We start from the raw sequence: 88,270 nt of genomic DNA, 5'->3' as shown, positions 1-88,270 counted from the left end.
TAACGAAAGAATTCAGGCAAAAACAAAATGGATGCCACCTGCAAAGTACAGGTTAGCATCCTTGTGTTCCGCCTAGTTCATATATGTGTCCAGGATTCTGGGTACATATCACTGTTGTGGGGGATTTTTTATTATTTGTGAAAAAATTTGGAATGATATATAGTTGAGATGAATAAATGCTTTTTCAAAGTAGCTGAAAGGCAAGGAATGAAAGAAGTTCAAAATTTTTTAGCTCAACTTTCCACAATCATTCCCAAGACGGATAATTAACTTGTGATAAGATGGCAGAATAAATTTGAAGAAAAGAAGCGGAGGATGACAAAAATGAAAGCGGTTAAAACTATTCTGCATTGGTTTTCTTTGATTTTAATTGGTTTAGTTGGTGGCATGGGCGGCGATCTTAAAGATTTTCAATAAGATAAAGGAAGGTGAGTAGCATGGCTAGTATCCTATGGTTAAAATTTTTGTTTATGATTCCCAGCTTTTTAATGTATTTAGTCGCGTTTGTCAGCTATAAAGTACGCGAACAATTAAGAATCCCCTTAATCGTCAAAATTTTGTTAGGCTTACTAGTCATTCTAGCCACACTTTGGATTATATATGTCGCACACTTCGGAGTAAACAGCTAAAAGGTCGTGAGAAGGGTCGATTAGCTCCAAGCAGCTAAGGTTGTCCGGAATGTCAGGAAAATCAATCGTATGTTGAGATTTTCCTAGACAGTCCGGCTTAGATGCACAGGAGCTACCCTTCGAACGCCGAGTATAAATGTCGTGAAGCAGCTTGGAAAGCCTCGAAAGAAATTCGTGTGTATATCTACCACTGAGAAAATTGCTGATTCATAAGTAGTAAAAATGAACGACTTCTTACTTCACAAGTGAGGAGTCTTTTTCTTTGACAAAATTTCACTTTACATGTAAAGTGATGGTCAAGAGGTGAGGAACATGAAGAAATTACCTTTAGCTGTCTTGGTTTGGTTGCGGATGGCTCGACTGACCGCACGCATGAATCAACAATCTAATGAATTTTTACAACAAGACGGGTTAACTGCAGCTCAATTTGAAGTCTTAGTGTTAATCGAACGCTATCAGCCCATCAGCCAACAACAACTAGCCAATCAATTAACTGTCACGCAAGGTGGGATTTCGCGGTTATTACAGCGGATGCAACAAGCAGGACTCATTGAAAAGAAGGCTTGCGGAAAGGAAAAACATATTTTCTTATCTGCTTTAGGACAAGAAAAATTAAGTCAAGTTTATGATAAACAAATAACCAATCAAGCCCAGATGTTTGATTCATTATCTAAAGACGAATTACAAACACTCTTTCAATTATTAACAAAATTAAGTCAAGAAAAGATAGAGGAGCGATGAATGATGAAAAATACCGGCATTCACCATGTATCAGTTTTAGTAAGAAGTGCAAAAAAAGCTTATGATTTCTATACGAATATTTTAGGCCTAAAGATGTTTTTAAAGACCGTCAATCAAGATGATCCAACCATGTATCACTTATTTTTTGGTGATCAAGAAGCACGGGAAGGGACCGAGTTTACTGTTTTTGAGATGAGTCATTTTCGTGATAATCAATTTGGTACCAATGCGATTGAACGGGTGATGTTTTTGGTGACATCAGTGGACTCGCTTTACTTTTGGCAAGAACGCTTAGAAAAAATGGGGGTCTTACATTATGGTATCGAGACTTTCCGCAATCAAGAAATTTTGCGTTTTGAAGATTTTGACGGCATGAAGTTAGGCTTGATGGTGGCTAAAGATGCCTCGATTGCTAAAGGAACGCCACATCCAGAAATTCCTGATGAACATTTGATTTTTGGAATGGGGGCAGTCTTCCTACGAGTGCGTTATTTAGAAGCAAGTTTAGACATGTTGACCACCCGCCTAGGATTTACCCAAGAAGAGCCAATCGATTATTTTAATCACACCTTAATTCCTTTACATATCCATAATTTGTGGCAGCATGAAATATACTTAATTGAAGATAAAGACAATAAGCGCGAACGACTAGGCGTAGGTGGCATGCATCATATTGCTTTTGGGGTTGATAATGAAGCGACTTTGGCAGCTTTTGCACAATACTTAGATGACGAAAATATCCATCATTCGGGAATTGTGAATCGTGAATTTTTCCAATCTTTATATTATCGTGAACCAAATAGTATTTTATATGAAATTGCAACCCCGCCAATTGATCGCGTGCCATACTTACAAACACCACAAGCGACTTTTGATGAGTATGAATTAATTTTACCAAGCTTTTTAGAAGACCAACGCGCAACGATTGAACGTGATTTAGCACAACAAGAAAGATAAGAAAAGAGGCGAGTTTGATGCGTTATCTTAATAATCGTGGAAGGAATCAACGACTTTTTGTCACTTTTCATGGCACTGGAGGCAACTTATATAGTTTGTATTTTTTAACAGAGGAACTAGATGCTAAAGCGGGTGTGCTTAGTTTTTTAGGCGATAAAGGAGTAGGGGTGAATCGCCGCTATTTCAATCCTTTGGTCAATCAAGAATTGGACCGCGAAGATTTTACGCACCAAGTTTCGCGATTTTTAGAACTTTGGGACAGCTTAGAGATTACAGCAAGTGAAATTGTGGCAATCGGCTATTCGAATGGCGCAAATTTCTTACAAGGAATTTTAAGCCAACATCCAGATTTTGCGGATCAAGTGATATTATTACATCCAAGTGATTTTCAATTTGATTTCACGCCTTCAAGTAAACCTAAACGCCTATTAGTGACAGCAGGGAGTCTAGATACTTTGGTGTCACCTGGCGCAAGTATGCAACTCGTGAAAAGATTACAAAGTGCTTTTCCAGATACGCAGTTAGAACTGTTGGATGGAGGACATGGAGTCAGTGATGCTGAAATTGAAAAAGTCAAAAAATGGTTAAATGCATAAGAAAAAAAGCGAGTTTGCCACCATAGGTAAGCTCTCTTTTTTAGGTTTAATTATCAGAAAATTCTTGAACATAACAAAAAAACGATTACAATATAAGTGGAAAGTCAATAAAAATGAGGTGATTTGGATGAAACGCAAATGGTTAGGGTTAGTTCTGTTTGTCATTGGGGTGATTAGTTTTGGTTGTGGACAAAAACAAGCCAATGAAAGGATTCAAGCAACCGATCAACAAGGCGTGTACACTGTGCAACTGCAAGAAAAGGAAGGATTTGTCGTCAAGGTTGAGGATAAAAAGGCTGTAGAGATTGCTAAAGATAAATATCCGACTGCCATGAAATTACAATTGAGTATCAAAGTAGATAAGAATGGTTATGAAATAGAGCTCAAGGATAAGAAGAGTGATATTGGCGCTACCTCACGTCTAAAACTTGATAAATCGTATCAATATGCAGCGTTTGTAGCTAATAAGGATCAGTTTCCAGAAAAGTTAGGCAGCATGATTTTTACCAATGATGAAAAAATCTATCAAAAAGCACAAAAATCGGTATCTGAGCTTTCCGATTCACAAGCAGCCCAGGCAAAAATATTCAGTGTGACAACGAAATAAAAAAATGTCCATCCTATTTTACATGAGTAGGGTGGACATTGTGTTTACAGATATAATTCTTCGGCATCTAATTCCCATTTAGTTTGTTTTGGATAGTAAGTGAGCGTACCGACAAAATCCTTAGACTTAATGGTTTGTTGGCTTAACTTCAATCCGGCTTCTTCTGCGGCATAAAGGGGAATTTCAAAAGATTTATTGGTGACTTTAGCTTTTGGAAAGTAAAAAACTAGACCGTCTTTTAATAATTCACGTAAATCTTTGACCAAATCAATGGGTAAAGTCGGTACTTCGATTGGTTTGCGTTTGAAGAAAGGGCGTTGGTCATTTAATTCTTGGTAAATAATCCAAGTAATTTGTTTGGCCAAAATGCGATAAAATTCTTCAATATAACGATAATAAACCCGCAATAGGTCATCACCTAAATCGAAGTAGACGAAATTGTTTTGTAATTTATAGAAAAATGGTGAATGAAGGTGTGTTTTCATATGACCAAGATAAAGTAATTCGGAAATTTCTAAGGCGGAAAGTTCTTTAATCATGGTCAAGTCGGTAAAGTCAATCCAACGCACATCTTGATTGTTACGACGTTTAGACATGTTTTGTAAAAATTGTTCGACCGCAAAACTACCTTTTATGACTTTTAAGTTCGTATGGTTTTCAAATTCACCATCAAGACTAGCTGGGTTCAGTAAAAGGAGATTATTCGGACGATGAATCAGACCTCGTTGGAAATCTTTAGCTTGGATGCCGCGACTCAAAACGACATTGCTAGTGGTATCCATATGTACAAAAATTGGTGAATTCATCTGACAAACTCCTTTCCTAGTCTGTTTTCATTCTACAATAAAGTAAGGGAAAATAATCATTTCTTTTCTTTTAAAAATATATTACAAAAGATTATCATTAATCGTTTTCATGGAAAATCATTTTCTTTCATTGGCATTTTCAACAACAATACCTACCCAAAATGAAAATTTCGCTTTCAAACCAATTTCATAGTATAATAAAAACGCAAACAAACAAAAAAAGCGAATATAATATATAGAGGCTATCACTCAGCTCGATCAGACGTGCGAAAATTCGTGTGTTACCCGCCAAATGGAAAATCAGCGAGGTTAAGGATTTTCCAATTTGGAGGGGCGAATTTTCAATACGTCTAGCTGAGGGATGCCGTTTGGATAGGAGCGTGATGCGGGTCGGTTAGCTACAAGCGGATAAGTTTTCCAGAACGTCAGGAAAGTCCGAAAAGTAAAGACTTTCCAAGACGGGCTGGCTTATACGCGCAAGTAGCTACTCGCAGAACGCGGACTAATAGAGGCTATCACTCAGCTCGATCAGACGTGCGAAAATTTGAGTGGTGTGCCTAAAAAATGGAAAAATTGAAGGAGGAAAAGCGATGGCAGATTCATTTTCATTTGAGATTGTCGAACACATTGCCGTATTGTCAGAAAATGCAAAAGGATGGAAGAAAGAACTGAATTTGGTGAGTTGGAATGGACGACCACCGAAATTTGACCTACGTGATTGGGATAGCGAACACGCAAAAATGGGCAAGGGAATTACTTTGACAAATGAAGAACTAGCCGCTTTAAAATCGACTTTAGAACAAATGCAGGTGTAAATGATGAAAAGTATGACAGGTTTTGGAAAAGCCAGTGTGGAAGATGAGGCTTATCGTGTAAATATTGAAATCAAGAGTGTGAATCATCGTTTTTTAGATGTGCAATTAAAGCTGCCAACGGGGATGAGTGCTTTTGATTTAGCTATTAGAAAGCAAGTTAGTCAAAAATTGAGTCGTGGTCGGGTCGAATTAATTTGTAAATTAGAGGAATTGCAGGCTAGCTCAAAAAAAGCTAAGGTAAATCATGAATTATTTACCCAAGTGATGGCACAATTGCCGGAAGTTTCACCAGAAAATTTGATTAGTCAATTATTACTTCGCGAAGAATTTATCGAAGTAACCAATCAAGAAATTGCGACAGAGCGTTTGCAAGGTTTGGTACTTAGTGCTTTAGACCAAGCTTTAGATCAATTAGTGGCAAAAAGAGCGCAAGAAGGTGAGCAAATTTACCAAGTTTTACAGCAGCAAGGTCAAGAAGCAGCTACCGTCTTAACGCAATTAGTCGCTTTTCAAGATGTTTATGAAAAAGAATATCAAGCGCGCTATACAAAGAAATTACAAGATTACTTAGGCGGTGTGGTGGATCAAGATCGCCTTTTAATGGAATTAGCCATTTTATTAGAAAAAGGCGATATCCACGAAGAGATGGACCGCTTGAACATTCATTTACAGACCTATGCCGCTACCTTGCAAAAAAAGGTGCCTATAGGAAGAGAGCTAGACTTTTTAGTGCAAGAAATGAATCGTGAAGTCAATACCATCGGATCTAAGACGAGTCATGTCACCTTAAAAGGCTATGTCATCCAATTAAAGACAATCTTAGAAAAAATCCGCGAACAAATTCAAAACGTAGAGTAAAAAATTAACGCAAAAAAGAGAATGCATAGTTTTTTCCTATAAACTTTCTCATATACGGAATTTATTCTTGAAACTTTTCAAAAAAAAGTGCAAAATGTAATGTAAACAATATAAGTTTGAAAGGACCCATTATGACAGAGCGAGGATTACTTATTGTATTATCCGGTCCATCCGGTGTGGGAAAGGGCACGGTACGAAAAGCTATTTTTGAAAGTAGCGATAATGACTTCCAATATTCAATTTCCATGACGACGAGAAATATGCGTCCAGGAGAAGAAGAAGGTGTCGATTATTTCTTTAGGACAAAAGAAGAGTTCGAAGCCTTGATTGAAGCAGGCGAGATGTTAGAATATGCTGAATATGTCGGCAATTACTATGGTACACCACTTTCTTATGTAGAAGAGACTTTAGCAAAGGGCAAGGATGTCTTTTTAGAGATTGAAGTCCAAGGTGCCCGTCAAGTCAAAGAAAAGGTGCCAGATGGGGTATTTATCTTTTTAACGCCGCCAGATTTGGAAGAGTTACGTTCGAGAATTGTCAATCGTGGAACCGATCATGCAGATGTGATTGATCAACGAATGAAAGTAGCGAAAGAAGAGATTGAAATGATGGCTTTATATGACTATGCCGTGGTGAACGATGAAGTACCAAAAGCCGTGAAACGTATCAAAGAGATTATCGCTAGCGAACATTTTCGTGTCGATCGCGTAATTGATAAATATAGAAAAATGATAGAGGAGTTGTAAAAATTATGATGTTAAAACCATCGATTGACTCACTATTAAACCGGGTCAATTCTAAGTATTCATTAGTTATTTTAGCTAGTAAACGTGCACACGAACTAGATGCAGGAGCCCAAGGAACTTTAGACCATTTTGATTCTGTAAAAAGTGTAGGGAAAGCTTTGGAAGAAATTGATGCCTTAACTGTGATTAACGATCCAAATCCTGAGTTGAAGCGTCAAAGACAAAAAATGGAAGAAGAACAACGCAAAGCTCAAAAAGAAGCCGAGCAACGTGAACTAGAAGAAAAAGTTGCCACAGATAAATGATGATGTTAGCCGATATAGAGCCTTGAAAGCAATCTCTATGTCGGTTTTTCATTAGTTGAGATGTTTTAGAAAGCAGGTGAGTAGATGTTTATTGCTCAAGTGATTGTCGATGTGCCGACTATGCAGACAGACCAGCCGTATAGCTATCTGATTCCGGAAAATTTAAGCGATGTCGTCAGTGTCGGGATGCGAGTAGAGGTACCGTTTGGCAATGGAAATCGTCATATTCAAGGCTTTGTCCTCGCAATTGAACAAGTCCATCCAGAAAAATTGACTCAAGACAAAATCGAATTGAAGCCATTGATTCGCTGTTTAGACCTACAACCCGTACTGAATGAAGAATTACTACAACTAGCGGATTACATGAAAGAAACGACTTTTGCTTTTAAGATTACTTGTTTACAGACGATGCTTCCTGCGCTTTTAAAGGCCAGTTATGATAAGCAATTCCGCCTGTTAAATCCAAAATCTAAAGTTGCGTCCTACTTTCAGGAAAGTGCCGTCTTATCATTTGCTGAGGCGGAAGAAAAACAATTATTGGCTGAATTGAAAAAAGCGGTCCAAGCAGAAGAAGTGCGATTAGAATATTTGGTTAAAAACAAGAATCAAGTCAAGACGATTCGCTATGTTCGTCCGCTATTAAGTAAAGAAGCCTATGAGCAATTGCAACTACAACAGAGTAAAACTGCGGTGAGAAAGCAAGAACTACTGCAACAATTAGCCACTTTAGCTTATCTGCCAGTGAAATATTATACTGAGCGCAAAATTTCTACAAGTGTCTTAAATCAAGCGCAAGAACAAGGTTGGTTAGCCTTTGAAGAAGTGGAGGCCTATCGTGATCCTTTTGCTAATCAGACTTTTGAAAAAACTGCACACCTTGCTTTAAATGAGTCTCAACAATACGCCTGCGATACGATTTTACAAGCCAATCAAATGAAAGAGGCCAAGACTTTCTTACTTGAGGGGATTACCGGTAGTGGGAAAACCGAGGTCTACTTACAAATTATTGATAAAGTCTTGAAAAATGGACAAACAGCGATGATGCTCGTGCCAGAAATTTCCCTCACGCCACAGATGGTTGAGCGTTTTAAGGGGCGCTTTGGAGATTTGGTTGCGGTGTTGCATAGCGGGCTTTCTCAAGGCGAGAAATATGATGAATGGCGCAAAATTGAACGCAAAGAGGCCCAAGTTGTCGTCGGTGCGCGCTCGGCTGTTTTTGCGCCTTTGGAAAATATTGGTGTGATTATTATCGATGAAGAGCATGAATCAAGCTATAAGCAAGATGAGGCACCGCGTTATCATGCGAGAGATATTGCCATTTGGCGTGGGCAGTTCCATCATTGCCCGATTGTCCTAGGAAGTGCCACCCCATCATTGGAATCCAGAGCCCGTGCCCAAAAGAATGTCTATCAACTCTTAACCTTGCCTAAGCGTGCCAATCCAAATGCCAAACTACCGCAAGTGGAAATTGTCGATATGAAAAATGAGGCCAAAAATCCTAAGACCCAGACTTTCTCACAAATTCTACAAGATAAAATTGCTGACCGCCTAGCAAAAAAGGAACAGATTGTCTTACTATTGAATCGTCGGGGTTATTCTTCTTTTGTGATGTGTCGAGATTGTGGATATGTGCTGCCTTGTCCGAATTGTGATATTTCCCTGACTTTGCATATGGATGTCAAGAAGATGCGTTGTCATTATTGTGGCCATGAAGAAGCGATTCCACATACATGTCCAATGTGTGGCAGTCGAAAAATTCGTTATTATGGCACAGGGACGCAAAAAATTGAAGAAGAAGCGCTAGAGTTGTTTCCTGAAGCGAGAATTATTCGGATGGATGTCGATACCACCCGGAAAAAAGGGGCACATGAACGTTTGTTAAAAGCTTTTGGTGAGAAAAAAGCAGATATTTTGTTAGGGACACAGATGATTGCCAAAGGACTGGATTTTCCGGATATTACTTTAGTGGGGGTCTTAAATGCAGATACTTCACTTAATTTACCGGATTTTCGCTCGAGTGAACGGACTTTCCAACTGCTAACACAGGTCAGTGGTCGGGCAGGTCGTGCGCATAAGGCTGGCGAAGTGGTGATTCAAACCTTTAACCCAGAGCATCACGCCATTACCCTTGCACAAAGTCAAAATTATGAACAATTCTACCTACAAGAAATGTTTATCCGTCACCAAGGCGGTTATCCACCGTATTATTTCACGGTGAAAATTACTTGTACGCATGAAGTGGAACAAGTCGCTGCCAAGATGAGTTTTGCCATCTATAATCAGCTCAAAGCCCATTTGAGTCCGCAAGCCATCTTTTTAGGTCCGAGTCCTAGTGCGATTATGCGGGTAAAAAATAAATATTATTATCAGATGATTATTAAATATAAACACGAACCACACCTATCAGCTTTACTTAAAGATATCCTGATGAAAACCCAAGCTGAGCAAAGAAAAGGCTTGTTTGTCTCGATTGACCATGAGCCATTGAATTATATTTAAACGGAGGAATAGATGTTATTAAATATTGTTGAAGTTCCAAATGAGATTTTAAGAAAAGAAACCAAGGACGTGCAGCAAATCACGCCTGAGTTACTCACCCTTTTAGATAATATGTACGAAACCATGGTAGCAAGTGATGGCGTGGGGATTGCCGCGCCGCAAGTTGGCTCAGATTTGAAAGTGGCCATTGTGGAAGTAGAAGAAGGCGACAAATTTGAGTTAATTAATCCAGAAATTATCGAACAATCCGGAGAAGACATCGATGTAGAAGGTTGTTTGAGTATTCCGCATTTCTATGGTACGGTCAAGCGTGCAGATTATGTAAAGGTCCGTTTTTATGACCGTCTTGGCGATGAATATGAAGTCGAGGCAGAGGGCTTTTTAGCGCGTGCGTTCCAACATGAGATTGATCACTTACATGGAATTTTATTTACGGATCATTTAATTGAAGAAATCAAAGAAGAAGACCTAGAAAGCTATTATGAATCAAGAGAAAATGAGGAGTGACAAGATGACAAAAGTAGTATTTATGGGCACCCCAGCTTTTTCAGTGCCAATTTTACAAGGACTAGTAGAAGCGGGGTATGAAGTTTTAGCCGTGGTTACCCAACCGGATCGTCCAGTAGGCAGAAAAAAACAAATTCAATTTCCACCCGTTAAACAAGCGGCTTTAGATTTAAATTTACCTGTATATCAACCGGAAAAAATCAGTCAATCTGAAGAATTAGACGAAATTATCGCTTTAAACCCAGATGTGATTGTGACCGCAGCTTTTGGTCAGTTTTTACCTGAAAGATTATTGCAAGTGCCACAATTTGGTGCGGTCAATGTCCACGCTTCTCTTTTACCGGCTTATCGTGGGGGCGCTCCTGTTCATTATGCGATTATCGATGGTCAAAAAGAAACAGGCGTCACCATTATGGAAATGATTAAAAAAATGGACGCCGGTGGCATTTATGCGCAAAGTAAATTACCTATTACGCCGCAAGATGATGTAGGCACGATGTTTGAAAAGTTAAGCTTATTAGGACGTGATTTATTATTAGAAACGTTGCCTAAAATTTTGGATGGCTTAAAACCAACCCCTCAAGAAGAAGCACGCGTTACTTTTTCACCAAATATCACCCGTGAACAAGAAGAAATTGACTGGCAAAAGACTGCCCAACAAATTGATTGCCAAATTCGTGGAATGCATCCATGGCCGGTCGCATTTACCACTTATCAAGGCAAGCGGATGAAGATTTATCGCGCGACCGTTCTTGAGGAAACGACGACGCAGGCACCGGGTACGATTATCGAGAAATCTAAAAAACGTCTAGTGATTGCTTGTGGCCAACAAACGACCTTAGCGATTGACGAATTACAAATTGCGGGTAAGGCGAAACAAACGATTCAAGATTTTCTAAATGGCGTCGGTCAACACGTACAAGTCGGTGAGAAAGTAGGCCTGCATGAGTAAACGTAAAATTCCTAGTAAAATCAAGCATTCGGTACGGTTCGTGACCTTAGATAGCTTATTAAAAGTGAAAAAAGGGGGCGCGTACTCGAATTTATTGGTTGCACAAGCCATTGAAAGAAATCAGTTAAATCCCCAAGATGCTAAATTATATACAGAAATGCTTTACGGGACGATTGCGCGTAGGATGCTGTTAGATTATCAACTGGCGCCTTTTATCCAAAAAGCGAAAAAAGTCGATGATTGGGTATTGGCATTATTAGAAATGTCTTTATATCAATTAAATTATTTGGATAAAGTGCCAAGCCATGCGATTTTCAATGAAGCTGTGGAGATTGCTAAGGCGAAGGGAAATCCTGGGATCGCTAAATTTGTCAATGGCGTCTTGCGCAATATTCAACGTCAAGGGGTCCCAACTGTTGAACAAATTCACGACCCAATGGAGCGTTTAAGTGTGAAAATCAGTATGCCGAAGTGGCTCGTGGAAAAGTTGGTCGCACAAATTGGCATAGAAGAAACCGAAAAATTAGGCTTATCTTTATTTGAACCAAGTCATGTTTCTGCTCGAGTGAATACGGCAATGATTAGTCGCACGGAAGCCATAAAGCAGTTAGCTACAGAAGGCATTGAAGCGCACAAAAGTACGGTTGCACCAGATGGCATTGTGGCACAAAAAGGCTTTTTAGCAGGGAGTACGTTGTTTAAGCAAGGCGCTATGACCATTCAAGATGAAAGCTCGATGTTAGTAGCCCGTGCACTAGAAGTTCAAGGCAATAGTCAGGTCTTGGATGCATGTGCGGCTCCTGGTGGCAAGACAACGCATATTGCGAGCTTTTTAGATCAAGCAGCCGGCGGAAAAGTCACGGCTTTAGATATTCATGATCATAAAATTAAGCTCATCCAAGAAAATGCCGCGCGTCTACATGTAGATGAGGTCGTTCAGGCAGTCAAAATGGATGCCAAAACCATTCATGAGCATTTTACACCTAATAGCTTTGACCGTATTTTAGTGGATGCACCTTGCTCAGGCCTTGGTTTAATGCGTCGAAAACCAGATATTAAGTACCAAAAAACGGCGGAAGATTTTAAACAATTGCCAAAAATTCAATTACAAATATTAAAAAGTGCCGCAAGTGTGTTAAAATCAAAGGGAAGATTAGTCTATAGCACTTGTACAATTGCACCGGAAGAAAATCAAGGGGTAGTGATGCAATTTTTACAGGAGAATCCAGACTTTTCACTGGTAGCGCCTGAAATTTTTGCCCACTTGCCTCAAAGTGTGCATAATCAAATGTTGACGATTTATCCACATCAGTATCAAACAGACGGCTTTTTTATTGCGGTCTTAGAGAAAAAATAGGAAAATCGCGTGACAAGTGACGATTTTAAAGAGGTGAGAGCGATGGAAATTCGTTTTTTAAGTGACGTCGGTAAAAAGCGTAATACCAATCAGGATTATGCAGATGTCTATTACAATCAAGCTAATTATCCTTTAGCGATTCTAGCTGATGGCATGGGAGGACATCAAGCAGGCGATGTTGCTAGCAAAAAAGCCGTAGAAGAGCTCGGGGCTTCCTGGCAAGCAAGTGAAATCATTGATCCAGAAAAATGCGCGCAATGGCTGATTCAACAAATTCAAATCGAAAACCAAGCGATTTTTGAAATGGGTGCTGGCGCTGTCGAATTAGCTGGAATGGGTACCACGATTGTTGCTGTAGCCATTTTTGAAGATCAATTCACGATTGCCCATGTGGGAGATAGTCGTATTTATCTTTTACGTTCAGGCAAATTACAGCAATTAACTGAGGACCACTCGCTAGTCAATGAATTGGTCAAATCAGGAGAAATTACCCAAGAACAAGCAGCCAATCATCCGCGTAAAAATGTCTTATTGCGCTCAGTCGGTATGCCCGGTGTGGTCGAAGTGGATGTTGCCAGTTTTTATCTACAGTCTAGGGATTATCTCGTGCTTTGTTCAGATGGCTTGACGAATATGGTCAGTGATGCCGAAATCGCCAATACCATACTTTTTGCTGAAAACTTAGAAGAAGCCTTGCAATCATTAGTTCAAAAAGCCAATGATGCGGGTGGTTTAGACAATATTACAGCCGTAGTTATTTCTTTAGGAGGTGAAAGGGATGCCGACTGAAATCGGGAAAAAGTTTAATGGTCGCTACTTGATTTTAGGCAATATCGGTAGCGGGGGTATGGCCAATGTCTTTTTAGCCCGCGATTTGATTTTGGACCGCGAAGTAGCGATTAAAGTGTTGCGTTATGACTTTTTAAATGATCAATCAGCTATCCGTCGTTTCCAAAGAGAGATGCTTGCTTCCACAGAGTTAGTCCATCCAAATATTGTGACGGTCTATGATGCGGGTCAAGAAGGCGAAACGCAATTTTTAGTGATGGAATACGTGAAGGGCATGGATTTGAAGCGCTATATCCAGACGCAGTATCCAATTCCTTATGGCCGTATTGTGGATATTATGCAACAGATTTTGTCTGCGGTATCCTTGGCCCATCAGCATCGGATTATTCACCGCGATTTAAAACCCCAAAATATCTTGATTGATGAATCTGGTACGGTGAAGATTACGGACTTTGGGATTGCGGTGGCATTATCCGAAACTTCCATTACCCAAACCAATAGTATGTTAGGTTCGGTGCATTACCTTTCTCCTGAACAAGCGAGAGGAAGTATGGCGACGAATCAATCCGATATTTATGCGATTGGAATTATTTTGTATGAAATGCTGACAGGAAAAGTACCATTTGACGGTGAGTCAGCGGTGACCATTGCGTTGAAACATTTCCAAGAAGAGATTCCTTCTGTACGTTTGTATGATCGTAATGTCCCACAATCTTTAGAAAATGTTGTCTTAAAAGCTACAGCCAAAGATCCAATCGACCGTTATCAAAGTGCAGAGGAAATGAGCGCTGATTTGGCTACAGTATTGGATCCAAGTCGTTTGAATGAACCGATTTGGCACCCCGCTAGCCATGTTGAAGAAACCAAGGTCCTACCAAATCTAACGGAACAAGTTCCAAGTGCGGTACCAGTGGAAGAAGACGTAACTACACCAGAAAAAGAGGCTGAGGAAAAACCAATACCATCGAAGAAAAAAGCTAAGGAGCAAAAGCCTAAGAGTAAGAAGAAATTATTATTCCTAGGGATTGCGGCTGCTTTAATCATAGGTATTGTTGTGATTGCCTTTAGCGTCTTAGGTGGTGGTAAAAACGAGATTAGCGTGCCAGATGTCAGCAATCTATCCGAATCAGCTGCAAGAAGCAAGTTACAAGAAGCTGGATTAAAAGCCGCTGGGCAAACCGAAGAAATTACCAGTGATAAAATACCAGAGGGTAAAGTAGTCAAGACGAATCCTGAAGCCAAAGCGATTGTGCAAAAGGGTCGAGAAGTTGTGCTTTATATCAGTATTGGTGGTCGGAAAATTAAGATGAAGAATTACACTAATATGGATTATAAAGAGGCGGTTGAAGCACTGGTAAAACTTGATTTTAAAGAAAGCAAGATTAAGAAAAAAGAAGAATATAGTGATACGGTTGAAAAAGGAAAGATTATCTCACAAACGCCTGAAGCAAATAGTGAAGTGACTCCAGATAAGACTTCGGTTAAATTTGTAGTCAGCAAAGGGGCCAAACCAATCAAGATTAGCGATTATGTAGGTACATCGATTAATGAAGCCTTACTTGATTTGGCGAATAATGGTATCAATGAATCACAAGTCAAACAAACCCAACAAGAAAGTGATAAAGAAGCTGGTACGATTTTAAGTCAAACGCCTTCTGGGGGTTCTAGTGTGACACCAGGCAAGACGATGATTAACTTTGTGGTTAGCTCAGGACCAAATGAAGTCAGCGTTCCTGATTTTACGGGAATGAGTAAGTCAGAAGTTCAAAGTGCCGCCAAAGAAGCGGGATTAACGGTGAACTTTGAAGAAGACTATGACAATCAAGTCCCAGCTGGCCAAGTCATTCGCTCTAATCCTAGTGCAGGTGAAAAAGTGAAGAAAAATAGCAGTGTGACTGTGACACTTTCTAAAGGTAGCAACTTGAGTAATTTCACTGTGGATGTCGTTGCGAACTTTACCGGTGGCGAAAACGATAATAACGGCCAAACCATTACCATTTGGCTAAAAGATGCTAGTACCGGTGATGTGAGAAAACAAGTCCAATCCTTTATTGTGGATGCTTCAAGTAATTACAAACGAGTGAGTGTTGATGTTTCAGTCGCTCAAGGTGGTTCCGCAACGATTTACGCCCAAAGAGATAATGGCAAAGAAGTCTCAATGGTTGTCTCTAAAGCGACCACCATCCAAGTTCCATAAAAATATATCCTAGCTAGACACCAAACGTTTAGCTAGGATTTTTTACATCTTAAGCCGTATCGTGTTGTCTCAATCTTCTTGGTATAATGAGGAAAAAGACGAAAAGGAATGAAAAAAATGAAAAAGTTAGTCATGGTCAGTGTGTTAGGTATCGGCTTGGTATTACTAGGTGCCTGTGGGAATAAACAATTTTTTGATACGACTTATACATTTAACTACGCGATGGTCAAATTACCAGACGGCACGATAAAAAAAGGCAAGGTAGCTACGTGGGACGATTATGAAGGAGAGCAATTACAAATCAAATTTGAGGATGGCACGACTGTACTTGTAAATTCAACTAATGCGGTGCTATCCGTTGATCCAATTAAATAACCCAAAAACCGCCTGTAGTTGTTGTGATACAGACGGTTTTATTTGATTTTTTTAGTTTATCAGCAAGTTAGCTGTAGCCTCGCTAAAAATAATAAAGCCCTTTTGATACATAATAGTTGCAACATTTGAGTGTTTCGACTATTATGTTTTTATCAACTGATAAATTTATCAGTTGATAAAAATTGAAAAATGAGGTGTAAGCATGTTTTTAGCAATCAATGAAATGAAACATTCAAAGTTACGCTATGCTCTCGTGATTGGCGTAGTTTTTTTAATTGCTTATTTGGTCTTTTTCTTAACCGGTCTAGCCTATGGATTGGCGCAAGAAAATCGTACAGCAGTCGATAAATGGCAGGCAGATCGTATTTTATTATCCGATGAGGCCAATGGAAAGCTAAATATGTCGATGTTAACGATGGATGATTATGAATCAGTGAAAGCAGAGGATAAAGCGGCATTGGCACAGTTTCCTGGCATTGTGTATCAAAAAGGAAAGAAGGACCAACAAATCAATGTAAGTTTTTTCGGTATTGAAGCAGATGAATTTTTGGCGCCTAATCTGGTGAAAGGGCGCATGTTCAAAAATACTGGTGAAGTAGTAGTTAATGATAGTCTAGCAAAAGAAGATGGACTGCAAGTGGGAGATCAGTTAAAAGTGGCTGGTAGTAAGCAAACTTTAAAGATTGTTGGTTTTACCGATGAGGCGATGTATAATGTAGCACCTGTCATTTATATGAGTCTGGCTGATTTTCAAGAAATTCGTTTTAATCAGGCTTTACCTGAAGAGGCGATGAAAATTAATGCGATTGTCGTTCGTGGTCAGACCAAACAAGTCGCCGATAATCTTGAAAAAGTGAAAATCAGTGCATTTATCAATGATTTGCCAGGTTATAGTGCGCAAAATATGACCTTTGCTTTTATGATTGGCTTTTTAATTGTTATCGCGGCGATTGTGATTGGCATTTTCATCTATATTTTAACGATGCAAAAACAGGCCATTTTCGGTGTGATGAAAGCCCAAGGTATTTCGAATTTCTTCATTGCTCGTAGCGTATTTGTACAGACGGCGATTTTAGCTTTTGTCGGGATTGTCTTAGGCTTAGCGCTGACCTATTTGAGTTCGCTTGTCTTGCCTGCTGCGGTACCTTTTGCCATTTTCTGGGGCTTATATCTCGTAGTTAGTGTCGGCATGTGGGTGATTGCCATTTTAAGTGCGGTCTTTTCTGTCAGCACAGTGGTCAAAATCGATCCATTAAAGGCGATTAGTTAGGAGGGATTATATGCAAGCAATAGAATTTAGAAATGTCCGTAAAGAATATCAAGACGGTTCACAAATCATCCAAGCACTCAAACCAACGAATTTGGTGATTAACAAGGGCGAATTTGTTGCAATTGTCGGTCCATCTGGTTCAGGAAAAAGCACGTTTTTAACTTTAGCAGGAGGCTTACTAACGCCGAGCGAAGGTGAAATTTTGGTGAATAATCAGCCATTTAGTCAAGTAGCAGAGAAAAAGCGAGCGCAATTACGTTTTAAAGAAATTGGATTCATTCTACAAAGCTCTAACTTGATTCCGTTTTTGACGATTGAAGACCAAATGCGTTTGGTAGATAAAATTACACATCAACCACGACCACAATTGGTACAAGAATTATTTGAGCAATTGTCGATTCAACATCTGGCTAAAAAATATCCCGAAAATTTATCGGGAGGAGAACGTCAACGAGTAGCCATTGCCAGAGCGCTGTATAATGATCCAACCATCATCTTAGCGGATGAACCGACAGCGAGTCTAGATTCTACCCGTGCCTTTGAGGTGGTGGAACTATTAGCGAAAGAAACCAAGCTGAAAAATAAAGCAACGATTATGGTTACGCATGATATTCGTATGACTAAGTATTGCGACCGTATTTTTGAAATGAAAGATGGCGTACTAACAGAAAAACAAGCCTAATCTTTGCCTATCCATGTTAATCAATTAGCGAAAAAGACTAGTTACAATGGCTAGTCTTTTTTCTTTGCATTTAATCAAATTAAGTGAATATTTCCCTGAAAAAATGATAAAATAGGAGTAAAGAGATAGAAAGAAGGTTAGAAATGAGGGAGGATTTACGCGAGACAATTTTAGCTTCGTCTGCGGAATTGTTTTTATCACAGGGATTTAAGGCAACTTCAACTCGCCAGATTGCCCAAAAAGTTGGGATTACGCAGCCTAATTTATATTATCATTTTCCGAATAAAGAAGAATTGTATGTCGCTGTTGTGGAGCATATTTCCCAACAATTAGCCGCTGAGTTGAATTTTTTAGCTGCCAAAGATTTACCACTAAAGGAAAAATTGGTGGAGATGGCCAGTTTCTTACAAAAGGAATACCACTTTGATTTTGCGCAGATGTTAAAGGATATTCATAATGAGTTGCCTAGAGAATCGATGGTGCGCTTATTAATGGTTTGGCAAGAGAGTTATCAAGCGCCATTTATCAAGGTATTAACGAGTGGAAAAGAGCCTTTACGTCAGGGGTTAAATGAAGAAGTCTTGGTCACGCAGCTCTTTACATTGTTGGCGAGTTATACGATGGTTCGTCCCACTGGGCATGCGAAAAAGCAAGTTCCACTTGAGCAGGTCATTGATTTATTTTTATATGGGGCTATCAAGCGTTAGATAGGAGCAAAGGCGAGTTTTTTGCTAATTATGTAAATTTTCTGTATAATTAAGGTCAATATTAGTCAAGGAAGGTGGATGAGATGAGCAATCAGAATACCTCGGATTTAATCGAAGCCTATTTAAAGAAGTTTTTAGAAGAACAGGCCGCTATTGAGATTCGTCGTGCGGAAATGGCTCACTTGTTTGATTGCGTACCTTCACAGATTAATTATGTGATTAATACGCGATTTACCATTCAGCAAGGATATAACGTCATCAGCAAACGTGGTGGTGGAGGCTATATCCGCATTGAAAAGGTACAAATCAGCAATCACCAAGCCTTTTTAGCTAGTTTGGATCAATTATTTGAAGATTATTTATCAGAAAATGATGCCAAGGCGATGATTCAAAAATTATACGAGGAAGATTTATTAACGCAGCGTGAAGGTAATCTTTTATTATCATTATTTTCAAAACAAGGGATTAATCATCCTGATGATCAACGAATTCGCGCACAGTTAATGCATGCGTTATTACAACGTTTAAGTTACGAAAATTAAGCTAGATAGCTAGAGATATGAAGGGGGCATGAAAAATGGAGGATTTATTTACACCTAAAGCAAAAGAAGTCTTGATGTTAGCACAAGAAGAAGCCAAATACTTCAAGCATCAAACAATTGGTTCAGAGCATCTATTGTTAGCTTTAGTGGTGGAACAAGAAGGTATCGCGGGAAAAACTTTGCGTGAAATGAATATTCAAGAAAATGATATCCGTGAAGAAATCGAACATTACACCGGTTTTGGCATGGTGAAGCATTATCCTGATAACTACTTCTTACCTTATTCGCCGCGAGTGAAACAAATTATCGCTTATGCCAATGATGAAGCCAAACGTTCTGGTGTTGAAAAAATCGGGACGGAGCATTTACTTTTAGGTTTATTACGCGATGAAGAAATTTTAGCTTCACGCATTATGCTCAATTTAGGGCTTAGTTTGTCAAGAATGCGTCAATTATTGAAGAAGAAAATGGGTCAAGAACCTACACGCAATCAAACACAGACACCTAATCGTCGCAAGCAACCAACCCAAGCAAAACAAGAAACCATGGAGGGTACCCCAACGTTGGATGCCTTAGCGCGTGACTTAACCCGTCAAGCCATCGAACAACGCTTAGATCCAGTGGTTGGCCGGAATAAAGAAGTCCGTCGCTTAGTGCAAATTTTAAGCCGTCGTACCAAAAACAATCCTGTACTTGTTGGGGAACCTGGTGTCGGAAAAACGGCAATTGTGGAAGGTTTGGCGCAACGCATTATTCATGGTCAAGTGCCAGAAGATATGTTGCATAAACGCGTGATGATGCTAGATATGGGTTCTTTGGTCGCTGGTACGAAATTTAGAGGCGAATTTGAAGAGCGTTTGAAGAAAATCATTGACGAAATCTACAATGATGGTCATATTATTCTCTTTATTGATGAAATTCATACCTTGATTGGTGCGGGGAGTGCAGAAGGTTCTGTGGATGCATCCAATATTTTAAAACCAGCCCTTGCCCGTGGCGAAATCCAATTAATCGGCGCGACCACCCTGAATGAATATCAAAAATATGTTGAAAAAGACAGTGCTTTAGAACGTCGCTTAGCCAAAGTCCAAGTCGATGAACCTAGTCAAGAAGAAGCGGTCCAAATCTTACAAGGGTTACGTCCACGCTATGAAGAACACCATGGCTTGAGAATTTCCGATGAAGCGATTGAAGCAGCTGTTACGATGTCGGTGCGCTATATTCATTCTCGTCAATTGCCAGATAAAGCCATTGATTTGATTGATGAATCAGCTGCTAAAGTGCGCCTAGATGCTAGCGATAAGCCTTCGAAGGTCGCTGATTTACAAAATGAATTGGTTCGGGTCAATGCAGAAAAAGAAGAAGCCATTTATAATCAAGCCTTCGAGCAAGCAGCTCAATTGCGTTTAGAAGAGCGGAAAATTGCTGAAAAATTAGCACAATCTCAACAAAAACAAATCGAAAATCAAGAGTTGCAAGTGGTAAGTGCCGAAGATGTGGCTGAAGTGGTGTCACAATGGACCGGTGTGCCTGTGCAACAAATCGCTAAGAAAGAAAGCCAACGTTTGATGGATCTAGAAAAAATCTTGCATCAACGAGTCGTCGGTCAAGATAAAGCAGTCGTAGCGGTGTCTAGAGCTATTCGCCGTGCCAGAAGTGGCTTAAAAGATCCAAACCGTCCAATTGGTTCTTTCATGTTCTTAGGGCCAACTGGGGTAGGGAAGACGGAATTAGCCAAAGCCTTAGCCCAAGCGATGTTCGGTAGTGAAGATGCGCTAATTCGGGTAGATATGTCTGAATTCATGGAGAAATACTCGACTTCTCGCTTGATTGGTTCGCCTCCAGGTTATGTAGGTTATGAAGAAGGCGGCCAGTTAACAGAAAAAGTACGGACCAAACCATATTCTGTTATCTTGTTAGATGAAGTAGAAAAAGCCCATCCAGATATCTTTAACATCTTATTACAAGTCTTGGATGATGGTTACTTAACCGATGCCAAAGGACGTAAAGTTGATTTTAGAAATACGATTTTGATTATGACATCTAACTTAGGCGCAACGCAATTACGCGAAGAAAAGAGTGTCGGTTTCAATGCGGTGGACCAAAGCAAAGACCAAAGAGCGATGGAAAAACGTATTTTAGAAGAATTGAAGAAAGCCTATCGTCCAGAGTTCTTGAACCGTATCGATGAAACTGTGGTCTTTAATTCATTAGATGCGAGCGAAATTCATGAAATTGTGAAAATCATGAGCCGTCAAATCGTCGCACGTATGGCAGAACAAGGCATTCAATTGAAGATTACGCCAAGTGCCATTGATGTCATCGGTAAAGCCGGCTTTGATCCAGAATACGGTGCACGGCCAATTCGTCGGGCATTGCAACGTGAAATTGAAGATAAGCTAAGTGAAGCGTTGATTTCTGGCCAAGTTCAATTAGGCGATGCAGTGACAATCGGTGCTTCTAAAGGCAATATCACTTTGACTGTCAAGAATAGCAAAACCCAACCACTTGAACTTGTCGGTAGTGGTAAATAAGCAAGACTTTCAGCAGACCAGGGTCATTGTGCGCTGGTCTGTTTTTTGAAGTGTTCAAAATTTGGCTTGCTTTTTAATGATTTCGTGTGAAGTATCACAAAAATCGGTGGATTCGCTCAGATAGGTTTGATACGATAAAAATATCAATTGTGAAATATTTTTTTAACGAGAAAGTTTTTTAATCCTTTAGAATCATCCTATTTTTAAACGTTGTTATCTTTCAAGAAATAACATAAGTATCAATAAAAAGTCGGCGCCGTTTCATTGCACAAACACTGAATTAATGATACAGTAAATAGTGCCTATTACATATAAATTTGAATTATGACAAAGAATTGAGGTTTTTTGATGATTAATATTGTCGCAACGGTGGAATCCTTGGCCCAAGCTGAGCAATTATTACCGTATGTAGATACTATCTTTTTTGGTGAAGAACGTTTTGGCCTACGCTTGCCAGCCAGCTTTACCAGAGAAGAACAAAAACAACTAGTAGACTTAGCCCATCAGCACGGCAAAAAAGCGATGATTGCGGTGAATGGGATTATGCATCCGGAAAAGATGAAAGAAATCCCTGAATACTTGGCTTTTCTACGTTCAATCAATGTAGATGTGATTTCCCTTGGTGACCCTGGGATTATCTATGTGATGCGCAAAAATCCAGAATTAACCCTACCTTTTATCTATGATGGGGAAACATTGGTTACGAGTGCGCGTCAAATTAACTTCTGGGCGAAAAAAGGTGCATTAGGAGCTGTCCTTGCCCGCGAAGTGCCTTTTGAAGAGATGAAAGTGATGTCTCAAGAGCTACAAGTCCCTGCAGAAGTTTTAGTCTATGGTGCGACTTGCATCCATCAATCCTTACGTCCGCTTTTACAAAATTACTATAACTTTACGCAACAAAAAGAATCGGTGAAAAAAGAGCGCGGACTATTCTTAAGTGAACCGAAAAAAGAAGAAACCCATTATTCGATTTACGAAGATAGTCATGGCACGCATATTTTTGCTGATAAAGATATTCAATTGATGAATGAATTAACAGATTTAGTGGACTATCATTTTACGACTTGGAAATTAGATGGCATCTATTGCCCTGGAGAAGGTTTTGTGGCGATTGCGCAGGCTTTTGATACCGCCAGAAAAGCCATTGAAGCGAACAATTTTACCGATGAATTAAAAGCACAACTTGTTGCTACGATTGAGGCAAATCATCCTGTCAATCGCGAATTAACGACTGGTTTTTACTATATCGAACCAGATGCTATTAAATAAGGAGGGACTATCATGACTGTTCAATATAAACGACCCGAGATTCTAGCACCAGCTGGGACACTCGAAAAATTAAAAACAGCCATCCATTATGGGGCAGACGCTGTATATATTGGTGGAAATGCCTATGGATTGCGTTCTCGTGCGGGTAATTTTACCTATGAAGAAATGAAAGAAGGCGTGGAGTTTGCCAAGGCGCACAATGCCAAAGTCTATGTGGCAGCCAATATGGTGACACACGAAGCCAACCAAGCAGGGGCTGGTGAATTTTTCCGCGAATTGCGTGATGTGGGGATTTCTGCGGTTATCGTTTCAGACCCGGCTTTAATCGAAATTTGTATTACTGAAGCACCAGGATTACCTGTTCATTTATCCACACAAGCTTCAGCCACCAACTTTGAAACCTTAGAATTTTGGAAAGAAGAAGGTTTAGAGCGTGTGGTATTAGCGCGTGAAGTTTCGATGGAAGAGGTCGCAACGATTCGCCAAAATACGGATATTGAGATTGAAGCCTTTATTCATGGGGCGATGTGTATCTCTTATTCCGGGCGTTGTACGTTGTCTAACCATATGTCCATGCGTGATGCCAATCGTGGCGGCTGCTCACAATCTTGCCGTTGGAAATATGACTTATATGACATGCCTTTTGGAACAGAACGTCGCAGCTTGGTGAAAAATGGGGCAGTTGCGGAAGAGTTTTCGATGAGTGCCGTAGATATGTCGATGATTGAACATTTGCCAGACTTGATTAAAAATGGTGTAGATAGTTTCAAGATTGAAGGCCGTATGAAGTCGATTCACTATGTCTCAACGGTATGTAATGTTTATCGTGCAGCGGTGGATAGCTTTATGGCAGATCCAGAAAATTACGTCTGCAAACAAGAGTGGATTGATGAATTATGGAAAGTGGCGCAACGTGAATTAGCGACTGGTTTTTACTATCATATCCCAACAGAAAATGAACAATTATTTGGTCCACGTCGTAAAATTCCTGAATATAAATTTATTGGTGAAGTAATTAGCTATGATGAAGAGACCAAAATTGCGACCATTCGCCAAAGAAATCACTTTAGCGTAGGCGATGAAATCGAGATTTATGGCCCTGGCTTCCATCATTTCCATCAAAGTGTAGAATGGATGAAAAATGAAGAGGGCGAAATGATTGATCGTGCACCAAATCCGATGATGCTCTTAACAATGCCGGTTGCTGAACCAGTCAAACCAGGCGATATGTTGCGAAAGAAAAAAGAAGAAAAGGTTAGAGAGAAAAAAGTCGCTCAAGCCTAATGAATACCAATCAACTTAGACCAGAGACGGATAGTGTTTCTGGTCTGTTTTTTTTGAATCAAAGGAAGTGGTAAATCGAGTTGAATAGTAATGTCGTTTGCGTTACAATTGTACATGAAGGAGGGATAGTCGATGGTCAAAAATGCGACATTAAATTTAAGAGTGGATGCTTCAGTTAAGGAAAAAGCAGAAAGTGTATTGTCTAAATTAGGGGTGCCAATGTCTACTGCAATAGATATGTATTTGAATCAAATCGCACTGACAGGAGGAATCCCTTTTAAAGTTACCTTGCCTCAGGCGCCAGAAACTATCGATATGGGGAGATTAAGTAAAGAAGAAATTTCTGATTTATTGCAAGCGGGAATGGATGATGTGCTTGCAGGAAAAGTTTGTGATGCAAAAGATGCCTTTGAAGATTTTGAAAAGAAGTATTTGATATGAAAGAATATCAAGTGATTATTACAGAATCTGCTATAGAGAATCTAGAGGATATTTACGAATATATCGCTTTTAAGTTACAATCTCCTAATGTTGCGAGCAGCCTTTATCAAAAAATAAAAAGAGCAATATTCAGTTTAAACGTTATGCCCTTTCGATATAAGATGACAGATATTGAACCAGGACGTTCACGAGGACTTCATCAGATGAGGATAGAGAATTATTATGTCTTTTACTTAATCACAGCGAATAAAGTTTACGTGACCAATATCTTGTACTGTCAATCGGATATTTCTGCGCGATTAACACAAGATGAGGAAAAATAAATGTGAAATGTTGTTTGAAAATCATGGGTGTACTTGCAATCATTTTATGGTTAAAATTATCCAACTTAGACCAGAGACGGATAGTGTTTCTGGTCTGTTTTTAGTATAATATATTTGTTATCTAAAAGGAGGCGTAAAAAATGGAAAATATTAAAAATCCAATTATTCGCTATTTATTGGCTATATTATTATTTATCGGATTACTAACTTTGGATCAAACCTCGACCATGTTGATTGCTTTAGGTCCAACGATTTCAAGTAATCAAACTTTTGTCTATATAATTGCAACCTTACTCTTACTTACGACGGTGGGTATCTCTTATTATCTAGCAAGAAAACAAGGTTGGATGAAACCTATCACACAGACGATTACCAAAGACAACTGGAAATTCATTTTGAGTATGTTTGCACTGACCTACCTACTTAAATTACTGAGCGGTGTGATTTTACAACTTTTTGGTGTCAATGCAGCACCAGAAAACCAACAAGCGATTGAAAGTCTGATGAAGCAAATTCCAACTTGGTATATGGGATTGATGATTTTAGTCTTAGCGCCAATGGTAGAAGAATTTATTTGTCGGGCGCTGATTTTCAAAACAATCAAAAATAAAAAAATCGCTTTTGTGGTGGCGATGCTAGTCTTTGCTTTACTACATGTTAGCGGCCAATTTGATTTAAGTTTTATTGTGTATTTGAGTATGAGTGCTGCTTTGACCTATACTTATTATCGTCATGAGAATTTAAACGAAAGCATTGCAGTCCACTTCTTAAATAATTTAATCGGTTTTGTGGCATTGTTAGTGATGTAAGAAATAATGTAGAGAAGAATCCTATCATTGTGGGTTCTTCTTTTTTTACTATTTGTAATAAATGTTTTTTTGTTACAATAATTTTAAGAAAATAATTAGAGAGTGGAGAGGTAAAAATTGTTGTGGATGATAGTATTTGGTGTATCTTATCTTTTTATCTCACAAAAATATCAAACGCCATATGTAGATTTACTTTGTTTTTTACTTGTGAGTGTGGCGAGCTTGTTTGATGGAGTTAATATGGTAGCTATAGGTGTTTTGCTATGGTTGAGTGCGGGATTAAGTTGTTATCGTTTCTATATCTGGACCAAACCTTTCGTCAAACAAAAACAGCCCTCTCTGCCGGCAAGATGGGAATATCTAATCATGTCCACGGTCGCTTTTCAATTGGCCTATTTAGAAAAAGATGCATTCAAGACCTTGCCGTTATTTGTGTCAGCTTTAGTGATTATGGTTGAAATTTTATTAATGATTTTATATTTTTACGCTTGGTTTAAAGATTCTCGTTTCCTACCGCGTGAAAAAATAATTGTTTCAGAAGTGATTACTCTTAGTAGCGTATTTTTCTATTTGATTAGCTATACCTCCGTTTGCGAGACATATATCGGCTTGATATTATGGTTACTACTTGTCATTCATTGGTTTGTGATGAGAGAGGCTGTCTGAGAGTTTTTATGCTTTTAAAAAAATGTTGTAAAGTGTAGCAACTGAAATAAAGGAGTTATTGAGTGAAATATAAAAAATTGTTAAAGCATAAGCATATTTTCTTGTTTTTGTTTGTATTCTATTTGTTGATGGGTGTTTCCAAATATGCTTTTGTACTATTTGCGCAAGAACATCAATCTTTGGATAACTATTCATTATCATATTCAGCAATGGCAATATCAGGTGCACTGTCCTTTATGATTACCAATCAGATTCCCAAAAATAAAACCGTTGTCTATTTTCGTATTTTTGTGCCGTTGTACGCATTGGGAATGTTTTTACGGATTTTTGTTAAAAATAGAGGGTTGGCTATCTTATCAGGGGTTATTGGTGGTCTTGGTGCTTCAGCGATACTGCTACTTGTTCGGCATTGGTTTTTACATATTGGCGACCAGGATAAAGAAAACAGTAATCTTATTCGCTCTTCACGATTTACCATTTCGAATATTGCGAGTATCATTGCCGTGCCTGTGAGTGGATGTGCGATTTTCTTAATGAGCTTCTATCAAACGAATGCTTATGTGACATTGTTAGTTATCTATGCTTGCTTAATGCTATTATTGTCATTTACTAAGGTACCCAATATTGAAATTCCAGAAAAAAAGCAGCAATGGATTTTCTTGCCACGAGATAAGGCTAGAGGAAGTTTACTTTATGCCATTACGTTTATTTTAGGGATTTGTGGTTCAATGATTACCTCCATTTTACCAGCAATCATCAAAGGTGCAGGGTGGTCTGTGATGGGCACTACCTATCTAACTACGCTAATTGCTGTATTAACTTTGCTTTTGACGCTTATATTATCAAATAATTGGGTATCTAAAAAACTTAGCTTATTTTTCTTTTTGAATCAGCTTATCGGTATTTTGGTTGCACTAATTATTCCACTGATAGTGAATAGTAAAATGAGTATGTTAATCGTATTATTCGTTGTTGAGATGACATTAGCTGGTTATTTCGTGATTAGTGATTTGATGGATTATCAAGTCATCCCTAAGGCAGAATCAACTATTTATTTAGGAATTCTGCAATCTAGTTTTTTAGTTGGGGATTCAGTTGGTAGTCCGCTGGGAAGTTTTTTATATGATCGATGCGGTTTATCTGTTTTGTTTATGAGCTATGCGCTGATTTGTTGTGTTGGAACAATTAGTTTTTTAGCCTATTATCATAATTATAAAGAAAGAGGATGAAGTTTTGAGTCGGAGTATTTCGGGGGCCTTTGTTTTGGCAGTGGGAGTATTTTCACCTGATGTCACTGCGCTTTTTGTTGTATTCCAAAGTTTTAGCTTGATTGCAATGGGAATGTTTCTGATTTTTCTTTTAGTGAGTATAAGTTTGAAAAAGAAGACGTAAATTTTTGGCACATATCCTAGAATATTTTTACAGAGTCATATTAGTCAAAAACCGAGAAACTTTTCTGTGGAAGTTCTCGGTTTTAACTTTTCTAGAGTATAAGTGTAAAAACTTTTGTATTTCAGAAGTTTCTAGAGTATAGGTGGGAAAACTGTTGAATTTATTCGCACATAGGGATGAAAAATCAATGTTGAGAATAAAAATGAAAAATTTCATGAAAGCTTGACAAATAGGCTAGAATTGTCTAAAATGTATAGATGCAAAAACTATCAAAAAGTATTATCAGTAGGAACGAAATATTGTCCGTTTCGGCTGTAGCATAAGGAAAACAAAAGTAGAACAGGGATTTGAACACTTTCTATTTTTGATTTTTTTTTGCCTTAAAGCCGCAAAAAATACGATTTGTTACCTAAGTTTAATGTTTGTAACAAAAAAGTAATATTGGTTGGTAGCTATTTTGAAAGATTTTTGAAGGGGTGAAGAGCTTGGCTGGACACGTAGTAAAATACGGAAAGCACCGCGAACGTAGAAGTTTCGCACGTATCAGTGAAGTATTGGAATTACCGAATTTGATTGAGATTCAAACAGATTCTTATCAATGGTTCTTAGATGAAGGACTAAGAGAAATGTTTGAAGATATTTTACCGATTGAAGATTTCAACGGCAATTTATCTCTAGAATTCGTAGATTATGAGTTGAAGACACCTAAGTATGATGTAGATGAAGCACGTGCACACGATGCAAACTATTCTGCACCATTACATGTAACATTACGTTTGACAAATAGAGAAACTGGCGAAATCAAGTCACAAGAAGTATTCTTTGGCGATTTCCCATTAATGACTGAACAAGGAACCTTTATCATCAACGGGGCAGAACGTGTTATCGTTTCACAATTAGTCCGTTCTCCGGGTGTTTACTTCCATGGGAAAGTAGATAAGAATGGTAAAGAAGGTTTCGGTTCAACTGTCATTCCTAACCGTGGCGCATGGTTAGAAATGGAAACAGATAGTAAAGATATTTCTTATGTACGTATTGACCGTACCCGTAAGATTCCATTGACAGTGTTAGTTCGTGCGTTAGGTTTTGGTTCAGATGATACAATCTTTGAAATTTTCGGAGATAGCGAATCATTACGTAATACTATCGAAAAAGACTTACACAAAAATGCAAGTGATTCACGTACAGAAGAAGGTTTGAAAGATATTTACGAGCGTCTACGTCCAGGCGAACCTAAGACTGCTGATAGCTCAAGAAATCTTTTAAATGCGCGTTTCTTTGATCCAAAACGTTATGACCTTGCTGCAGTAGGTCGCTACAAAGTGAATAAGAAATTAGACTTAAAAACACGTCTATTAAACTTAACTTTGGCTGAAACTTTAGTAGATCCTGAAACAGGTGAAATTTTAGTTGAACAAGGAACAGTCTTAACACACCAAGTCATCGATAGCATTGCCGAACAATTAGAAAACGGCTTAAACAGCGTGACTTACTATCCTTCAGAAGATGGGGTTGTCACTGAGCCGATGACTGTTCAAGTAATCAAAGTCTTTTCACCAAAAGATCCAGAACGTGAAATTAATATCATTGGCAATGGCTACTTACCAAGCGATGTGCGCACGATTCGTCCTGCAGATATTATCGCAAGCATGAGTTACTTCCTAAACCTAATGGAAGGTATCGGTAAAGTAGATGATATCGACCACTTAGGAAACCGTCGAATCCGTTCAGTTGGTGAGTTATTACAAAATCAATTCCGTATTGGTTTAGCGCGTATGGAACGTGTGGTACGTGAACGCATGTCAATTCAAGACACTGAAACATTAACACCACAACAATTAATCAATATCCGTCCAGTAGTGGCAAGTATCAAAGAATTCTTTGGTTCTTCTCAATTATCACAATTCATGGACCAAACCAACCCGCTAAGTGAGTTAGCCCACAAACGTCGTCTATCTGCGTTAGGGCCTGGTGGTTTGACGCGTGATCGTGCCGGATATGAAGTTCGTGACGTTCACTACTCTCACTATGGTCGTATGTGTCCGATTGAAACGCCTGAAGGTCCAAACATCGGGTTGATCAACAGTTTAGCGACTTATGCGAAAGTGAATAAATATGGCTTTATCGAAACACCATATCGTCGTGTAGACCGTGAAACAGGACGCGTAACCGATCAAATTGATTATCTAACTGCTGATATCGAAGACCATTATGTTGTGGCCCAAGCAAACAGTAAGTTAAACGAAGATGGTACGTTTGCTGAACCTGTTGTCATGGCGCGTGCAACAAGTGAAAATATCGAAGTTGCTGTTGAAAAAGTAGACTACATGGACGTATCTCCTAAACAAGTAGTTGCCGTGGCGACTGCATGTATCCCATTCTTAGAAAACGATGACTCTAACCGTGCCTTGATGGGGGCCAACATGCAACGTCAAGCAGTGCCTTTGATTAATCCTAAAGCACCATGGGTTGGTACTGGTATGGAATACAAATCAGCGCATGACTCTGGAGCAGCTTTATTATGTAAACACGATGGTATCGTTGAATACGTGGATGCAAGTGAAATTCGCGTTCGCCGTGAAGATGGTACCTTAGATAAATATAAAGTAACGAAATTCCGTCGTTCAAACTCAGGAACAAGTTACAACCAACGTCCATTAGTTCAATTGCATGAACGCGTGGCTAAAGGCGATACTTTAGCAGACGGTCCATCAATGGAAGGTGGAGAATTAGCTTTAGGTCAAAACGTCTTAGTTGCCTTCATGACATGGGAAGGTTACAACTATGAAGATGCGGTTATCATGAGCCGTCGTTTAGTAAAAGATGATGTGTATACTTCTGTGCATATTGAAGAGTACGAATCAGAAGCACGTGATACCAAATTAGGACCTGAAGAAATCACTCGCGAAATTCCAAACGTGGGTGAAGATGCCTTGAAGAACCTTGATGAAATGGGTATTATCCGCATCGGGGCAGAAGTAAAAGACGGGGACTTATTAGTAGGTAAAGTGACACCAAAAGGAGTGACTGAATTATCTGCTGAAGAACGTCTATTACACGCAATCTTCGGTGAAAAAGCGCGTGAAGTTCGTGATACTTCTCTTCGTGTTCCTCATGGCGGTGGCGGTATTGTCCACGATGTGAAGATCTTTACACGTGAAGCTGGCGATGAATTATCACCAGGCGTAAATATGTTAGTACGTGTTTATATTGTTCAAAAACGTAAAATCCATGAAGGGGATAAAATGGCCGGTCGTCACGGTAATAAAGGGGTTGTTTCCCGTATTATGCCGGAAGAAGATATGCCATTCTTACCAGACGGAACACCAGTGGATATCATGTTGAATCCATTAGGGGTGCCATCACGTATGAACATCGGACAAGTATTAGAATTACACTTAGGTATGGCTGCGCGTGCCCTTGGTATCCATGTAGCAACACCTGTATTTGATGGTGCGAGCGATGAAGATGTATGGGCAACGGTTCGTGAAGCTGGTTTAGCCAAAGATGCGAAAACCATCCTTTACGACGGACGTACAGGGGAACCATTCGATGGCCGTATTTCTGTCGGTGTCATGTATATGATTAAATTAGCCCACATGGTTGATGACAAACTACATGCCCGTTCAATTGGACCATACTCATTAGTTACCCAACAACCACTTGGAGGTAAAGCTCAATTTGGTGGACAACGTTTCGGGGAAATGGAAGTATGGGCACTGGAAGCTTACGGTGCTGCTTATACCCTACAAGAAATCTTAACTTACAAGTCAGATGATGTTGTCGGACGTGTGAAAACTTACGAAGCCATCGTGAAAGGTGAACCAATTCCAAAACCAGGTGTGCCAGAATCATTCCGCGTATTAGTCAAAGAATTACAATCTCTTGGTTTAGATATGCGCGTATTAGACATTGACGATCAAGAAATTGAATTACGTGACATGGATGATGACGATGATTTAATTACCGTTGATGCTTTAACAAAATATGCTGAAAAACAAAAAGCCCAACAAGAAGCACAACGCAAAGCTGAAGAAGAAGCTTTAGCCGCTAGTCAAGCCGAAGAAGAGGACAACGACGAAGCCTAAAATCGTGCTTGTCAAAAGTATAAATGAATGATAAGTAGTGGCAGAAAGGATGATTTTCTGCCCGCTTATCTTGCTGTATAAAATCGAGTGAAAAAAGGAAATGGAGGGAACCCCTTTTGATCGATGTAAATAATTTCGAAAGTATGCAAATAGGTTTGGCTTCTCCCGAGAAAATCAGAAGCTGGTCTTTTGGTGAAGTAAAAAAACCAGAAACCATTAACTATCGTACCTTAAAGCCTGAACGCGAAGGCTTGTTTGATGAACGTATTTTCGGTCCTACAAAAGACTGGGAATGTGCTTGTGGTAAATATAAGAGAATCCGCTACAAAGGGATTACTTGTGACCGTTGTGGGGTAGAAGTAACTCGTTCTAAAGTGCGCCGCGAACGTATGGGCCACATCGAATTAGCTGCTCCTGTATCACATATTTGGTACTTCAAAGGGATTCCATCACGTATGGGATTAGTCCTAGATATGAGCCCTCGTGCATTAGAAGAAATCATCTATTTTGCTTCTTATGTCGTAATCGATCCAGGTAACACAAGCTTAGAGAAAAAACAATTATTAACAGAACGTGAATACCGTGAAAAACGTGAACAATACGGCCAAGAATTTACGGCTGCGATGGGTGCTGAAGCGGTGAAACAATTATTAGAAGGTGTCGATTTAGAAGCAGAAGTTGCTGAATTAAAAGAAGAATTAAAAACAGCTTCTGGTCAAAAACGTACACGCGCAATCCGTCGTTTAGATATTTTAGAAGCATTCCGTTCTTCTGGTAATAAACCAAGCTGGATGGTGATGGATGTTATTCCAGTTATTCCACCTGATTTACGTCCAATGGTTCAATTAGAAGGTGGCCGTTTTGCGACTTCTGACTTGAATGACTTATATCGTCGTGTGATTAACCGTAATAATCGTTTGAAACGTTTATTAGACTTAAATGCCCCAAGTATCATCGTTCAAAACGAAAAACGTATGTTACAAGAAGCGGTGGATGCCTTAATTGACAATGGTCGTCGTGGCCGTCCAGTAACAGGTCCAGGTAACCGTCCATTGAAATCTCTATCACACATGTTGAAAGGGAAACAAGGTCGCTTCCGTCAAAACTTATTAGGTAAACGTGTTGACTACTCAGGACGTTCAGTTATCGTAGTTGGACCATTCTTGAAGATGTATCAATGTGGTTTACCAAAAGAAATGGCGATTGAATTATTCAAACCATTCGTCATGCATGAATTAGTAAAACGCGAATTAGCTTCAAATATTAAAAATGCCAAACGCAAAATCGAACGTCAAGAAGATGATGTTTGGGATGTATTGGAAGATGTAATTAAAGAACACCCAGTACTACTTAACCGCGCACCTACCTTGCACCGTCTAGGTATCCAAGCCTTTGAACCAGTCTTAGTTGAAGGCCGTGCGATTCGTTTGCACCCATTAGTATGTGAAGCCTACAACGCGGACTTTGACGGGGACCAAATGGCGGTTCACGTACCATTGAATGAAGAAGCTCAAGCCGAAGCAAGAATGTTGATGTTAGCGGCTCAAAACATCTTGAACCCTAAAGATGGTAAACCAGTCGTAACTCCTTCTCAAGATATGGTCTTAGGTAACTACTACTTAACCATGGAAGAAGCTGGTCGTGAAGGTGAAGGCATGATTTTCCGCGATATGGACGAAGCGGTAACTGCATGGCGCAATGGCTATGTGCACCTACATTCTCGTATCGCTGTGAATCCAAATACCTTAGGGGACAAACCATTTACTGAAGAACAAAAATCTAAGTTAATGGTAACGACTGTTGGTAAGATTATCTTCAACTCAATCATGCCACAAGAATTCCCTTACTTAAACGAACCAAGCAGCTTTAACTTAACCGTCCAAACACCGGATAAATACTTTGTTGCACCTGGTACGGATATTAAAGCGTTAATTGCGGGTCAAGAATTAGTTAAGCCATTTAAGAAGAAAGACTTAGGAAATATTATCGCTGAAGTCTTCAAACGATTCAAAGTCACTGAAACTTCTCACATGCTAGATAGAATGAAAGACTTAGGTTACAAACATTCTACTTTAGCGGGTATTACTGTAGGGATTGCCGATATCATGGTCTTACACGAAAAACATGATATTATCGAAAATGCCCACAAACAAGTTGACAATATTACGCGTACTTTCCGTCGTGGTTTGATTACGGATGACGAAAGATATGAGCGTGTTATCGGTGTTTGGAATGATGCCAAAGACCAAATTCAAAAGAAACTGATGGAAGGTTTGGACTCTAAAAACCCAATCTTCATGATGTCAGATTCTGGAGCTCGTGGTAACATCTCTAACTTTACACAGCTTGCCGGAATGCGTGGTTTGATGGCCGCTCCAAATGGTCGAATCATGGAATTGCCAATCATCTCTAACTTCCGTGAAGGACTATCTGTCTTGGAAATGTTCATCTCTACTCACGGAGCTCGTAAAGGAATGACCGATACTGCCTTGAAGACTGCCGACTCAGGTTACTTGACTCGTCGTTTGGTTGACGTGGCACAAGATGTCATTATTCGTGAAGATGATTGTGGTACTGACCGCGGTTTAGTTATCCGTGCGATTAAAGAAGGTAACGAAAATATCGAATCTCTTGAAGAACGCATGATTGGTCGTTATACTCGTAAATCTGTTATCAATCCAAATACTGGTGAAGTAATCATCGGTTCAAATGAATTGATTACAGAAGACATTGCTAAACAAATCGTGGATGCAGGAATTGAAGAAGTAACGATTCGTTCAGTATTTACATGTAATACACGTCATGGGGTATGTAAACACTGTTATGGACGCAACTTGGCTACTGGTAGTGAAGTGGAAGTCGGTGAAGCAGTCGGTACAATCGCTGCGCAATCAATCGGTGAACCTGGTACTCAGTTAACCATGCGTACTTTCCATACCGGTGGGGTTGCCGGAGATGATATCACTCAAGGTCTTCCTCGTGTCCAAGAAATTTTTGAAGCACGTAATCCTAAAGGGCAAGCCGTGATCACTGAAGTAACTGGTGAAGTCATTGAGATTAACGAAGAAGCTTCAACTCGTACCAAAGAAGTGACGATTAAAGGTAAAACTGATACTCGTACTTATACTGTACCATTTACTGCGCGTATGAAAGTGGCTCAAGGCGACATCGTACACCGTGGTCAACCATTAACAGAAGGTTCAATTGATCCTAAACAATTACTTCAAGTTCGCGATGTATTATCTGTTGAAACTTACCTATTGCGCGAAGTACAACGTGTATACCGTATGCAAGGGGTAGAAATCGGGGATAAACATATCGAAGTAATGGTTCGTCAAATGTTACGTAAAGTCCGTGTAATGGATCCAGGTGACACAAACATCTTACCAGGTACTTTAATGGATATTGCTGACTTTAAAGACCAAAACTACGAAACAATCGTAAACGGTGGTGTGCCAGCAACTTCTCGTCCAGTATTGCTAGGTATTACGAAAGCATCCTTGGAAACAAACAGCTTCTTATCTGCTGCTTCCTTCCAAGAAACAACTCGTGTGTTAACAGATGCTGCTATCCGTGGTAAGAAAGATCCATTGCTAGGCTTGAAGGAAAATGTTATCATCGGTAAGATTATTCCTGCAGGTACCGGTATGGCTCGTTACCGCAATATGGAACCAAAAGAAGCAACTTTAACTAGCGAAAACGTGTATAGCATTTCTGATGTAGAAGCACAACTAGCTGCCGAAGATGCTTTAAACAATAACGATTTACTATAATCAATCATAGAACAAAAGGCTCAGGAGCAATTCCTGGGCTTTTTGTGTATCCTGAAAAAGTTGTCTACTTAGAAGATTCAGTCCTTAGCCTCAGGAATTATAGTAAGTAAACGGTTAAAATGAAACTAGCAAAAGAATTCAGGATGTGGTTTGCGTGGACTCAAATTTCAAAAACCATTTTATTGCTGGGTTGGTGGAAGTGGTATTGAATGTTATTGTAGAAGGAATTGTCTGTGTGTTGGAAAGTCTAAATTAAAACAAAAAGTCTATCCACCTCATGTTTAAATGTGGGATAGACTTTTTAGTGTTATTTTTTGACAGGAATCCAAATCTCACTATAGGCAAAACCAGATTTTTCAGGATCCATCTTGGTAAATGAAAAGGAAAGTGAGTCCGCTAATTGATAATCATGATTCACTAACCAATCTGTATAGATATTGGCCATTGTTTGCTGAAGGGTTTCAGGGAAAGGTCCTTCATTTGGAAAGACTGCCCACGTAGAAGCTGGCATTTCTAAATAATCTAGGCCTTCTGGTAAATTACGCTCTTTAGTAATAACCCCAATCATATGTGTCAGTTGGCCTTCTTCGGCTAAAAATTGTCGATCCGCTTGATAAGAAATATTCAGAATTTCATTTGGCTCTCCGTTTTTTAATTGATGCATTAAATTTCGTTGTATTTCCGTGATGCTTTGAGCTAGGGCAACGATTTCTTGATTCACGCCTTCAAATTGCATCTTGACCCGTTTACTAACTCCGGCAAAGGTGAAGGCGGGTTTTTCGATTAATTGATATTCCATTTGATTTCCTCCATGAACAGTTATTTTAAATTGAATAGGTTCAAATCTTCGACCGCGTTGTTTTTGATAGACTTCAGATGGCAGCATTCCGCTAAATTTTTTGTAAGCGCGAGTAAATCCATCGACGGACTGATAGCCACTTTCAAAAGCTGTTTCTGTGACTGATTTGCCAGTTAATAGTTTTTGTGTGGCTAGGGAGAGTTTGCGATTTTTGATATATTCCACCAGACTCATTCCCGTCAAATAAAAGAAAACTTGTTTGATATCTAGCATGGGCCACTGGCTTTGTTGGGCGATTTGCTCCATAGTATCGGGACTATCAAGATATTGTTCGATGAGTTGCATGCAATGATTTAATTGTTTAAGCATATTGTCCTCCATCTGTGTTTTGTTAGCTAACTTGACCTTATCTTATCATGGATGAATGAGAGACACTCGACAAAATATCAGAAGTTTGGTCGGATGAGATAAATTTATAAAAGGTAATATCTTTCTTTCACTTTATTTTCCTTCATTCTAGCATATGGATGACAAAATACAGCGGAATTTAGTAAAAAATCCTGTTTTTCGCTTGCCTTAAAGTTAGGTTTAAGGTGTATGATAATTTTTGTGCAATAATACATAAAAGGATTGATGAAACATGATTCTTGAAAAAATTACTGATGCCAAAGATTTAAAACAATTAAATCGTTCAGAACTACATACTTTAGTCGATGAAGCGCGCACTGCTTTATTGAACAAAATTAGTCAACACGGCGGTCACAATGGGCCAAATTTAGGTGTGGTCGAAATGACTGTGGCTTTACATCGTGTGTTCAATTCACCGGTGGATAAGTTGGTTTTTGATATTTCACACCAAACGTATATCCACAAGATGTTAACCGGTCGTGCCCAAGCCTTTTTAGATCCTGCGCATTTTGATGATGTGTCTGGCTATACCAACCCGAAAGAAAGCGAACATGACTTATTCACAGTGGGGCATACTTCGACTTCGCTGGCTTTAGCGAATGGGATTGCGGTGGCCCGTGATTTAAAGCAAGAAAATTACAATGTTGTGGCGCTAATTGGCGATGGCTCATTGTCTGGTGGATTGGCCTTTGAAGGATTGAATAATATCGCCGAACAAAACAGCAATATCATCGTGATTGTAAACGATAATGACCAATCAATTGCAGATAACTTCGGTGGGTTATATCGTAATTTAAAAGCTTTGCGCGAATCAAATGGTCAAGCGAAAGATAATTTCTTTCAATCACTAGGCTTTGAATATCATTATTTAGATGAAGGTAATGATTTAGATGCTTTAATCGACTTGTTTGAATCGGTCAAAGATGTGGATCACCCTGTGTTGTTACATATACATACGGTGAAGGGAAAAGGCTTCAAATTTGCAGAAGAAAATCGTGAAAAATTCCATGCAGGTGGTCCATTTAGTCTTGAAACCGGCGAATATGTCAAACGCGGTATCGGGGCGAAAACATACAGCAATCTCACCACAGAATTTTTGTGGGAAAAAATGCAAAAGGATAAAACAGTGGTCGCAGTGAATGCAGGCACTCCGATGATGCTATTTAATCCTGAACAACGTAAACAATTAGGCAAACAATTTATTGATGTTGGTATTGCCGAACAACAAGCAGCAACCATGACAGCAGGCTTGGCTAAAAATGGGGCTAAACCAGTTTGGGTGGTCAATTCAACCTTTATGCAACGTAGCTATGATCAAGTTTCACATGACTTAGCCTTAAATGATTTGCCAGGAACGATTTTGGTTTATAATGCTTCCGTGAATGGCATGAATGATGAAAGCCACCTAGGGATTTTTGATATTCCATTTTTAAGTCATATTCCAAACCTAGTCTATCTTGCGCCAACAAATCAAGAAGAATATTTGGCGATGCTTGATTGGTCCTTGGAACAAACCATTCATCCAGTAGCCATTCGTGTACCAGTGGGGCCATTACGCAGCACAGGAAAAGCAGATACGACGGATTATAATCAACTTTATCAAAATGAAGTCGTTCAAGCAGGAAACAAGGTCGCCGTAATGGGGGTCGGTAATTTCTTTGGTTTAGCCGAAGAAGTCATCGCCGCACTAGCTAAGGAAAATATCCAAGCAACCTTGATTAATCCTAAATTTATCTCTGGTGTGGATGAAACATTATTAACAGAATTAACCAATAATCATCAACTAGTGGTGACGTTAGAAGATGGCATTACCGATGGTGGCTATGGTCAAACGGTCGCAAGCTTTTTAGGCAATACCGATGTGAAAGTGCAAAATTACGGTTTAGATAAAGCTTTCCATGACCGTTATGTAGCCAGTGAATTATTAGCTGAAAATGGCATCACGGTGGAAAATATTGTGAAAAATATTTTAGCAGTGGTCAAATAATCGATGACAAAGGAAGGGTGGATGAGCTGCCCTTCTTTTTGTGTGGTATAAAGGAATTCCCTTGCAAAACGTTGGTATTTTCTTTATCATAAGCTTAGCAACAAAAGTTAGATAATTTAATGGAAAGATTTGAAAATGAAAAAAGTATTGAGTATTATCGTCCCCAGTTATAATTCCCAGGATTATTTAAAGCGTTGTGTGGAATCTTTGCTTATTGGGGGCAGTCGGGTTGAAATTTTAATCGTCAATGATGGGTCAAAAGATAACACCGGCAAGATTGCGGAGGACTATCAAGCGCAATACCCAGAGATTGTGCGCGCGATTCATCAGGAAAATGGTGGGCATGGCGAGGCAGTCAATACGGGCATCAAGTATGCGACGGGTGAGTATGTGAAAGTCGTGGATAGCGATGATTGGGTAGATCCGGACGCGTATGAAAAGATTTTAGACTGTTTAGCTAGTTTTGCTGAGCCGATTGATTTATTGATTAGTAATTACGTCTATGAAAAACAAGGGGCCAAACGCAAGAAAGTCATCGAATATACGTCCTTTTTACCAACGAATCAAGTATTTAGCTGGGAGGCGACCAAGCGTTTTCCAGTAGGTAAGTATTTATTGATGCATTCGGTAATCTATCGTCGGCAATTATTGTTATCGCAGCATTTAGTCTTACCTAAGCATACTTTTTATGTGGATAATTTGTATGTTTTTGAGCCACTACCCGCTGTGAAGAAGATGTATTATTTAGATGTTGATTTTTATCGCTATTATATTGGACGCGAGGATCAGTCTGTCAATGAGCAAGTGATGATCAAGCGTATTGACCAACAACTGTATATTAATCGCCGGATAATTGCCTTTTTGGCGCAACATCCAACGACTGATAAGAATTTGCAAGCCTATATGTTTAAGTATGCTGAGATTATTACGATGATTTCGTCGGTATTATTGATTAAAGAAGGCAGTAGAGAAAGTTTGGCTAAGAAACGCGAATTATGGCAATATATCCGCAAGCAAGATGTGAAGCTTTATCGCAAGTTGCGTCGTGGCTTCTTTGGTTTTGGTGTGCATTTACCAGGTAAGTCTGGCCGCATGATTGTGATCGGTTTTTATCGCTTAGTGCATAAATTATACGGTTTTAATTAACAAGGGGGCATCTGTCTAAACTAGGCAGGTGTCTTTTTTGCCATAGTATCGTTTTTGATATTTTGTTAAAATAAATACATAAAATCTTGTAATGTTTTTGACTTTCAAACGTCTCTTAAGTGAAAGGAGGGCGATGACTATGGATAGAAAAATAGTTGAAGAAAGTTATCTTGCGTTTTCGCCCTCTTTGTATTTGTATGCGCTGTCACTGACAAAAGATGAAAGAAAAGCAGAACAGTTAGTTAGCGAGGCCTATTATAAGCTCCTTTGTCAAACGCATGCCCCTGATCAGTTGAAGTTTTGGTTATTACGTGTAGTTAAGACAAGTTTTATTGATCAATATCGGAAAAAACAATACCGACAGTCAGTGGATTTAGCGAGCCAACAGCTTACTTTTACGGAAAGTTTCGAATCACAAATCTTGCAAAAAGAACGAAATAGGCAATTGTATTTCGCTATCTTATCCTTGCCGATGCCTTATCAAGAGTTGGTATTGTTGTTTTATTTTGCGGATTGTTCTACGACTGAGTTAGCCCAGTATTTTCAGTTGACCGTCAATCAGGTGCGTGTTTACTTACATCGTGCACGCAAAAAATTAAAAGAGGTGTTACAAGATGAGTACTAAATTATTAGAATTATTAGCAAAATACCGTCAAAACCAAGCCACACCAGAAGAAATTGCCTATATCAAAGAACGCCTAGCTGAATTTCAGGAATTACAGGATTTAGCCTTAGAAGAGGAACAAGCGGAATGGGAAAAACTAGATTTAAGTGTGGAAGATCAACAGTTTAAGCAAAAAATCAATCGACAAATCAAGAAAAATTGGTTTAAAACACTTTTGGCAACGATTGGTATTTTATTAGTGTTAACAGGAATCGGCTATTTCGCTTTACCAAAAATTGTCGATCAGTTTTACTATAATCCGACTGCTAAAGATGGCGATAAAGTTGCGCCATTCTCTTTATCTTTCATGGTTGCCTATGAGTTGCAGAACCCTTTTATTAGTATCAATGACATTAAAATTAATGAACTCGGTTATGGCAATTATGATGTTGAAACCACATTAGGGAAGCGCGGCGAAACAAGCTTTGATTATCCGCTTCCCACTAAAATGGAAATCAGAAAAGGCGAAGTGGTTAATAATAACTATGCTATAAGGACGTCTTCTGCGTTGTTACGATTTTCAACTAAGCCGAGTGAAACATTTGAGTATCAAACGTTTGAGAATCTCAGAGAAAGCATGCTTAAACAATTGGCTACTTTGCCGCCATATAGCCAAATTTATGCCTCACTTACTTTTAAACCAAGTGTGACTTTAGAACAAGTGCAAAAAATTGAGGAAGAAGAATACACACATATTTATTGGTATGGCGTTCAACCACCAAATGATAAGACTGGACTGCTAGGATTTCGCGATATTGGCACCGTGCCCTATACGTTAACTGCCGAAGAAAGGGACAAAAAATATTTAGAAAAACTGAATCAAAAATATCCTTATCTGTTTATGGGAATTCAAACAAGTAATCAATATCCGGAAAATTTCCAGTATGATCGTTTTCAATCCTTGTTGCAATTCATGTTAGATAATCAAGCGCATTTTCAAAAACTCTTCCATTATGAATATTTGAATAAAGAAATCAAAGCTTATCAAAAAGAACTGCAAAATAAAGATAATTTTAAGATTAGCAGTGTGTATGCGGTGACTACAGTAGCTTCGTTGCAAAATATTCTCAAAAAATATCCAGACTGTTTTGCCAAGATTGAAAAGATTGAATTATACAATCAAAATATGTAAACCAAAAGCTAGACTCGTATTTGTTTAGGGGTCTAGCTTTTTAGAGTACGTAGCGTTTTTAGTGAGTATGTCAACGGGATAAGATGAAAACGCTTGTGAAAAAACACGCAATAAGCTATAATAAATACATAAGAAACAATCTCAAGCAGAGGTTTGTTGAACTTTTGAGCGCAAGGCGAGCTTCATGCGAGACGGTTATTTCTTTACTACTTTTTAAAAATGCCGATGGGAATTTCTTCTCATCGGCATTTGTATGTTTATCGTAAACGTCTGGCCATGACTTTGTGTAAAGCCGTAGCAATGGTGGTATAAACGGCAATTTCGCCAATAACTGGTAAAGCAAACGGTAAGGTCCCGGCAATTAAGGCAGCTTTGACGCTCATGCCAGCAATGAATGGTAAGCATAGCCATAATGAACCAAGCACTAAATAAATCATCGCGGCACAGACATTGGCTACAAAGATATTGATCCAAGTTTTTTGACGATTACGCAAGAAAAGAGCGGCTAGTACAGCGTAAACGAAAAAGGATGGAAGGTAGCCACCACTTGGCGTTAAGAAGGCAGCGATTCCACCATGAGCCCCAGCGAATACTGGTAAACCTAGTGCTCCTAAGGCTAAGTAAGCTAAAATGGTTGCCCCGGCCCAAGGTAAAGGTAATAAGGTGCCAATCATACCCACGCCTAATGGTTGCAAGGTTAAAGGAATCATCGGTAATGGCAAGACGATTTGCGCGCAGATAATTAATAAGGCTAATAATATTGCAGAAAAAGCTAGATAAAAAGTGCGATTTGGACTTTTCATTTGATTCACTCCTAAATTGTATGATTTTGTTGTTTAATCGTTTTTGAGTATAGCACAGAGCACAAATGAACTACAACAGTTATGCTTGTGATATAAGTTATTTATGTTTGCTGTATATAGGAGTTATTTATTATATTCTCAACAAATGATTACGCTTAAAGTTTTTGAGTTGTGAAGTGTGTTGGTTATTTATATTTGGTGTTTGAAGTACAGATTGGACGACTGTTTGAATAAAGTTTTCACAAATTTAATGTTTGGGATACGTTTGCTTGCCTGTTTCTTTTTGGTATAATAGGAAAAAAGACAGAGAAGTGGTGTTACAATGAAGAAAAATAAACGGTTTATCGGACTTGTGAGTGTGCTAATTGCTTTAATTATTCTTGTACCGGTAATTGGTCTGTTTGTGATGACCTCTCCTGAAAAAAAGGCAGAGCAAACAACGCCGACATCCACGCATGTTAGCAAAGTCAAAAAGAATCAAAAGCCAAAGACGAAGAAAACGAGTGAGACTACTCCAGATATCGTAAAAGAAGCACAACCTCAGTCAACGGTAGATACGCCTACTAATAATCAAACGACTACGACTTCGAGCACAACGACTGTCAATCAAGGCCAAAATGATTCCAACCAAAATAATCAAGCAATGCCAAGTACGCCAACGCCAAGTGCTACACCAAAATTTACTGCCCAAGAAGCAATTGCCGTGGCGCAAAGTTACTATGATCGGACGGGACTTTCACCTAGCAATATGCATTTTGATATTGAGGATACGCATCAAGTGTTAGTCGGTAGCGATGGCAAGACGTATTGGCATGTGATTGGCTTTGTCGAGGGCAGTCCTTACATGGCTTATGATATCGCCGTTGATAATGGCACGATTCATGATGGTGTGCTTTATGCGCAAGGTCAAGGAAATTTAGTACCTGTAGAATAACTGAGACGGCGCGTTTTAATTTTTGGTTAGCTTTTGATAAAGGGTAGCAGCATTGAAGGAAAAAGTTTTCATCATCCATTCAATGATTGGCCCATAGGAAAATGTGGCGATGACAGTACCGATGCCTAAGGGGCCACCTAGTAAAAGCGCCAAGATAAATAAAGCACCATAAACGAGTGTAAGCGACCATCCATAGCTTAAATGAAACCACTCGCTAACTGATAAGGTCAAAATATCGGAAGTTTGGTAGCCATAATTGAGCGGAATGTAAAAAGCCAACGACCAACAAATAAAAAACGTCCCACTGATGAGATAAAAGATTTGCCAGGATAATCCTTGTGGTGTGCCTAAAAAATAGGTTAACCACTTTTCTGATAAATCAATGGCTGGTCCGATACCAAAAGAAAAAAGAAATGAACCGACATGAATCAGTTTTCGATTGAGAAAGAAAAAGAGTAGGAAGATGAATCCCTCAAAATATAAAGCTGCCTGACCTAGACTTAAAGTAGTGATTTGAGCTAAGGCGATTTCGAGCATAGTGACCGGATCTGATCCTAAATTTGCGCGGACAAAAAGCGCAACCCCTAAGCCACAAACAAAGACAGCCGGTAGAATGAGAGAACTTTTTATGACAGCTTTCATGGTCTAACTTCCTTTCTGTTTTTTATCATTATAACAAAATTTGTATTATTTGAAAGCGATGTGCGTAGACTAAAAGACGAGGTGATTTGATGGAAATAGAAGAATTAGTTGCAAAAGTCAATCAGTTTCGTGATGCGCGTGATTGGCGGCAATATCATAATGAAAAAGACTTAGCGATTTCGATTTCATTGGAGGCGAATGAATTACTCGAGCTATTCCAATGGCAAGATAGTACGAAGGTGGTCCAAACCAAGCAAGAACGCTTAAAAGAAGAGCTAGCAGATGTCTTAATCTATTCTCTAATGATGGCGGATAATTTGCAGTTTGATGTGGGGCAAATCATTGAAGAAAAATTAGCTAAAAATGCCCAGAAATATCCCATTGAAAAGGCACGTGGCTCGAATAAAAAATATACTGAATTGTAAAAAAGTCCTGAACCGTTGTGTATACTGCGATTCAGGACTTTTGATTATACTGGATAGACTTCAAATGGACGTGGTGTAAAGGATGCGAATAATTCTTGATATACCAATTGGACTTGTTGATGAATAAAGGCATCCTCTAATACTTCTTTAGCATAGTACATAATTTGGTATTCTACGTCAAAAGCTTGGGCTACTACTTGGGAAAGCTGTACTTGGTTACGTAGATAGAAATCGCGTCGACGTTTACGCAGAGTTGCTTCTTCTTGGTTATTAGCGGTATTGAGTGATTCGATTTCAATTAAAATACAACGATGCTTTTCTAGAGTTGGCAATAGTTCATTGAGTAATTGACTGCCAATTCCTTGGTTACGCGCAGTTTTAACGACAGCATAGTAATCTAGCAAGTAGGCGTCGATATTTTCAGCCTTAAAGTCCGCAAAATAGGCATAAGCAAGCATTTTATCTTCTTGAAATAGTCCGTAGCATTCATAGCGATGGTGGTCATAAAAATCCAAAATAATCGCTAAAGGCTTGACTTCATCTTCTGGAAAATCAGTGACTAAGTGTTGGTTATACGTATCAATAATCTCTTCTCTTGTTAGTTTGCGAATCATAAATTTCTCCTATTTTTTCATAACATTTATCTCTACCATATAACAAGTAATTTTTAAAAGCAAGTTGGAAACTGAATATCTACTACATTTTCATTTAATCGTAATAATGTTAAAATAATTTACGAGGAGGGATGAAGGTGCGAGCCATCATTTTTGATTTAGATGATACTTTATATGACCCAATGCAGCCGTTTAATCAGGCTTATCAAAAGCATTTACCACAGATGGCGGCTACGGTTTCGGTTAATCAATTTTATTTAAAGAGCCGTGCAATCAGTGATTCTTTGTTTGAAAAGCAGCAGTTAGGACAAATCGATATAAAAGAAGTGCAAAAAATCCGTATTATCGAGGCGGCCAAAGCTTTTGGTTATGAGGTAACGGAAGATTTGGCAATGTCGTTTCAGGATACTTATGCGTATTATCAGGGACATTTAACGTTGTTGGAGGGCTATGCGGCATTTTTTAAAAAGTGTCAAGAACAAGGCATCTTTTTAGGGGTGATTACCAATGGACCGGGTGATTTGCAACGGAAAAAACTCCATAGTCTTCAGTTAGCTCAGTATATTCCTGAAAAGAATTGGTTAATCTCAGGAGAAGTCGATTTAATGAAGCCTCAACGTGAAATTTTTGAATATTACCAAAAAGCACATCAGTTGGATCAAGCCATCTATGTTGGAGATTCGTTTGAAAATGATGTTGTCGGGGCGAATCAGGTAAACTGGCCAGTGTATTGGTTCAATCATCGCCAGCGCCAAAAGCCAGCCAATCATGAAACTTTTAAGTATCAAGAAGTTAGCCATTTAGCTGAACTATTAACAGCTTTACAACAAGAATTAAGGATATAAAAAACAGTGTCCACCATTTCTACATGAGAATTGGTTAGACACTGTTTTGTTTATTTATCATGTTCAACAACAAAGCGATACATATCCCCACATGCGCGACCATCGTATTTCATTTGGTCTAAAGAGGTAATGCGTTCACGAAATAGAATGAACTTTTCGATAATCAGGTAGTTCACAGGGATATTAGTGAGACGTTCAAAAAAAGAATGTTCTTTTGCTTTTACATATTCGTTGGTTTCTTTATAGGCGATTCCATCTAGTTCGCCATCTTTATAGACGAGAATCCGCATGTTCATCATCCTTCCATAGTAGGTTTTCAGATTGTTCAAAAGTAAACTTCAAGTACGCTAGCATTTTTTGGGAAACTTTTTATTTACATTAACACAAAATTTCCTAAAAGACACTTAATTTCAAGACTTGTCTATTTACACCAGTTATTTGCCTTATTATAATAAGTATTAGAAATTACTTTAAAAAAGATTAATTTTGAGGGATTAGAATGAATAAATTTAAAGAGATTTTTGCCGATTTAGAACAAAAAATTTTAAATGGCGTTTATCCAGCAAATACTTTATTGCCTAGCGAAAGTCAAATGATGGAAAAATATCATGTCTCCCGTGAAACCGTACGAAAGGCGTTGAGTCTCTTGCGTAATGCGGGCTATATTCAGAAAAAGCAAGGCAAAGGCTCGATTGTTTTAGACTTACATCGCTTTGATTTTCCAATTTCAGGATTGACGAGTTTTAAAGAATTACAAGATAAATTCAATATGGAGAGTCAGACCGAGGTCATTTCGATTAAAAAAATTGCGGTTTCTCCTGATTTAAGTGAAAAGACAGGTTGGCCCGTTGCTGCTGAGGTGTGGAAATTGGTTCGTCGCCGCTTAATTAATGGCGAGCCTTCCATTATTGATATTGATTATCTAGATGCTTCGATTATTCCAACGTTGCCGAAAGATCGGGTGGCTGAGTCGATTTATCGTTATTTTGAAGAAGATTTAGGCCTGGAGATTTCCTATGCGCAAAAGGAAATTACGGTTGATACAGCTTCAAAAGAAATTCGTGATTTATTAAATTTAACGCTAGATGATCGTCATGTGGTTGCGGTCCGAAGCTTGGTTTACCTATACGATATGCGTTGTTTTGAATATACCGAATCCATTCATCGCCTAGACAAATTCCGTTTTGTGGACTTTGCGCGTCGGACTAAGACTCAAAAATAGGCAATTGCTGTTCTGTTTTGAAAGAAATGAAGGGATGAAGATGGCAGAACAAAAAATGAAACAAAATGTGAAAGATGCGAAGGTCAAAACCTACATGTATTGGATGATGGGACTATTAGTCGTGCTTATTGGTATTACGGTATTATTGCCCCTTGTACCAGCTGATGCACCCATTTGGTTAGGGAAAGTGGTAACGGTCACTTTGATGTTACTTACCGAAGTGATATTAGTGATGGCCTATAAGTTAGCCAAATACTACTATCAAGGAATTTTCGATGAGAATGCGCCTCTTTTTGTACCGAAAGCAATCGGTATTGGCTTTACCATTAATCCTTATCATCGCCTAGGCAAATATATTTGGTTTGGCCTCATGCTTGCCATTTTCCTGATGATGTTGCCAGTGTTATTTTAGTTTGTTACTTGCACCAATCTGAGCTTTTTGGATTGGTGTTTTTGTATGGAAAAAATGCTATAAAAACAAATCTTATATAACGTTTGTGCACAAAATTTGTATTCGTATTCAATGGTTTAATTATTCCTGAAAATGTTGATAAGACAAAGCTTGTAAATTGTTCAAATTTAAAGCAAATATATTTCCAATATAACATAGTTGTGCTAAAATAATGACAGGTAAATTCGTTTTGGGGAGAGTTTATCTAAAATTTTATGTGAGGAAATAAAAAGTGAATAAGGAAAAGAATCAATTGCAAATACTGATTTTTTGTGCATTGGCCATTGGTATGAATGTCATTTTAGGTTCAGTAGTGACTTATACGCATATCCCATTGCTATTTTTAGATGCAATAGGTACGATTTTTGTGGCAGTGAATTTCCCGTTGCGTTATGGGTTGCTAACGGGGATTGGAACTAATATTGTCTTAGCGGTGATTCATGGTCCACTAGCGCTTCCTTTTGGTCTAGTGAGTTTGACGATTGCTCTGGTGGCACACTTGGCATCTAGAAGCGGTTTTGGCTATAAACGAGCGATATTAACCGGAGTATTGATTGTCTTTTTCGGCTCTTTTGTAAGTGCTGCCGTGCGTTTAGTATTGTACGATGGATTTAATGGTACGACGAGAACATTAACCGATGCCTTGGTTTTTACCATGCGAGCAGGTGGGCTTAGTCGCTACTTCTCATCTTATACTGGAGCTTTTTCAGATGGCATCATTGACAAAATATTATCTTGCTTGCTTGTTTCTTGGTTAAGTGAGTCACAAACAGTAAGACGTCTTTTTTCAAATTTAAGGGTCAGTAGATAAGCGGATAGGAACCTTCTTACCTAGAAAATGGTAGGAAGGTTTTTTGTTGCAGAGAATCTATTACGTTAAATGAGTTTTCGTTCAGCTAATAAGTGTTTTGCAGACACAGATTGTTACAACTTGTAAAATCCTTTAATCATCTGTAATCAAAGATAATTTCAAGTAATGCTTATCATGAAAACTTAGTCAGGCGAAAATATTTACTTAACCTATGAAATGAAAATTTGTACTATCATAGTATTCATGAATCAGAGCCTATTCAGAAAAGTTTTTGAATAAGCAAACATAGAATATTTTGAAAGGACAGATGAAATGATTCAAAAAAATTTAAAATTAATTTCCCTTACAACAGTTTTAGCAGGTTTGCTATTTTTCAATGCACCACTATATGCACATGCCGATGAAACAAAGGATACAACTTCAGAGGAAGCCATTACGAAAAAAGCTTTATTAGTTATCAATGGTTTTGAAGAAGATGGTAAGACAAAGATTCCAACTGGAAAAGCTCGTGTAGATTATCTAAAGGCACAAAAATATGATCCACAAAAAGTACAAGATAAAGTAAATGAAATCTTGCTAGGTGAAGTAGAGGTTGCAAATGTGACAACTAATACCACAAGTCAAACAACTGCACCTGCTGCATCAACAAATACTACAAATACGCAAGCACAAAGCACGACTACTTATACAGGAACTAGTTCAAGTGCCAAAGAATGGATTGCCCAAAAAGAATCAGGTGGTAGCTATACAGCACAAAATGGTCGCTACTATGGTCGTTATCAATTAGATTCTAGTTACTTAAATGGCGATTATTCCCCAGCAAACCAAGAACGTGTGGCCGATAACTATGTTGCAAATCGTTATGGCTCATGGGAAAATGCCCAACAATTCTGGTTAACACATGGTTGGTATTAAAATTGAATAAATAAAAAAGAGGTTTTTCCTAGAATGATAGGAAAGACCTCTTTTTTGCGTGCCGATGAACGTTCATTATCCTAAGGCGCGTCATAAATCATAATTGACATATACCTTATTTTTTCGTTTTGCTTGGTCTACATCTGCACCAAGCAATTCATTCTATTTGCTAAAAATCAACAAAAATTATCAAATAGATTCGTGCGTGCTCCAAAGTATAAGACCTAAAGTTGGCTAAAATTAGCTGATTTAAACCAAAAAAGAACTGCTCGCAAATGAACAGTTCTCTTTTTTTGTATTATAAGGCGATTAATTCATCCATGTTTAATTCATCTAAAGTATGCACGGTGCGGTCGGCTTGGTCTAGTGGTTCGCCAGCTAGGATGCCGATTGCGTACATGCCACAAGCTTTGATACCTGCGATACCAGCTTGTGCGTCTTCAAATCCAATCGCTTCTTCTGGTTTGATGCCGATGCTTTCTGCGGCTTTCACGAAGATTTCTGGATCTGGTTTGCCTTTGGTTAAAGTAGCAGGATCGACAATCGCGTCAAATAAATCAATAACCCCTAATTTTTCCAAGATGAATGGGGCATTTTTAGAAGCTGAGGCAATCGCACATGGCATATTTTTTTCTTTCGCTTCTAATAAAAATGCTTTGACACCAGGTAATAGGTCCGCTGGTGTTAAGTTTTGTAATAATTGTACATAAGCTTCATTCTTTTCAGCGGCTAAAGCTTCTTTTTGTTCTTGTGTATATTTATCTTGTTGGTTGCCGTGAGCTAGGATACGTTCAAGTGAATCCATGCGGCTAATTCCTTTTAATTGTTCATTGAATTTTAAGTCGATTTCAATGCCTAATTTATCAGCAAGTGCTTTCCATGCTTCGTAGTGGTATTTGGCAGTGTCAGTAATCACGCCATCTAAATCAAATACAAAACCTTTCATGATTTGTCCCTCGTTTTCTATATTTTTTAAAGTAGACTCAGGTAAGTAGACCTACCTGAGTAAATTTTTAGTAGTTGACAGTAACCGCTTGGCCTTTAGGTAATTTCACCAGTTGAGAACCTACATAGCATTGGCTGTCTTTATTGGCTGTAAGAGTAATGTCTTTTTTCGTTACCAATACTTGATAGTCGATACCGCGGATAGTGATGTTAAAGGCGATATCATCCCATTGTGCTGGTAAGTTTGGATTGAAGTGTAGCTCGCTTAGACGGATATCCATACCAGCAAAAGTTGTCAATGGAATGAATAAAGTCGCAGCCATTACCCCAGCGTGGATTCCTTCAGCAGTGGTTCCTCCTTGGATATCGCGGTAATCAGAATTTAGCGCTTCTTGGTAAAGTTTCCAAGCAAGATCATTTTCACCAATCATTGCACCTAATTGGGCATGGACGATACGTGATAAAGTAGAACCGTGTGAAGTGCGTGCTAAGTAGTAGTCTAAGTTACGTTTCACATAATCTTCAGGCACTTGGTAGTTCAAATCTTTCAAAATGTTATCAACCGTTTCTTTAGAGAAGTTATAGTAAATCATCAAACTATCCGCTTGTTTTGCAACTTTATAGCTATCAGCGGATTTGCCTTCAGCGTTTAAGATGCGGTCCATACGGTAAATGTTGCCGTATTTTTCACGGTAATGATCCCAATCGACTTCTTCTAGTTTGAAGTAATCTTGGTATTGAGCGATGATACCGTCTTGGTCAATTTCAAGGGCTAGTTGATGACGGATTTCTCCCATATGTGCAATTAATTCATCGTTTACCCCTGTTTTTGCTTGAACATTTGCAAAAATTTCAGCTGGTAATTGTTTTTGAAGGCTAGCGATTTGTTCGAATAACCAAACAACCATCATATTAGTGTAAGCGTTGTTCTTCAAGCCGCCTTTTTCAGCATTTGGATAAGATTCGTGGAATTCATCTGGTCCCATCACACCTTCAATGGAGTAGCGATCTAAGCTTTCATCCCAAATAGAGATACTTTCCCAGAAGTGGGCGATTTCTAACATTAATTCTAGACCATATTTTTCCATAAAGTCTAAGTCTTGCGTATTGTTGAAATATTGCCATACGTTATAAGCGATTGCCAATGATACGTGACGTTGGCGACGGCTGTGGTCTTCTTTCCATTCGCCACTGATTGGGTTCAAGTGTAAGAATTGTGATTGTTCATCGCCATATAGCCCTGCTTGCCAAGGGAACATCGCACCTTGGTAGCCTTCTTTTTGGGCATCTTTTTTCGCCGCAGCTAGACGACGGTAACGATACATTAATAATTCGCGCGCTGTTTCAGGGAAGTGCACGATATAAAATGGTAAAATGAATAATTCATCCCAGAAAATATGACCACGATAAGCTTCACCATGTAATCCACGAGCAGTCACAGAAGCATCCAACCCTTTATTTCCATTAGGACTAGCTGAAGCCAAGATATGGAAAGTATGAAGATTAAGCATGCGTTGAGACATATAATCGCCATGAATGGTAATTGCAGCTTTATCCCATAGTTTTTGCCAAGCTTGAGCAGATTTTTCGTAAGCTTCTTCAAAAGTATCAAAGCTTAATACGTCTAAATCAATGGTTGTTGTTGCTTCTTCTGGACGATCTTGATAGACAGCCACGGCTTTAGTAAAGGTATAAGTTTGTCCTTCGTTAGCGGCAAGGACTAGTTTTTGGAAGACTTTTTGTTCCGTTGTTTCATTGACTAAGTTTGTTAAATCTTCTTCACTGGTTAATTGTGTTGCTTGTGTGATGGTGATTTGTGATTGTTTGGTTTTAGCTACTAAGACCGCGTTGTTTGCTTTTGCTTGAGTGTTTACGACATCTAAGTGTTCGCGATTTAAGCTGCGATATCTTGCTACGTTATAGTTATAGACGCTGCCATCGATTTCGCTAACAAAAGTGACTTCACCGCTAAAGTTTAATGGTGTAAAGCTGTAACGCACATAGTATTCATGGACATTTTCCATGCTTGCAATTTTTTCAGTCGTACATGCGATTTGTTTGTCACCGACAGATAGAATGGCTTTAGCTGTAAATAATCCAGTTTTTAAGTTTAATTGACGTTTGAAATAAGTAACATTTTCTTTGGTGATTGCTACCTTTTGTCCGTCAATGATAAGATACATTTTTTGTGCATTTGGCGCATTTACGAAATCTTCATTGACCACATCATGACCGCTAACTTTTGAAGTAGCTGCATCATATAGACTAGCTAAATAAGTAGCTGGGTAAGTGTCATCAGAAATTTCCATCTCAGGGGTTGTTCCACGCAAGCCCATAAAACCATTCCCCACTGTTAATAAGGATTCGATGGAGTATTCGTCTTTACCTGGTGTGAATCCATAGTAGGCAAGTTGGAAAAGATTGTCTTTTGCTGTTGCTTCAAAGTTTTGTGCATCGCTAAAGACAAAAGGTACATTATAAGTTTCACTAATCCATTGAGCGACAGGCATAATTCCAAAGTTAGTAGGGACTAAGTATTCGTCACAACCAGTCACATAACCACCTACAAAGTCAGCAGCATCTAGAATTGTTTTTAACGCATCTAGATTTTCTGCCAAGTTATCAATGGTGTGGACTTGGTTGTCTGGTAGAGTAATTGTTGCTTTGTGGCCATCCATTAAGATTGCTACGAGTTTCATAAAGGGTCCTCCTGCTTATTGTGCTTTTTGTAGATTCAACTACTTTTCTTCCTGTATATACAAGATGATTATAAATGATTTTGCTTGGATAGACAAGTAAAAATCTTCAAAGTTTATCAATTTTAGAAACCGTTACCTTTGCTTATGTTACAAATGATAAAACTATATTCGTTCAGTTAAATACTTGTAAACTTTATATGAAGTAGGCTATACAAGTTGGGGGAAGACAAAATAAAAAAGCATCCGAAAATATCGGTATGCTTGAAGTGTCAATCAAGTCTAAATGAAGGTTTTATACCTACTTTACAAAAAACAACTGAAATCATACTATCGCTAAAAAAACTGCAAACATCCTAGGGACATTTGCAGTTTCTATCTTATAAGCCAATATATGGGGCAGGGTTTACGAATCCACGCCAGTTTGGAGTTGTTGCAATACCAAAGTGGAGATGTACACCGGTAGAATTACCAGTTGTTCCCATGAGACCAATTGTTTGGCCCGCACTGACAGAACCACCACCGACAACGATACTGCTTAGGTGTAGATAGTATGAGTAGTAGCCATCGCCATGATTGATGATGATATAGTTCCCTGCAGATGGGTCATACCCACTGCTTGCGATACTTCCGCTTCTAGAAGCAAAGACGGGTGTACCATAACTTCCAGTCAAGTCGATTCCGTCATGTTGGGTACCAGAAAAACCTGTTGGATCTTGACGAGAACCAAAACCACTAGAAACATTTAAAGAAGCAAGTGGGGCATTCCAACCACTACTTGCAGTAGGCATACTTTGAGGTATGCTAACAGTAGTATTAGTCGTTGAGTTGCTTTGGAAGGTAGCTTCCTGTTGGGCACGGGCAGCAGCTTCTTGTTCAGCTTTTAATTTTGCGGCGGCTTCTTGTCTTGCTTTTTCGGCCGCTTCTTTTTGTTTGATAAATTCATCTTTTTTCGCTTGTTCACTTGCTAAGGATGCATTTAATTCGTTTTGCTTCACATTTAAATCAAGTTTGGCGTTGACTAATTGTTCATTAGTCTTTTGTAAATCAGCAATACTATCATTAATTGTTTGCAAATTTTGTTCTGCTTGTTCTTTAGTCTTTTGCAATTCTTTTTGATCGGCTTCTTGTTGGGCCAATAGATTTTGGTTGGCTTGGACAAAGGTAAAGATTGCAAATGATTTATTGACCAAATCACCGACTGATTTTGCTTCTAATAAAGCAGAAAGCATGGTGTCGCTCTTTTGATTTAATTGCGTACTGCGTGCCAAATCTCGAATCTTTTCGCTGCGTTTTTCGATCTTTTCTTGTAACTCAACTGATTTTTTTGAAAGTTCATTGACTTTGACTTCAGCCTCATTTTTTTGTGCTAAAGTTTCATCGTATTTTGTTTGATACTTATTGATATTTTTATTTAATTGTTCGACTTCTTGGGCTAATTTCTTTTGATCAGCCTGCAAGTTTTCGATTTTTTTCGTTTGGTTTTGAATATTTTCATCGATGGTCTCTGCTAAAGCTAGAGGAGTCGCGAAAAAGTTTAAGACTAATAAACCACTTAATAGTAGCTTTTTCTTCATGCTAATAAACTCCAATCTGATAAATGCTACACCAACTATAAAATAATTGGACGGTAAAAGCAAGTTAAGTCTATGTTACAAAGATGACTAGTATTTTAGTTGGAATAAATAATCTCAATCTACTTGTCTCAAACCTACAACCAGAGACTGATTTTTCATGTAGCATTCCGATTTTCCTACAGTTTCTACAAGGGGTATAGTATAATATAACTATTGATTGAGATAGAAACAATCAGGAATATAGTTGTCATTTTTATTAGATTAGGGGTGTAAGAAATGAATGAAGTAGCAAACAGAATCAAAAAAATACGGACATGGAATATGGTTGCTTTAGTATTGACCGCTATTGGTGCTGTGGTTAGTTTAGTTACCTTGCCAAGTAGTCTATTTCCGAACCGTGAAAATTTTGAAGTCTTAGGAAAAAAAGGGCTTGAACTGTACAATCAAGTGAGCAGTACCTCATATAAAGTAGCAATTATCTTTGGGGTCGTGATGACGGTATTATTTGTGGTTTTATATTTTATTGCTTCTCGTCAATTGAGCCAAGATAAGGTACCAAGCAAGTTAATCTATTTTGCGAGTTTAGGTTATTTTGTCTTGAATTTAGTAATTGGTACATTTTTAAAAGGTGCATCAAGTGCAAATGAATTAACCAGTCAGCTAGGATCAATCGGTGTGGTCGTTACAGTTGTTAGTATGATTGCACCATTATTGTTATATATTCCGCAAATTATGTGTTTAGTGCATATCTTTGCCATTGAAAAAATAGAAGAAAAAGCATAAAGTGAGGGAATTTGAGTGAAAAGATTAAAACGTAAGACACAACTACGCCTGACATTGGTTTTTGCGATTGTGTGTGTGGTTGCTATTGGTGGGGTAGTTTGGGCTACTTTGAATGGTTCGAAAAAAGAGGAACAAAAAGGCGATTATCAAGTCGCAAAAATTGAAAAGTCAGCACCGCTATTATTTAACGGTGTTGCGCAACCAAAGGAAAGTCGGACGTTTACATTAGATCCTACATTAGGAACGATTGAAACCATTAATGTCCAAAATAATCAACAAGTAAAAGCCGGAGATGTGTTAGCAACTTACAAAAATCAAACCATTGAAGAACAAGTAAGTCAGCAAGAACAAGCTTTAAATAAATTAAACTTGGCTGTATCTAATGCGCAAAGTAGCTATAATAGTGCGGTTAATAAGAAAAATCAATTGGCTGATCAATACAATCAATTGAATAAATCTGTACAGGCCTTAAAAGCAGCTAACGATCCATCAGCAGCAGAAGTAGTTGCACAAATGGCTCAAATTAAAGAAGCTTATGATGCGGCTGGTGACGCAGTGTCTCAAGCTAAACAAGGAGTAGACAGTGCTAATTTAGAATATAGCGATGCGCAAAAAACAATTGCTCAATTAAAAGAGAAAATTAATACTAAAGTGACTGCACCGTTTGATGGCATTGTCTATGTAGATCAAAATGGAAAAAACCAAGCAACAGTGCCATATGCGACTTTAGTTTCACCCGGCACTGTGGTTCAAGCAAGTGTGACAGAATATGACTATAATAAATTAAAACAAGGACAAAAAGTGGAAGTCATGCCAGCTAATGATGAACGTAAAATTGAAGGAACGATTACCAATATTTCAACTTTACCTGAATCAGCAAGTGCTACACCATCCTTGAGTGCAGCGGTCTCAGGTGGTAGTAGTAATAGTAGTAGTAGTTCTACTTCCAGTTATGCCTTTACGGTAGAAACAGCCGAAGAAATTCATAATGGTTTTAGTGTGCAAGTGGCGATTCATTTTAATCAAATTACCGTGCCAAAAGAAGTCGTGATTGATCGCGATGGCAAGCAATATGTGTATACCTATAAAGATGGAAAAGCACATTTAACCGAAGTAACCTTAAAAGATCAAGGTACCAATTACTTAGTTGAAAAAGGATTAGCCATGGGTGATAAATACATTCTTAATCCAGATAAGAAATTAAAGGATAATCAGGAAGTGGCGGTGTTTGAATGATAGATTTAATTCATATCAACAAATACTATAAAAACGATGAAGAATCCTTACATGTCCTTAAAGATGTGAATTTGCATATTGAACAAGGGGAAATGGTCGCTGTCATGGGCCCATCTGGTTCAGGAAAATCAACATTGATTAATTTGTTGGGCTTTATTGACCGAAAATTTGAAGGAACCTATCTGTTTGAAGGAGAATCTTTAGTTGGGACGAATGATGACCGACTATCAAAAGTGCGCAATCAAACAGTGGGCTTTGTCTTTCAAAATTTTAGTCTGATTGAAAATAATACGGTTTATGAAAATGTGGAATTGCCTTTACTTTATGGCGGCTATAATTTTTCACAAACCAAAGAAAAGGTACTGGCTGCCTTAAAACGAGTTGGCTTAGAAGGTAAAGAGGATAAATATCCGAAGCAATTATCCGGTGGACAACAACAGAGGGTAGCCATTGCTAGATCGATTATTAATAATCCGAAATTTATTATTGCCGATGAACCAACTGGCGCGCTTGATACGCATACTTCCACGGAAATTATGGAATTATTTGCGGAATTAAATGAAAAAGACGGCGCGACCATTATTTTGGTTACCCATGATCCAGAAGTTGTCCCTTATTGCCATCGTTTAATTAAAATTCGCGATGGGGCAATTATTGCAGATGAGGCGGTGAAAGCATGAACTTTTATGTGAATTTTCGTTCCGCCTTTAAAGCAATTAATAATAATCGCAAACGTAGTATTTTAACGATGATTGGGATTATTATTGGGGTTAGTGCGGTGATTGCGATTTTGGCGATAGGTCGTAGCTATGAGCGTCAAACCATTGAAAGTCTAACGAAGAGCGACAACGGAAAGATTCAAGCGCAAATTTTGTTTAACCCAAATGATGATTCCTTCTATGAAACGAATCGACCTGCTTTTCAAAGTAGTGACTTGGAACTGGTTCGTCGCATTTCAGGTGTTGAGAGTGCCGAATTTGAAAAGCAAGAAACCAATAGTACAAGTTTTAGTGCATTGATAAAAAATAAAAATCAATCCATTGAAGCCAAATTGGTGAAACAAACTAACAGTGATGTCCTTGCGGGGCGCAATCTGTCTAAAGCGGATAATTTGAATCGCAGTCGAGTCGCTGTGGTCAATGAAGAGTTAGCGAAGGATTTGTATGGTACACCAGAAAATGCGTTGAATCGCGGGATTTTAATTTCCGGTCAAAATTATGCCATTGTTGGTGTGTATACTGGGATGGAGATGAGTGATGAAGAAGCGCAAATGGCCAGTATGTTTGGTGAGATGAGCAGCTATCAAGTTCAAATTCCTAAAAAAGCGTATGAATATTACTTGATTAAAGGTGATGACGCAAGCTACAGTATTGTCGTAACAATGAAAAAAGGAACACGACCTGATGAAGTGACCAATAAGGTGCTGGATAAACTGAAAAAATCAGGTAGTATGCGTCAACAAGGTAGTTATCGTTCCTTTGATACGGCTATTTTAAGTAAGGGTATCGGGAAAGTGTTAAGTACGATTACTTACTTTATTACCGCCGTGGCTGGTATTTCATTGTTTATCGCGGGTGTTGGCGTGATGAATATGATGTATATTTCAGTTTCTGAACGGACCAAAGAAATCGGGATTCGTCGAGCATTAGGCGCAACCCAACGTTCCATTATGATTCAGTTCTTAATTGAAGGGGTGCTATTGACGTTTACTGGTGGTGTAATCGGTTATTTTATCGGAATGATTTTAGCTTATAGCATTGGATCCTTGATGAAGATTCATGTTACGGTTGATTTGTTTACAATTGTCGTGGCAGTCGGCGTGTCTACGTTGATAGGTTTAATCTTCTCAGTTATGCCAGCAAGAGAAGCCGCTAAAAAAGATTTAATTGATATCTTACGTTAATGAATAAAACACCGCAGTAAGGAGATACATCTTTACGCGGTGTTTTTTTACCTAGGTTATGAGAAGGGTTGGTTAGCTAACGGAGATTTAATGAAGTAGTGCGTTTATCTACCCATACTAACCAAACGTTTGACAAAAATGGTTAGAATGGGTAGAATATGGTTAGCATGGTGAGAAGGTGATAGTATGATATTCAAGGAAAGTGAAAATGTAGAATTAAAATCGGTTGTGGTTGATGATATTAAAAAAGAAATTATTTCATTTGCGAACAGTACAGGCGGTAAGCTGTATATAGGTGTGCTCGATGATGGAACGGTCATTGGTGTTGATAATCCAGATGAAGTTGCGCTACAAGTGAGTAATATGATACGTGATGCTATAAAACCTGATTTGACGATGTTTTTGCACTATGAGACATTAAATATAGAGAATAAGCAAGTGGTTGTCATCGATGTTCAACGTGGCACAAATCGTCCGTATTATATTGCGAAAAAAGGCATACGTCCAGAAGGGGTTTATATTAGACAAGGCTTTTCTTCGGCACCTGCCAGTCAGTCGCTTATTAGGCAAATGATTAAGGAAACGGATGGCGATTATTTTGAAAATAGTCGATCTATAGAGCAAAATCTAACTTTTGAAGCTGCTAAAAAACATTTTGCTAAAAAGAATTTGCCTTTAGAAGAAGCACAGATGAAAACTTTAGGAATCTTGAACTATGAGGGATTATATACCAATCTTGGCCTTTTAATATCCGATCAATGTATACATACGATAAAAATTGCCTCTTTTGAAGGAGAGAATCAAGCACAGTTTAGAGATCGTAAAGAAATTTCAGGTTCTTTATTTGAACAAATGGAGACAGCTTATGAATATATTGATTTTCGCAACCAACGGCATTCTTCGTTTGATTCTTTATATCGTGTGGATCAAAGGGATTATCCAGAAATGGCCATCCGAGAAGCTTTGCTAAATTTATTGGTTCATCGGGAATATGCTTATCGTGCTAGTAGTTTAATCAGTATATACGCAGATCGAATAGAATTTATTTCTATGGGTGGTTTGCCAAATGGGATAACTTTGGATGATGTGATGATGGGCATTTCCGTTTGCCGCAATGAAAAGCTAGCCAATATTTTTTATCGCCTAGAGTTAATTGAATCTTATGGAACGGGTATCCAAAAAATCATGAACGCTTATTCCGAAACGGGTAAAGAACCTAAAATAGCCCTTTCTGATCATGTGTTTAAAATTATTCTGCCAAATATCAATCATATATCGGATTCTATCACTCAGCAAACAGTTGAAAACTCTCAAGAAGCAGAAATATTGTTATTAGGAAAAGAACAAAAAACATTCACTCGTAAAGATGTTCAAAATCGGCTAGGGGTCAGTCAAACTACTTCAGGCAGGTTATTAAAGAAAAGTGTAGCCGATGGTTTGATCATACAGGAAGGAAAAGGACGCTATATCCATTATCGATTATCCGAATAAAAAAATAGACGCACTACTTCAAATAGTGCGTCTATTTTAGTGCGGTTAATTTTCTTCGTCTATCTTTGCGCCTCTTAGGTACCAAATGGCAGTTTTGATTAAAATGAAAAGAAGTATGAACACAGCACCTATAAAAGGAATTCCTGAATCTTTGGTTTTATAATAATCGTGAATGACTGTTATTAATAGGTAAGCCAACCACATTCTGCTGCCGGTACCACTAAACCAAACTTTCCAGAAAAAATACTTCAAACCATGTTTCATTTTGGCCACGCACCTTTCATTCAGCTAAGCGTTCGTTCGTGTAAAATCATTCATTTAACGTAATTCAGGCAGAAGTCGCCCATCCTCCAAGAAGCTCCCACTTCAAGCGTTAAGAACCGTTATGTTTAGCTAAGTGGTGAGTAGTTCACGCTAATTAACCTGATGAATTTGTTGGGTATCAATCATCGGATAATTAAAAAGCGTGTGACTTTGCAAATCGACTTTTGACATGGACACGCAATTGATTTGATTATTGCGGTAGGTTTTATAGTAATAATTGCCACTTTCAGGATGTCCACAAGAAGCATACATCGTTAAGTCATGGGTTCCTCGTGGTGAAGTGGTTACGCCCTCAACAAAAGCCACCGAATCTAAAATATGGAAAAATTGAGTGACATTGCTAATTTCATCTTTTTCGCTGATAGAATGTTCATTTACAAATGCAGCTTTGACGAAACGAGAAGCCGGGGACCAATCGCCAGGTAGACCAATCGCGCCAAACCCTTCGCCAAATGGAGGCATATCAAAAGGTTGGTTGGTAGGTTGCTTGTCACTCAGGTTAGCATAGTGGGCTAGATTCATCAAATGATAATCAATACTTGGACTATTGGTTAAGACATTGGCTGGATTGTCGGTAATTTTGACTTTTCCTTGAATCACTTCAATCACAGCAGCTTGTTTTTTATCCGCAACGAACCAGTGCAATGTCGTATTGGGCATTTGTGCATTAAATGGAATATCAACGACATTTAAATTGTGAAAAGCCGTTTTTACTTCGGCGACGGATTGGCAATTTGCTAGGGCGTAAAGCATCAATTCATAAGGTGCTAAATTTAATTGGCCTTCTTGAACTTCCGTGGCATATTCGGCAAAATGGGGGAAGTTTAGATTAGCGATTCCTAGCCCAGCCTCATTGATCGCATCGGCATAAAGCGGATAATCCTCAACGACTACAGCGACTCCGATAAAGGCATAATGATTGGCAATGCTTTTTTCGTGCTTAAACTTGATTTCGTAGTTCTTAGGGGTAATCACAATTGATTGTCCGAAAGTATAATCCAAATCGAGATTGCGGCCAAAGTAAAAGCCGTCATTGATGTAACGTAAACCAGTACACATTTACAAAACCTTCTTTATGATTAATATTGTCTGTTTAATAAATCCATGGTTAATTGATGGATGTTATCTTTTGCGATGCCATCAGGTAATTTTTTGATATCTTCTAGTGCTTTTTTTGTAATTTTCTGAGCAATGACTTTGGCTTGTTCGACGCCACCATATTGCACCACGAGTTTGGCTACTTCTTCAATTTCTGCCAGGGTGATTTGATTTTTCTTATTCAAATATGGCGCGAAGATTTCTGGGTATTGATCTTTTACTAAAATCAAGGGTAAGGTATAAATTCCTTGGCCTAAGTCTTCCAAAATCGGTTTTTTCAAAGTTGCTTTATCTGCGGTATAATCTAAAATATCATCATAGATTTGGAAGGCTAAACCGATATTTCTGCCAATACGACTAGCTAAGCGCACCACTTGTGGAGAACAGCCACTGAAATAGGCACCTTCTTTACAAGCTAAGTAGAATAATTCAGCCGTTTTTCCGTTGATGCTGCGAAGATAATCCGTAAATTTTTCATCGATTTTAAAGCGGATGGTCATTTGATTGAGCTCGCCCATGAGTATGCGTCTCATTGTTCTGGCGTTATAAGCTAAGTATTCAGATCCATTCATCACGCTAATAAGTGTTTCGAAAAACTTGGTAAAAAGTACATCGCCTGCATATACCGCGATGTCTTTGCCAAATTGTGCTTGGACCGTAATCGCGCCACGACGCAGAGGTGAGTCATCGATAATGTCATCATGAATTAAAGTCGCCATATGTAGCATCTCTAAAGAAGCAGCGATTTTTGTCATTTTTTCCTCATCGTGGTTGGGATTTAATTCAGCAAATAGTAGACAAAGTGCCGGGCGCAACAACTTGCCACCAGAGCGAGCAAAATCTACTAGTGTTTTTGAAATGATTTCGTTATTGATTGCTACATTTTCTTCCAAATATGAGCAAACAGCTTGGAGTTTATTTTGAATCGTGGGATAATTATTCCAGTAACTTGTCATGATAATTCCTCGCAAATTAATTTATAACTTTATTGTACCTTAAATTGCTTAGAATAGGAAATATCAAAGCTTAAAAAATTAAAGGAAGTGAAAATGTGTCTTTAAAAGTGTTTTTGGAACTTGTAGAATTTAAAGCGAAAACTGCAAGTGTCTTACCGTTTTTTATAGGGCTCGCATACAGTTATTATCATTATCATACATTGCATATTGGTTTGGTATTTATTTATTTTGTGGCGATGTTTCTATTTAATATGGCGGTGGATATTTTGGATAATTATAATGACTATCACCACGCCACCGATGTTCATGATTATAAGCATAAAACCAATATTATAGGTAGAGAAAATTTGTCATTGAAGTTAGTCTTTCGCATCATGATGGGCTTAATTATTGTTTCGGCTTTGATGGGAATAGGTTTGTCAATGATTGTTGGTTGGCCGTTATTAGTGATGGGGTTGTATTGCTATTTGGTTGGCATATTTTATTCATCTGGTCCGCGCCCATTATCAAGTTTACCCCTAGGCGAATTTTTCTCTGGTTTTACAATGGGCTTTATGATTTCGCTCATTTGTGTTTATTTAAATGCTTATGATCAGTTTATTTGGAATTTTAGCACCATCGGCTCGATTTTTCTGATTTCATTACCAAATACATTATGGATAGCTAATTTGATGTTGGCCAATAATATTTGCGATTTAGAAGAAGATGAGAAGAATAATCGTTATACCATCGTTCATTATCTTGGCAAACGACGTGCATTAAACGTATTTGTAAATATGAATCGCTTCGCTTATTTGTCTATTGTTGCGACGGTTGCTTTACATTTAGCGCCTGTGATGACTTTGTTAAGTTTAGTAAGTATGCCATTTGTTTGGCAGGAAACACAAAAATTACTCGCAGTTCAAGTGAAGAACCAAACGTTTATCTGTGCGGTAAAAATTTTAGCGGTAGGTTCATTTGTTCATGTACTGAGTTTTGCATTAGGTATTTTATTACAGTAATAGAGTAACAAAAAAGTCGCGGTTACGTTGAGGGTAATCGCGACTTTTTTAGATAGAATTTGGTTTTATGCTTAGGCTGCAAACCAGATTGTTAAGTTTGCTAAGCCGTTCGCGCCATAAGTAGCATCGCAGCTTTGGAAAGTGATTGCTGCACCTTGAGAAATAAGCAAGTCGTAGGCATTTTCATCGTTGGCAACACCAGACAACATTTTAAAGATGGTATATGTTCGTCCGTCGATGGTAACTTGTGAACCTACACCTAATTCACGAATAGTACCCCCAGCCATACCAGCTCGTTCAATCAAGTAGTGGTTTGGCATTTCACTCCAACGATAGATATTACCATCTGCTGGGACATAACCTGTACCTGAGAACCAAGCGATTGGATAGTGGTGACCATTAAAGTTAAAACCACTTGTATCAACTTGTGGCTTGGGAGCAGGTGTAGGTGAACTTTGTTGAGTTATACTTGATTGGTTGGTATTTGGTGTGTTATTTTGTGCTACATTGCTACTTTCCGATTGGGTAGTAGCTGATACTTCGGTTGTTGAAATATTTGTATTGTCAACTTGTTGGGTTGCGTTGCTTTCTAGTGTTTTAGTAGCTTCTTGACTTTGTTCTGTTTGAGATTTCTTCTTAGATTCTGTTTGCGCTTTATCTAAAGTGGCCTTAACAGTTTCGGAACCACTAATATTATCAATTGTTTGTCCTAGTGTGGATGCTTGTTTATCAAATGCAACCAATTTAGTAGGTTCGCTTGCCTGAGCTGAGGTGTTCTGTATTTGAGATGTAAGGAATAGACCTCCAACAGTAAGAACGGCTCCAGCAATAGATAAGTTAACAAGTTTTTGTTTTAAAATTTTCATTATAATCTCCCCGATACTTTAGAATGTATATCTTAAGTTTCCCCAGTAATGTAAATCAAGTATGTAAAGATATAGGTTTACATACTTTTTTCTATACATGTAGTATCGGTTATATCATGAAAAAAATCAAGTAGATTTAGGAATAATAACATCTGAAAAAAACGCTATAAACAAGCTTTTGCAGCGTATTCACAATAGGCGGTAGAGGTGGTGAGGGATTATCGTGATGTTATTGTTGCATATGGAGAGAGGTTGTCATATTCGGATTGACAAGTTTACATATATGTATTGTTGGTTTGGAAATAATGTAGATATGGAAGGTAATCAAGAGGAAAATTCACAAACAAAAAAACTCGAAAGAATAAACTTCCGAGTTTTTTGATTAAGATTAAATTGTTTAGATAGAATGGATAGCAATAAAGCATCCTTTGTCATAGCGGTATCGAATTTCAGATAGTTCAAATGGACGACCATCATTAAATGTTACGACTTGTTCAATTTCAAGAACTGGATCGAATAATTGACATTCCAAATACTTTTGGTCATATCTATCTGACATGTCAGCTTTAATCTTGCGGATTGCTGAACCAATTTCATAAGGTGTTTCATTTTCAATATATTGGTATAAAGATTTTTCCAATATTGCTGTGTTTAATTCAGGGAGTGTAGCTACTGGAATAACCGTATACTCGATTCTGAAAGGCTGACCATCAAGATAACGCACACGAATGATATCATATACGCTATCGATTGGGCGTATAGCTAGTTTTTCACATTCTTCATCCTCAGGGTTTCGAACGTGAAAGGAAATCACTTTACTTGTTACTGTTTGATTAGCAGCAACTTTTTGTGATAAGCCCAGACATTCATTTGAACTTGAATCTAAGTTAGAAGTCGTTTCATCTAATGTTTTAACAAAGGTACCAACGCCTTTTTTAGAAGCAATATAGCCTTCGAGTGTTAGTACATTTAATGCTTTTTGCACAGTAACACGACTTGTGTCATAAAAATTAGCTAATTCAGTTTGTTTAGGTAGTTTTTCACCAGGTTTAAAAGTGCCACGTTGAATTTTATTCATGATATCATTTGCTATTTTTCTGTATCCACCAGTTTTTGTCATAATTCACACGTCCTTTCCTGAAAATAAGCTCGATAAGTAAGTAAACTTTGTAAATTTTCATTTTTAAAATAGATAACAAAAATATGATTGTAAATGCATTGAGATACAATTGCAAATGTACATGACGTTCTCAATTACGTCATTTCCCTATCCATGTATACAATATACTTTTTTTGATAAAAAGCAATTATCATGTATGCTGTATGTTAAGTTATTATTAATCATAACTTGCGTAATCGTTTAAAGTGTAAGTTATTTTAAAATTGAAATCGTTTTCTTTTAAAATAACTGTATAAAATATATATGCTTCTTTGCTTTTGGATTTATACTTTGATATATGAGGCTTTTTTAGTTTAGTTTTGCTTGTTTTAATATTTAAAAAAACAAAACTTCGGCTATTGGTGAAGATTAAAATAAAGGATATAGTAGATGCTATAATTTATGAATAGAAAAATGGATAGATGGAATGTTCTTTAAAAATTGAATAAATTTATTGACAAAATTGAGAATATACTATTTTTTGTCAAAATACTTACGTTGAATGTGACTATTATCAAGAAAGTATGTGGCACTGCTGTTTTTTACTTTTTTATTAAGAAATTAAAACGATTATGTGCATCTTTCACAAGTGGGGCTCTATATTATATTTATAATTAATCTAAATAAAAACAATAAAATTTAAAATAAAACATTCTATTTTGTTGGCATGTTAAGAAAAGTTTACATAGTGAAGCTAATCATCAGGTAGATTCACAAGTAAGGAAAATAGATTATAATAGGTATAGTTGATAGAAAGTAGGAATTTGATTTATGGATAAGGAGTTCAGCTTAAGAAGGCTATTTTGGTCTACATTTACTTTGAGCGCTTTTACTTTTGGTGGTGGTTATGTCATTGTCATGCTAATGAAACAAAGATTTGTTCAAAAATATGGTTGGCTAACTGAAAATGAGATGCTTGATTTTGTGGCGATTGCTCAAAGTGCGCCGGGAGCTATGGCAATTAATGGCGCAATCTTGGTAGGTTACAAGCTAGCCGGAGTAATTGGGGTATTGGTAACGGTAGTAGCTACTGTTTTACCGCCGCTAGGAATTATCACGATTTTAGCCTACCTTTACAATATATTTATCAAAATTGTTTGGGTCCAATATTTACTTTCTGGTATGCAAGTAGCTGTGGGTGCTTTAATTTTACAAGTCGTTTTGGATATGTTATTACCTATTATCAGGAAAAAACAAGGAACTGCGATTTTGATCTTTTTAATGGTGTTTGGTGCGAGTCTTTTATTCCATGTTAGTTCGGTTTATTTGATTTTAGTTTGCTTGGCTTATGGTATCATTCAAACATGGCGTGGGGTGAGTCGATGATTTATTTACAGTTATGGTGGAGTTTTGTGAAAGTAGGCCTATTCAGTTTTGGCGGTGGATATGCAGCTTTACCTTTGATTCAGCAAGAAGTTTATACCCATCATTGGCTTCATGCGACCGAACTAAATCATTTAATTACTTTATCACAAATGACACCTGGTCCAATCGCGATTAATGCGGCGACTTTTGTGGGCGTTAAAAGTGCTGGAATTATCGGGGCGATTGTGGCAACGCTAGGCTGTGTAACACCTTCTTGTATCATTGTAAGTATCATTGCCTACTATTATGTGCGTTATCAAAATTTAACGATTGTCCAAAATGTCTTACAAACTTTAAGACCTGCTGTGATTGTCTTGATTTTGGTTTCAGGATTAGAAATTTTGCGTAATAGTTTTTACGGGAATCATATGGACAACTGGTTTTCACTGGATAGCTCCAAAATTGTCCTATTTATTGTAGCACTTCTTTTATTAAGAAAGCTAAAGAGCCGGCCAATCCTAGTAATGGTTGTCATAGGGGGATTAAACATTTTTTATCAAATGTTACTTAATTGATTACTATATGAATAAAAATTTTGTGAAATAATAATTATATTAGTGTAAATATATAAAGATGAATGCTATTCTGATGTGAGAATAGCATTTTTTTCTTGTGCCATTTATGGAACTGGTATCACAAACTTTGGCACACTTCTTTGTGTCAAACATGTATTTAGATGTTGTTGAAAGCGGTAATTTATTGGGTTAAGATAAAAATGTAAACAATTACAAGAACTTTTGTGGGGTGTGCAGAACCATCCCGCACAGATTAAGAGGAGGAAGTTAAAAATGGAAGCAAACGTGCAGCAAAAGAGTTTAAAAGCAAGAGTGCAACGTTTCGGTAGTTTTCTTTCAGGAATGGTCATGCCAAATATTGGGGCCTTTATTGCTTGGGGTGTAATTACTGCCCTGTTTATTCCAACTGGATGGTGGCCAAATAAAGAATTAAACAATCTCGTTGGACCAATGATTACTTATTTATTGCCATTATTAATCGGTTATACTGGTGGACATACTGTTCATGGCCAACGTGGTGCAGTTGTTGGGGCAATTGCAACAATGGGTGTCTTAGTCGGATCTTCAGTACCAATGTTTATTGGGGCGATGGTGATGGGTCCTTTAGGTGGCTGGTGTATCAAGAAATTTGATGATGCTTTCCAAGATAAAATTGCTGCTGGATTTGAAATGTTAGTCAACAACTTTTCAGCTGGTTTGATTGGATTTGTACTTTCGATTCTAGGATATCTAGGAATTGGTCCAGTCGTTCAATCATTGACCAATGCGATGGCTAGCGGTGTAGATGCGATTATTAATGCACATTTATTACCATTAGCAAATATCTTCATTGATCCTGCGAAAATTTTATTCTTAAACAATGCCATTAACCACGGTATTTTAACACCACTTGGTACGGAACAATCCTTACAAACTGGTAAATCTATTCTATTCTTATTAGAAACCAATCCTGGTCCTGGTTTAGGTGTGTTATTAGCCTTCATGATTTTTGGTAAAGGTTCTGCCAAATCATCTGCGCCAGGTGCGATTATCATTCAATTCTTAGGTGGTATTCATGAAATTTACTTCCCATATGTCATGATGAAACCATTATTATTCTTAGCTGTTATGGCTGGTGGGGTATCAGGTACATTTACTTTCCAATTATTAGGTGCTGGTTTACGTGCTGCTGCTTCACCTGGTTCAATCATTGCTATTTTAGGAATGACTCCAAAAGGTGGATATCTTCCAGTAATTGCTGGGGTAGCCGTCGCAACAGCAGTGTCATTCTTAGTGTCAATGGTAATTATTAAATCTGATAATAAAGAGGAAGAAGATTTTGAAGCAAGTCAAGCTGCTGTGAAGGCTGCTAAAGCTGAAAGTAAAGGTCAAGTAGCTGCAACCACTCAAGCAGCACCAACTTCAAGTTCTTCAGCATCATTTGCAACGGTCGATAAAATTATCTTTGCTTGCGATGCGGGCATGGGTTCAAGTGCAATGGGTGCTTCTGTATTACGAAATAAAGTGAAAAAAGCTGGTTTAGATGTGCCAGTAAGTAACTCTGCTATTAATAATTTAACAGACGATCCAAAGGCATTAATCGTTACGCAAGTTGAATTAAAAGAACGCGCAAGTCAAAAAGCGCCAAGTGCACTATTTATTACAGTAGAAAACTTCATGAATTCACCAAGTTATGATGAAATTGTGACTAAGCTACAAGAAGTGAAAAAATAAGTAAAAGAAAAGGCTATTAGCCAGGTGACAAAAGCCTGGCTAAAGTCTTTGTTAGAGATAAGAAGAAAGGAGGGAGAGCATGTATTTTTCAAATCGTGAAAAGAAAATCTTGTCTTTGATGCTTGAGTACCCAAACGGAATTACACAAGAAGAATTAATGACACAACTGCAAATTAGTCGCCGTACTTTATATCGTGAAATTGCCAGTATCGAAAAAACTTTACAAGCTTTGGATATTCAAATCATCAAGCCTCGTGGGGCGGGATATCGTATTTTGGGTGAAAGTACGAGTTTAGACAAGTTAAAACAACAGTTCAATGAAGTACAAGAAGATATCTTTACGAATAATGTTAAACGACAAGGAGCCATTGTTTGTTCTCTGCTATTTCAAGAGGAAGAAGTGACAATTGAGAGTTTAGCAATTGATTTTCAAGTAAGCGTTGCGACGATTGTTTCTGATTTACAAACGATTGAAACCAGTTTAGTGGAATATCGTTTGCAACTGATTCGGTTAAAAGCACGTGGTATCAAAATTGAAGGCGACGAAAAAGCCAAACGCCAAATTTTAGGCAACCTGATCTTTAATGGTGTCAGTGAATATGATTTCTTCCATTATTTGGATAAGTTGACTGCCGAAAATAGCCATCAAAAAAGTGGAAATTTCTTCTTAGATTTATTAAGTACGGACAGTTTATTTTTGGCTAAAACAAGCATTTATCAATTACCCAATAATATTTTGAGCAATATTACTGATAATCAGCTACAACGTATTTTGATTTTACTGACTTTATCTATTGACCGAATGCGTTCCAATCATGTTTTAGCAAAAACGCAAGAACAAGAAGCGCGGACAGATACCATTCAGTTAGCGAATCAATTAATGGTGAAAGTCGCTACTTTTTTAAATCAATCTATTCCAAATCAAGAAGTAAGGCTGTTTGCTTATCAATTAGAAGGTATTAATTATAAACAACCACAAAATATATTTATCGATACTTATGATGTGGAGCTTTCATATAAAATTAAAGAATTTATTCGGAAGGTTTCTCAACTGAGTCAATATGATTTTCGGAAAGATGAACAGCTTTTCAAAGATTTAATGGCCCATATGAGTGCTGCCTTGAAAAGAAGTTCTCATGCGATTCAAAGTCCAGAAAATCCCCTTTTAGAAAAAGTAACAAAAAAATATGACTGGGTTACCAAGGCGGTTCGTACAAGTTTGCAGGGAATCTTTAGTCAATATCGCTTTTCAGAGGATGAAGTAGGTTACATTGTTATTCATTTTGCTACTTCCTTAGAACGTCATCCGGTTAGTCGGGATTTGTCGGTATTGGTGATTTGTTCTAGTGGGATTGGCACAGCAAGGATATTGGAGAGTCGCATTCGAAAATATTTGCCAGAGTTTCAAACGGTAAAAATTGGTAAGATTTCTGAAATGAGTCGCTTGAATTACAAGGAATTCGATTTGATTCTAGCAACTATTTTCTTGCCTGGTTTCCCGATTCCGTATAAAGTCATTTCTCCATTGTTGTTAGAAGATGAGATTAGTGAAATTAAAAGTCAACTATACAAAATGGAGACTAAGCAAGAAAAAGGTAGCGAAAAAGTACCTCAGCCAACCATATCTAGTCAGCATGTCTCGTTTCAAGAAATCTATGAATCGATGAAATTGGCTAATGATTTACTTGGCAATTTTGATTTGAAACAAGTCAAGGCACAACCAACAATTGAAGCGACATTAGCACAAATTATTCAAGAATTGAGCGGCACGATTGTTCATGATAGTCAAGCTGTGACCCAACGTGTGATTGATCGTTATTTGATTGCGCCGATTGGTATCCCACAGACGAATATGGCGCTATTTCATTGTGCGGATGAAGAAATATTGGAGCCGTACTTTGCGATATATGAGCTTGACCATACTTTCAGCATTCCTAGTATGGATCGCAAAGGGATATTATTGAAACGAATTTTACTGATGTTAGCTCCCGAGCCCATGTCAGAAAATCAACGGGCGCTTCTCGGACAGATTAGTAGTTCCATTATTGAAAGTGACTTGAATACGCAAACTTATATGCATGGTTCAAAAGAAGAAATCTATCAATTAATGAGTTCGTTATTTGTAAAAGAAATACAAAAAGATTAAGAGTTGGAGGAAGAAAAGATGCATTTAACAGAAAATATGGTGTTATTAAATCAGAGCTATGCTACAAAAGAGGAGGCCATTAGAGCTTGTGGCCGTTTATTAGTAGATAATGGATGTGTAGATGAAGATTATATCGAAGCAATGATAGAAAGAAATAAGCTAGTCTCCACTTACATGGGAAACTTTATTGCGATTCCTCATGGCACAGATGAAGCCAAAAAATATGTGAAGAAAACAGGAATTTGTGTGATTCAAGTGCCTCAAGGTGTGCAGTTTGGCGAAGATGGTTCAGAAGATTTGGCGATGGTTTTATTCGGAATTGCTGGAATTGAAAATGAACATTTAGATTTATTGCAAAAAATCGCGATTTTCTGTTCAGAAGTAGAAAATGTCGTGAAATTAGCTGATGCAAAATCAAAAGAAGAAATCATTCGCTTATTAGAGGAGGCTGAATAAAATGAAAGCAACACATTTTGGAGCAGGAAATATTGGACGAGGATTTATTGGTGAAATTTTAGCAAAAAATGGCTTTAGTATTGAGTTTGTTGATATCAATGAGACGATTATCGATGCTTTAATGTCTAGAAAAGGCTATACGATCGAACTCGCTGAAGAAAGCAAACAACAAATCCAAGTGGCAAACGTAACAGGAATTAACAATCAAAAAAATCCTGAAGCTGTTGTCGAATCCGTAGCAACCTCACAAATTGTAACGACTGCTATTGGTCCAAACATTTTACCGTTTATTGCAGAACTAATCGCTAAAGGCATCCAAAAACGTAAAGCCAATCAAGTGACTGAAAAACTAGATGTGATTGCCTGTGAAAATATGATTGGTGGGAGTCAGTTCCTATTTGAAAAAGTCAAAGCTTATTTAACGCAAGAAGATTTAGATTATGTGAATCAATATGTTGGCTTTCCGAATGCAGCAGTGGACCGCATTGTACCGATTCAACACCATGAAGATCCTTTATTTGTCAGTGTTGAACCTTTCAGTGAATGGGTTGTAGATAAAACACAGATGAAAAATCCTGAGCTTGTGTTAAGTGATGTGGAATATGTGGATGATTTAGAGCCATATATCGAACGTAAACTATTTTCTGTGAATACTGGGCATGCAAGTGTGGCGTATACCGGTGCGTCTTTAGGATATCAAACCATTGATGAAGCGATTGCCGATGAAAAAGTATTGACGACTCTAGAAAATGTACTAAAAGAAACGGGTAGCTTATTAATAGCAAAATGGCAGTTTGATCCACAAGTCCATCAAGCCTATGCCCAAAAAATTGTGGCACGCTTTAAAAATCCATATATTTCCGATGCAATCACGCGTGTGGCACGTACACCAATTCGTAAATTAGGCTATGATGAACGCTTTATTCGTCCAATACGTGAATTACATGATCGCAATTTAAGTTATCAACAGTTACTAACAGTTGTGGGCTTAATCTTTAATTATCGTGATGAAAAGGATGAACAGAGTGTAGAGTTGCAAAAGATGTTGCAAAACGAATCGCTGGAAGCTGTGGTTCGTAAAGTGACACAATTGACAGATGAAACACTCATTGCTGAAATTGTCGCAGCAGCAAGTAAATAAAAATGTAACGCACCGCTTGAAAGATTTTCAGGCGGTTTTTTGTCAAATGAAGTTTTGAATAATACTTAAGACATCTGTCCAGGTGAGAATGTCACAGGTTTCAACTACTTGTAAATTTCGATGTTGATAGTCGATGGAACGGATTTGATGAGTCACGATTTGTCCAGTGATATTTTTCTAGTGGAAATCTTCATGTAAAATACCTAACTTTCAAATATGATGTTAAATTAAATTCAACATATATTGTAGAAAAACGCAAATAAAAAGATTTTTTGTACAATTGGTCTAGACAAATACGAGGCTTGGTGTTAAAATTGGTATGTACCAATAAGAAGAGGAAAGAGTGAGAAAGATGAAAGTAGTAAAAGTAACCAATGCAAATGAAGGTGGTCAAAAAGCCTTTGAATTATTAAAAGATTGTCTGGCACAAGGAAAGAAAACTTTTGGTCTAGCAACAGGGGGTACACCAGAAACCTTGTATCAAGAAATGGTCAAAAGTGATTTAGACTTTTCGGATTGCGTTTCAGTCAATTTAGATGAATATGTGGGCTTAGGTGGCGAAAATGAGCAAAGTTATCGTTACTATATGAATGATCACTTATTTAATCACAAACCTTTTAAAGAAACCTTCGTACCAAATGGATTGGCTAAAGATTTAGAGGCTGAATGTGTGCGCTATGATGAAGTGATTGCGACTCATCCAATCGATTTTCAAGTTTTAGGAATTGGTGAAAATGGCCATATCGGCTTTAATGAACCAGGCACGAGTTTTGATGTGACAACTCATGTGGTAGACTTAACGCCATCAACAATTTCAGCCAACCAGCGCTATTTTGCAAGCCGTGAAGAAGTACCAACGCAAGCGCTATCTATGGGGATTAAATCGATTATGCAAAGTAAGCAAATTGTTCTTTTAGCCTTTGGTGAGAAAAAAGCAGATGCAATCCAAAAAATGGTAGAAGGACCAGTAACACCCGATGTGCCAGCAAGTGTCTTACAAAATCATCCAAATGTAACGGTGATTGTGGACCAAGCAGCTGCAAGTAAATTAAATTAAAAAAATGATTGAAGCCGAAAAAGTGGAGTTCTTCCCATTTTTCGGCTTTTTTGATTTAATCTCATTATTGAATGAATAATACGGATTTACTTTGTCTTACCCTTGTTTTTTTATAAGTGAAAATGTTAAAATAAGATGAAACGTTTTCTATTTATTAAAAAGGAGATGAAAAAAATGAATTATCCGTTATTAGAGCATAAAATGCCGGAAAGAATCAAAAAAGTGTGGCGATGGACCTGGTTAGTAGAAACAGTCATCACTCTTTTGCTCGGTGGCGTTGCGTTTTTAATTTATCATTTTATTTGGCATAATCAATGGTTATTTTATGGTTTGTTGGTTTATTTATCAGTGGTTATCGTGAAAGCAATAGTAGATTTGGCCTTGATTCCTTATCGCTATACTTTTCATCGCTATGAATTAGCTAGTGAAGATTTGGCCTTTCAGGAAGGGTTTATTTTCCGTTCGACGACTTATGTACCTTTAAATCGTATCCAACATATTGAAACGGAGCAAGGTCCCTTCTTGCGCCATGAAAATTTGATGGAATTGGTGATTCATACTGCAGCGACGAAGCATAGAATTTTAGGTTTGGATGTTAAGGAGGCCCAACAACTTCGCGCGCAAATTATTGAAATGGTAAGGCAGGCGAAAGAAGATGTCTAAGAAAAATCATTATTCGAAACTGTATTTACTTTTTGCGCCTCTTCGTTCTTTAGTCAAATTGATTTGGCAAATTTTTATCCTGTTTGCCTTAAGTAGTTTTTTTGGTAAAGATCGTGATTACTTATCTAAACCTCATTTTTGGTTGTATATCCTTTTAGCTTCGTTGGGGATTTTTCTTTTAGTGGTGGGGTATCATGTGGCTTGTTATTTGACGCAAACTTACGAATTGACCGAGGATGCCTTGATTTTTCGCAAAGGTATTTTCGTCAAGCAAGAAATCATTGTCCCTTATGAACGAATGCAAACAATCAAGAAAAATCAATGGTTTTATATGGTACCGTTTGGATTGGTTCGTCTGATGGTTGAGACCGCTGCACACTCCGGAAAAGAAGCAGAGGTTGATTTGCCGATGGTACCGTATGCCTTATATGATGAATTACAAGCAAGACGTCGTAATGAAACGCTGATGAAACCTAAAGAAAAAACGCGTCAAGCAGACTTTGCCTTGTCTTCTAAGGATTTATTGACATTTGCTTTGACCGAGTTGTCCTTGTTAGCACCGGTTGTCTTAATGTTTGGGGTTTTGCAAGTGATACCGGATAGTGTGCAAGATAAACTTTGGGGGCAATTTAGTCAGCTAGTTATTGTAGTTGCTGTGGCGCTATTTTGTGTTGCTTACTTGTTAACTACTATTTTTATGGTTTTAAAAACAGTGCTGAAATATGCCAATTTCCAAATTTTTCAGGAAAGTACTGGGGCTTTGCGAATTGAATATGGTTTGATTGAACAAAAGTCGCAAGTGATTCCAATGAGCAAAATTCAAGGTGTGCGTATCAAACAAAATATTTTCCGCCTATTTTTCGGCTTGGTCAGTTTGGATTTACTGATTGCTGGTGGTCAAGAAAAACAAGAAGGGGAAAAAGAATCCTTAACGTCTCATCCGATACTAATTCCTGTAACAAAGATTAGTGAAGCCGATACGTATTTGACACAGTTTTTACCCGATTTTGATTTTCAGGTGTCCTTAAAAGAAATGCAGCAATTGCGGTTATGGTATTTTAGTCGTTTTAAATTTTTAATTATCGCAATTCCAATTGGGGCGTATTTCGTCTTTCATTTTGCGATTTGGCAGTTAGCTTTAGCGATTGTCTTGTTAGCCGCACTTTCATTAGGGTATGCCTATTATCAAAGTAAATCCCAAGCATACGGGATGAATGAGCACTTTATTGTTTTTCGCGATGTTCGTTTGTTGGAGCGTGTCCAAACGATTTTGCCACGAAAAAATATTCAGAGTCTAGAAATACGGACTTCTCGTTGGCTGTATCCTAAACAATTAGGCCATTGTAAGTTGAATGTGAAAGCAGGCGATGATGATTTTCACACGGAATTGAATTATTTACCACTTGCTGATATTGAACAGATGATACATTTTTATCGAAAAAACGCTTAGCATAGGTGATCAAATGGATGAATTAGAAAAATTATGGCAGCAGTATCGTATGGAAATGTCCTTTAATGTGGGCGTGCTACCGGAGAGTTTAAAGCAACAAGGGACGATTTTGACTTTTGCACCGAAATCAACCGTGTGCTTACGTGGTAGTTTTCCAGAATATATTTATTTTGTCTTATCAGGAGAAGCAGTGGGACTAAGAGAGTATGTCAATGGGCAAGAATACAGTTATTTCCAATTAAATGCCGAAAATGGTGTCGTGGGTTTGTTGGAAGTATTGGCCCATAAAAAGCATCATATTGCGACAGTGGTGGCAAAAACAGAATTGCAAGTATTACGTTTGCCATCTAGTACAGTGTACCGAAGTTTACAAAATGATTTGCCCCTTTTACGTAAGTGTTTAGCATGGTTGGCTCAAGATTTTTATGCACGTTCTGGCAATGATGGACTCTTTTATTATTCCAAAGCGATTGATCGGGTGCGCTTCTTTTTGGCTAGCTTCTATGAAAAGCATCACCGTAGCAAAGAGCGGCTATTGATTCCGGTATCTTATCAGGAAATCGCGAAGCAGTTAGGTTTGAGTGAGCGTACAGTCGGCCGAAGTATCCAAACTTTAAAGCAAGGCGCAGAAATCACGGTTGATAAGAAGAAAATTTATTTGTCCAACCAGCAATATATGCAGCTCTTAACTAAAATTGAAATTGATTGAGAAAAGATGAGTTTTCGGGCTCATCTTTTTTAATTAGAATTTACTAATCTAACTTTTAAAACCGAATATTTTTGCTATAATCTCTAACAATATACACTTTTTGAAAGGGTGATTTGGATGGAAAAAGCATTATTACAACGTGTTCCCAAAGTAGAGTTACATTGTCATTTAGATGGTTCGATTTCGATGGCTTGTTTAGAGAAAATGGCGAAAAAAGATGGCTATCCTCTGGAAAATTTAGCTAAGGTTCATGCGCCTAAAAAATGTCAAAACTTACAGGCCTATTTAGATAGTTTTGATGCGGTATTGCCATTACTACAAAGCGAAGAAAACTTGACAATGGCCGCCTACGATTTAGTTGAGCAAGTGAGTAGAGAGAATGTTCGTTATCTAGAAATACGTTTTGCACCACTTTTACATACCCATCAAGGCTTAAGTGTGTCTCAAATTCTCGATGCTGTATGTCTGGGGATTGAGCAAGGCATGCAAGATTATGAGGTGGAAGTGAATTTGATTATTTCAGCCATGCGTCATCATAGTAATGAACGCAATCTTGATCTTGTAGAAAAGGTCTGTTCGATGCAACAAGCGCGTGTGGTTGGCTTTGATTATGCAGGTGATGAGCGAGATGATTTAGGCGAGCGTGGAGAAGTTGTCGCTTTGGCTAAGAATAAGCAATTGCAAATTACCTTACATGCTGGTGAATGTGGGTGTGCCCATCACGTGGTTGAAGCGATTCATCTTGGTGCGACTCGAATTGGCCATGGTGTAGCGATTAAAGATGACTTAAAAGCTTTAGATTTGTGTGTCCAAAAAGGCACTTTATTAGAAATTTGTCCAACGAGTAATCTGCAGACTAATGCAGTCGATACCCTCGAAAATTATCCTTATCCGCTATTTGTGGAGAAAAAAGTGAAATTTTGCGTCAACACTGATAATCGCACCGTTTCGAATACAAGTTTAATGAATGAGTATGCTTTATTAAATCAATATTTTGGTTTTGATTTGTCTATGATGCAAAAAACAAATATAGATGCGATTCAGGCGAGTTTTGCTCATCCAGCGACAAAAGAGCGAATCCGCTGTGAATTAGAGCAGAAATATCAGGAATTGATGCACGAAAATAATTAAATACCAAATGTAATCCTTTTCAAATCAGGACAATTGACCTTTTCTATACAATTCGAGTTGAATATACTATAATTGAAAGATGTTGGAAAGGAGAATAATCTGATGTTGAAAAATATTCAAGTTTCCCAGTTAGTAAAGATTATTGTTGGGACGTTACTTGTTGCTTTAGGAATTACGTTGATGATTACGAGCCAGCTAGGGGTGGATACCTTAAGTGTTGCCCTATTTGGTGTAATGAATTTTATTCCCTGGAAATTTGGCTACTTAACATTAACTTTTAATTTAATTATTTTAGCTTTTGCTGTATTTTTTGACCGTCAACAAGTTGGCCTAGGTAGTTTTGCGAATGCTTTTGGCGTAGGCTTAACCGTAAATGCTTTGACGCCCATTTTAACGGCCAATGAATTTTTAACAAGTCATACGTATTTAACGATGATTTTAGGAATTGTCGTTTATGGATTAGGTGTAGGAATTTATGTTGCTGGTAATCTAGGCTCAGCGGCTGTCGAGTGTTTAACAATGATGGTTGTGAAAGCGACGAAATTTCCTTTACGTTATGTACGGATTAGTTTAGATGCTTTGATGGTGGTTATCGGTTTACTATTAGGTAGCCAAAGTTTTGGTATCGGCACCATTATTTGTGTGATTACCACCGGTCTAATTATGGAGCGAGTGTTAGTCTTTTTTGAGAGATTAGAACAAAAAGCCCAAGATAGTTTGATTTCTCAAGTTAAATAATAGATAAGTCAAAAAGAAGTCTTGATGGTTATCTGCATCGATAGCTATCAAGACTTTTTGCGTATTTTGACATAAAAAAATCTAGCCCATCCATGTGAGCTAGATTTATGTACAACTAAATATTACGCTTTGTTGATGTATTCAGTAACATCAAATTTGAATTTCTTACCTTCAGAAATATCTTCAATTAATTGTTGAACTAATTCGATTAATTCTTCGCGTGTTAATGTGATGATACCTGCTAATAACATAGTAATTAAGCCGTTAACCACGATCCAAGCTTCCAAATGCAATAATTCGAAGTCTTCTTTAGGTAATTTGCCGAAACGACGACTTTGCTTAGATAATTCCTTATAGAACTCTACGGAATATTCATACATGATAGGTCCGCCGCCTTTTGGATCAACAAATAAGGCTTTGAATAATTTAGGTTTTTTCAAGGCGAACTCAACATAGTGAACAGGAGCATCTACAATCAAATCACCTGTAATTGGTTGACTCATAAATTTACGGGTTAAATCTGTTTCAATTTTTTGTAACAGTGTACGTTTTAAGTCTTCCATGTTCTTAAACTCAAGATAGATTGGCTGCGTAGAAATGCCCATCTTCTTGGCTACGTTACGGGCAGTAAACTTTTCAAAACCACTCTCTAAAACAACTTCATGTGCCGCTTTCAATATCTGATCTTTTGTATAAACTTTACGACGCATAACATTCACCCCTTATGCTCTTTTCTTCATTTTAACTCAAAACATAATAATTTGTAAAGCGAAAACATAAATAAATTGGTTATTTAAATGAATAAAAAAATTGAATTATAGTATTTCTATACCCTAAAAATGAACAAGTTGATTATTTTGGAATTGGTTACAAATAACTACCTAAATTTTTGGGGGATGGATGTTTGATAATATAATATTTTATAAAAATTCACCTTAAATAATAAAAGTGAAAGAATAAGATAATTATTTTTTTGACACGAAAAAATAATTATCTTATTTCAGTCCATAATAATAGAATGAAATCTAAATATTGAAAGTACACATTTCACTGCGTATAATTTGAAAATTATTGATATTTTTTAATGTTTTTTAATATAGCATCCATTTATTTTATTCAGTCTTTGGAGTAGGCGCGATACCTTTTAACAATACCTCACTCCAATCCTCAGTGAATGGCAAAGCTGCTTGGTAAATTTCTGGATGAGAAAAGCCATTAACCATTGCTTGTGTATACAAAAGCAAAAATTCATCACTGTATTTTTCGTCAATCGCACCTTCTTTGCGTCCTTGTTGCAATAATTTCTTCATTACTCCAAAAGATTCTTGCGTATAATCATTCATTTTTTGAGCCAGTTTTTGGTCGCTTGTTTGGGTATAATAGCGCATTAAATCTAGGTAAAATTGTTGTTCGGTTTGAGCAATCGTATCGACTTTTAGTTGGGTTAATGCCATAAAAGTTTCATTGAAGCTTTTGTTTTTAGCGAGGATGACTTCACTTTTTTGCTTCATTTGATTTAAATAGTAGAAAAAAGTTTCTTGGATGAGGTTTTCCTTGGTTTCAAAATACTTAAAAATGGTGGCTTTAGAAATGGCAGTGGCTTCCACAATTTTTTGAACGGTTAGATTATTAATGCCATTTGGATGATTCATAATTACTAAAGCTGTTTGTAAAATTTGTTCTCTTTTTTTGGCACTACGCCTTTCAAATCCATTCATTGCGATAATCCTTTCCTTCATTTTCTCTATTCAATTATAGCTAAAAAGCGAAAATTTGTGAACTGTATTAACGAAATAAGTTCAAATCATATTGACAAGTCAATGCTAGATATTTATTATTGAACTGAAATTATCTTTTTAGTTCAAAAAAAGAAGGTGTAAGAAAATAGAACCTATTGTAAAAATTATGCAATTATCCAAAAATTTTGGGAAAACGGCCGCATTAAAAGAAGTCAGTTTTGAAATTTATCCAGGAGAGGTAGTTGGTTTTATCGGACCAAATGGCGCAGGTAAATCCACGACGATTCGGGTTATGTTAGGCTTATTGAAAAAATCTGGTGGTACAGTCACGTTATTTGGTAAGGATGCCTGGCAAGATTCTTTAGCCATTCATGAAGTCATCGCTTATGTTCCAGGAGATTTAGCTTTATGGGAGAACTTGACAGGCGGGCAGACGATTGACTTATTGATGAAATTACACGGTAAAGGAAATCAAGCTAAAAAAGAGGAACTTGTCCGAAAATTTCAGCTAGATTTATCCAAAAAGGTCAAGAGTTATTCAAAAGGAAATCGGCAAAAAGTTGGCTTAATTGCAGCTTTGGCGGTAGATTGTGAGCTTTACATTTTAGATGAACCAACGAGTGGCTTAGATCCTTTAATGGAGAGCGTCTTTCAAGATGAAGTCGCACGTCTTAAAGCGGAACAAAAGGCCGTCTTGCTATCCTCGCACATCTTGAGTGAAGTAGAACGTCTGGCAGATCGGGTGGTCATCATTCAAGAGGGACGTGTCGTGGAAAGTGGTACATTAGAGCAATTACGCCATTTAACACGCAGTACGGTCCATTTAGCCTTAAAAGAAAATATCGCAGCGTTAGCAAATTTAAGCTTCATTCATGATTGGACGCAAACTGCTCAAAATCATGCGACCTTTTCGATTGATCATCAGGCCTTAGATGATTTGCTGAAAGAATTGAGTCGCTATCAGGTGCAAAAGTTAGAAATCTTACCACCAACACTAGAAGAATTATTCATGCGTCATTATCAAGTGGAAAAGTAAGGAGGGGAGTGCAATGGATAATCATTTTACCCAAACCTTTGCCTTATTACGTTTTCAATTGCGCCAAAAATGGTTGTGGCTTTCACTTTGGTTGCTTGGATTAACGGCTTTTGCTAGTGGGTATGTCCCTGCTTTTGAAAAAATTGCAGAAGACCAAGGGAAAGTCGGCTTATTTGTCACGATGCAAAATCCCGCCATGGCAGCAATTGTTGGACCATTACCGGTTGATGTAGCGAATAATTATACGGTTGGTGTGATGTATGGCCATGAAATGACGCTTTTTATCGCTGTTGTCACGATGATGATTGCTGGTAGCTTTATGATTGAGCAGACAAGAAAGACAGAAGAAAATGGTCAGCTAGAAATTCTTAAATCGCTGGGAATTGGTGCCAGGGCTTATAGTATGGCGGCTATTTTACTGGTCTTGATGCATACGATTTTAATGGTCGTACTGATTAGTGGAATTTTAGTCTCTTATCAGGTTCAAACAGTAGATGTTGCTGGCAGTGTGTATTTTGCTAGTTCTATCGGTTTGGCAAGCTTATTGGGTGCTAGCCTCGCTTATGTCTGTGCCCAAATCTTTCCGACCAGTTCACAGGCACGCGGTATTTTCTTTAGTCTTGTCGGTTTACTTTATTTATTGAGAGCTAGTACCGATGTTAGCAATCTTGACTTTTCTAAAATCAATCCGCTTGCTTGGACATATTTAGGTCAACCTTTCCTTAGTAATCATTTGAATTATACTTTGGCGTTACTCGTGCTCACAATGGTTCTATTTTTCTTAGGTATGAGATTAGAGAGTCAGCGTGATTTAGGAGCCAGTCTGTTAGCGGCGCGCAAAGGAAAAACACAAGCAAAAGGCTATTTAACGACACCTTTAGGATTTATCTTTTATCTGAATAAAGGAACAATCATTGCTTGGTTAATAGCGGAGATGATGATCGCTTTAATATATGGTTCGATTTATGGGGATATTGACACGTTTGTGAACAGCAATGAATTAATCAGCCAAATGTTTGCCAATGATGCTTCTAGTTTAATTGATTCTTTCACTTCTTTAGTTATGGTTGTTATGACGGCCATTGGACTAGTGATGCCTTTAGTCGTGGTGCGTAAAGTGCATACGGAAGAAGCCAAATCGCGCTTAGGCTATCTCGTGGTGCATCGAGTAAGTCGCGGCAAAATCTACTTATCTACTTTATTTTTATCGTTGGTGTTTGGTCTACTGGCTATTGCACTGAATGGGGCGAGTCTAGGGATAGCTGCGGTAAGTTCGATGAAGGAAGAGAATTATGATTTTGTATGGATCTGCTTAAAAGCGGCGATGAATCAATGGCCTTTAGTGTGTCTATTTGTTGGTTTGATGTTATTGAGTTTAAGTTTGCCTGCCGTTTTTGGTTGGCTCGTCTATGGGCTATTAGGTTATAGTTTTTGCGTGACGTATTTTGCAGTCTTATTAGATTTGCCAAAATGGGTGGTACATACGTCACTATTTGATCTATTAGCCAAGATGCCGATGGATAAATTTGAGCTTGCACCATTTATTGGATTAAGTGTTGCCGGCATAGTGGCAATGTTAGTCGGCTGGTGGCTATTTACAAATAAAGAAATCAAAGCATAGAAAAGAATGCCATCTTAGTGTAAATGCTAAGGTGGTTTTTTGTGCCAAATTAGCTTGATGTTCATTGAGAAAAAGGCCACAATCTGATTTTAGATTATGCTATAATGGTTTCAAAATGATAGATAAGGAGGGTATGAATTTAGGAATGGCAACCGAAACATTGGAATTTAAAAAGTCGACTTCAGAAATCAAAGAAGCGATTCGATCTATTGGTGCAAAACTATAAGATGTCAGGTGCTCGTTATGAGTTTCAAAAGAAGAAAACAGGTTTTGTCGTATGCTTTTACCGTAATAAGATGAGTACTGTTCATGACGCCTATGATATGCTAGAAGATGGAGATAAAAAGCCGATAAAGAATCATCAGGCTTATTCGAAAAATGATAGATTAACGATAGAACAAGAAAGAATCGCCAAAATTATCGACTATATCAATGTACATGGAGAAATTACGAATAGAGAAGCAAGAGAACTATTAGGTTTGGCCGATTCTACTACAAAGCGATTTTTACGACAAATGGTAGCGCAGTCCTTGCTAGTGGTTGAAGGAACACGCAAAATGACTAGATATCGATTGGCATCAAAGAATGAATAAGTTGGAAAGGAATCAATATGGGAACAACACATAAAAAAGACAATCAACGTTATTATAATCCAATTCGAAAAGCAATATTAAATTACAAAATGATTGAACCAGGAGAAAAAGTTGCGATTGGCTTATCTGGAGGAAAAGATAGTACGACACTACTTTATTTGCTAGATACGATTAAAAAACAGCAGCGTCTAGGCTTTGATTTTGACATTCATCCAATGGTTTTAGATATGGGGATGGATATGGATTTAACCCCGCTTAAGGAATTTTGTGCCTCTTTAGGGTACGAATTAGATATTGTACCGACTGATATTGCCAAGATTGTATTTGATATCAGACAAGAGAAGAATCCATGCTCTTTATGTGCGAATTTGCGCCGCGGAATTCTTTATCAAACGGCTAAAGAGCGCGGCTGTAGCAAGGTTGCACTTGGTCACCACTTAGATGATGCGATTGAAACTTTTATGATGAATTGGTTATTCCACGGTGAATTTCGTAGTTTTGAACCGATAACTTATCTCACACGCAGCGAGGTTTCGATTATCCGTCCAATGTTATATGTAGAAGAAACTGCCATTAAGCATTTTGTGCAACGTGAAGGGCTACCGGTGATTTTTAACCCCTGTCCTGCTGATAAAAAGACTAAACGTGAAGAGATGAAGCAATTGGTCAGTCGTTTAAGTGAGACTTATCCAGAAGTACGTCAAAAATTCTTAAAAGGGATGGAAACGGGACTTATGAAAATTTCTGGACACCAAAGCTAGTGGATGCTCCAAATAAAAATGTAAACGTTACTGAGAGTGAAAGCGACCCCCACTGCCAGTGCCACTAATAAAAAAACATGAATATTGGAGGAAAAGAGATGGATATTTCAAAATTAACCTTAGAAGATAAGGCACAAATTTCAGGGGAATATTTTCTAAATTATAGTTTTAATCGTTACGAAAATCAGCTGATAGATCTTGAAACACTTTCGTCTGGGCTGGACTTTTTTGATTTCAACCTGACAGGAGAAGAAACAATCCCACAAAGAGCGAATAAAGTTGCCCAATTACTCGATTATTTGAAAGATACACCGGAAGTACAAGAGGATGACTTTGTAGAGACTTTTCCGTATTATGAAAATGCCGATGAATTACAAGAAGCGATGGAAGACCTGCTTCAGTTCCGTTTTTTATTAAAAGAAGATGATGAAAGGCTTTATGAATTGATATTGAATGAAACGGACTTTCGTGAATCCCTGGAATTTGCAGAAGTTGGTGATTATGCTACCTTTTTCAATCTTGTAGCAAGTGATATAGAATTAGCGCTTTATATCAATTATTTGACGAAAATCTATCAAGCTGTACGTGAACAACAAATTTCAAGCGCGATTCCTGATTTTGCTGAATTGCCCATAGTGACGCAACGCTTAATTCAAAAAATGGATGCTGGAATTTTGTCGCAACAAGCCCTCCGTATGATGGATTTAGCTCTTGCTCGTTTGGAACCAGAGATTAGTGAAGCCTTAGCCGAAAATATAGAGAGCTATTTAGCATTTAGTGATAAAGAGAATATCCTAGAGATTATAGATGCTATGGATGAAGAGGAACTAAGTCAAGCTTTGGATGCAATGAGTGATGACGATGTGGATGATATACTTATGGCGATGATAGATGATTTATCGAATGAAGACTATGGCATGTATAACTATATCTTTAAAATCTATCCTAAAGGTTTTGATCGGCAAGTATATCGAATCATTCAGATGGCAGGCAATCAATCATTAGAAGATTTGTTAGTGACCTTTTTAGATTCGATGAAATTTGATTTTACACACCTTTATCGCTTTGAAGTGGATGGTTTATCTTATGAAAGAAGCGAGGAATATATGGATGTGTTTTCTGAATTGGGTTCTGAAACGACCTTGGATTCCTTGGTATTGGAAGAAAATGAAGTGTTTGAAGCCGTTTATGATTTTGGTGATAATTGGCAATTTATCTTTAAAGTTCAAAAGATGGAACAAATTGAAGCTGAACAAGATTATTGTCAAACCAAAGTGTTAAAAGAAAAAGGCTACATTGAACAATATCCGGAATATTGAAAAAGAGAGAGTTCCTGAAATGGATATTTTGGGACCTTCTTTTTATGGTGTTCAGATTTAAAATGAGAATAAAATGATATTGCGATATTTACTTTATCATTTTTTTGGTATATTTTAATTATCATTCGTTTTTTTAGGAGGGAAAGATAATTGAAATTTAGTCATTATACAGCCAATTTTAAGCACCTTATTTTAGGTCGTTCTGTTAGAAATATTGCCGATAGTTTTTATTTAGTAGCGCTATCTTTAGGTTTAGTAGCCGTCTATCACATAGATGCCGCGAATTTATCCCTTTTTACGCTAGTTGGAATGTTGCCGAATTTGTTTGCTTTTTTATACGGACCTTACTTGCATTATTTGAAAAAAGATAAAGCTTGGTTACTTACTTTTCAAACAGCACAGTTATTTATCATGTTATCGATCATTGCAACCCTTTATTTTCACGGATCGATTTACTTGATGTATGGCTTGAATTTTCTTTTTAGTTTGACTACCAGTTTGTTAAATACGATTCAGATGAAAGTCATTCCAGCTACTTTAGATAATAATGATGAATTGATTAACGCTTCGATTGATATTCAATATGTCGCAAGTAATGTGATTGATATTATCAGTAACTTCATCGCTTCGGTATTACTAACCTTTTTATCGTATTTATTGCTGATGGATTTAAGTATCCCATTCTTTATTGGTGCGATTTACTTCATGTTCCGCTTGAAGATTAAAGATGCCTATTTTGCTAAGGAAAACGAGGAGGACGAGGAACCAGAGGAGCAGCGCATTCGTACCAAACAATCTTTACAGGAATTCTTTAGTGAAAAACGAGCTTCCTTCATTATTTGCACAGAAGCTGTCTTAAGTGGAGGCACCGATCTTTTACTCACGCTAGCGCCACTGTACTTGTTAGCAGAAAGATTCCGTTGACTTATCTAGGAATTGTTATTGCCACCAGACGAGCTGCCGATTTACTTGGCGCCATGGTAGCTCCTAAAATTAAAATGAATCCCTATCATTTCTTCAGCGTAGACTATATGATTTCTGGACTGGCTCTATTACTGATTTTCATTTTGCCACAACCATTACTTAAATTAGTCTGCCTATTCGTTGCCTTCTTTGTTATTGGTATTTCTGGTAATATATTTGAAAAGATGGTTTACGAAGCATATGATCATTCGAAAATGGCTTTGGTTTTTTCAGTGATTTCTAGTTTGTATACCGCTTTTGGTATTATTTTCTTATTAGTTCCTACCGTATATGATAATATCACGGTATTAGGTATTGTTATCAATGTAGCTACCATTTTTGTTGGTATCTGGTTGTGGATTCGAAATCAGGTGGCAAAAAAGCGTTGAAATGAATTTAGATAGGAATGTTTAGTGTGAAACAAGTTATTAATGATTTACGTAAACTTATAGGCTTGCAGTTCATATTTTCAACATTATGGACGTTAACTAATGTATGTTTACCTTACATGAATATGATTTTATTTAATCATGTGAGCCATCTCACGTTAAAATTAGTTATCTTTTTGTGTGTTGGTTATTTCAGTCTTATTTTGTCAAATTCTTTTTTTCAAGATAAGTATCAATCTTTAGAATGGAAAATATCTGCAGAATTTCGGCGAATCATGCAAACTAGGCTTTTTCGTAAAATTCTATCGCAGTCCAATCGAAACTATCAAAGTCATAGTCAATCAGGCTATCTTGCTATTTTTACTAATAATATTGAAGTGCTGGACGAAGAATACTTAAGTCCATTCATCGACATGTTGCGAGCTATGATAGAAATTATTTTCTACACAGGTGCTTTAATTCTTTTTGTTGATTGGAAAATTGCAGTAGTAGTTCTATTGGCTTCATTATTCGCTTCAGTATTACCGAAATATACGGCAGAAAAATTAGCAACTTTACGAAAAAATCAATTAGAAGCTTATGAACAATATGTCAAACAATTAAGTACATTTTTAAAAGGCAAGTCGCTATTTACACCGTTTACTTTTTTGAATTTAACTAAGCGTCATGATTATTATGCAGAAAGCAACCAAAGTAGTTTATATGATTACGGACGTTTTAAAACATTTGCAAATGTAATGAGTGGTTTGGCAATGTTTATTGTCAATTTTTTGGCCTTTGTGATGGTGGCAGTACTTTTATATCGTAAAGAATTATCTGTAGGTGCAGCGGTGGCCACTTTTTCTTATGTTACCAACTTTGTCTATCCCATTCGATATATTCTAACTGATGTGAATGCCTTACACGCTTCCAAAAAAGCACGTCAGGAAATGGAAAATTGGTTGCAAGCAGAAGAAATGACCATTAGAAAACAGGCAAAATATCCATTTGAAAGCCTAGAAATTTGTGATTTAAATTTACAAACGCCAGAAGGTAAGCAGTTATTCCAACATTTATATGTAAAACTACTGGCAGGAGAAAAGATTGCATTAGTTGGTCCAAATGCTAGTGGTAAATCCACATTGTTGCAATACATTTATCAACGAGAGTCATCTGCTGCGATTATCTGGAATCAAGGCAAGGTTAGGGAAAGCGAAATAGATGATTTTGTTGAATATGTCGGGCAGGAATCCGTAGTGTTTGAAGATACAGTGGCTAATAATTTAACCTTGTTTGGCAGTTATCCGCTAAAAAAAGAGCTACTGGTGATGTGACCCCCAAAAGTTAGACTTTATTAGCGTAGTAGTTTTGTCTACTACGTTTTTTTATGCACTCATAAGGTGAATTCTGTATTGAACTGGACTTTTCCACCCTAGC

The 88,270-nt window shown here is 37.8% G+C and carries 80 protein-coding genes and 2 pseudogenes; 66 read left to right on the top strand and 16 right to left on the bottom strand.

Annotated features, from left to right (window positions below):
• Positions 1 to 941: 941 nt before the first annotated feature.
• The 4 genes from ACTQZM_RS01800 (at position 942) to ACTQZM_RS01785 (ending at position 3,530) form a co-directional block, all read left to right on the top strand.
• A complete protein-coding gene (locus tag ACTQZM_RS01800) occupies positions 942 to 1,370 on the top strand; it encodes a MarR family winged helix-turn-helix transcriptional regulator (protein ID WP_441652716.1) in 429 nt (142 codons plus the stop codon).
• Positions 1,371 to 2,327, top strand: coding sequence for a VOC family protein (locus ACTQZM_RS01795; protein WP_441652715.1), 957 nt, complete (start codon positions 1,371 to 1,373; stop codon positions 2,325 to 2,327).
• Between the two features lie 17 nt (positions 2,328 to 2,344).
• On the top strand, positions 2,345 to 2,923 hold the full coding sequence (locus ACTQZM_RS01790; protein WP_441652714.1) for an alpha/beta hydrolase: 579 nt from the start codon (positions 2,345 to 2,347) through the stop codon (positions 2,921 to 2,923).
• Between the two features lie 127 nt (positions 2,924 to 3,050).
• Complete coding sequence (locus tag ACTQZM_RS01785; RefSeq protein WP_441652713.1) at positions 3,051 to 3,530, top strand: hypothetical protein; 480 nt, start codon at positions 3,051 to 3,053, stop codon at positions 3,528 to 3,530.
• A 44-nt stretch (positions 3,531 to 3,574) separates the two neighbouring features.
• On the opposite strand, the gene ACTQZM_RS01780 is transcribed toward ACTQZM_RS01785, so the two are convergent.
• Positions 3,575 to 4,336 carry a hypothetical protein gene (locus tag ACTQZM_RS01780; protein ID WP_441652712.1) on the bottom strand — a complete coding sequence of 254 codons (762 nt, stop codon included), beginning with the start codon at positions 4,334 to 4,336 and terminating at the stop codon, positions 3,575 to 3,577.
• Between the two features lie 590 nt (positions 4,337 to 4,926).
• On the opposite strand from ACTQZM_RS01780, the gene ACTQZM_RS01775 reads away from it, so the two are divergent.
• The 25 genes from ACTQZM_RS01775 (at position 4,927) to rpoC (ending at position 35,516) form a co-directional block, all read left to right on the top strand.
• The gene (locus tag ACTQZM_RS01775) at positions 4,927 to 5,151 is read left to right on the top strand and encodes a YdbC family protein (RefSeq protein WP_016250682.1); all 225 of its coding nucleotides are present in this window, start codon (positions 4,927 to 4,929) and stop codon (positions 5,149 to 5,151) included.
• A gap of 3 nt (positions 5,152 to 5,154) precedes the next feature.
• A complete protein-coding gene (locus ACTQZM_RS01770) occupies positions 5,155 to 6,009 on the top strand; it encodes a YicC/YloC family endoribonuclease (RefSeq protein WP_441652711.1) in 855 nt (284 codons plus the stop codon).
• A gap of 131 nt (positions 6,010 to 6,140) precedes the next feature.
• Entirely contained in the window at positions 6,141 to 6,755 is a 615-nt protein-coding gene (gene gmk, locus ACTQZM_RS01765) for a guanylate kinase (protein WP_047242632.1), read from the top strand.
• A 5-nt stretch (positions 6,756 to 6,760) separates the two neighbouring features.
• On the top strand, positions 6,761 to 7,060 hold the full coding sequence (gene rpoZ, locus ACTQZM_RS01760; protein WP_016250685.1) for a DNA-directed RNA polymerase subunit omega: 300 nt from the start codon (positions 6,761 to 6,763) through the stop codon (positions 7,058 to 7,060).
• An 84-nt stretch (positions 7,061 to 7,144) separates the two neighbouring features.
• Positions 7,145 to 9,559: a primosomal protein N' gene (gene priA, locus ACTQZM_RS01755; RefSeq protein ID WP_441652710.1), complete on the top strand. Its 2,415-nt coding sequence runs from the start codon at positions 7,145 to 7,147 to the stop codon at positions 9,557 to 9,559.
• Between the two features lie 12 nt (positions 9,560 to 9,571).
• Positions 9,572 to 10,066 (top strand): peptide deformylase, encoded by a 495-nt coding sequence (gene def, locus ACTQZM_RS01750; RefSeq protein WP_016250687.1) that lies wholly within the window; start codon positions 9,572 to 9,574, stop codon positions 10,064 to 10,066.
• Positions 10,067 to 10,070: 4 nt separating this feature from the next.
• Positions 10,071 to 11,018, top strand: coding sequence for a methionyl-tRNA formyltransferase (gene fmt, locus ACTQZM_RS01745; protein ID WP_441652709.1), 948 nt, complete (start codon positions 10,071 to 10,073; stop codon positions 11,016 to 11,018).
• Positions 11,011 to 12,375: a 16S rRNA (cytosine(967)-C(5))-methyltransferase RsmB gene (gene rsmB, locus ACTQZM_RS01740; protein WP_441652708.1), complete on the top strand. Its 1,365-nt coding sequence runs from the start codon at positions 11,011 to 11,013 to the stop codon at positions 12,373 to 12,375. Before fmt ends, rsmB begins: the two co-directional genes overlap by 8 nt.
• A 42-nt stretch (positions 12,376 to 12,417) precedes the next feature.
• A complete protein-coding gene (locus ACTQZM_RS01735) occupies positions 12,418 to 13,164 on the top strand; it encodes a Stp1/IreP family PP2C-type Ser/Thr phosphatase (protein WP_441652707.1) in 747 nt (248 codons plus the stop codon).
• Entirely contained in the window at positions 13,154 to 15,361 is a 2,208-nt protein-coding gene (pknB, locus tag ACTQZM_RS01730; protein WP_441652706.1) for a Stk1 family PASTA domain-containing Ser/Thr kinase, read from the top strand. Before ACTQZM_RS01735 ends, pknB begins: the two co-directional genes overlap by 11 nt.
• Positions 15,362 to 15,469: 108 nt before the next feature.
• A complete protein-coding gene (locus ACTQZM_RS01725) occupies positions 15,470 to 15,736 on the top strand; it encodes a hypothetical protein (protein ID WP_243198571.1) in 267 nt (88 codons plus the stop codon).
• Positions 15,737 to 15,938: 202 nt separating this feature from the next.
• Positions 15,939 to 17,006: an ABC transporter permease gene (locus ACTQZM_RS01720; protein WP_441652705.1), complete on the top strand. Its 1,068-nt coding sequence runs from the start codon at positions 15,939 to 15,941 to the stop codon at positions 17,004 to 17,006.
• A 10-nt stretch (positions 17,007 to 17,016) separates the two neighbouring features.
• A complete protein-coding gene (locus ACTQZM_RS01715; protein ID WP_243198576.1) occupies positions 17,017 to 17,688 on the top strand; it encodes an ABC transporter ATP-binding protein in 672 nt (223 codons plus the stop codon).
• Between the two features lie 143 nt (positions 17,689 to 17,831).
• Positions 17,832 to 18,395, top strand: a complete 564-nt coding sequence (locus ACTQZM_RS01710; protein ID WP_441652704.1) for a TetR/AcrR family transcriptional regulator — start codon at positions 17,832 to 17,834, stop codon at positions 18,393 to 18,395.
• A gap of 83 nt (positions 18,396 to 18,478) precedes the next feature.
• Positions 18,479 to 18,937 (top strand): CtsR family transcriptional regulator, encoded by a 459-nt coding sequence (locus ACTQZM_RS01705; protein ID WP_243198584.1) that lies wholly within the window; start codon positions 18,479 to 18,481, stop codon positions 18,935 to 18,937.
• Positions 18,938 to 18,972: 35 nt separating this feature from the next.
• Positions 18,973 to 21,471 (top strand): ATP-dependent Clp protease ATP-binding subunit, encoded by a 2,499-nt coding sequence (locus ACTQZM_RS01700; RefSeq protein ID WP_441652703.1) that lies wholly within the window; start codon positions 18,973 to 18,975, stop codon positions 21,469 to 21,471.
• A 348-nt stretch (positions 21,472 to 21,819) separates the two neighbouring features.
• Positions 21,820 to 22,740 (top strand): peptidase U32 family protein, encoded by a 921-nt coding sequence (locus ACTQZM_RS01695; protein WP_441652702.1) that lies wholly within the window; start codon positions 21,820 to 21,822, stop codon positions 22,738 to 22,740.
• Positions 22,741 to 22,752: 12 nt separating this feature from the next.
• The gene (locus ACTQZM_RS01690; protein ID WP_016250700.1) at positions 22,753 to 24,024 is read left to right on the top strand and encodes a peptidase U32 family protein; all 1,272 of its coding nucleotides are present in this window, start codon (positions 22,753 to 22,755) and stop codon (positions 24,022 to 24,024) included.
• A gap of 132 nt (positions 24,025 to 24,156) precedes the next feature.
• On the top strand, positions 24,157 to 24,465 hold the full coding sequence (locus tag ACTQZM_RS01685) for a type II toxin-antitoxin system RelB/DinJ family antitoxin (RefSeq protein ID WP_441652701.1): 309 nt from the start codon (positions 24,157 to 24,159) through the stop codon (positions 24,463 to 24,465).
• A complete protein-coding gene (locus tag ACTQZM_RS01680) occupies positions 24,462 to 24,788 on the top strand; it encodes a type II toxin-antitoxin system RelE/ParE family toxin (protein ID WP_171312036.1) in 327 nt (108 codons plus the stop codon). Before ACTQZM_RS01685 ends, ACTQZM_RS01680 begins: the two co-directional genes overlap by 4 nt.
• Before the next feature lie 140 nt (positions 24,789 to 24,928).
• Positions 24,929 to 25,597 carry a CPBP family intramembrane glutamic endopeptidase gene (locus tag ACTQZM_RS01675; protein WP_441652700.1) on the top strand — a complete coding sequence of 223 codons (669 nt, stop codon included), beginning with the start codon at positions 24,929 to 24,931 and terminating at the stop codon, positions 25,595 to 25,597.
• A 126-nt stretch (positions 25,598 to 25,723) separates the two neighbouring features.
• Positions 25,724 to 26,263, top strand: coding sequence for a hypothetical protein (locus tag ACTQZM_RS01670; protein WP_441652717.1), 540 nt, complete (start codon positions 25,724 to 25,726; stop codon positions 26,261 to 26,263).
• A gap of 62 nt (positions 26,264 to 26,325) precedes the next feature.
• Entirely contained in the window at positions 26,326 to 27,492 is a 1,167-nt protein-coding gene (locus tag ACTQZM_RS01665; RefSeq protein ID WP_441652699.1) for a hypothetical protein, read from the top strand.
• Positions 27,493 to 28,140: 648 nt separating this feature from the next.
• Positions 28,141 to 31,743 carry a DNA-directed RNA polymerase subunit beta gene (rpoB, locus tag ACTQZM_RS01660; RefSeq protein ID WP_441652698.1) on the top strand — a complete coding sequence of 1,201 codons (3,603 nt, stop codon included), beginning with the start codon at positions 28,141 to 28,143 and terminating at the stop codon, positions 31,741 to 31,743.
• 116 nt (positions 31,744 to 31,859) lie between these two features.
• A complete protein-coding gene (gene rpoC / locus ACTQZM_RS01655; protein ID WP_441652697.1) occupies positions 31,860 to 35,516 on the top strand; it encodes a DNA-directed RNA polymerase subunit beta' in 3,657 nt (1,218 codons plus the stop codon).
• A 307-nt stretch (positions 35,517 to 35,823) separates the two neighbouring features.
• On the opposite strand, the gene ACTQZM_RS01650 is transcribed toward rpoC, so the two are convergent.
• The gene (locus ACTQZM_RS01650) at positions 35,824 to 36,684 is read right to left on the bottom strand and encodes a GyrI-like domain-containing protein (RefSeq protein WP_441652696.1); all 861 of its coding nucleotides are present in this window, start codon (positions 36,682 to 36,684) and stop codon (positions 35,824 to 35,826) included.
• Positions 36,685 to 36,955: 271 nt separating this feature from the next.
• Here ACTQZM_RS01650 and ACTQZM_RS01645 point away from each other — a divergent pair, with 271 nt between their 5' ends.
• The 4 genes from ACTQZM_RS01645 (at position 36,956) to ACTQZM_RS01630 (ending at position 41,652) form a co-directional block, all read left to right on the top strand.
• Complete coding sequence (locus tag ACTQZM_RS01645; RefSeq protein WP_441652695.1) at positions 36,956 to 38,710, top strand: 1-deoxy-D-xylulose-5-phosphate synthase; 1,755 nt, start codon at positions 36,956 to 36,958, stop codon at positions 38,708 to 38,710.
• 135 nt (positions 38,711 to 38,845) lie between these two features.
• Entirely contained in the window at positions 38,846 to 39,856 is a 1,011-nt protein-coding gene (locus ACTQZM_RS01640; protein ID WP_441652694.1) for a glycosyltransferase family 2 protein, read from the top strand.
• A 139-nt stretch (positions 39,857 to 39,995) separates the two neighbouring features.
• On the top strand, positions 39,996 to 40,481 hold the full coding sequence (locus tag ACTQZM_RS01635) for an RNA polymerase sigma factor (RefSeq protein ID WP_441652693.1): 486 nt from the start codon (positions 39,996 to 39,998) through the stop codon (positions 40,479 to 40,481).
• Complete coding sequence (locus ACTQZM_RS01630) at positions 40,471 to 41,652, top strand: hypothetical protein (protein ID WP_441652692.1); 1,182 nt, start codon at positions 40,471 to 40,473, stop codon at positions 41,650 to 41,652. The genes ACTQZM_RS01635 and ACTQZM_RS01630 overlap by 11 nt, the downstream gene beginning before the upstream one ends.
• A gap of 257 nt (positions 41,653 to 41,909) precedes the next feature.
• Here the strand turns inward: ACTQZM_RS01630 and ACTQZM_RS01625 are convergent, their stop codons facing one another.
• The gene (locus ACTQZM_RS01625) at positions 41,910 to 42,455 is read right to left on the bottom strand and encodes a biotin transporter BioY (RefSeq protein ID WP_016250718.1); all 546 of its coding nucleotides are present in this window, start codon (positions 42,453 to 42,455) and stop codon (positions 41,910 to 41,912) included.
• A 322-nt stretch (positions 42,456 to 42,777) separates the two neighbouring features.
• On the opposite strand from ACTQZM_RS01625, the gene ACTQZM_RS01620 reads away from it, so the two are divergent.
• Positions 42,778 to 43,389: a hypothetical protein gene (locus ACTQZM_RS01620; protein WP_441652691.1), complete on the top strand. Its 612-nt coding sequence runs from the start codon at positions 42,778 to 42,780 to the stop codon at positions 43,387 to 43,389.
• A 15-nt stretch (positions 43,390 to 43,404) separates the two neighbouring features.
• Here ACTQZM_RS01620 and ACTQZM_RS01615 read toward each other — a convergent pair whose 3' ends face one another.
• Positions 43,405 to 44,031 (bottom strand): YczE/YyaS/YitT family protein, encoded by a 627-nt coding sequence (locus ACTQZM_RS01615; protein ID WP_441652690.1) that lies wholly within the window; start codon positions 44,029 to 44,031, stop codon positions 43,405 to 43,407.
• A gap of 89 nt (positions 44,032 to 44,120) precedes the next feature.
• Between ACTQZM_RS01615 and ACTQZM_RS01610 the strand changes: the two genes are divergently transcribed.
• The gene (locus ACTQZM_RS01610) at positions 44,121 to 44,456 is read left to right on the top strand and encodes a nucleotide pyrophosphohydrolase (RefSeq protein ID WP_287852484.1); all 336 of its coding nucleotides are present in this window, start codon (positions 44,121 to 44,123) and stop codon (positions 44,454 to 44,456) included.
• A 44-nt stretch (positions 44,457 to 44,500) separates the two neighbouring features.
• On the opposite strand, the gene ACTQZM_RS01605 is transcribed toward ACTQZM_RS01610, so the two are convergent.
• Complete coding sequence (locus ACTQZM_RS01605) at positions 44,501 to 45,070, bottom strand: GNAT family N-acetyltransferase (protein WP_441652689.1); 570 nt, start codon at positions 45,068 to 45,070, stop codon at positions 44,501 to 44,503.
• 137 nt (positions 45,071 to 45,207) lie between these two features.
• Between ACTQZM_RS01605 and ACTQZM_RS01600 the strand changes: the two genes are divergently transcribed.
• Positions 45,208 to 45,915: an HAD family hydrolase gene (locus ACTQZM_RS01600; protein ID WP_441652688.1), complete on the top strand. Its 708-nt coding sequence runs from the start codon at positions 45,208 to 45,210 to the stop codon at positions 45,913 to 45,915.
• 50 nt (positions 45,916 to 45,965) lie between these two features.
• Here ACTQZM_RS01600 and ACTQZM_RS01595 read toward each other — a convergent pair whose 3' ends face one another.
• Positions 45,966 to 46,211: a hypothetical protein gene (locus ACTQZM_RS01595; RefSeq protein ID WP_441652687.1), complete on the bottom strand. Its 246-nt coding sequence runs from the start codon at positions 46,209 to 46,211 to the stop codon at positions 45,966 to 45,968.
• A 203-nt stretch (positions 46,212 to 46,414) separates the two neighbouring features.
• Here ACTQZM_RS01595 and treR point away from each other — a divergent pair, with 203 nt between their 5' ends.
• The 4 genes from treR to ACTQZM_RS01575 all read left to right on the top strand — a co-directional run bounded on the left by treR (position 46,415) and on the right by ACTQZM_RS01575 (position 49,314).
• The gene (gene treR, locus ACTQZM_RS01590; protein WP_113784691.1) at positions 46,415 to 47,137 is read left to right on the top strand and encodes a trehalose operon repressor; all 723 of its coding nucleotides are present in this window, start codon (positions 46,415 to 46,417) and stop codon (positions 47,135 to 47,137) included.
• Between the two features lie 40 nt (positions 47,138 to 47,177).
• A complete protein-coding gene (locus ACTQZM_RS01585) occupies positions 47,178 to 47,549 on the top strand; it encodes a hypothetical protein (RefSeq protein ID WP_441652686.1) in 372 nt (123 codons plus the stop codon).
• A 271-nt stretch (positions 47,550 to 47,820) separates the two neighbouring features.
• A complete protein-coding gene (locus ACTQZM_RS01580) occupies positions 47,821 to 48,399 on the top strand; it encodes a hypothetical protein (RefSeq protein ID WP_441652685.1) in 579 nt (192 codons plus the stop codon).
• A 312-nt stretch (positions 48,400 to 48,711) separates the two neighbouring features.
• Complete coding sequence (locus ACTQZM_RS01575; RefSeq protein WP_113842814.1) at positions 48,712 to 49,314, top strand: hypothetical protein; 603 nt, start codon at positions 48,712 to 48,714, stop codon at positions 49,312 to 49,314.
• Positions 49,315 to 49,612: 298 nt separating this feature from the next.
• Here the strand turns inward: ACTQZM_RS01575 and pgmB are convergent, their stop codons facing one another.
• The 3 genes from pgmB to ACTQZM_RS01560 form a co-directional block, all read right to left on the bottom strand.
• Positions 49,613 to 50,263 carry a beta-phosphoglucomutase gene (gene pgmB / locus ACTQZM_RS01570; RefSeq protein ID WP_026209935.1) on the bottom strand — a complete coding sequence of 217 codons (651 nt, stop codon included), beginning with the start codon at positions 50,261 to 50,263 and terminating at the stop codon, positions 49,613 to 49,615.
• A gap of 64 nt (positions 50,264 to 50,327) precedes the next feature.
• Positions 50,328 to 52,958, bottom strand: a complete 2,631-nt coding sequence (locus ACTQZM_RS01565; RefSeq protein ID WP_441652684.1) for a glycoside hydrolase family 65 protein — start codon at positions 52,956 to 52,958, stop codon at positions 50,328 to 50,330.
• Between the two features lie 377 nt (positions 52,959 to 53,335).
• Positions 53,336 to 54,532 (bottom strand): murein hydrolase activator EnvC family protein, encoded by a 1,197-nt coding sequence (locus tag ACTQZM_RS01560; protein ID WP_441652683.1) that lies wholly within the window; start codon positions 54,530 to 54,532, stop codon positions 53,336 to 53,338.
• A gap of 276 nt (positions 54,533 to 54,808) precedes the next feature.
• Here ACTQZM_RS01560 and ACTQZM_RS01555 point away from each other — a divergent pair, with 276 nt between their 5' ends.
• The 5 genes from ACTQZM_RS01555 to ACTQZM_RS01535 all read left to right on the top strand — a co-directional run bounded on the left by ACTQZM_RS01555 (position 54,809) and on the right by ACTQZM_RS01535 (position 59,945).
• On the top strand, positions 54,809 to 55,315 hold the full coding sequence (locus tag ACTQZM_RS01555) for a hypothetical protein (protein ID WP_240185004.1): 507 nt from the start codon (positions 54,809 to 54,811) through the stop codon (positions 55,313 to 55,315).
• 15 nt (positions 55,316 to 55,330) lie between these two features.
• Positions 55,331 to 56,551: an efflux RND transporter periplasmic adaptor subunit gene (locus ACTQZM_RS01550; protein ID WP_441652682.1), complete on the top strand. Its 1,221-nt coding sequence runs from the start codon at positions 55,331 to 55,333 to the stop codon at positions 56,549 to 56,551.
• Positions 56,548 to 57,231 (top strand): ABC transporter ATP-binding protein, encoded by a 684-nt coding sequence (locus ACTQZM_RS01545; protein ID WP_171314847.1) that lies wholly within the window; start codon positions 56,548 to 56,550, stop codon positions 57,229 to 57,231. Before ACTQZM_RS01550 ends, ACTQZM_RS01545 begins: the two co-directional genes overlap by 4 nt.
• Positions 57,228 to 58,454, top strand: coding sequence for an ABC transporter permease (locus ACTQZM_RS01540; RefSeq protein WP_441652681.1), 1,227 nt, complete (start codon positions 57,228 to 57,230; stop codon positions 58,452 to 58,454). The genes ACTQZM_RS01545 and ACTQZM_RS01540 overlap by 4 nt, the downstream gene beginning before the upstream one ends.
• A gap of 186 nt (positions 58,455 to 58,640) precedes the next feature.
• Complete coding sequence (locus ACTQZM_RS01535) at positions 58,641 to 59,945, top strand: RNA-binding domain-containing protein (protein ID WP_441652680.1); 1,305 nt, start codon at positions 58,641 to 58,643, stop codon at positions 59,943 to 59,945.
• Between the two features lie 45 nt (positions 59,946 to 59,990).
• On the opposite strand, the gene ACTQZM_RS01530 is transcribed toward ACTQZM_RS01535, so the two are convergent.
• The 3 genes from ACTQZM_RS01530 to ACTQZM_RS01520 form a co-directional block, all read right to left on the bottom strand.
• Positions 59,991 to 60,218 (bottom strand): hypothetical protein, encoded by a 228-nt coding sequence (locus tag ACTQZM_RS01530; RefSeq protein WP_441652679.1) that lies wholly within the window; start codon positions 60,216 to 60,218, stop codon positions 59,991 to 59,993.
• Between the two features lie 141 nt (positions 60,219 to 60,359).
• On the bottom strand, positions 60,360 to 61,328 hold the full coding sequence (gene bsh / locus ACTQZM_RS01525; protein ID WP_441652678.1) for a choloylglycine hydrolase: 969 nt from the start codon (positions 61,326 to 61,328) through the stop codon (positions 60,360 to 60,362).
• Positions 61,329 to 61,348: 20 nt separating this feature from the next.
• Complete coding sequence (locus ACTQZM_RS01520) at positions 61,349 to 62,323, bottom strand: polyprenyl synthetase family protein (RefSeq protein ID WP_441652677.1); 975 nt, start codon at positions 62,321 to 62,323, stop codon at positions 61,349 to 61,351.
• A gap of 95 nt (positions 62,324 to 62,418) precedes the next feature.
• Between ACTQZM_RS01520 and ACTQZM_RS01515 the strand changes: the two genes are divergently transcribed.
• Positions 62,419 to 63,324 carry a prenyltransferase gene (locus tag ACTQZM_RS01515; protein WP_441652676.1) on the top strand — a complete coding sequence of 302 codons (906 nt, stop codon included), beginning with the start codon at positions 62,419 to 62,421 and terminating at the stop codon, positions 63,322 to 63,324.
• 71 nt (positions 63,325 to 63,395) lie between these two features.
• On the opposite strand, the gene ACTQZM_RS01510 is transcribed toward ACTQZM_RS01515, so the two are convergent.
• On the bottom strand, positions 63,396 to 64,190 hold the full coding sequence (locus ACTQZM_RS01510; RefSeq protein ID WP_441652675.1) for a hypothetical protein: 795 nt from the start codon (positions 64,188 to 64,190) through the stop codon (positions 63,396 to 63,398).
• Between the two features lie 397 nt (positions 64,191 to 64,587).
• Positions 64,588 to 65,310, bottom strand: coding sequence for a GntR family transcriptional regulator (locus ACTQZM_RS01505; RefSeq protein ID WP_171336834.1), 723 nt, complete (start codon positions 65,308 to 65,310; stop codon positions 64,588 to 64,590).
• Between the two features lie 810 nt (positions 65,311 to 66,120).
• On the opposite strand from ACTQZM_RS01505, the gene ACTQZM_RS01500 reads away from it, so the two are divergent.
• The 12 genes and pseudogenes from ACTQZM_RS01500 to ACTQZM_RS01445 all read left to right on the top strand — a co-directional run bounded on the left by ACTQZM_RS01500 (position 66,121) and on the right by ACTQZM_RS01445 (position 78,433).
• Positions 66,121 to 66,675 (top strand): chromate transporter, encoded by a 555-nt coding sequence (locus ACTQZM_RS01500; protein ID WP_441652674.1) that lies wholly within the window; start codon positions 66,121 to 66,123, stop codon positions 66,673 to 66,675.
• Positions 66,672 to 67,229, top strand: coding sequence for a chromate transporter (locus ACTQZM_RS01495; RefSeq protein ID WP_441652673.1), 558 nt, complete (start codon positions 66,672 to 66,674; stop codon positions 67,227 to 67,229). The genes ACTQZM_RS01500 and ACTQZM_RS01495 overlap by 4 nt, the downstream gene beginning before the upstream one ends.
• Before the next feature lie 273 nt (positions 67,230 to 67,502).
• Positions 67,503 to 68,924 (top strand): annotated as a pseudogene (locus ACTQZM_RS01490) (PTS mannitol transporter subunit IICB); the annotation flags it as partial.
• 97 nt (positions 68,925 to 69,021) lie between these two features.
• Positions 69,022 to 71,088: a BglG family transcription antiterminator gene (locus ACTQZM_RS01485; RefSeq protein WP_441652672.1), complete on the top strand. Its 2,067-nt coding sequence runs from the start codon at positions 69,022 to 69,024 to the stop codon at positions 71,086 to 71,088.
• Positions 71,089 to 71,106: 18 nt separating this feature from the next.
• Positions 71,107 to 71,544, top strand: coding sequence for a PTS sugar transporter subunit IIA (locus tag ACTQZM_RS01480; protein WP_248624691.1), 438 nt, complete (start codon positions 71,107 to 71,109; stop codon positions 71,542 to 71,544).
• Position 71,545: 1 nt separating this feature from the next.
• Complete coding sequence (locus ACTQZM_RS01475; protein WP_287853989.1) at positions 71,546 to 72,685, top strand: mannitol-1-phosphate 5-dehydrogenase; 1,140 nt, start codon at positions 71,546 to 71,548, stop codon at positions 72,683 to 72,685.
• Between the two features lie 352 nt (positions 72,686 to 73,037).
• Positions 73,038 to 73,742: a glucosamine-6-phosphate deaminase gene (gene nagB / locus ACTQZM_RS01470; protein ID WP_087663453.1), complete on the top strand. Its 705-nt coding sequence runs from the start codon at positions 73,038 to 73,040 to the stop codon at positions 73,740 to 73,742.
• 174 nt (positions 73,743 to 73,916) lie between these two features.
• Positions 73,917 to 74,405: a PH domain-containing protein gene (locus ACTQZM_RS01465; RefSeq protein WP_441652671.1), complete on the top strand. Its 489-nt coding sequence runs from the start codon at positions 73,917 to 73,919 to the stop codon at positions 74,403 to 74,405.
• Complete coding sequence (locus tag ACTQZM_RS01460) at positions 74,398 to 75,855, top strand: PH domain-containing protein (protein ID WP_441652670.1); 1,458 nt, start codon at positions 74,398 to 74,400, stop codon at positions 75,853 to 75,855. The genes ACTQZM_RS01465 and ACTQZM_RS01460 overlap by 8 nt, the downstream gene beginning before the upstream one ends.
• A 13-nt stretch (positions 75,856 to 75,868) precedes the next feature.
• Positions 75,869 to 76,564: a Crp/Fnr family transcriptional regulator gene (locus ACTQZM_RS01455; protein WP_248624701.1), complete on the top strand. Its 696-nt coding sequence runs from the start codon at positions 75,869 to 75,871 to the stop codon at positions 76,562 to 76,564.
• Positions 76,565 to 76,681: 117 nt separating this feature from the next.
• Complete coding sequence (gene add, locus ACTQZM_RS01450; RefSeq protein WP_441652669.1) at positions 76,682 to 77,695, top strand: adenosine deaminase; 1,014 nt, start codon at positions 76,682 to 76,684, stop codon at positions 77,693 to 77,695.
• 102 nt (positions 77,696 to 77,797) lie between these two features.
• Positions 77,798 to 78,433, top strand: coding sequence for a YczE/YyaS/YitT family protein (locus tag ACTQZM_RS01445; RefSeq protein ID WP_441652668.1), 636 nt, complete (start codon positions 77,798 to 77,800; stop codon positions 78,431 to 78,433).
• Between the two features lie 122 nt (positions 78,434 to 78,555).
• Here ACTQZM_RS01445 and ACTQZM_RS01440 read toward each other — a convergent pair whose 3' ends face one another.
• Entirely contained in the window at positions 78,556 to 79,143 is a 588-nt protein-coding gene (locus ACTQZM_RS01440; protein WP_171301960.1) for a TetR/AcrR family transcriptional regulator, read from the bottom strand.
• A 402-nt stretch (positions 79,144 to 79,545) separates the two neighbouring features.
• Positions 79,546 to 80,151: a TetR/AcrR family transcriptional regulator gene (locus ACTQZM_RS01435; RefSeq protein WP_248624707.1), complete on the bottom strand. Its 606-nt coding sequence runs from the start codon at positions 80,149 to 80,151 to the stop codon at positions 79,546 to 79,548.
• 187 nt (positions 80,152 to 80,338) lie between these two features.
• Between ACTQZM_RS01435 and ACTQZM_RS01430 the strand changes: the two genes are divergently transcribed.
• The 8 genes and pseudogenes from ACTQZM_RS01430 to ACTQZM_RS01395 all read left to right on the top strand — a co-directional run bounded on the left by ACTQZM_RS01430 (position 80,339) and on the right by ACTQZM_RS01395 (position 88,167).
• Positions 80,339 to 81,208, top strand: coding sequence for an ATP-binding cassette domain-containing protein (locus ACTQZM_RS01430; protein WP_441652667.1), 870 nt, complete (start codon positions 80,339 to 80,341; stop codon positions 81,206 to 81,208).
• Between the two features lie 13 nt (positions 81,209 to 81,221).
• Entirely contained in the window at positions 81,222 to 82,829 is a 1,608-nt protein-coding gene (locus tag ACTQZM_RS01425) for an ABC transporter permease (protein ID WP_441652666.1), read from the top strand.
• A 209-nt stretch (positions 82,830 to 83,038) separates the two neighbouring features.
• Complete coding sequence (locus ACTQZM_RS01420) at positions 83,039 to 83,422, top strand: hypothetical protein (protein WP_441652665.1); 384 nt, start codon at positions 83,039 to 83,041, stop codon at positions 83,420 to 83,422.
• Between the two features lie 17 nt (positions 83,423 to 83,439).
• Positions 83,440 to 84,251: pseudogene (locus ACTQZM_RS01415) on the top strand (tRNA 2-thiocytidine biosynthesis TtcA family protein).
• 30 nt (positions 84,252 to 84,281) lie between these two features.
• A complete protein-coding gene (locus ACTQZM_RS01410; RefSeq protein ID WP_441652664.1) occupies positions 84,282 to 85,502 on the top strand; it encodes an IS1096 element passenger TnpR family protein in 1,221 nt (406 codons plus the stop codon).
• 150 nt (positions 85,503 to 85,652) lie between these two features.
• Positions 85,653 to 86,426 carry a hypothetical protein gene (locus ACTQZM_RS01405; protein ID WP_441652663.1) on the top strand — a complete coding sequence of 258 codons (774 nt, stop codon included), beginning with the start codon at positions 85,653 to 85,655 and terminating at the stop codon, positions 86,424 to 86,426.
• The gene (locus ACTQZM_RS01400; protein ID WP_441652662.1) at positions 86,423 to 86,854 is read left to right on the top strand and encodes a hypothetical protein; all 432 of its coding nucleotides are present in this window, start codon (positions 86,423 to 86,425) and stop codon (positions 86,852 to 86,854) included. Before ACTQZM_RS01405 ends, ACTQZM_RS01400 begins: the two co-directional genes overlap by 4 nt.
• A 17-nt stretch (positions 86,855 to 86,871) precedes the next feature.
• Complete coding sequence (locus ACTQZM_RS01395) at positions 86,872 to 88,167, top strand: ABC transporter transmembrane domain-containing protein (protein ID WP_441652661.1); 1,296 nt, start codon at positions 86,872 to 86,874, stop codon at positions 88,165 to 88,167.
• Positions 88,168 to 88,270: the final 103 nt, after the last annotated feature.

It is taken from the genome of Enterococcus cecorum (genome assembly GCF_052119425.1).
In the GTDB taxonomy this organism is placed as follows: domain Bacteria; phylum Bacillota; class Bacilli; order Lactobacillales; family Enterococcaceae; genus Enterococcus_E; species Enterococcus_E cecorum_C.
The sequence above is the reverse complement of the archived record's forward strand: the minus strand, read 5'-3'. Positions and strand labels throughout refer to the sequence as shown.

Excerpts from the sequence above, each read along its gene's own strand:
- ACTQZM_RS01800 (WP_441652716.1), top strand. The coding sequence starts at position 942 with ATGAAGAAATTACCTTTAGCTGTCTTGGTTTGGTTGCGGATGGCTCGA.
- ACTQZM_RS01795 (WP_441652715.1), top strand. The coding sequence starts at position 1,371 with ATGATGAAAAATACCGGCATTCACCATGTATCAGTTTTAGTAAGAAGT.
- ACTQZM_RS01790 (WP_441652714.1), top strand. The coding sequence starts at position 2,345 with ATGCGTTATCTTAATAATCGTGGAAGGAATCAACGACTTTTTGTCACT.
- ACTQZM_RS01785 (WP_441652713.1), top strand. The coding sequence starts at position 3,051 with ATGAAACGCAAATGGTTAGGGTTAGTTCTGTTTGTCATTGGGGTGATT.
- ACTQZM_RS01780 (WP_441652712.1), bottom strand. The coding sequence starts at position 4,336 with ATGAATTCACCAATTTTTGTACATATGGATACCACTAGCAATGTCGTT.
- ACTQZM_RS01775 (WP_016250682.1), top strand. The coding sequence starts at position 4,927 with ATGGCAGATTCATTTTCATTTGAGATTGTCGAACACATTGCCGTATTG.
- ACTQZM_RS01770 (WP_441652711.1), top strand. The coding sequence starts at position 5,155 with ATGAAAAGTATGACAGGTTTTGGAAAAGCCAGTGTGGAAGATGAGGCT.
- gmk (WP_047242632.1), top strand. The coding sequence starts at position 6,141 with ATGACAGAGCGAGGATTACTTATTGTATTATCCGGTCCATCCGGTGTG.
- rpoZ (WP_016250685.1), top strand. The coding sequence starts at position 6,761 with ATGATGTTAAAACCATCGATTGACTCACTATTAAACCGGGTCAATTCT.
- priA (WP_441652710.1), top strand. The coding sequence starts at position 7,145 with ATGTTTATTGCTCAAGTGATTGTCGATGTGCCGACTATGCAGACAGAC.
- def (WP_016250687.1), top strand. The coding sequence starts at position 9,572 with ATGTTATTAAATATTGTTGAAGTTCCAAATGAGATTTTAAGAAAAGAA.
- fmt (WP_441652709.1), top strand. The coding sequence starts at position 10,071 with ATGACAAAAGTAGTATTTATGGGCACCCCAGCTTTTTCAGTGCCAATT.
- rsmB (WP_441652708.1), top strand. The coding sequence starts at position 11,011 with ATGAGTAAACGTAAAATTCCTAGTAAAATCAAGCATTCGGTACGGTTC.
- ACTQZM_RS01735 (WP_441652707.1), top strand. The coding sequence starts at position 12,418 with ATGGAAATTCGTTTTTTAAGTGACGTCGGTAAAAAGCGTAATACCAAT.
- pknB (WP_441652706.1), top strand. The coding sequence starts at position 13,154 with ATGCCGACTGAAATCGGGAAAAAGTTTAATGGTCGCTACTTGATTTTA.
- ACTQZM_RS01725 (WP_243198571.1), top strand. The coding sequence starts at position 15,470 with ATGAAAAAAATGAAAAAGTTAGTCATGGTCAGTGTGTTAGGTATCGGC.
- ACTQZM_RS01720 (WP_441652705.1), top strand. The coding sequence starts at position 15,939 with ATGTTTTTAGCAATCAATGAAATGAAACATTCAAAGTTACGCTATGCT.
- ACTQZM_RS01715 (WP_243198576.1), top strand. The coding sequence starts at position 17,017 with ATGCAAGCAATAGAATTTAGAAATGTCCGTAAAGAATATCAAGACGGT.
- ACTQZM_RS01710 (WP_441652704.1), top strand. The coding sequence starts at position 17,832 with ATGAGGGAGGATTTACGCGAGACAATTTTAGCTTCGTCTGCGGAATTG.
- ACTQZM_RS01705 (WP_243198584.1), top strand. The coding sequence starts at position 18,479 with ATGAGCAATCAGAATACCTCGGATTTAATCGAAGCCTATTTAAAGAAG.
- ACTQZM_RS01700 (WP_441652703.1), top strand. The coding sequence starts at position 18,973 with ATGGAGGATTTATTTACACCTAAAGCAAAAGAAGTCTTGATGTTAGCA.
- ACTQZM_RS01695 (WP_441652702.1), top strand. The coding sequence starts at position 21,820 with ATGATTAATATTGTCGCAACGGTGGAATCCTTGGCCCAAGCTGAGCAA.
- ACTQZM_RS01690 (WP_016250700.1), top strand. The coding sequence starts at position 22,753 with ATGACTGTTCAATATAAACGACCCGAGATTCTAGCACCAGCTGGGACA.
- ACTQZM_RS01685 (WP_441652701.1), top strand. The coding sequence starts at position 24,157 with ATGGTCAAAAATGCGACATTAAATTTAAGAGTGGATGCTTCAGTTAAG.
- ACTQZM_RS01680 (WP_171312036.1), top strand. The coding sequence starts at position 24,462 with ATGAAAGAATATCAAGTGATTATTACAGAATCTGCTATAGAGAATCTA.
- ACTQZM_RS01675 (WP_441652700.1), top strand. The coding sequence starts at position 24,929 with ATGGAAAATATTAAAAATCCAATTATTCGCTATTTATTGGCTATATTA.
- ACTQZM_RS01670 (WP_441652717.1), top strand. The coding sequence starts at position 25,724 with ATGATAGTATTTGGTGTATCTTATCTTTTTATCTCACAAAAATATCAA.
- ACTQZM_RS01650 (WP_441652696.1), bottom strand. The coding sequence starts at position 36,684 with ATGCTTAAACAATTAAATCATTGCATGCAACTCATCGAACAATATCTT.
- ACTQZM_RS01645 (WP_441652695.1), top strand. The coding sequence starts at position 36,956 with ATGATTCTTGAAAAAATTACTGATGCCAAAGATTTAAAACAATTAAAT.
- ACTQZM_RS01640 (WP_441652694.1), top strand. The coding sequence starts at position 38,846 with ATGAAAAAAGTATTGAGTATTATCGTCCCCAGTTATAATTCCCAGGAT.
- ACTQZM_RS01635 (WP_441652693.1), top strand. The coding sequence starts at position 39,996 with ATGGATAGAAAAATAGTTGAAGAAAGTTATCTTGCGTTTTCGCCCTCT.
- ACTQZM_RS01630 (WP_441652692.1), top strand. The coding sequence starts at position 40,471 with ATGAGTACTAAATTATTAGAATTATTAGCAAAATACCGTCAAAACCAA.
- ACTQZM_RS01625 (WP_016250718.1), bottom strand. The coding sequence starts at position 42,455 with ATGAAAAGTCCAAATCGCACTTTTTATCTAGCTTTTTCTGCAATATTA.
- ACTQZM_RS01620 (WP_441652691.1), top strand. The coding sequence starts at position 42,778 with ATGAAGAAAAATAAACGGTTTATCGGACTTGTGAGTGTGCTAATTGCT.
- ACTQZM_RS01615 (WP_441652690.1), bottom strand. The coding sequence starts at position 44,031 with ATGAAAGCTGTCATAAAAAGTTCTCTCATTCTACCGGCTGTCTTTGTT.
- ACTQZM_RS01610 (WP_287852484.1), top strand. The coding sequence starts at position 44,121 with ATGGAAATAGAAGAATTAGTTGCAAAAGTCAATCAGTTTCGTGATGCG.
- ACTQZM_RS01605 (WP_441652689.1), bottom strand. The coding sequence starts at position 45,070 with ATGATTCGCAAACTAACAAGAGAAGAGATTATTGATACGTATAACCAA.
- ACTQZM_RS01595 (WP_441652687.1), bottom strand. The coding sequence starts at position 46,211 with ATGAACATGCGGATTCTCGTCTATAAAGATGGCGAACTAGATGGAATC.
- treR (WP_113784691.1), top strand. The coding sequence starts at position 46,415 with ATGAATAAATTTAAAGAGATTTTTGCCGATTTAGAACAAAAAATTTTA.
- ACTQZM_RS01585 (WP_441652686.1), top strand. The coding sequence starts at position 47,178 with ATGGCAGAACAAAAAATGAAACAAAATGTGAAAGATGCGAAGGTCAAA.
- ACTQZM_RS01575 (WP_113842814.1), top strand. The coding sequence starts at position 48,712 with ATGATTCAAAAAAATTTAAAATTAATTTCCCTTACAACAGTTTTAGCA.
- ACTQZM_RS01565 (WP_441652684.1), bottom strand. The coding sequence starts at position 52,958 with ATGAAACTCGTAGCAATCTTAATGGATGGCCACAAAGCAACAATTACT.
- ACTQZM_RS01560 (WP_441652683.1), bottom strand. The coding sequence starts at position 54,532 with ATGAAGAAAAAGCTACTATTAAGTGGTTTATTAGTCTTAAACTTTTTC.
- ACTQZM_RS01555 (WP_240185004.1), top strand. The coding sequence starts at position 54,809 with ATGAATGAAGTAGCAAACAGAATCAAAAAAATACGGACATGGAATATG.
- ACTQZM_RS01545 (WP_171314847.1), top strand. The coding sequence starts at position 56,548 with ATGATAGATTTAATTCATATCAACAAATACTATAAAAACGATGAAGAA.
- ACTQZM_RS01540 (WP_441652681.1), top strand. The coding sequence starts at position 57,228 with ATGAACTTTTATGTGAATTTTCGTTCCGCCTTTAAAGCAATTAATAAT.
- ACTQZM_RS01535 (WP_441652680.1), top strand. The coding sequence starts at position 58,641 with ATGATATTCAAGGAAAGTGAAAATGTAGAATTAAAATCGGTTGTGGTT.
- bsh (WP_441652678.1), bottom strand. The coding sequence starts at position 61,328 with ATGTGTACTGGTTTACGTTACATCAATGACGGCTTTTACTTTGGCCGC.
- ACTQZM_RS01520 (WP_441652677.1), bottom strand. The coding sequence starts at position 62,323 with ATGACAAGTTACTGGAATAATTATCCCACGATTCAAAATAAACTCCAA.
- ACTQZM_RS01510 (WP_441652675.1), bottom strand. The coding sequence starts at position 64,190 with ATGAAAATTTTAAAACAAAAACTTGTTAACTTATCTATTGCTGGAGCC.
- ACTQZM_RS01505 (WP_171336834.1), bottom strand. The coding sequence starts at position 65,310 with ATGACAAAAACTGGTGGATACAGAAAAATAGCAAATGATATCATGAAT.
- ACTQZM_RS01500 (WP_441652674.1), top strand. The coding sequence starts at position 66,121 with ATGGATAAGGAGTTCAGCTTAAGAAGGCTATTTTGGTCTACATTTACT.
- ACTQZM_RS01495 (WP_441652673.1), top strand. The coding sequence starts at position 66,672 with ATGATTTATTTACAGTTATGGTGGAGTTTTGTGAAAGTAGGCCTATTC.
- ACTQZM_RS01485 (WP_441652672.1), top strand. The coding sequence starts at position 69,022 with ATGTATTTTTCAAATCGTGAAAAGAAAATCTTGTCTTTGATGCTTGAG.
- ACTQZM_RS01480 (WP_248624691.1), top strand. The coding sequence starts at position 71,107 with ATGCATTTAACAGAAAATATGGTGTTATTAAATCAGAGCTATGCTACA.
- ACTQZM_RS01475 (WP_287853989.1), top strand. The coding sequence starts at position 71,546 with ATGAAAGCAACACATTTTGGAGCAGGAAATATTGGACGAGGATTTATT.
- nagB (WP_087663453.1), top strand. The coding sequence starts at position 73,038 with ATGAAAGTAGTAAAAGTAACCAATGCAAATGAAGGTGGTCAAAAAGCC.
- ACTQZM_RS01465 (WP_441652671.1), top strand. The coding sequence starts at position 73,917 with ATGAATTATCCGTTATTAGAGCATAAAATGCCGGAAAGAATCAAAAAA.
- ACTQZM_RS01460 (WP_441652670.1), top strand. The coding sequence starts at position 74,398 with ATGTCTAAGAAAAATCATTATTCGAAACTGTATTTACTTTTTGCGCCT.
- ACTQZM_RS01455 (WP_248624701.1), top strand. The coding sequence starts at position 75,869 with ATGGATGAATTAGAAAAATTATGGCAGCAGTATCGTATGGAAATGTCC.
- add (WP_441652669.1), top strand. The coding sequence starts at position 76,682 with ATGGAAAAAGCATTATTACAACGTGTTCCCAAAGTAGAGTTACATTGT.
- ACTQZM_RS01445 (WP_441652668.1), top strand. The coding sequence starts at position 77,798 with ATGTTGAAAAATATTCAAGTTTCCCAGTTAGTAAAGATTATTGTTGGG.
- ACTQZM_RS01440 (WP_171301960.1), bottom strand. The coding sequence starts at position 79,143 with ATGCGTCGTAAAGTTTATACAAAAGATCAGATATTGAAAGCGGCACAT.
- ACTQZM_RS01435 (WP_248624707.1), bottom strand. The coding sequence starts at position 80,151 with ATGAATGGATTTGAAAGGCGTAGTGCCAAAAAAAGAGAACAAATTTTA.
- ACTQZM_RS01430 (WP_441652667.1), top strand. The coding sequence starts at position 80,339 with ATGCAATTATCCAAAAATTTTGGGAAAACGGCCGCATTAAAAGAAGTC.
- ACTQZM_RS01425 (WP_441652666.1), top strand. The coding sequence starts at position 81,222 with ATGGATAATCATTTTACCCAAACCTTTGCCTTATTACGTTTTCAATTG.
- ACTQZM_RS01410 (WP_441652664.1), top strand. The coding sequence starts at position 84,282 with ATGGATATTTCAAAATTAACCTTAGAAGATAAGGCACAAATTTCAGGG.
- ACTQZM_RS01395 (WP_441652661.1), top strand. The coding sequence starts at position 86,872 with ATGTTTAGTGTGAAACAAGTTATTAATGATTTACGTAAACTTATAGGC.